This window comes from Bacillus xiamenensis, assembly GCF_000300535.1.
Lineage (GTDB): Bacteria > Bacillota > Bacilli > Bacillales > Bacillaceae > Bacillus > Bacillus xiamenensis.
This window is the reverse complement of the sequence record NZ_AMSH01000004.1, coordinates 1-115,343: the sequence shown is the minus strand read 5'-3', so window position 1 is coordinate 115,343 and position 115,343 is coordinate 1. Positions and strand designations below refer to the sequence as shown.

The 115,343-nt window shown below is 41.3% G+C and carries 116 protein-coding genes and 3 riboswitches (1 of these 119 running past the window's edge); of the genes, 87 read left to right on the top strand and 29 right to left on the bottom strand.

Going from position 1 to position 115,343, the window contains the following annotated elements; genetic code table 11:
• Positions 1 to 602, top strand: partial view of a NupC/NupG family nucleoside CNT transporter gene (locus BA1_RS03115; RefSeq protein ID WP_008355640.1) — the 3' portion only. Its footprint begins 580 nt before the window's first position; only the last 602 of its 1,182 coding nucleotides appear in the window; the start codon falls outside the window, past its left edge; its stop codon occupies positions 600 to 602.
• A gap of 24 nt (positions 603 to 626) precedes the next feature.
• A complete protein-coding gene (locus tag BA1_RS03110; protein ID WP_008355638.1) occupies positions 627 to 1,928 on the top strand; it encodes a pyrimidine-nucleoside phosphorylase in 1,302 nt (433 codons plus the stop codon).
• 51 nt (positions 1,929 to 1,979) lie between these two features.
• On the opposite strand, the gene BA1_RS18345 is transcribed toward BA1_RS03110, so the two are convergent.
• Both BA1_RS18345 and BA1_RS03100 read right to left on the bottom strand, forming a co-directional pair.
• Positions 1,980 to 2,537 carry a VanZ family protein gene (locus tag BA1_RS18345; protein WP_008355636.1) on the bottom strand — a complete coding sequence of 186 codons (558 nt, stop codon included), beginning with the start codon at positions 2,535 to 2,537 and terminating at the stop codon, positions 1,980 to 1,982.
• Positions 2,538 to 2,564: 27 nt separating this feature from the next.
• Positions 2,565 to 2,855, bottom strand: coding sequence for a hypothetical protein (locus tag BA1_RS03100; protein ID WP_008355635.1), 291 nt, complete (start codon positions 2,853 to 2,855; stop codon positions 2,565 to 2,567).
• A gap of 228 nt (positions 2,856 to 3,083) precedes the next feature.
• Between BA1_RS03100 and BA1_RS03095 the strand changes: the two genes are divergently transcribed.
• The 6 genes from BA1_RS03095 (at position 3,084) to BA1_RS03070 (ending at position 7,895) form a co-directional block, all read left to right on the top strand.
• Positions 3,084 to 3,527: a MarR family winged helix-turn-helix transcriptional regulator gene (locus BA1_RS03095; RefSeq protein ID WP_051009096.1), complete on the top strand. Its 444-nt coding sequence runs from the start codon at positions 3,084 to 3,086 to the stop codon at positions 3,525 to 3,527.
• A gap of 13 nt (positions 3,528 to 3,540) precedes the next feature.
• Positions 3,541 to 4,179, top strand: coding sequence for a nitroreductase family protein (locus BA1_RS03090; RefSeq protein ID WP_008355631.1), 639 nt, complete (start codon positions 3,541 to 3,543; stop codon positions 4,177 to 4,179).
• Between the two features lie 24 nt (positions 4,180 to 4,203).
• On the top strand, positions 4,204 to 4,497 hold the full coding sequence (locus BA1_RS03085; protein WP_008355629.1) for a putative quinol monooxygenase: 294 nt from the start codon (positions 4,204 to 4,206) through the stop codon (positions 4,495 to 4,497).
• Between the two features lie 179 nt (positions 4,498 to 4,676).
• Positions 4,677 to 7,058 (top strand): immune inhibitor A domain-containing protein, encoded by a 2,382-nt coding sequence (locus BA1_RS03080; RefSeq protein ID WP_008355626.1) that lies wholly within the window; start codon positions 4,677 to 4,679, stop codon positions 7,056 to 7,058.
• A 205-nt stretch (positions 7,059 to 7,263) separates the two neighbouring features.
• Complete coding sequence (locus BA1_RS03075; protein ID WP_008355623.1) at positions 7,264 to 7,518, top strand: ORF6C domain-containing protein; 255 nt, start codon at positions 7,264 to 7,266, stop codon at positions 7,516 to 7,518.
• Between the two features lie 5 nt (positions 7,519 to 7,523).
• Positions 7,524 to 7,895: a DUF1304 domain-containing protein gene (locus BA1_RS03070; protein ID WP_008355621.1), complete on the top strand. Its 372-nt coding sequence runs from the start codon at positions 7,524 to 7,526 to the stop codon at positions 7,893 to 7,895.
• Positions 7,896 to 7,928: 33 nt separating this feature from the next.
• On the opposite strand, the gene BA1_RS19245 is transcribed toward BA1_RS03070, so the two are convergent.
• Positions 7,929 to 8,093 (bottom strand): hypothetical protein, encoded by a 165-nt coding sequence (locus tag BA1_RS19245; RefSeq protein ID WP_003214630.1) that lies wholly within the window; start codon positions 8,091 to 8,093, stop codon positions 7,929 to 7,931.
• A gap of 256 nt (positions 8,094 to 8,349) precedes the next feature.
• Here BA1_RS19245 and BA1_RS03065 point away from each other — a divergent pair, with 256 nt between their 5' ends.
• From BA1_RS03065 to BA1_RS02975, 19 genes are all read left to right on the top strand, one after another.
• Entirely contained in the window at positions 8,350 to 9,006 is a 657-nt protein-coding gene (locus BA1_RS03065) for a type 1 glutamine amidotransferase domain-containing protein (RefSeq protein ID WP_008355619.1), read from the top strand.
• Between the two features lie 142 nt (positions 9,007 to 9,148).
• A complete protein-coding gene (locus tag BA1_RS03060; protein WP_008355618.1) occupies positions 9,149 to 10,273 on the top strand; it encodes a hypothetical protein in 1,125 nt (374 codons plus the stop codon).
• Between the two features lie 56 nt (positions 10,274 to 10,329).
• Positions 10,330 to 10,433: riboswitch (TPP riboswitch) on the top strand.
• A gap of 87 nt (positions 10,434 to 10,520) precedes the next feature.
• A complete protein-coding gene (gene tenA, locus BA1_RS03055) occupies positions 10,521 to 11,207 on the top strand; it encodes a thiaminase II (protein ID WP_008355615.1) in 687 nt (228 codons plus the stop codon).
• Complete coding sequence (locus BA1_RS03050; RefSeq protein WP_008355611.1) at positions 11,204 to 11,803, top strand: ECF transporter S component; 600 nt, start codon at positions 11,204 to 11,206, stop codon at positions 11,801 to 11,803. The genes tenA and BA1_RS03050 overlap by 4 nt, the downstream gene beginning before the upstream one ends.
• A complete protein-coding gene (locus BA1_RS03045) occupies positions 11,778 to 13,376 on the top strand; it encodes an ABC transporter ATP-binding protein (RefSeq protein ID WP_008355609.1) in 1,599 nt (532 codons plus the stop codon). Before BA1_RS03050 ends, BA1_RS03045 begins: the two co-directional genes overlap by 26 nt.
• A complete protein-coding gene (locus tag BA1_RS03040; RefSeq protein WP_008355607.1) occupies positions 13,366 to 14,100 on the top strand; it encodes an energy-coupling factor transporter transmembrane component T family protein in 735 nt (244 codons plus the stop codon). Before BA1_RS03045 ends, BA1_RS03040 begins: the two co-directional genes overlap by 11 nt.
• A gap of 149 nt (positions 14,101 to 14,249) precedes the next feature.
• The gene (locus BA1_RS03035) at positions 14,250 to 15,092 is read left to right on the top strand and encodes a methyl-accepting chemotaxis protein (protein ID WP_008355604.1); all 843 of its coding nucleotides are present in this window, start codon (positions 14,250 to 14,252) and stop codon (positions 15,090 to 15,092) included.
• Positions 15,093 to 15,264: 172 nt separating this feature from the next.
• A complete protein-coding gene (locus BA1_RS03030; RefSeq protein ID WP_008355602.1) occupies positions 15,265 to 16,080 on the top strand; it encodes a YwqG family protein in 816 nt (271 codons plus the stop codon).
• Between the two features lie 322 nt (positions 16,081 to 16,402).
• On the top strand, positions 16,403 to 17,287 hold the full coding sequence (locus tag BA1_RS03025) for a LysR family transcriptional regulator (protein ID WP_008355600.1): 885 nt from the start codon (positions 16,403 to 16,405) through the stop codon (positions 17,285 to 17,287).
• A gap of 79 nt (positions 17,288 to 17,366) precedes the next feature.
• The gene (locus BA1_RS03020) at positions 17,367 to 18,395 is read left to right on the top strand and encodes an LLM class flavin-dependent oxidoreductase (RefSeq protein WP_008355598.1); all 1,029 of its coding nucleotides are present in this window, start codon (positions 17,367 to 17,369) and stop codon (positions 18,393 to 18,395) included.
• Positions 18,396 to 18,410: 15 nt separating this feature from the next.
• Positions 18,411 to 19,256, top strand: a complete 846-nt coding sequence (locus BA1_RS03015; RefSeq protein ID WP_008355596.1) for a MetQ/NlpA family ABC transporter substrate-binding protein — start codon at positions 18,411 to 18,413, stop codon at positions 19,254 to 19,256.
• 23 nt (positions 19,257 to 19,279) lie between these two features.
• Positions 19,280 to 19,693 carry an OsmC family protein gene (locus tag BA1_RS03010; protein WP_008355594.1) on the top strand — a complete coding sequence of 138 codons (414 nt, stop codon included), beginning with the start codon at positions 19,280 to 19,282 and terminating at the stop codon, positions 19,691 to 19,693.
• A 17-nt stretch (positions 19,694 to 19,710) separates the two neighbouring features.
• Positions 19,711 to 20,574, top strand: coding sequence for a MetQ/NlpA family ABC transporter substrate-binding protein (locus BA1_RS03005; protein WP_008355593.1), 864 nt, complete (start codon positions 19,711 to 19,713; stop codon positions 20,572 to 20,574).
• Complete coding sequence (locus BA1_RS03000; RefSeq protein ID WP_034738268.1) at positions 20,571 to 21,896, top strand: LLM class flavin-dependent oxidoreductase; 1,326 nt, start codon at positions 20,571 to 20,573, stop codon at positions 21,894 to 21,896. The genes BA1_RS03005 and BA1_RS03000 overlap by 4 nt, the downstream gene beginning before the upstream one ends.
• 20 nt (positions 21,897 to 21,916) lie before the next feature.
• Positions 21,917 to 22,939, top strand: coding sequence for a methionine ABC transporter ATP-binding protein (locus tag BA1_RS02995; protein ID WP_008355587.1), 1,023 nt, complete (start codon positions 21,917 to 21,919; stop codon positions 22,937 to 22,939).
• 19 nt (positions 22,940 to 22,958) lie between these two features.
• Entirely contained in the window at positions 22,959 to 23,609 is a 651-nt protein-coding gene (locus BA1_RS02990) for a methionine ABC transporter permease (RefSeq protein ID WP_034738276.1), read from the top strand.
• A 336-nt stretch (positions 23,610 to 23,945) separates the two neighbouring features.
• Positions 23,946 to 24,779, top strand: coding sequence for a BglG family transcription antiterminator LicT (gene licT / locus BA1_RS02985; RefSeq protein ID WP_008355583.1), 834 nt, complete (start codon positions 23,946 to 23,948; stop codon positions 24,777 to 24,779).
• A gap of 559 nt (positions 24,780 to 25,338) precedes the next feature.
• Positions 25,339 to 27,246 carry a beta-glucoside-specific PTS transporter subunit IIABC gene (locus BA1_RS02980; RefSeq protein ID WP_008355582.1) on the top strand — a complete coding sequence of 636 codons (1,908 nt, stop codon included), beginning with the start codon at positions 25,339 to 25,341 and terminating at the stop codon, positions 27,244 to 27,246.
• Positions 27,218 to 28,639, top strand: coding sequence for an aryl-phospho-beta-d-glucosidase (locus tag BA1_RS02975; protein WP_008355580.1), 1,422 nt, complete (start codon positions 27,218 to 27,220; stop codon positions 28,637 to 28,639). Before BA1_RS02980 ends, BA1_RS02975 begins: the two co-directional genes overlap by 29 nt.
• A 217-nt stretch (positions 28,640 to 28,856) precedes the next feature.
• Here the strand turns inward: BA1_RS02975 and asnB are convergent, their stop codons facing one another.
• Genes asnB through BA1_RS02950 form a run of 5 tightly spaced genes read right to left on the bottom strand, consistent with a single transcriptional unit; the run spans position 28,857 to position 34,402 of the window.
• On the bottom strand, positions 28,857 to 31,049 hold the full coding sequence (gene asnB, locus BA1_RS02970; RefSeq protein ID WP_008355578.1) for an asparagine synthase (glutamine-hydrolyzing): 2,193 nt from the start codon (positions 31,047 to 31,049) through the stop codon (positions 28,857 to 28,859).
• A 6-nt stretch (positions 31,050 to 31,055) separates the two neighbouring features.
• Positions 31,056 to 32,444, bottom strand: coding sequence for an MFS transporter (locus BA1_RS02965; RefSeq protein WP_008355576.1), 1,389 nt, complete (start codon positions 32,442 to 32,444; stop codon positions 31,056 to 31,058).
• Positions 32,441 to 33,430 (bottom strand): GNAT family N-acetyltransferase, encoded by a 990-nt coding sequence (locus BA1_RS02960; RefSeq protein WP_008355574.1) that lies wholly within the window; start codon positions 33,428 to 33,430, stop codon positions 32,441 to 32,443. The genes BA1_RS02965 and BA1_RS02960 overlap by 4 nt, the downstream gene beginning before the upstream one ends.
• Entirely contained in the window at positions 33,427 to 33,684 is a 258-nt protein-coding gene (locus BA1_RS02955; RefSeq protein ID WP_008355572.1) for a PqqD family protein, read from the bottom strand. Before BA1_RS02955 ends, BA1_RS02960 begins: the two co-directional genes overlap by 4 nt.
• The gene (locus BA1_RS02950; protein WP_008355570.1) at positions 33,674 to 34,402 is read right to left on the bottom strand and encodes a class I SAM-dependent methyltransferase; all 729 of its coding nucleotides are present in this window, start codon (positions 34,400 to 34,402) and stop codon (positions 33,674 to 33,676) included. The genes BA1_RS02955 and BA1_RS02950 overlap by 11 nt, the downstream gene beginning before the upstream one ends.
• Before the next feature lie 1,114 nt (positions 34,403 to 35,516).
• Between BA1_RS02950 and BA1_RS02945 the strand changes: the two genes are divergently transcribed.
• Positions 35,517 to 36,509 carry a JmjC domain-containing protein gene (locus tag BA1_RS02945; protein ID WP_008355568.1) on the top strand — a complete coding sequence of 331 codons (993 nt, stop codon included), beginning with the start codon at positions 35,517 to 35,519 and terminating at the stop codon, positions 36,507 to 36,509.
• 151 nt (positions 36,510 to 36,660) lie between these two features.
• Here the strand turns inward: BA1_RS02945 and BA1_RS02940 are convergent, their stop codons facing one another.
• The 5 genes from BA1_RS02940 to BA1_RS02920 form a co-directional block, all read right to left on the bottom strand.
• The gene (locus tag BA1_RS02940) at positions 36,661 to 37,782 is read right to left on the bottom strand and encodes a 5-methyltetrahydropteroyltriglutamate--homocysteine S-methyltransferase (RefSeq protein WP_008355565.1); all 1,122 of its coding nucleotides are present in this window, start codon (positions 37,780 to 37,782) and stop codon (positions 36,661 to 36,663) included.
• Between the two features lie 87 nt (positions 37,783 to 37,869).
• A riboswitch (SAM riboswitch) is annotated at positions 37,870 to 37,982 on the bottom strand.
• Between the two features lie 82 nt (positions 37,983 to 38,064).
• The gene (locus tag BA1_RS02935) at positions 38,065 to 39,384 is read right to left on the bottom strand and encodes a gluconate:H+ symporter (protein WP_008355563.1); all 1,320 of its coding nucleotides are present in this window, start codon (positions 39,382 to 39,384) and stop codon (positions 38,065 to 38,067) included.
• A gap of 50 nt (positions 39,385 to 39,434) precedes the next feature.
• Positions 39,435 to 40,856 carry a four-carbon acid sugar kinase family protein gene (locus tag BA1_RS02930; RefSeq protein ID WP_008355561.1) on the bottom strand — a complete coding sequence of 474 codons (1,422 nt, stop codon included), beginning with the start codon at positions 40,854 to 40,856 and terminating at the stop codon, positions 39,435 to 39,437.
• Positions 40,857 to 40,862: 6 nt separating this feature from the next.
• The gene (gene garR / locus BA1_RS02925; protein ID WP_008355560.1) at positions 40,863 to 41,756 is read right to left on the bottom strand and encodes a 2-hydroxy-3-oxopropionate reductase; all 894 of its coding nucleotides are present in this window, start codon (positions 41,754 to 41,756) and stop codon (positions 40,863 to 40,865) included.
• 197 nt (positions 41,757 to 41,953) lie between these two features.
• On the bottom strand, positions 41,954 to 42,811 hold the full coding sequence (locus BA1_RS02920) for a MurR/RpiR family transcriptional regulator (RefSeq protein ID WP_174549226.1): 858 nt from the start codon (positions 42,809 to 42,811) through the stop codon (positions 41,954 to 41,956).
• 161 nt (positions 42,812 to 42,972) lie between these two features.
• Between BA1_RS02920 and BA1_RS02915 the strand changes: the two genes are divergently transcribed.
• Positions 42,973 to 43,650 (top strand): DUF3298 and DUF4163 domain-containing protein, encoded by a 678-nt coding sequence (locus BA1_RS02915; RefSeq protein ID WP_008355557.1) that lies wholly within the window; start codon positions 42,973 to 42,975, stop codon positions 43,648 to 43,650.
• Between the two features lie 97 nt (positions 43,651 to 43,747).
• On the opposite strand, the gene BA1_RS18460 is transcribed toward BA1_RS02915, so the two are convergent.
• Both BA1_RS18460 and pepT read right to left on the bottom strand, forming a co-directional pair.
• Positions 43,748 to 43,927 (bottom strand): hypothetical protein, encoded by a 180-nt coding sequence (locus tag BA1_RS18460; RefSeq protein WP_082194719.1) that lies wholly within the window; start codon positions 43,925 to 43,927, stop codon positions 43,748 to 43,750.
• Positions 43,928 to 44,215: 288 nt separating this feature from the next.
• Positions 44,216 to 45,448 carry a peptidase T gene (pepT, locus tag BA1_RS02910; protein ID WP_008355555.1) on the bottom strand — a complete coding sequence of 411 codons (1,233 nt, stop codon included), beginning with the start codon at positions 45,446 to 45,448 and terminating at the stop codon, positions 44,216 to 44,218.
• A 226-nt stretch (positions 45,449 to 45,674) separates the two neighbouring features.
• Here pepT and BA1_RS02905 point away from each other — a divergent pair, with 226 nt between their 5' ends.
• The 5 genes from BA1_RS02905 (at position 45,675) to BA1_RS02885 (ending at position 49,072) form a co-directional block, all read left to right on the top strand.
• Positions 45,675 to 45,998: a WXG100 family type VII secretion target gene (locus BA1_RS02905; protein ID WP_008355553.1), complete on the top strand. Its 324-nt coding sequence runs from the start codon at positions 45,675 to 45,677 to the stop codon at positions 45,996 to 45,998.
• Positions 45,999 to 46,002: 4 nt separating this feature from the next.
• The gene (locus tag BA1_RS02900) at positions 46,003 to 47,199 is read left to right on the top strand and encodes a DUF6861 domain-containing protein (protein WP_008355551.1); all 1,197 of its coding nucleotides are present in this window, start codon (positions 46,003 to 46,005) and stop codon (positions 47,197 to 47,199) included.
• A gap of 12 nt (positions 47,200 to 47,211) precedes the next feature.
• Positions 47,212 to 47,970, top strand: a complete 759-nt coding sequence (locus BA1_RS02895; protein ID WP_008355549.1) for a hypothetical protein — start codon at positions 47,212 to 47,214, stop codon at positions 47,968 to 47,970.
• 21 nt (positions 47,971 to 47,991) lie between these two features.
• Positions 47,992 to 48,519, top strand: coding sequence for a YfjD family protein (locus tag BA1_RS02890; RefSeq protein WP_008355547.1), 528 nt, complete (start codon positions 47,992 to 47,994; stop codon positions 48,517 to 48,519).
• 97 nt (positions 48,520 to 48,616) lie between these two features.
• Complete coding sequence (locus BA1_RS02885) at positions 48,617 to 49,072, top strand: helix-turn-helix domain-containing protein (RefSeq protein ID WP_008355546.1); 456 nt, start codon at positions 48,617 to 48,619, stop codon at positions 49,070 to 49,072.
• A 64-nt stretch (positions 49,073 to 49,136) separates the two neighbouring features.
• Here the strand turns inward: BA1_RS02885 and BA1_RS02880 are convergent, their stop codons facing one another.
• The gene (locus BA1_RS02880; RefSeq protein WP_008355544.1) at positions 49,137 to 49,484 is read right to left on the bottom strand and encodes a helix-turn-helix domain-containing protein; all 348 of its coding nucleotides are present in this window, start codon (positions 49,482 to 49,484) and stop codon (positions 49,137 to 49,139) included.
• 206 nt (positions 49,485 to 49,690) lie between these two features.
• Here BA1_RS02880 and BA1_RS02875 point away from each other — a divergent pair, with 206 nt between their 5' ends.
• From BA1_RS02875 to BA1_RS02850, 6 genes are all read left to right on the top strand, one after another.
• Positions 49,691 to 50,680, top strand: a complete 990-nt coding sequence (locus tag BA1_RS02875) for an asparaginase (RefSeq protein WP_008355543.1) — start codon at positions 49,691 to 49,693, stop codon at positions 50,678 to 50,680.
• Positions 50,681 to 50,703: 23 nt separating this feature from the next.
• Positions 50,704 to 52,128: an aspartate ammonia-lyase gene (gene aspA, locus BA1_RS02870; protein WP_008355541.1), complete on the top strand. Its 1,425-nt coding sequence runs from the start codon at positions 50,704 to 50,706 to the stop codon at positions 52,126 to 52,128.
• A 143-nt stretch (positions 52,129 to 52,271) separates the two neighbouring features.
• Entirely contained in the window at positions 52,272 to 53,678 is a 1,407-nt protein-coding gene (nhaC, locus tag BA1_RS02865) for a Na+/H+ antiporter NhaC (RefSeq protein WP_008355539.1), read from the top strand.
• A 298-nt stretch (positions 53,679 to 53,976) separates the two neighbouring features.
• On the top strand, positions 53,977 to 54,402 hold the full coding sequence (locus tag BA1_RS02860) for a YwqH-like family protein (protein ID WP_008355538.1): 426 nt from the start codon (positions 53,977 to 53,979) through the stop codon (positions 54,400 to 54,402).
• Positions 54,403 to 54,440: 38 nt separating this feature from the next.
• Complete coding sequence (locus BA1_RS02855; protein WP_008355536.1) at positions 54,441 to 54,704, top strand: YwqI/YxiC family protein; 264 nt, start codon at positions 54,441 to 54,443, stop codon at positions 54,702 to 54,704.
• A gap of 286 nt (positions 54,705 to 54,990) precedes the next feature.
• Positions 54,991 to 55,416 carry a YwqH-like family protein gene (locus BA1_RS02850; RefSeq protein WP_008355534.1) on the top strand — a complete coding sequence of 142 codons (426 nt, stop codon included), beginning with the start codon at positions 54,991 to 54,993 and terminating at the stop codon, positions 55,414 to 55,416.
• Positions 55,417 to 55,461: 45 nt separating this feature from the next.
• On the opposite strand, the gene BA1_RS02845 is transcribed toward BA1_RS02850, so the two are convergent.
• Positions 55,462 to 55,659 (bottom strand): hypothetical protein, encoded by a 198-nt coding sequence (locus BA1_RS02845; RefSeq protein WP_008355532.1) that lies wholly within the window; start codon positions 55,657 to 55,659, stop codon positions 55,462 to 55,464.
• 137 nt (positions 55,660 to 55,796) lie between these two features.
• Between BA1_RS02845 and BA1_RS02840 the strand changes: the two genes are divergently transcribed.
• The 8 genes from BA1_RS02840 (at position 55,797) to BA1_RS02805 (ending at position 63,806) form a co-directional block, all read left to right on the top strand.
• Entirely contained in the window at positions 55,797 to 57,755 is a 1,959-nt protein-coding gene (locus BA1_RS02840; protein ID WP_008355530.1) for a BglG family transcription antiterminator, read from the top strand.
• Between the two features lie 89 nt (positions 57,756 to 57,844).
• Positions 57,845 to 59,155, top strand: coding sequence for a PTS sugar transporter subunit IIC (locus tag BA1_RS02835; protein ID WP_008355527.1), 1,311 nt, complete (start codon positions 57,845 to 57,847; stop codon positions 59,153 to 59,155).
• 15 nt (positions 59,156 to 59,170) lie between these two features.
• On the top strand, positions 59,171 to 60,256 hold the full coding sequence (locus tag BA1_RS02830) for a mannonate dehydratase (RefSeq protein WP_008355526.1): 1,086 nt from the start codon (positions 59,171 to 59,173) through the stop codon (positions 60,254 to 60,256).
• On the top strand, positions 60,231 to 61,664 hold the full coding sequence (locus BA1_RS02825) for a glycoside hydrolase family 1 protein (RefSeq protein ID WP_034738262.1): 1,434 nt from the start codon (positions 60,231 to 60,233) through the stop codon (positions 61,662 to 61,664). The genes BA1_RS02830 and BA1_RS02825 overlap by 26 nt, the downstream gene beginning before the upstream one ends.
• A gap of 12 nt (positions 61,665 to 61,676) precedes the next feature.
• Positions 61,677 to 62,000 (top strand): PTS sugar transporter subunit IIB, encoded by a 324-nt coding sequence (locus BA1_RS02820; RefSeq protein WP_008355521.1) that lies wholly within the window; start codon positions 61,677 to 61,679, stop codon positions 61,998 to 62,000.
• Between the two features lie 19 nt (positions 62,001 to 62,019).
• Positions 62,020 to 62,349 carry a PTS sugar transporter subunit IIA gene (locus BA1_RS02815; protein WP_008355519.1) on the top strand — a complete coding sequence of 110 codons (330 nt, stop codon included), beginning with the start codon at positions 62,020 to 62,022 and terminating at the stop codon, positions 62,347 to 62,349.
• Between the two features lie 65 nt (positions 62,350 to 62,414).
• Entirely contained in the window at positions 62,415 to 63,269 is an 855-nt protein-coding gene (locus BA1_RS02810; protein ID WP_008355517.1) for a polysaccharide deacetylase family protein, read from the top strand.
• A gap of 168 nt (positions 63,270 to 63,437) precedes the next feature.
• Complete coding sequence (locus BA1_RS02805) at positions 63,438 to 63,806, top strand: VOC family protein (protein WP_082194718.1); 369 nt, start codon at positions 63,438 to 63,440, stop codon at positions 63,804 to 63,806.
• A gap of 70 nt (positions 63,807 to 63,876) precedes the next feature.
• Here the strand turns inward: BA1_RS02805 and ribD are convergent, their stop codons facing one another.
• The 3 genes from ribD to BA1_RS02790 are packed head-to-tail and all read right to left on the bottom strand — an operon-like array spanning position 63,877 to position 66,587.
• The gene (ribD, locus tag BA1_RS02800; RefSeq protein WP_008355513.1) at positions 63,877 to 64,968 is read right to left on the bottom strand and encodes a bifunctional diaminohydroxyphosphoribosylaminopyrimidine deaminase/5-amino-6-(5-phosphoribosylamino)uracil reductase RibD; all 1,092 of its coding nucleotides are present in this window, start codon (positions 64,966 to 64,968) and stop codon (positions 63,877 to 63,879) included.
• On the bottom strand, positions 64,955 to 65,716 hold the full coding sequence (locus tag BA1_RS02795) for a GTP cyclohydrolase II (protein ID WP_008355512.1): 762 nt from the start codon (positions 65,714 to 65,716) through the stop codon (positions 64,955 to 64,957). Before BA1_RS02795 ends, ribD begins: the two co-directional genes overlap by 14 nt.
• Entirely contained in the window at positions 65,694 to 66,587 is an 894-nt protein-coding gene (locus tag BA1_RS02790) for a VOC family protein (protein ID WP_008355510.1), read from the bottom strand. The genes BA1_RS02795 and BA1_RS02790 overlap by 23 nt, the downstream gene beginning before the upstream one ends.
• A 178-nt stretch (positions 66,588 to 66,765) precedes the next feature.
• Here BA1_RS02790 and BA1_RS02785 point away from each other — a divergent pair, with 178 nt between their 5' ends.
• The 15 genes from BA1_RS02785 to cydC all read left to right on the top strand — a co-directional run bounded on the left by BA1_RS02785 (position 66,766) and on the right by cydC (position 83,231).
• The gene (locus BA1_RS02785; protein ID WP_008355508.1) at positions 66,766 to 67,098 is read left to right on the top strand and encodes a winged helix-turn-helix transcriptional regulator; all 333 of its coding nucleotides are present in this window, start codon (positions 66,766 to 66,768) and stop codon (positions 67,096 to 67,098) included.
• 369 nt (positions 67,099 to 67,467) lie between these two features.
• Positions 67,468 to 67,926 carry an NEAT domain-containing protein gene (locus tag BA1_RS02780; protein ID WP_008355506.1) on the top strand — a complete coding sequence of 153 codons (459 nt, stop codon included), beginning with the start codon at positions 67,468 to 67,470 and terminating at the stop codon, positions 67,924 to 67,926.
• Positions 67,927 to 67,946: 20 nt separating this feature from the next.
• Positions 67,947 to 68,603 (top strand): heme uptake protein IsdC, encoded by a 657-nt coding sequence (isdC, locus tag BA1_RS02775; protein WP_034738274.1) that lies wholly within the window; start codon positions 67,947 to 67,949, stop codon positions 68,601 to 68,603.
• Between the two features lie 19 nt (positions 68,604 to 68,622).
• Positions 68,623 to 70,404 (top strand): NEAT domain-containing protein, encoded by a 1,782-nt coding sequence (locus BA1_RS02770; RefSeq protein WP_008355502.1) that lies wholly within the window; start codon positions 68,623 to 68,625, stop codon positions 70,402 to 70,404.
• Between the two features lie 77 nt (positions 70,405 to 70,481).
• Entirely contained in the window at positions 70,482 to 71,369 is an 888-nt protein-coding gene (gene isdE, locus BA1_RS02765) for a heme ABC transporter substrate-binding protein IsdE (RefSeq protein ID WP_008355500.1), read from the top strand.
• A 33-nt stretch (positions 71,370 to 71,402) separates the two neighbouring features.
• Complete coding sequence (locus BA1_RS02760; protein WP_008355498.1) at positions 71,403 to 72,389, top strand: FecCD family ABC transporter permease; 987 nt, start codon at positions 71,403 to 71,405, stop codon at positions 72,387 to 72,389.
• On the top strand, positions 72,376 to 73,146 hold the full coding sequence (locus tag BA1_RS02755; protein ID WP_008355496.1) for an ABC transporter ATP-binding protein: 771 nt from the start codon (positions 72,376 to 72,378) through the stop codon (positions 73,144 to 73,146). The genes BA1_RS02760 and BA1_RS02755 overlap by 14 nt, the downstream gene beginning before the upstream one ends.
• A 26-nt stretch (positions 73,147 to 73,172) precedes the next feature.
• Positions 73,173 to 73,925 carry a class B sortase gene (gene srtB / locus BA1_RS02750; RefSeq protein WP_008355495.1) on the top strand — a complete coding sequence of 251 codons (753 nt, stop codon included), beginning with the start codon at positions 73,173 to 73,175 and terminating at the stop codon, positions 73,923 to 73,925.
• A gap of 18 nt (positions 73,926 to 73,943) precedes the next feature.
• Positions 73,944 to 74,882 carry an ABC transporter substrate-binding protein gene (locus tag BA1_RS02745; protein ID WP_008355492.1) on the top strand — a complete coding sequence of 313 codons (939 nt, stop codon included), beginning with the start codon at positions 73,944 to 73,946 and terminating at the stop codon, positions 74,880 to 74,882.
• The gene (locus tag BA1_RS02740; protein WP_008355489.1) at positions 74,879 to 75,892 is read left to right on the top strand and encodes a FecCD family ABC transporter permease; all 1,014 of its coding nucleotides are present in this window, start codon (positions 74,879 to 74,881) and stop codon (positions 75,890 to 75,892) included. Before BA1_RS02745 ends, BA1_RS02740 begins: the two co-directional genes overlap by 4 nt.
• A gap of 1 nt (position 75,893) precedes the next feature.
• On the top strand, positions 75,894 to 77,015 hold the full coding sequence (gene isdG, locus BA1_RS19635) for a heme oxygenase (RefSeq protein WP_008355488.1): 1,122 nt from the start codon (positions 75,894 to 75,896) through the stop codon (positions 77,013 to 77,015).
• A 329-nt stretch (positions 77,016 to 77,344) separates the two neighbouring features.
• Entirely contained in the window at positions 77,345 to 78,760 is a 1,416-nt protein-coding gene (locus BA1_RS02730; protein ID WP_008355486.1) for a cytochrome ubiquinol oxidase subunit I, read from the top strand.
• Complete coding sequence (gene cydB / locus BA1_RS02725; RefSeq protein ID WP_008355485.1) at positions 78,747 to 79,763, top strand: cytochrome d ubiquinol oxidase subunit II; 1,017 nt, start codon at positions 78,747 to 78,749, stop codon at positions 79,761 to 79,763. The genes BA1_RS02730 and cydB overlap by 14 nt, the downstream gene beginning before the upstream one ends.
• Entirely contained in the window at positions 79,763 to 81,499 is a 1,737-nt protein-coding gene (cydD, locus tag BA1_RS02720) for a thiol reductant ABC exporter subunit CydD (RefSeq protein WP_008355483.1), read from the top strand. The genes cydB and cydD overlap by 1 nt, the downstream gene beginning before the upstream one ends.
• On the top strand, positions 81,489 to 83,231 hold the full coding sequence (gene cydC, locus BA1_RS02715) for a thiol reductant ABC exporter subunit CydC (protein ID WP_008355481.1): 1,743 nt from the start codon (positions 81,489 to 81,491) through the stop codon (positions 83,229 to 83,231). Before cydD ends, cydC begins: the two co-directional genes overlap by 11 nt.
• 45 nt (positions 83,232 to 83,276) lie before the next feature.
• On the opposite strand, the gene BA1_RS02710 is transcribed toward cydC, so the two are convergent.
• Entirely contained in the window at positions 83,277 to 84,308 is a 1,032-nt protein-coding gene (locus tag BA1_RS02710) for a pectate lyase family protein (protein WP_034738258.1), read from the bottom strand.
• Positions 84,309 to 84,798: 490 nt separating this feature from the next.
• On the opposite strand from BA1_RS02710, the gene sigY reads away from it, so the two are divergent.
• The 11 genes from sigY to BA1_RS02660 all read left to right on the top strand — a co-directional run bounded on the left by sigY (position 84,799) and on the right by BA1_RS02660 (position 94,267).
• On the top strand, positions 84,799 to 85,332 hold the full coding sequence (gene sigY / locus BA1_RS02705) for an RNA polymerase sigma factor SigY (protein WP_008355476.1): 534 nt from the start codon (positions 84,799 to 84,801) through the stop codon (positions 85,330 to 85,332).
• A complete protein-coding gene (locus tag BA1_RS02700) occupies positions 85,329 to 85,637 on the top strand; it encodes a YxlC family protein (RefSeq protein ID WP_008355475.1) in 309 nt (102 codons plus the stop codon). Before sigY ends, BA1_RS02700 begins: the two co-directional genes overlap by 4 nt.
• A complete protein-coding gene (locus BA1_RS02695) occupies positions 85,637 to 85,846 on the top strand; it encodes a hypothetical protein (protein ID WP_008355473.1) in 210 nt (69 codons plus the stop codon). The genes BA1_RS02700 and BA1_RS02695 overlap by 1 nt, the downstream gene beginning before the upstream one ends.
• A gap of 310 nt (positions 85,847 to 86,156) precedes the next feature.
• Positions 86,157 to 87,527, top strand: coding sequence for an NADP-specific glutamate dehydrogenase (gene gdhA, locus BA1_RS02690; protein WP_008355471.1), 1,371 nt, complete (start codon positions 86,157 to 86,159; stop codon positions 87,525 to 87,527).
• Positions 87,528 to 87,610: 83 nt separating this feature from the next.
• Entirely contained in the window at positions 87,611 to 87,724 is a 114-nt protein-coding gene (locus tag BA1_RS19350) for a hypothetical protein (protein WP_008355469.1), read from the top strand.
• 598 nt (positions 87,725 to 88,322) lie between these two features.
• Positions 88,323 to 90,266 (top strand): BglG family transcription antiterminator, encoded by a 1,944-nt coding sequence (locus tag BA1_RS02685; RefSeq protein ID WP_008355467.1) that lies wholly within the window; start codon positions 88,323 to 88,325, stop codon positions 90,264 to 90,266.
• A gap of 122 nt (positions 90,267 to 90,388) precedes the next feature.
• Positions 90,389 to 90,694, top strand: coding sequence for a PTS sugar transporter subunit IIB (locus BA1_RS02680; protein ID WP_008355465.1), 306 nt, complete (start codon positions 90,389 to 90,391; stop codon positions 90,692 to 90,694).
• Positions 90,695 to 90,708: 14 nt separating this feature from the next.
• A complete protein-coding gene (gene celB / locus BA1_RS02675; RefSeq protein WP_008355463.1) occupies positions 90,709 to 92,058 on the top strand; it encodes a PTS cellobiose transporter subunit IIC in 1,350 nt (449 codons plus the stop codon).
• Positions 92,059 to 92,084: 26 nt separating this feature from the next.
• Positions 92,085 to 92,411, top strand: a complete 327-nt coding sequence (locus BA1_RS02670; RefSeq protein WP_008355460.1) for a PTS lactose/cellobiose transporter subunit IIA — start codon at positions 92,085 to 92,087, stop codon at positions 92,409 to 92,411.
• Complete coding sequence (locus BA1_RS02665; protein ID WP_008355457.1) at positions 92,408 to 93,736, top strand: 6-phospho-beta-glucosidase; 1,329 nt, start codon at positions 92,408 to 92,410, stop codon at positions 93,734 to 93,736. The genes BA1_RS02670 and BA1_RS02665 overlap by 4 nt, the downstream gene beginning before the upstream one ends.
• 132 nt (positions 93,737 to 93,868) lie before the next feature.
• Positions 93,869 to 94,267: a hypothetical protein gene (locus BA1_RS02660; RefSeq protein WP_008355455.1), complete on the top strand. Its 399-nt coding sequence runs from the start codon at positions 93,869 to 93,871 to the stop codon at positions 94,265 to 94,267.
• A 323-nt stretch (positions 94,268 to 94,590) separates the two neighbouring features.
• On the opposite strand, the gene BA1_RS02650 is transcribed toward BA1_RS02660, so the two are convergent.
• Positions 94,591 to 95,682: a branched-chain amino acid aminotransferase gene (locus BA1_RS02650; protein WP_008355453.1), complete on the bottom strand. Its 1,092-nt coding sequence runs from the start codon at positions 95,680 to 95,682 to the stop codon at positions 94,591 to 94,593.
• Positions 95,683 to 96,051: 369 nt separating this feature from the next.
• Here BA1_RS02650 and BA1_RS02645 point away from each other — a divergent pair, with 369 nt between their 5' ends.
• Positions 96,052 to 97,503, top strand: coding sequence for a DUF1565 domain-containing protein (locus BA1_RS02645; protein ID WP_008355451.1), 1,452 nt, complete (start codon positions 96,052 to 96,054; stop codon positions 97,501 to 97,503).
• Here the strand turns inward: BA1_RS02645 and BA1_RS02640 are convergent.
• Positions 97,500 to 98,951 (bottom strand): sensor histidine kinase, encoded by a 1,452-nt coding sequence (locus BA1_RS02640; RefSeq protein ID WP_008355449.1) that lies wholly within the window; start codon positions 98,949 to 98,951, stop codon positions 97,500 to 97,502. The two genes, BA1_RS02645 and BA1_RS02640, sit on opposite strands and share 4 nt — an antisense overlap.
• A complete protein-coding gene (locus BA1_RS02635; protein WP_008355447.1) occupies positions 98,948 to 99,628 on the bottom strand; it encodes a response regulator transcription factor in 681 nt (226 codons plus the stop codon). The genes BA1_RS02640 and BA1_RS02635 overlap by 4 nt, the downstream gene beginning before the upstream one ends.
• A 283-nt stretch (positions 99,629 to 99,911) precedes the next feature.
• On the opposite strand from BA1_RS02635, the gene BA1_RS02630 reads away from it, so the two are divergent.
• The 5 genes from BA1_RS02630 (at position 99,912) to ywaC (ending at position 105,751) form a co-directional block, all read left to right on the top strand.
• On the top strand, positions 99,912 to 100,820 hold the full coding sequence (locus BA1_RS02630) for a PepSY domain-containing protein (protein ID WP_008355444.1): 909 nt from the start codon (positions 99,912 to 99,914) through the stop codon (positions 100,818 to 100,820).
• A gap of 225 nt (positions 100,821 to 101,045) precedes the next feature.
• Positions 101,046 to 101,158, top strand: a riboswitch (SAM riboswitch).
• A gap of 168 nt (positions 101,159 to 101,326) precedes the next feature.
• Positions 101,327 to 102,445, top strand: a complete 1,119-nt coding sequence (locus tag BA1_RS02625; RefSeq protein WP_008355443.1) for a sugar ABC transporter substrate-binding protein — start codon at positions 101,327 to 101,329, stop codon at positions 102,443 to 102,445.
• Between the two features lie 72 nt (positions 102,446 to 102,517).
• Entirely contained in the window at positions 102,518 to 104,014 is a 1,497-nt protein-coding gene (locus BA1_RS02620) for a sugar ABC transporter ATP-binding protein (protein ID WP_008355441.1), read from the top strand.
• The gene (locus BA1_RS02615) at positions 104,011 to 105,024 is read left to right on the top strand and encodes an ABC transporter permease (protein WP_008355439.1); all 1,014 of its coding nucleotides are present in this window, start codon (positions 104,011 to 104,013) and stop codon (positions 105,022 to 105,024) included. Before BA1_RS02620 ends, BA1_RS02615 begins: the two co-directional genes overlap by 4 nt.
• Positions 105,025 to 105,118: 94 nt before the next feature.
• Positions 105,119 to 105,751, top strand: a complete 633-nt coding sequence (gene ywaC / locus BA1_RS02610; protein WP_008355437.1) for a GTP pyrophosphokinase YwaC — start codon at positions 105,119 to 105,121, stop codon at positions 105,749 to 105,751.
• Positions 105,752 to 105,802: 51 nt separating this feature from the next.
• Here ywaC and BA1_RS19240 read toward each other — a convergent pair whose 3' ends face one another.
• Positions 105,803 to 105,952 (bottom strand): hypothetical protein, encoded by a 150-nt coding sequence (locus BA1_RS19240; protein ID WP_167358859.1) that lies wholly within the window; start codon positions 105,950 to 105,952, stop codon positions 105,803 to 105,805.
• A 19-nt stretch (positions 105,953 to 105,971) separates the two neighbouring features.
• Positions 105,972 to 107,057 (bottom strand): Rap family tetratricopeptide repeat protein, encoded by a 1,086-nt coding sequence (locus tag BA1_RS02605; protein ID WP_008355435.1) that lies wholly within the window; start codon positions 107,055 to 107,057, stop codon positions 105,972 to 105,974.
• Positions 107,058 to 107,572: 515 nt separating this feature from the next.
• Between BA1_RS02605 and BA1_RS02600 the strand changes: the two genes are divergently transcribed.
• From BA1_RS02600 to BA1_RS02590, 3 genes are all read left to right on the top strand, one after another.
• On the top strand, positions 107,573 to 108,337 hold the full coding sequence (locus BA1_RS02600; protein ID WP_008355433.1) for a transporter substrate-binding domain-containing protein: 765 nt from the start codon (positions 107,573 to 107,575) through the stop codon (positions 108,335 to 108,337).
• 70 nt (positions 108,338 to 108,407) lie between these two features.
• Positions 108,408 to 109,052, top strand: a complete 645-nt coding sequence (locus BA1_RS02595; RefSeq protein ID WP_008355431.1) for an amino acid ABC transporter permease — start codon at positions 108,408 to 108,410, stop codon at positions 109,050 to 109,052.
• Entirely contained in the window at positions 109,049 to 109,777 is a 729-nt protein-coding gene (locus tag BA1_RS02590; RefSeq protein WP_034738252.1) for an amino acid ABC transporter ATP-binding protein, read from the top strand. Before BA1_RS02595 ends, BA1_RS02590 begins: the two co-directional genes overlap by 4 nt.
• A gap of 203 nt (positions 109,778 to 109,980) precedes the next feature.
• On the opposite strand, the gene BA1_RS02585 is transcribed toward BA1_RS02590, so the two are convergent.
• Positions 109,981 to 110,364 (bottom strand): VOC family protein, encoded by a 384-nt coding sequence (locus BA1_RS02585; RefSeq protein ID WP_008355427.1) that lies wholly within the window; start codon positions 110,362 to 110,364, stop codon positions 109,981 to 109,983.
• 118 nt (positions 110,365 to 110,482) lie between these two features.
• Here BA1_RS02585 and BA1_RS02580 point away from each other — a divergent pair, with 118 nt between their 5' ends.
• Entirely contained in the window at positions 110,483 to 111,664 is a 1,182-nt protein-coding gene (locus tag BA1_RS02580; protein ID WP_008355425.1) for a class I SAM-dependent rRNA methyltransferase, read from the top strand.
• Between the two features lie 39 nt (positions 111,665 to 111,703).
• Here the strand turns inward: BA1_RS02580 and BA1_RS02575 are convergent, their stop codons facing one another.
• Both BA1_RS02575 and BA1_RS02570 read right to left on the bottom strand, forming a co-directional pair.
• Positions 111,704 to 112,384, bottom strand: a complete 681-nt coding sequence (locus tag BA1_RS02575; protein WP_008355422.1) for a CidB/LrgB family autolysis modulator — start codon at positions 112,382 to 112,384, stop codon at positions 111,704 to 111,706.
• A complete protein-coding gene (locus BA1_RS02570; RefSeq protein ID WP_034738272.1) occupies positions 112,378 to 112,737 on the bottom strand; it encodes a CidA/LrgA family holin-like protein in 360 nt (119 codons plus the stop codon). The genes BA1_RS02575 and BA1_RS02570 overlap by 7 nt, the downstream gene beginning before the upstream one ends.
• A gap of 189 nt (positions 112,738 to 112,926) precedes the next feature.
• Between BA1_RS02570 and cidR the strand changes: the two genes are divergently transcribed.
• The 3 genes from cidR to thiE are packed head-to-tail and all read left to right on the top strand — an operon-like array spanning position 112,927 to position 115,311.
• Positions 112,927 to 113,814, top strand: a complete 888-nt coding sequence (cidR, locus tag BA1_RS02565) for a cidABC operon transcriptional activator CidR (protein ID WP_008355418.1) — start codon at positions 112,927 to 112,929, stop codon at positions 113,812 to 113,814.
• Positions 113,815 to 113,831: 17 nt separating this feature from the next.
• Positions 113,832 to 114,656, top strand: a complete 825-nt coding sequence (gene thiM / locus BA1_RS02560; RefSeq protein WP_008355416.1) for a hydroxyethylthiazole kinase — start codon at positions 113,832 to 113,834, stop codon at positions 114,654 to 114,656.
• The gene (gene thiE / locus BA1_RS02555) at positions 114,643 to 115,311 is read left to right on the top strand and encodes a thiamine phosphate synthase (protein WP_008355414.1); all 669 of its coding nucleotides are present in this window, start codon (positions 114,643 to 114,645) and stop codon (positions 115,309 to 115,311) included. Before thiM ends, thiE begins: the two co-directional genes overlap by 14 nt.
• Positions 115,312 to 115,343 lie beyond the last annotated feature (32 nt).

Sequence of the window (115,343 nt, the reverse complement as noted above, 5' to 3'; positions counted from 1 at the left end):
TCACAGCACTTGTGCTGAACTTATTTGGTGGATTTATTATTGCGTCTATCATCAATCCATATGAAGTGTCTAAGGACGAAGATATGCTCGAAGTTGTAGAAGAAGAAAGGCAATCCTTCTTCGAAATGCTTGGCGAATATATTATGGATGGTTTCAAAGTAGCCATTGTTGTTGCTGCGATGTTGATTGGATTCGTTGCATTAATTGCGATGATTAATGGTATTTTCACAGCAACGATTGGCATATCTTTCCAAGATATACTTGGATATGTGTTTGCACCATTTGCTTTCCTTGTCGGTGTACCTTGGAGCGAAGCGGTACAAGCAGGAAGTATTATGGCGACGAAAATGGTGTCTAACGAATTTGTAGCAATGCTGGCTCTTTCTGGGGACGGTCTCCATTTCACTGCTCGTACAGAAGCAATCATTTCTGTATTCCTTGTGTCATTTGCCAACTTCTCGTCTATCGGTATCATTGCTGGAGCAGTCAAAGGCTTAAACGAAAAACAAGGAAACGTTGTCGCACGCTTTGGATTAAAGCTGTTATTCGGTGCAACACTCGTCAGCTTCTTAACAGCAGTCGTTGTCGGTTTGATTTACTAATTTAAAAAAGGAATGGTGAAAACAATGAGAATGGTAGATATCATTGCGAAAAAACGTGACGGAAAAGAATTATCTTCAGAGGAAATTTCTTTCTTTGTCAAAGGATATACGGACGGAACAATTCCTGACTACCAAGCAAGTGCTTTGGCGATGGCGATTTTCTTCCAAGATATGACGGATCAAGAACGTGCAGATTTAACACTCGCTATGGCAAACTCAGGGGACACAATTGACTTGTCTGCTATCGACGGCATTAAAGTAGACAAGCATTCAACAGGCGGTGTAGGCGATACAACAACGCTTGTACTGGCTCCTCTTGTTGCAGCACTTGATGTACCTGTTGCGAAAATGTCTGGACGCGGCCTTGGACATACAGGTGGAACAGTGGATAAGCTTGAGGCGGTCAAAGGCTTCCACGTTGAAATATCAAAAGACGAGTTCATCGAGCTGGTGAACCGTCATAAAGTTGCGGTTATTGGACAATCAGGCAACCTGACACCTGCGGATAAAAAGCTATATGCTCTTCGTGATGTGACAGGAACTGTTAACTCCATCCCGCTGATCGCAAGCTCTATTATGAGTAAGAAAATCGCTGCTGGTGCAGATGCCATTGTATTAGATGTGAAAACAGGTGCAGGTGCTTTCATGAAAACACCTGAAGACTCTGAAAAGCTCGCAAAAGCAATGGTTCGCATCGGGAACAATGTTGGCAGACAAACAATGGCTGTTATCTCTGATATGTCTCAGCCGCTTGGCTTAGCGATTGGAAATGCTTTAGAAGTGAAAGAAGCCATCGACACACTGCGTGGTGAAGGTCCTGAAGATTTAAATGAACTTGTGCTCACATTAGGAAGTCAGATGGTCGTTCTTGCGAAAAAAGCAAGCACACTTGATGAAGCAAGAGAAAAGCTGATTGAAGTGATGAAAAACGGCAAAGCACTAGAGAAATTCAAAGAATTCTTAGAAAACCAAGGTGGAGACAGCTCCATTGTGGATCAGCCTGAAAAACTGCCGCAAGCACCTTACCAAATCGAAGTACCTGCAAAAGAATCAGGTGTGGTTGCTGAAATCGTCGCAGACGAAATTGGTGTCGCAGCGATGATTCTTGGAGCGGGACGTGCAACAAAAGAAGACGATATTGATCTATCTGTCGGCATCATGCTGAACAAAAAAGTAGGCGATCGTGTAGAAAAAGGCGAATCTCTCGTGACGCTGCATGCAAATCGTGAAGATGTGGCGAATGTGATCGAGAAAATTTATGACAACATCCGCATTGCTGACCATGCCGATGCACCGACTTTGATTCATACGGTTATTACTGAATAAAGAAAAAGGACAAAAGTGATTCGTCGCTTTTGTCCTTTTTTACTAAAAATATTAACGTAGTGCTAAGTTGTACTTATCTAATAAATTCTTTGAATACTTATAAATTATGACTCCAATTAAAGTACCTAAAGTATTTGTTATGATGTCATCAACATCAAAACTTCTATAATTGTAGCCTACAATCAAATCTAAAACAAATTGTATCAATTCAATACTCAGGCTCACTAGGAAACCTATATAAGTAACCTTTCGTAATTGATAAAATGAGAAAAGAATAGGCAGAATAAATCCAAGTGGTATGAATAGAATAACGTTTCCAATGATTTGTTTTATAAATGATGTCAGGCCTAATTCAAGTGTGACAATGGTTGTTTTAAAAGGTATTAAATTATGAATAGTACCTAAATTGTCTTCTATCATGAGTTCTATTAACTTCTTTTGATAAGGAAATGGGAAAAAAGTTAGTGAAACAAGACTAGCAATATATAAAGAAAATAATATATAGTATAGAAATAAGATTTTACTTGTAGTACCGCGCATTAATTTATATATGAAGATCACTAAACTAGTACCGCATATAATGAAATAGGGTAGAGAAGGATTTAACATATGAGACTCTCCTTGAATCTAAGATTATCAGTAACTTAGAGAACCTTTACTAGATTTTTCAAATCCTAGACGAGTAACTAACTCATTACTCCACCAATTCTGTTCATATACATGAATGGTGAAATAGGTATCTCCGCCCCAACTTGTCATGTTTATCTTTCCGGTTACAGAATTTTTAGTTGACTTGTATTTACCAATATATAATTGGTGGGTCATATCAAATTTGAAATCTTTAGTGGCTGCTTGAGCTACTATTGGCGTAATCATAATGAAACAAATCATAATAACTGTTAAAAACTTAAGAAAATTCTTTTTCAAAATTATCATCCTTTATTAAATTTTTACTTACTTTTGAAATAATTACATTTTATAGTAATTAAGTCAATATTTTTTGAGTGAAATTTAATACTATCCTTTTTATTTATTTTGGTAGAGTTGAGTTACCTTATGAAACAAACCTCTTGCAATCATGAAACAATGGGTGTATATTAGTTGACGAGTCAATGATTGATATATCAACTAATTGATCTGAATAGAAAAGAGGGGATGGCATTGACTGCATTTTGCTCTGAAGAAGCAGAGGTATTATATCGTTTGCAGTGCGTGAGCCGTATGATGGGTGTGAAGTTCGAAGCATGCACGGGCATCAGCCAATCAAGACTGGAATTGCTATCACTGTTATTCAAGGCCGACGAAATCAGCCAATCAGATTTGCAGAAAAAAGTAAATATTGATAGTGCGGCTGTGACGCGTCACTTAAAGCAGTTAGAAACAAAAGGAATGGTCACGCGCAGAAGAAAGCCAGAAGATAATCGAGTCACACTTGTTCGTCTCACAGATGAAGGCAGAACAAGAATCGAAGCTTCTAAAAAAGAAAAAGAACGATTTATCTCAGAAATGCTTGAAAACGTAAGTGATGAAGAACGAAAGCTTCTCACTGATGTGCTCATCCGTATACAACAAAACATCGAAAAGATTCAAACAACCTAAAGGAGTGTTACACATGGCTACAACATTAAAAACAAACGATTTTATGGACATTATGAAAGGACGCCGCTCGATTCGTAACTATGATCCATCTGTGAAAATTAGCAAAGAAGAAATGACAGAGATTTTAGAAGAGGCAACTACAGCACCATCATCAGTGAATGCACAGCCTTGGCGCTTCATGGTCATTGACAGCCCAGAAGGAAAAGAAAAGCTTGCACCACTCGCAAAATTCAACCAAACACAAGTGGCAACATCATCAGCTGTCATCGCAGTGTTCGCAGATATGAAAAACAATGAATACTTAGAAGAAATTTATTCAAAAGCAGTAGAAAATGGCTACATGCCGCAAGAAGTAAAAGAAAGACAAATTGCTGCATTAACTGCACATTTTGACGCTCTTCCAGAGCAAGTGAATCGTGAAACGATCTTAATTGACGGTGGACTTGTGTCTATGCAGCTCATGCTTGTTGCTCGTGCTCATGGCTATGATACAAACCCAATTGGCGGATATGACAAAGAGGTCATCGCTGAAACGTTTGGCTGGGATAAAGAACGCTATGTACCAGTCATGCTTCTATCCATTGGGAAAGCGGCTGACGAAGGTTATGCATCTTACCGCTTACCGATCGATCGTATAGCGGAGTGGAAATAATTTTTGAAAAAGGGAGACGATCACATGATCATTATTCATGCAGGGATGACCATTCATCCAGAAAAGGAAAACGTATTTCTAGAAGAGATCAATGGGTTAATGAAAGCTTCACAGGCAGAAGAAGGCAATATATCCTACAAGCTGTTCAAGGATACTGAAAAGGAAAATGTCTTTCTAATGGTAGAAGTGTGGAAAGATGAAACAGCGGTTCAGAGTCATAATGCCAGTGCACATTTCCAAGCTTTCGTAGCAAAGGCAAAAGAATTTTTAGCGGCTCCGCTTGATGTTGTAGCATTTCAAGGAGAGCAGCTTTCATAGAAAAACAACAAACACCCTAGGCGTTTATTGCCTAGGGTTCGTTTATTTTCGATATCTATTTCACTCCCGTATTGTGCATTTTCCACAAAGTTTCTGAAAACAAAATGTTTTTCGGCTTAAGTATATTGGAATATGCTAGAATAAGATATTATTTATTACCAAATTAGGGAGGAAATAATATGAAAAAAAGAAAATGGACGAGCATAGCACTAACGGCTGTCCTCAGTTTAGGCACATTGACAGCTTTCAGCACCCCTCTATCTGCCCACACCTCGGAAAAGTCAACATCCTCAGATGGCGGTCATTATTCAGGTATTCCATTTGACGCAAGTGTTGTGAATGAAGACCGTCTCATCAAAGCCTTGAAAAAGCAAGGGAAAATCAAAAAGAATGCCAATGAAGCAGAATCCCAAAAAGCATTAAAGAAATATCTCAAGAAAAAAGAAGAAGCGGCGATGAAACAAAGCGCAAGCACCTTAACAGAAGAACCTGAATTCCTGAAAGAATACAAACAAAAAGTACATAACAAACTAGCCAAAAAGAAAAAATTAAAGAAGCATCAAGGACAAGTAGAAAATGAAGTGAAACCGGTTAAAAAGGAAAAGTATAAAGGTGAAGTTCGCAATGATAAAGTATTGGTTTTATTAATAGATTTTAAAGATTATAAGCATAATAGTATTAAAAAAGAAGAGACTGATATGTACTATGATAAGTACGATCAGCAGCACTATCAAGATATGATTTTCGGAGAAAATGGCTACATCGGTCCAGATGGTAAACGCAAAGTATCCATGAAGCAATATTATGAAAATCAGTCTGGTGGTAGCTATACCATTAGTGGAACAGTTGCTGGATGGTATACGGCTAAGCATGATGCTGCTTATTATGGTGGGAACGGACCTGACGAAGAAGGCAGTGATGTCAGACCGCGTGAATTGGTGCAAGAAGCATTAGAAGAAGCGGCAAAAGACCCAAATATTGACCTTGGTGAATATGATCAATGGGATCGTTATGATATTGATGAGGACGGTGTTTATCATGAGCCGGACGGCATTATTGACCATCTCATGGTCGTTCACGCTGGCATAGGTGAAGAAGCAGGCGGCGGACAGCTTGGCTCTGATGCTATTTGGTCGCACCGCTGGTCACTTGGTGATGTATTTGAGATTCCAAACACTGAATCTGAAGTGGGTCAAGGTGGAAAGTTAGGCGCTCTAGATTATACCATTGAGCCTGAAGATGGCGCAGCGGGCGTTTTCACACATGAATTTGGACATGATCTTGGTCTTCCTGATGAGTACGATACACAATACACAGGCAGAGGAGAGCCCGTTTCTTATTGGTCTATCATGTCAAGCGGGAGCTGGGCAGGTAGAATACCTGGTACGGAACCAACAGGCTTTAGTCCATATGCGAAAGAAATGCTTCAAAATCTGCATGGCGGCAACTGGCTTTCTGGAAAAACCATTGATGGTACAACTTTAAAGAAAAGTAAAACAGTATTAATCGATGAAGCAGCCACAAAAGGAACCAATTATGATGCGGTTCGGGTCGATTTACCAGATAAAGAGATTGTCGTTACGCAGCCTGCCCAAGGGAAATACGCATACTTTAGCGGAACAGGTGACAATTTGAACGCAACCATGACGACAACAGGGATTGATTTGTCGAAGGGAAGCAAAGCAGAGCTTACTTTTAAAGCATGGTACGATATCGAAGAGGATTTTGATTATGCGTATGTAGAAGTTCGTGAAACTGGGACAGATAAGTGGACAACCATTGCTGGTAATATCACGAATGATCGAAATGAAGAAGGGGCTAATGAAGGCAATGGCATCGACGGAACATCAGACGGCTGGGTAGACGCATCCTTTGATCTGTCGGCTTATGCAGGGAAGAAGATCGATCTGCAATTCCGCTATACAACTGATGCAGGCTATTCACTGCCAGGTTTATTTGTAGATGATCTAAAGATAACAGCTGATGGATCGGAAGTGTGGTCAGATGATGCGGAGGGAACGCCCACGTTCACCTTCAATGGATTCTCTCAATCTAATGGAAAACAATTTGCAGGGCAGTACTATTTACTAGAATGGCGCTCTTATGCTGAAGTCGATAAAGGCTTGAAGCATATCAAACGTGGAGCGAGTCTGATGAGCTATAATAACGGTTTGGTCGTGTGGTATGTTGATCAATCGTATAGTGATAACTGGGTTGGAAAACATCCAGGTAACGGCTTCCTTGGTGTCGTAGATGCGGATCAACAAGTGTTGAAATGGAGTGACGGCACTATCGCAACAACAGGTTTCCAAGTACATGATGCAGCATTCTCTTTGAATCCAAGTACGAAGTTGAATATTGATTATACAGCGACAACAGGCTTAACTTTAGAAGATCGCTATATTCGACCGACCCGTACATTTAGTGACAAAAAGAACTATGTGAATCCAGATAATCCAGATGCAGGACGTGATGTACCAACATATGGTCTATCCTTTAAAGTCGTCGGACAAAGTAAGGATCGTTCTGTTGGAAAGGTATTAATTTCTAAAAGTAACTAAACAAAAAGCCGGTTTCTATCACTGAATCCGGCTTTTTCCTATGTGAAGTCGAGAATTTTACCCCAAGATCGCTCTTTGATCGAATGTCTGTTCTTTTTTATTTTGATATCCGAATGAAATCATTATATAATAGAGACTGGAAGGTTTTTCTTTCATGCGTAGTTCTTTTTAGCTGTTAAAAAACAGGAAAGGATGAGCGTTACCAATGAGTTGTGTCACTGACAAGCAATTAAGGGTGATTCGAGGGACAATGCAGACTTTTTGCAGCCATTTAGAATATGATGGCCACGGGAAGCTTCATATCAATACCATCATGGCTTTTATTAAAAAGGAATTTGGTGTAAGAAAAATGAAAGATATTCCACAAAGTCGGTTTACTGAAGCGTTAGAACTCATCCAAGACTTTGATTTATACACGGACAAAATACAGATTCATGATCGTCTGCCAGAAAGGAATTAACTAAATTGAATATTTTAGCAATGATTTTAGTAGGAATTGTCGCTTTAGAACACATTGTCATCATGTTACTAGAAATGTTTTTTATGGAATCAAACATGGCGAAAAGATCTTTCCGACTGCCTGAACACTTACAAAAGGATCCAAATGTGAAAGTGATGTTTGCTAATCAAGGGCTTTATAACGGTTTTCTAGCTGCAGGACTCATTTGGGGGCTCATTCTTGGATCAAATACTGTTGGATATATGATTCAGCTATTTTTCATTCTTTGTGTGTTGATCGCAGCGATATTTGGCGGTGTGACTTCTAATAAATCCATTTTAATTAAACAAGGTTTACCAGCCTTGCTCGCATTAATTGCGCTCATGCTGGCTATTTAATTCGAAAGAAAGCCGCCCTAGTCGGGGCGGCTTTTATCTTTTTCGAAGACCCATCAAACGAATAATGGATGTGAGGCACAGTGCAACAGCAACAGCCAAAATGATTTTTCCGTACATGACCCCAGTTAGGTTCATCAAAAAGACGGCTAATATGATACAGAGCGTGATGATAATCATCACAATCGAATAGGTTTTCATCTCTTTTTCCACTCCTTTAAAAGTCTCTCTAGCACAAGAGGTCTGTCAATCGTTTCTCATATTATATATCACTCCATAACAATTTTACATGAAATTCCCTGCCAATAGAATGTGACAGAATGATTAGATTGAAAGTGATGCCATATTTTTTAGAAAATCGGGTATAACATAAATAGTTGCACCCAAGTATGATTGCTTGAAATTTAATTGCACAAAATATAAAATAGCCACATGATGAATGGAAAGGATGATGAAGTTGAGTAAGAAAGTTTTATTAGTATCAACAAGCAGCTCAGAAATGAACGGACACCCAACAGGCTTATGGTTAGAAGAATTGGCCGAGCCATTTCATATTTTTAAAGAAAATGAACTAGACGTACAAATTGTTTCTATACGGGGCGGAACAGTACCGATTGATAAAAATTCGATTCCCGACGGTGTCCCAGCGCAATATCAAGATGTGTATGAATTACTTCAAGACACAAAGGCACTAACAGATGTGAACCCAGCTGATTATGATGGGATCTTCTTTGCAGGAGGACATGGCCCAATGATCGACTTTGCGTCCAATCAACTGGTAGCCGATGCGATCTTAGCGATTTCAGACAAAAATGGCGCGGTTGGAGCAGTTTGCCACGGTGTTTCTGCCTTTGTTGATGTGAAGGGTCGTGATGGAAAGTCGTTTATCGAGGGGAAGAAAATAACTGGCTTCACGAACGAGGAAGAGGACGCTGTTCAGCTGACATCTAAGGTTCCATTTTTATTAGAAACAAAGCTTCGTGAGCAAGGTGCAGCATTTGAAAAAGGCGAAGCATTTGCGCCATTTGCTGTTGTAGATGGACAAATCATTACGGGACAAAATCCAGGATCAAGTGCAGAAACAGCACGCTTATTTGTCAAAACCATTTCATAAATCACTAAAAACCAGTCGTGACTCATCTCATGCGGCTGGTTTTTTGTTATAAAAATTTTCCAAAAAGACCAAAACAAGTATTGAAAAATGGTAAAATGATCACAGGGTAAAAAACCCAAATAAGGGAAAAGGGGATGTTCCTGTGAGAGCATTTTACGTAAAAATCACCGCTGCCTTACTATCTATTTTATTGGTAACAGGCTTATTTTCACCAGCCATAAAAGCGGAAGATACACCAAAAACAATTGGAAAAATGTCACCGCTTACAGAAAAAGCCATTCAGCAAGTGCAAGAGTCATTTGTCAAGCAAGATAAAGGAACGGCGATTCAACAAAAGCAAGTGAAAAAATCGTTTAAAGTAGATAAGAAAAACGGGGTGAGTATTAAACGAAAAGCCGCTGCCGATGGAAAGTTGCGTACGTCTGCTGTTCGCTCGATTGATGAACTAGCCATCAATCAATCGTCTGTTTTAAACGAGGAAGATCCAGTTGATTTATGGTTTTTAAGCACATCGTCACCTCAGGCGCTTATTAGCCGGATTACTTCTCCAAATGCTGATTATTTCGTCCAATTATTTGTGGTTGATTTTGAAGCAGATCAAGCCTATCCGACGGATCTCATTCAGCCGGCAGGAAGCCTGCTTGGATTAACCAATTTACCGGCTGGTGATTACGCATTCGGTATCACCAGCGGAGGAGACTTCGGAGACGCCTACACGTTGCAGGTTAATGCGAAAAATCCACCCAATTTCACAGGTGCTGTATCCCTATCGTCAACCTTGCAATACTTTGTCGCTGAGTATGAAAATGGAGACGTCTTTGCGAACGGTGCAAAAGTGTATAACAACCAATCAAAGACGGCCGATTATCAATGGGAGCGTGTATTTTATTTCTCCTATGATGGAAAATATGAACAGAGAACCCATTCTATTTCAAGCGTGAAAGTGAAAAGCATTTCGACACCAGTGTCGTACTCAGCCCCTTATGCGAGCTCATCTGAGGCCATTCTCGTTTACTTAGATGTGGAGACATTGTTTATGTACCATCAATCTTCGTTTGCTAGCGGACAATACTACCATGATACCTTTGTGGATACACTCGGGAAGACAACGCCAAGGCGTTTAGACATTGATGATCTGACAAATTACGGTGATCATATATTGGCTGTTGATTTAAAAACAGGAAAGCCAATTGATTTCTTCAGTGTCCTGAATTTCTACTATGCTGCAGGAATCGAGAAGCTACCAACAATCAAAACATTGAATTAAGATAGGCGGTTGACATCAAATCGCCACATGTGTAGAGTAAAGATAATTAAATGACAAAAGTCCACTAGGGGAGTCATGTATGACTGAGACAAGAGAAAATCTTGGACCCTTTGAACCTGATCTAGTTTGTACTAGCGGAGGGAAGTGGAGCTGGACCTTGTCTTATTCATGATTGAATCGATAAGAAGGCCGCTCCATTTGGGGTGGCTTTTTCATTTATTCAACTGAAGAAGAGGAGGCTTTTTTTATGACATTTTCAACGCAATTAAGGCAAGAAGCAGAACTATTATTTGAAGCCATTTATCAGCATCCGTTTGTCAGAGGACTTGCAGCAGGAAAGCTGGAAAAGGAGCAGATCATTCATTACGTTAAACAAGATGCAGAATATTTAAATGCTTTTATTAAAATTTATGCGGCGGCAATCAGCCGGTGTACAGACAGAGAGGACATTCGCTTTTTCCACCAACAGATGGCGTTTGTACTCGATAGTGAGACGCATCCTCATCAAAACCTTTGCCGAGTAGCAGGTGTAGCATATGATGAGCTTCAGGGTGCTTCTTTGGCGCCAAGCGCTCACCATTATATTCATCACATGCTGCAAGTCGCTCAGGAAGGCACACTTGGAGAAATCATTGCAGTGCTGCTCCCGTGCCCTTGGACTTATTGGGAAATAGGCAAACGAATGCTCTCAGATGTGCAGCCTGACACAGCCCATCCGTTTTATGAGTGGATCACGTTTTATGGCGGGTTAACGGACTCTGTCACAGTGGAGCTTTGCAAACGACTTGATCAGTGTGCAGAAGAAGCAAGTGAGAAAGAAAAAGAGAAAATGAAACAGCACTTCATCTTAAGCTGTCAACTTGAGTATCAATTTTGGGAAATGGCCTTTACTGTGGAAGAGTGGCCAGTCCAAATGGAGGTGCATTCTTCATGACGTGGAAAATGAAAGAAGTCGTTCTTGCTGTCATTTTATCTGTAGCGTGCGGTGTCATCTATTTAGGGTGGTCGACTCTTTATTTACCGATTACAGCACTTGTTGGCCCAGCAGGGGGCAGCATCATGTTCGGAATTTGGGTCATTGCCAGTCCAATCGTTGCTTACATTATCCAAAAGCCAGGAGCTGCACTCATCGCAGAAACAGCTGCCGCCGCCGTAGAATTACTGACAGGCAGCCACTTTGGTCTTTCTGCGCTGCTGATTGGTATATGTCAAGGCTTTGGGGCAGAAATCGCCTTCGCGCTTTTTGGCTATCAGCGATATCGCATGTGGACACTCATGCTGTCTGGTGCCTTTGCAGCAGTAGGAGCGATGGTATATAGCCTGATTGCCAATGGCTTTGGTTATTACACCCCTCAAGTGCTACTCATGACACTTGTCACTCAAATCATCAGTGGCATGCTACTCGGTGGATGCTTAGCAAAGGTTGTAGTGGATGCCTTATCTAAAACTGGTGTATTGAATCAATATGCCATTATGAAAGAAAAACGAAATAAGGGTGAACAGCATGGATTCATTTCTCGCGTGCAGTAACCTTACTGTCCGTTTTTATGAACAGCCGAACCCCGTGCTCCATCAAGTATCTCTTTCTATTCAAAAGGGGGAAAAGGTGCTGATTTTAGGACCAAGCGGAAGCGGAAAATCCACGCTCATTTCGGTGCTTGCTGGAATCATTCCAGAACATATGGAAGCTGATGTACAGGGAGAAGTGATGTTGCAAAGACATACAGGTGTCATGTTTCAAGACCCAGACGCCCAGTTTTGTATGCACCGAGTCAATGAAGAAATTGCGTTTAGCCTAGAGAACCGCTCTGTACCTCGTGAAGAAATGGATGACATCATTCAACATCTCATGCAAAAGGTACAGCTGGATGTCGCTCCAAATAGAGATATTCATACATTATCTGGCGGCATGAAGCAGCGGCTGGCGCTTGCTTGTTTACTAGCGCTAGAGCCAGATGTCCTGTTCTTTGATGAACCGACTGCACAGCTTGACCCAGCAGGACGAATGGAGGTATTTCAACTGCTTCAGCAGCTTTCTGTTGATCAGGATCAAACGATGATTTTTGTGGAGCATGTGTTGGACGGTGTGATCGAGTGGATGGATCGAGTGATTTTATTAGACCATCAAGGCCGTATTATAGCAGATGGACTTCCAAAAGACGTGATGAAAGCGTTTGGGGAAGAAATGAAAGAGGCAGGAATTTGGCGTCCGAAAATATTTCCCGAGAAATGGTCCACAGTCGTACAAGATCCATTTCATCCACTAAGCCAAACACTCATGCAAACCTTTGAGGCAAGAAAAGAGCGGCATGAGAAAGTCTCATCAATAGATGGAGAGACAATCCTTCGAACCGAACACCTTCAACTAAGCTACGGGAAAAAAAGGATTATAGATGACCTGCAGCTAGACATAAAAGCAGGCGATTGGGTTGCGATCATCGGTGAAAATGGAAGCGGGAAAAGTACGTTTCTTAAACATGTCATACGTTTAGAGCCATTAAAAAAAGGCCACATTTTCTTAAAAGAAAAACATCTAAAAAAGTGGTCTGACCGATCACTATATGAAGAGGCGGGCTTTGTATTTCAAAATCCTGAACTTCAATTTATACAGGACACAGTGTTTGATGAAATCGCATTTGGTGGAAGACAGCGAAATTGGCCAGAATCAGTGGTGCAAGAAAAAACGAATCAGCTATTAGTAGAGTTCGGCTTAGAGAAGCATGCAAACGCGCATCCATTCACCTTAAGTTTAGGGCAGAAAAGAAGACTAAGTGTCGCCACGATGCTTCTTTTCGATCAGGATGTACTCCTTTTAGATGAACCGACCTTCGGGCAGGACGAGAAAACGGCGAAGGAGCTAATCAGACGTCTGAAAGAGCGTCAACGGCAAGGCACCACTATTATCATGGTCACACATGATATGGAGCTCGTCGATGCGTGCGCTGATCAGGTACTTCTTTTTCATCAAGGGGAGCATGTGTATGATGGGACGCCTTTCGATTTATTTTCAAATCAGGAACTCGTCAATGGTTATCAGCTGAGAGTGCCTTTGCATTACCGCTATGTGGTTGAAAGAAAGGAAGTGCTGACGCTTGCAAAGTAATCATTCCTTTCTATCCACTGTGAATCCAGTCGTGAAATTACTCGCTCATCTCCTTGCGATGTGCTGTCTGATGGCCATTTCTGATCCTAAAACCACATTCATCATCTGGCTTTTGGCCCTTGGCATCGGGCTTGTCTTAGGCGGCTGGAATATCCAATATCTCATCACAAGACTTGTTCCTTATCTGCTCTTTTTTATTCTCGTGTTTTGGATGATGGCGGCTTTTGGTAAGGGGGATCATACTGTGTGGAAATGGGCATGGTTTCATGTCACAGAGGAGAGTTTAAGAAATGGACTCACCATTTCTTTTAGAATGCTTGGCTTTGTGACATTTGGTCTCCTTTTTACATCCACAACTGATTTGACGGCCTTTATGATGAGCTTGATACATCAATGCCGAATGTCACCAAAATGGGCGTATGGAATGCTTGCAGGCTTCCGGTTTATCCCGTTGTTTCAAAGTGAATTAAAGCAAATGAAGGCTGCGCATAAAATCAGAGGCTACAAGCAAAAAAACAGCTGGAAAGCTTTTATGTGTTATGCACTGCCCCTTTTCACGCAGGGCATTCGGAAGTCAGAGCGCTTGGCCATTGCGATGGAAGCAAGAGGCTTCACAGGAACGAGAGAGCGAACGTATTATCATGTCATTAGCACATCATGGATTGACTACATGTATCTCTTTTTCATTAGTGTGAGTGTCCTGTTGTGCATGCTTATTTTTTGATAAACCCCCACATTCTTATGATGGAATGTGGGTTTTTTATGTGACTTAGGTCATTTGGTTGATATTGGGACGCATTACAGGCTGTAATAGATCATATAACGAACCGATATAGAGGGTGTACTGAGAAAAGAGAGGATGAACGTGAGCGAATGTCACAAAGAATTGTTGAAAACATAATAGCCACTTTACCCATCGTTGGACTAGCTATGCGAGAGCAACTCACCTTTTCTGTTTTAGGTAAAGAGAAGGTACTTTATTATCAGCAACACGGGGATATTAACTTAGGGTTTAAAACTGGTGATGCAGTTGATGAGGGATTTCAAAATTTTTCTATGCTGAAAAATGGCCGAGAGGCATCATTTATCCAAGTTCCTCAAGAGGTGTACGGAATTCCATTGGATATCGTAGCCGTACCAATCACAGATGAGACAGGTCAAGTGGTAGCTGTCTTTTGTGTTGCTTATGATCAGTCAAATCAACAACGATTAGAACACATTATGACAGAAAGTAACCAAGCTTCTGAAAAACTAGTCGCGATGGTCCAGCAAGTGGCCGCACATTCAGAGGAACTACAAGCGACAAGTGAACAAATTCTACAAAATACAAAAGCCACTGTCGAAAATTCTTCTAAAATCAATCAAGTGTCCAATCTCATTAAAGGAATTTCTGATCAAACAAACTTACTTGGACTCAATGCATCCATTGAGGCTGCAAGAGTAGGTGAAGCAGGGGCAGGCTTTGGAGTGGTCGCAACAGAGGTCAGAAAACTTTCAACCCACGCCAAGCAAGCCACAACGGATATCGAAGCAGCATTGAAAGATGTGCAGGGCTCGATTAAAGGAATGGAAGAAGAAATTGCACAAATTGTAGCTTCTTCTGAACATCAAGCAGAGCTTGTCAGCACTTTCACAAAAATTATTGAAGGACTTCATGAAACAAACGAAACGATGAAAACATTAGCAGATGACTTAGTAAATTATCAAGTAAAATAAAAACTTTTTGACCAAAACCTCCAGCTAGATCGGAGGTTTTTTAACGTTTTAAGGTGAGGTATTTGTCAGAATATTGACCGGTTGATCGCTGACAGGCAGGGTACACTTCTGTATGATAGAAAAAGAGATACCTGTTTGATCACTAGACCGATTCATAAGGAGGAAGATCATCGTGACACAATCAGCAAAGCTGCAAGAAGTACTAGCGCCTTACCGTACATTGTTAGATCAAACCAAAAAACCAAAGATTGAATTACAAATGAAGCAAGGAAAAACAGGACCTTATGACAGTAAAATAGCAGGTGATCCCTACTTCCCAAAGACCGATGAATATCCAGTGGATGCTGAAGGTCATCCTATGAAGCTATTGGCACAAATTAATTTCGGCCAGCTGCCGAAGCTGAAAGATTATCCAGAAACAGGACTTTTGCAAGTCTTTATTTCTGTGCATGATGATCTTTATGGAATGAATATTGACCATAAAACAGAACAAAAAGATTTCCGGATCAAATTTATTGAAGAACCTTTCTTAGCAGAAGAAGAGTTATTGACTGATTTTTCTTTTGTGAAAATTCCAGACGATTTTTATTTTCCCGTTACGAAGGAAGGCGCAATTACAGGTGAATTAGCAAGCGAAACGATCAGTGTAGGAGATTTCCGCTTTGAAAAAGTCACAGGAAAGCATAGCTGGGACCTATTCGAAGATGCAGTTGGTATTGATGGTGATGAAGCAGATACCCTGTTGGATGAATTCTATGAAACAGCGAGTGGCTTTGGTCACAAATTGGGCGGGTATCCAGGGTTTACACAAGAAGACCCGCGTACTTATGAAGATCAAGAACATACCGTTCTGTTATTGCAAATTGACTCAGATGATGAAGTAGATATGTTGTGGGGAGATTGCGGAATCGCCAACTTTTTTATCAAACCAGAAGACCTCAAACGAAAAAATTTTGAGAACGTCGTCTATAATTGGGATTGCTCCTGATTTTGTAAAAACACTCTTTATAGAAGATTTGCCTACGGTATGCACCTCCATCTCAGATGGAGGTTTTTTTGTGGTCAAAGCTCTAACGATTATTGATAGAAAATATCTATTAACCTATAAAAGTATTCGAATGAAATCAAATTGACCGTGAAAAAATTGAAGGATAACATTAATATAAATTAAACATATAAATTTACTATGTTTTAATTTAACATGATAAGTCAAATTAGAATTTTATTCATTTATATTTTAAATATCTGAATTGTCTGATTAATATCTGTGTGATAGAATGTGAAACATTAATTTACAAAGAAGGTGCGCCATGAACATTGATCACTTAGAGGCATTTGTTTATGTTAATCATTTTGAGAGTTTTAGAAAAGCAGCGGACGCACTGTTTTTGTCACAGCCTTCTGTCTCTGCAAGAATTCAGTCTTTAGAGCGCGAACTCAATACAAAATTGTTCATGAGAAAAGGGAAACAGTTTCACCTCACTGAACAGGGAAAGAATTTCTTACCATATGCCGAGGAGATTTTAAAAAGTTATCAAAATGGAAAAAAACAATTACATGTGCCGAACGAAAAAGATCAAGTCACGATTGGTTCCAATTTATTAATGGCACAATATTATTTACCGTATCTATTACCGTATTTGAGCAAATGCTACCCAAATGTGACATTTAAAACGATGACGACAACGAATGATTCGATGCTCGAAGCGATTTTAAATCAACAGGTGGAATTTGGATTAATGAAGCATACTTCCCATCCAGGAGTGGATTCTTTTAAACTGTTAGACAATCAAATTCACTTGATTGTTCCACCAGATCATGAATTATTATCGAATGAGAAGCCAACGATTGAGGATATTAGCCATCATCCCATTGTCTTTTATCAATGTGGCTCATTTGATTGGGCAATGATTCATAAAATATTTGAAGCACTTCCAGAGACGCCTAATATTGGTTTTCACACAGACAATCTTGAGGTAGCTAAAGAACTAATTAGACATGGAAAAGTCGGTTTTTTACCTGAATTGAGTGTGATGAAAGAGCTGAGAGAAGGCACGTTGATGAAAAAGAAATTGAACATGCTAAGCGTGAGTCATCAAATCAGTCTTGTTTCATTAAAAGGCACAAAATCTGTTTTTACTGATCGTGTCAAAGCGATTTATCAACAATTCAATAGGAGCCTAATGCTTGCATAAATGAGATTTGTCTACATATAAATCATACTATTTTTATAGTGATAATCAGTTTTGACAACCATAGATGAGGTGATTAATGATGTCGTCACTAAAATTAAGCGTTCTTGATCAAAGTACTGTCCATCAAAATGAGACCGCTCAAGAAGCTTTGCAGCATACCGTCGAACTAGCAAAGATGGCAGATGAAAAAGGATTCCATCGGTTTTGGGTAGCGGAACACCACAATATGAAAGAGCGTGCAGGATCTTCGCCGGAGGTGCTCATTTCATATCTGCTCGCTCAAACAAAACAAATCAAAATCGGATCTGGTGGAGTGATGCTGCAGCACTATAGCCCATATAAAGTTGCGGAGAACTTCAATGTACTAGCCAGCCTTGCACCAGGAAGAGTGGATCTCGGTGTAGGGAAATCACCTGGTGGACTGCCTGTCTCAACTGCTACCTTACAAAAAGGTGTATCACAGGATCATTATCCGTTCACAGAAAAAATCAAAGAGCTGGCCCTGTGGCTTCATAACCAAAAACATACGGATGAAAAAGGGGATGAGATTAGAGCCTATCCGCTCCCGCCGGTACCTGCTGATCTTATTTTGCTTGGTACAAGTAAGGGGAGTGCTGAGCTTGCTGCTAAACTTGGCGTTTCCTTTGTCTTTGCCCAATTTATCAATAGTGATGAACAGGAACTAGAGGGAGCAATCGAAGCATTTCAACAGAACGTAGATCCACATGTACAGAAGAAGCCGGCATTCATTCTCGCATTGCCTGTTATCACAGCTGAAACCAATGAAGAAGCGAAAAGCCTTATTTCAAATGACGAAATTGTCAAAGTCCACTTAAAGAGTGGAAAAACATTTACTCTAGCAAGCGAAGAAAATGCAAGAGAATTTGGAAATCAAAGCGGAGAACCCTATGAGATTAAAAAACAAGAGCGAAAGATCATTTTCGGCACACAGGCGTTAGTTCGAGAGGAGCTACTTGCTTTGCAGAAGAAGCTGGGAATTGATGAATTTATCATTTTGACACCAATTGATGATGCGGAAAAACGAAAAAGGTCTCTTGTTCTTTTAAAGGATGCCTTTCATCACGATCACGCAGAGACATTGGCATAAAAGGAGAAGATGACAATGAGAAAAAATAGTGTGTTTATTTTACTAGCAATGATAGTAACAGTCCTAGCCGCATGCGGTGGTCAACAGTCAAGCAGCAAAGGAAATCAGGATAAAATTGTGATTGCATCACAAGGATCAGACGCCCAAGTTTGGCAGTTTATTGCGAAATCAGATGAGGCAAAAAAAGCAGGTTTGAATATTGAAGTCAAAGAATTTAATGACGGCGTGCAAATCAATGAAGCCACAAATGATGGTCAAGTAGATGTGAATGCCTTCCAATCACTATCCTATTTCCAAGATTACGTGAAGAAAAAGAAGGCAAAGCTTGTCGCCATCGCCACAACGTATCTTGAACCAATGGGGCTTTACTCTGACAAATATCAAAAACTTGAGGACATTCCAAACGGTGCGAAAGTGGCGATTCCAAATGATACAGCGAATACTGCAAGAGGACTCAGAGTGCTAGAAAAGGCTGGGCTCATCAAGCTGAAGTCTGATTTCAACTCTTTTAGCACCTTGAAGGACATTGATGACAATCCGAAAAAGCTGCAATTTGTTGAAACAGATGGTACAGCTACGGCACGAGTGCTCCCGGATGTAGACGCTGCGCTAATTGGAAACAGTGTTGCACTTGATGCCGGTCTAAACGCTATTAAAGACTCGCTATATCATGAAGAAGTAAATCAAGATACGAAGGCGAATATCAACCTGCTTGTGACACAAGAAAAAAACAAAGACAACAAAACGTTAAAAAAACTAGCAGAGGTTTATCATTCAAAAGAAGTTCAGAACTATGTCAAAAAGGAATTTGGCGGAACGAAAATTCCTGTCGATAAACCAGTCAATGAAATCACGAACTAAAACGAATATAGGGGATGAATGCAATGACAAATATTAAATTAGATGGAGAAGAATTTTCGATTTATAACGAAAGTGGCAAACAGGTAAAAGGCAGTCGCACCATTGGAACAGAGGGCTTAACACCACTTGAATTATTAGGCGCTTCACTTGGATACTGCACATCGCTCAATTTACGAGTGTTATTAGAAAGGGAAGGGACTCCGATCACAGAGGAAAATTTCAACGTGGCTGTCCAAGCGCAAAAAGCTGTGGAGGGACCATCCAGAGTAGAAAAACTACACCTGTCAATCAAGCTGCCTAAAGAATTAAGTGAAGAGGTTCGTCAAAAGGTCATTACATCTGCTGAAAGAGGCTGCACCATTAGACGTTCACTCGTGAATGCCATTGATATTACATTTGAGGACGTGACAAATCAAACAAAAGCCGTTAGTTCATAAAGAGGGGATGAATCTACATGAGAAAAATCAATATACTCGCTTTTATTTTCATACTGAGCCTCCTTGTTACCGCTTGCGGACAAACAAATGCGTCGAATGAAAAACAAACGCTGACTTTAGGAACCACTGAGGCAACCCTTGATTTTTGGAAGGTTGTAAAGGAAGAGGCGAAAAAGAAAGGCCTTACTTTAGAGTTAAAAACATTTACTGGTGGCGTTGATCTCAATCAATTAACAGAAGATGGCGAAATAGATGCGAACTCCTTTCAGCATCTTGCCTATTTAGCAAGCTGGAATAAAACAAGAAAGAGCGAACTGGTAGCGGATATTGCTACCATTGCAGCGCCTCTCGGTATTTACTCTAAAACAAGAAAGAGCTTAAAAGATATTAAAAAGGGCGATAAAATTGCGATTCCAAATGATGATAGCAACTGGCCTCGTGCCCTCGTTTTATTGCAAAATGCTGGTTTAATCAAGCTAAAGGATGATTTTAATGGACAAGGGGGAGAGGATAAAATTTTAGAAAATCCATACAACTTAGACATTGTTCCTGCTCAAGCGGCAAATCTGCCCCGTCTTTTAGATGATGTGGATGCAGCGGTGATCAATAATGGAGTCGCCCTTGAAGCAGGTTATAAATTGACGAGTTCTTTATATCATGAAAGTAAAAAAGAAGCTCCGTACGTGAATATAGTTGCTGTGACAAAGGATGTCCAAAAGAAGAAAAAGAAAGAGCTTGATACAATCACAGAGATTTTACATTCTAAAAAAGTTACGGATTATATTACGAAGCACTACGAAGGAAATTTTTTGCCAGTCACCACACCGATTGATCAATTACTAAAGGAATATGACAAAGCTATACAAAAAGAGGGGGCGTGAGCATGACCAAAGAGATGAAATTAGCCGTATATCTCGTTGGATCTGGTATGCATCTTGGCTCATGGAGACTCCCGCATGTACAAGCAGATGCAAGCATTGATGTGAATTTTTATCAAAAAATGGCTCAGAAAGCAGAGGAAGGAAAACTTGACGCGGTATTTATTGCAGACAGCCTTGCAATAGATGAAAATTCTCACCCTCATATTCTTAATCGATTTGATCCAGCGATTCTCATTACGGCGCTGGGCGTTGCTACAAATCGGATTGGCGTTGTAGCTACTGCTTCGACAACCTATAGTGAGCCATATGTGCTTGCAAGACAATTCGCATCTATTGATCATGCGACTGGAGGACGTGCTGGGTGGAATGTCGTCACCACAGCAGATGCAACGGGACGAACTGCACAAAACTTTGGACGAACGTCACATGTCAAACATGATGACCGCTACCAAATGGCAGAGGAATTCATCGATGTCGTGCAAGGATTATGGGATTCCTGGGAGGAAGATGCTTTTATTCGAGATAAGGAGACAGGGCGATTTTACGATGAACAAAAGGTTCATCCGATTCATCATAAAGGTACATACTTTCAAGTTCGAGGTCCTTTAAATATAGGAAGAACACCACAAGGGCAGCCCGTCATCTTTCAGGCGGGCTCTTCTGAACCAGGACAACAATTTGCCGCACGCACAGCGGAAGTGGTATTTAGTCATAAGAAAGATTTGCAATCTGCTCAAGCGTTTTATAAAGAATTGAAAGAACGGCTGCCTCAATTCGGAAGAAGACCGAATGAACTTCATATTTTACAAGGAATATCACCGGTTATCGGAAGAACAAAAAAAGAAGCACAGGAAAAAAAGCGTCAGCTTGACGAAGCGCTCTTGCCTGAGCAGGCACTAAAGTTCTTATCTGGTTATGTTGGAAATGTCGATTTAACGGCTTATCCTCTAGACACGCCTGCAAAAGAAGTGGCGTGGAAGAATGTAGATAGTATTCAAAGTGACTTTGAAACGATCATGCGTATCATCCATGAACAAAACCCAACAGTTGGTGAGCTTTATGCCAAGGTGAGCAATGCAGCATCACATGACCATTGGATTGGTACACCAGAACAAATAGCAGATGAAATGGAGAAATGGGTGGATGCAGGTGCAGCAGATGGATTTATGCTAATTCCTGCTGTTCTCCCAGATATATTAAAAGACTTTGTCGAGCTCGTTGTTCCTATTTTACAGGAAAGAAAATTATTCCGTACCGATTACAAAGGGCACACGCTTCGGGATCATTTGGGGCTTCGTGTACCTGTTAATCGATATCAATAAAGTAAAGAGAGGTCCGGCCTATGATTGAATTCAAAGATGTACAGAAAGTATATCAGAGTGGACAGCAAAACATCGAAGCCTTGTCCAACATCAATCTGACCATCGAAAAAGGCGATATCTTCGGTGTGGTTGGATATAGCGGGGCAGGAAAAAGCACGCTATTAAGACTCGTGAACTTACTAGAACGGCCGACATCAGGAGAGGTAAAGGTGAATGGAAAAATATTGACCTCACTGTCTAAAGCGAGCTTAAGGAAAGAGAAAAAAGACATCGGCATGATTTTTCAGCATTTTCATTTACTTCAATCGAAGACAGTGTTTGATAATGTGGCCTTGCCGCTTTTATTAAGCGGAAGCTCAAAGCGGAAAATCAAAGAAAGAGTAGACGAACTTTTATCATTCGTAGGTCTTGAATCAAAGGCGAACAATTATCCAGAGCAGCTATCTGGGGGACAAAAGCAGCGTGTCGGAATTGCACGAGCACTGGCAACGAATCCGTCCATTCTTCTATGTGATGAAGCGACATCTGCACTTGATCCTGATACGACGTCTGCAATCTTAGACCTGCTTAAAAAAATTAATCAAGCATATGATATTACGATTCTGTTAATCACACATGAAATGTCTGTCATTCGAGATATCTGTACAAAAGTAGCTGTCATGGAAAACGGTCAAATCGTTGAAAAAGGTTCAGTGTATGAGATTTTTTCTCATCCGCAAACTGATATTGCAAGACGTTTTGTCAGAACGGTTATCCATGAGCATTTGCCAAATAGCATAATTGAAGAATTAAAAAATGGTCAAAAAACGGTGTGGAAAATGAACTTTATTGGTCATAGTTCCAGCAAACCGCTTCTATCCACAATTGCAAAGAAATATGATATTGATGTCAATGTCTTGTCGGCCAATATTTCAGAAATTCAAGATACCCCTTTTGGCAATATGATTGTTGAAGTGACAGGTGAACAAACCGAAATTGAAAAAGCTTTTTCTTATATTCAACAGGAGAAGATCAATGTGCAGGAGGTAGCAGGTCTTGACTAGTACAACGCAGCTTTTTGGAATGGAAGTATCGCTAGATCAACTTTTAACCGGATTTGGTCAAACGTTATATATGGTCACTTTATCCCTTTTATTTTCTATCATTATTGGGCTGCCGCTTGGAATTATTCTGGTGATCACAAGAAAGGGACACATTTGGGAGCAGTCGGCCATTTTTCATCTGTTGAATTCTGTCATTAACATTTTACGCTCGATCCCGTTTATTATTTTACTTGTTGCACTTATTCCATTTACTCGACTCGTCGTTGGAACAGCGATAGGAACGACTGCAGCAATTGTACCGCTCGTTGTTTACGCCGCACCGTATATCGCACGACTTGTTGAAAACTCACTTCTTGAGGTAGATAAGGGGATAATTGAAGCGGCAGAAGCGATGGGAGCGACAATTTGGCAAATCATTTATCGATTTTTATTGCCTGAAGGTCTCAGCTCGCTTGTGCTTACATTTACAACAGCTACAATTGGTTTGGTAGGAGCATCTGCAATGGCAGGTGCAGTTGGAGCAGGCGGAGTTGGTGATTTGGCATTGACGTATGGGTATCAGCGCTTTGATACAGCCACCATGGTGGTCACTGTTTTCGTACTGGTTGTGATTGTACAGGTCATTCAATCCGCTGGTAACATCACATCCAAAAAAATTAGAAGGCGTTAACTATTTGGAAAGATTTATGTATGAAAGAGAAAGGATGTCATTCAACTCGTGAGTGTTTTTTCTAAACTTCAAAAAATGAACACCTTTGTATTTTATAAAGTTAAACAAAGTGCTAAAATGTCATTTATTTTAGCACTTTGTTGTTTTTTCATATGTTTTTAGACTTTTTTGCCTCTATTTCATCATTTCTGAGAGGGAATATGTCATTCTTTCTAGTTGACCGTATCAAAAAAAAATGTAAAATCATCTTAAAGTCCTCTTTTTTGAAAATAATAATAAAATGACATATCAACAATGAAATGCTTGAAAAAGCGGAATGTACTGGGGGGGGATCAATTGATCATTTCGAAAGTAATCAATAATAATGTGGTCAGTGCTTATGATGACGAGCAGCATGAGCTGGTCATTATGGGCAGAGGAATTGCGTTTCAAAAGAAAAGCGGAGATCCGATTGACGAAGAACGTATTGAAAAAGTATTTTCCATTCAAAATAAAGATATATCAGAAAAATTCAAAACCCTGCTTTACGATATTCCAATTGAGTATATGCAAGTGTGTGAGGCGATTATTGATCATGCGAGAACGAGCCTGAACAAAAATTTAAATGACAGTATTTATGTCACGTTGACGGATCATATCACCTTTGCCATTGAACGTCATCAAAAAGGAATGGACATTAAAAATGCTTTGCTTTGGGAAATCAAACGGTTGTATAAAGATGAGTTTATGTGCGGTGTAGAAGCAATTCGCATCATACAGGACAAGCTCAACATCCGCCTTCCTGAGGATGAAGCAGGTTTTATTGCCATGCATATCGTCAATGCAGAGCTCAATGAGGAAATGCCAAACGTTATTCAAATCACAAAGCTGATTCAAGATATTTTGAACATCGTCAAATATCACTTTCAAATTGATTTGGACGAGGAATCATTAAATTATTTCCGTTTTGTCACGCATTTAAAGTTTTTTGGACAACGTCTGTTTAACGAAACACAAATGGAAAATCAAAATGAATTTCTGTATGAAGTGGTAAAGGAAAAAAACACAGCAGCTTTTCAATGTGCTGAGAAAATTAATGATTATGTTCAGAAAGAATACAACCGAAGTCTCATAGAAGATGAGATGTTATACTTAACTTTGCATATCGATCGAGTCATAAAAAGAAAATAAATCAAAAAGAAAGCGTTGACATCACAAAATTAACATGATAATTTATAACTATAAACTCAATAACCCACAATCTTTTAGGATTGTTACTGGTCAAGCAGGCAAAACCTAAATCATTGTCCCTATCTTTGATAAGGCATGATTTAGGTTTTTTGTCTCTAAAGACTTATAAAATTAAATAACCATCAATCGCTATGAATGATTGTTACTGGTCAAGCAGGCAAAACCTAAATCATTGTCCCTATCTTTGATAAGGCATGATTTAGGTTTTTTGTATCTAAAGACTTATAAAATTAAATAACCATCAATCGCTATGAAGGATTGTTACTGGTCAAGCAGGCAAAACCTAAATCATTGTCCCTATCTTTGATAAGGCATGATTTAGGTTTTTTGTCTCTAAAGACTTATAAAATTAAATAACCATCAATCGCTATGAAGGATTGTTACTGGTCAAGCAGGCAAAACCTAAATATCGATTAATGTCTGAATCGCTATTTTTCGGGCATTAATGGATGTTTAGGTTTTTTCTATAAAATGAAATCAACGATTGGAGGGTAACACAATGAACCACAAACAAACAGCAAAAGAAGTTCTAGAGCTAGTCGGCGGTGAAAAGAATGTCAAGCACGTCACACATTGTATGACAAGACTTCGCTTTAACTTATACGATGAGAGCAAGGCGGATAAGGAGAAGCTGCAATCAACAGATGGCGTCATGGGTGTGAATCAAAGCGGTGGTCAATACCATGTCATTATCGGCAACGACGTATCAAACGTCTATCAAGCGATGGTTGCTGATTCAGGGCTATCAACAGAGGTAAAGTCAGGCGGCACAGAAGAAGAAACAAAACAAAATGTATTGTCAAAACTTTTCGATTTTATCTCTGGTGTCTTCACACCGATTCTTCCAGCCATCGCTGGAGCCGGTATGATCAAAGGAATATTGGCACTCATGCTGACGTTCCAGTGGATATCAGATAAAAGCAGCACATATACCATTTTAACAGCAATCGGAGACGGAGCTTTTTACTTCTTACCAATCCTGCTTGCTGTAAGCGTAGCCAGAAAACTGGGCACAAATCAGTATATTGCCGCAGCCATTGCTGCAGCAGCGCTGCACCCACAGCTAACCGCTTTACTTGGTGAAGGAAATACAGAATTTCTAGGCTTGCCAGTGGTAGCCGTTGTGTACTCTTCATCGGTGATTCCGATTCTGCTCACAATCTGGCTTGGCTCATATGTTGAAAGATTCGCAGAAAAATATAGTCCGAAATCATTAAAAATCATCCTTGTTCCAACGGTTACACTTCTTGTCGTTGTGCCAATTATGCTCATAGCAGTTGGACCGATTGGTGCCATTATCGGAAATGGCCTTTCAGGCGGAATTGATTTATTGTTTAAACATGCAGGTATTTTAGCAGGACTCTTAATCGGCGGCTTCATGTCACCATTGATCATTACGGGTATGCACTACGCACTTGTTCCAATCATGATTAACAACATTACGTTAAACGGTTTTGATTACATTATCCCAATGATGTTTGTTGCCAATATGGCACAAGCCGGTGCAGCATTTGGTGTCTTCTTAAAATCAAGAAACAAAACATTCAAGTCATTGGCAATGTCAACAAGTATCACAGCATTAATGGGTATTACGGAACCTGCTATGTATGGTGTCAACATGAGATTGAAAAAACCGTTCATTGCAGCCCTCATCGGTGCGGCAACAGGCGGCGTGTTCATGTCCATCTTTAAAGTAAAATCCTATGTGGTGTCTGGATCAGCAGGTATTCCAGGTATCCCAACGTTCATTGGACCAACGTTTGTTTACTCGATCATTGGTTTAATCATCGGCTTTGTCGTAGCAACCATCATGACACTTGTGCTTGGATTTAAAGATGTACCAGTGAAAGATGATACAAAAGCAGACAAACCAGAAGAAAATAAAGATACAACAGCGCTTCAAAATGAAGTGGTACAAAGCCCGCTTGAAGGTCAACTAAAGCCGCTAAATCAAGTAAATGATGCAACATTCTCTAATGAAATCATGGGCAAAGGAGCTGCCATTGTACCAACAGTTGGACGAGTGGTTGCACCGTTCAACGGCAAGGTTGAAACCATTTTCCAAACGAAACATGCCATCGGTTTAAAGAGTGATCAAGGCACAGAGCTTCTCATCCATGTCGGAATTGATACAGTAAAACTTGGCGGAAAGCATTTCACAACTCATGTGCAGTCAGGTGATATTGTCCAGGCAGGAGATGTACTCGTTGAATTTGATATCAACGGCATTCAGCAAGATGGTTATGACGTAACCACACCGATTATTGTCACAAACACAAACGATTTTGCACGAGTTGATGCGAAAACAGATGGTACGATTACAGTGAAAGAAACACTGCTTACAGTCAGTGTGGAAGAAAATGAGGAGGGCATTCAACATGACCAAATTAGAAAAAACATTTCCTAAAGGTTTCTTATGGGGCGGCGCAGTAGCAGCCAACCAAATTGAAGGTGCTTATAACAAAGATGGAAAAGGCTTATCTACAGCTGACGTATCACCGCATGGCATTATGCATCCATTCGATGAGTCAATGAAAGACCTTAACTTATACCATGATGCGATCGATTTCTATCATCGCTATAAAGAAGATATTGCCCTTTTTGCAGAAATGGGATTCAAATGCTTCAGACTATCTATATCTTGGCCGCGTATTTTCCCAAATGGTGACGATGCTGAACCAAATGAAGCTGGACTCGCTTTCTATGACAAAGTATTCGATGAACTGCATAAGCATGGAATCGAGCCGGTTGTCACCATTTCTCATTATGAAATGCCGCTTGCACTTGTGAAAAACTATGGCGGCTGGAGAAACCGTAAGCTTGTGGGCTTTTACGAAACCTATGCCAAAACATTGTTCACTCGTTATAAAGACAAAGTGAAATATTGGATGACTTTCAACGAAATCAACGTCGTGTTACATGCACCTTTCACAGGTGGCGGCCTTGTATTTGAAGAGGGCGAAGACGAGAAGAGCATTCAATATCAAGCAGCACATCACCAATTTGTTGCAAGTGCTCTAGCTGTCAAAGCAGGACACGAAATCATTCCAGATGCGAAAATAGGCTGTATGATTGCAGCTATGACGACATATCCGTACAGCTCAAGACCGGAAGATATGTTTGCTGCGATTGAACAAGATCGTAAAACATTGTTCTTCTCAGATGTACAGGCAAGAGGCTATTACCCTGGATACATGAAACGTTATTTCCTGGAAAATAACATCAACATTGAATTCCAAGACGGTGACGAAGACATTCTAAGAAACCATACAGTGGACTATATTGGGTTTAGTTACTATATGAGCTTCGTGGCAAGTACAGACCCTGCAATCCTTGATCAGGCGGAAGGTGGAAACCTATTTGCTGGCGTGAAAAACCCTTACCTAGAAGCAAGTGATTGGGGCTGGCAAATTGATCCGAAAGGACTTCGTACGACACTGAATCAGCTGTATGACCGCTATCAAAAACCATTGTTTATTGTAGAAAATGGATTGGGCGCTGTCGATCAAGTAGAAGAAGACGGATCCATTCAAGACGATTACCGAATTGATTACCTGAGAAGCCATTTGTTAGAGGCAAGAGAAGCCATCGCAGACGGTGTGGATCTCATCGGCTATACAAGCTGGGGCCCAATTGACCTTGTCAGTGCTTCAACAGCGGAAATGAAAAAACGCTACGGCTTCATTTATGTCGACCGTGATAATGAAGGAAACGGTACATTAGAGAGAAAGAAAAAGAAAAGCTTTGATTGGTATAAGCAAGTGATTGCTACGAATGGCGAGCATTTAGATACTAAATAGAGAAAATATTGTTTCGTTCCTTTGAGAACATAAGTTGTCTTGAAACGGTGAAAACAATTTGAATTCAGGCATTATCATTTTTTAGGTCTTCTTTAGGGGCATGATGGGGTGATAATGCCTTTTGTTTTATGAAAAAGACAAAATTGCACAAAAAATAAACCACACTTTAACTTGTTGCGTGGTTCAAATAAATCATATGCTCTTAGAATATATTTATTTAAGCTTTTGAAGAGGGGCTTTGATCTTCAAAAATTGGTTTTAATTCGATAACATCTAGAAATATTGATTCTTCAAGTGTTTCTTTTATATCTTCCAAGTTCAGATTATTTTGAGATAAAATATCCTCTATGGATTTGATACCATTGATTTGACTTAAAAAAGTAAACCATTCATAATCATCGCGTGAATCAACAAGGTATTCAATGCTATTATTAATCGTGATGTATAATAAGTTATTCTCATGCAGAGGCATTAAAATATCTATGTTTTCTTTTAGTATTGGAACGTGTAATGTATTAATTGTGAGAGCTTCGTTTTGGCCTAAGTTAAACTTGTGTATATTTATTCTTGGTGGAATACTAATTTGATTCGTGTCCTTCACTTTTACAGATAAATCACTAGACATTTGGTCTAACATTCCCATGTTGATTAACCGTGTTAAGAACTCAATATTTTCTAAGTCGTGATGATTTTCAATGGTTTTTGCAAAGTGATAGATGGAATCTATATTAACAAAATTATTTTTATTAAAAGCGTAATCAATTATTTCATAATTATTCTTCTTTAGGATATTTAAAATTAAATGTCTAGTAGACTTAACCCCTTTTCCATAATAAAATGGAACTTTAGGTCGCTTCACTAATGTTTCGGGAATGTTTGTATATTTTAGAAGACCTTCTCTAAGTATGTTTTTATCAAAAAAAAGGTCAGCATACTTATTTTCTTCAACCCCAAGTGCTAATTCAATGAGATTATGGTCTAAAAAAGGAACCCTATTCTCTATATGGTTACCAGCAGCAATTCTGTCTTCCATCCAGCAGTTATACATCTGAATATCTCTATACTTGGAATAAACATAGTTTAAATAAGGATTGTTTTTGGTCTTAAAAAAGTTATTTTTCAACAAATTTCCTTGAAATAAATTATCCCAAGTATGAATCGGGTCGTTCAGTATATTCATTTCTTTGTTTTTATCCAAAATGTTTAACGATTGCATGAAAGTGGCCCAGGCTGAATCTCTTTCAGAAAAAAGTTGGCTATATCCACCATTAAATTCATCACTACCTTGACCAGTTAATATAACTTTTATATTTGGATTGGTGTGTTTTGCGAATTTATGAAGATGATATTTATAGAGCTGCTCGGCACTACAATACGGGCTCTCACATAACCATAAAAGAGACTTCCAATCATCGATACTATAGTCCATAGTATACTCATTAAAATCAGCAAAATGTTCATTAAAATGATAGTGCTGTGCGGCTTTTAAAGCATACTCTGCATCCCCATTAACAATGGTACTTCTACTTACAACAGAAAAGCTGTTGATCTCTGTATGTTTTGCAGCAAAATGACCTATTGACACAGAATCAATACCACCACTTAAAAATAACCCTATATCTACATCACTCATTAAACATTTTGTTGAAGAAGATTCTAAAAGATTTATATATTTCTCTATGATTGTATTTTTCGATAGGTGATGTATAGGAACTTTGGTGATGTTCCAGTATTCTTTTGTATTCACTGTTTTATTTCTGAGGTTCACTTCGATGTAATGTCCACCTGCTATATTTTCAATCCCCGAGAAAAAGCTCCCCACGGGCGTTACGCTATTTGAAACATGTCCAGCTAACCAAGAATCACTTAAAGCTTCCATCCAATCAAATGTGCGTGGACAATCAGGATATTGAAATAAGGCTTTAATTTCTGATGCAAAAATAATACGTTCTCCGGTAAAATTATAAAATAAAGGTTTAATACCAAATCTATCTTTTATAAGAAAAAGCTTCTGTCGAACTTTATCTAGAATAGTGATTGCAAACATCCCATTTAAAAAATTCAAGAAATTTATCCCATAATCTTCATATAAATATAATGCAATTTCACAGTCTGACCGGCTACGGAATGCTCGTTTTCTTTTTAGTCTGCTTTTTAGATCATGATGATTGTATATCTCACCATTAACCATGACAATAATAGATTCGTCATCATTAACGAAGGGCTGATCACCATGAGTAATATCGTTTATGGCAAGTCTACAAAATCCGAATGCTTCTCTTCCGTTTATATGAAAAAACTCTCCATCTGGGCCTCTGTAATTGATTTCTTCCAACATGTTTTTCATAGAAAAAACTTCATGTGAAGTAACATCATCATGAAATTTAACCAATCCAACTATTCCGCACATAAATGATCATTCCTTATTATTAAGTTGAATTTCTACATTATTATCTACTATTTTTCGTCTATTTATTTTCGCTTCTATAAATACAATAAGCATTGAGCAGAGAAAGAAAACAGTAGAGGTGACACCAATCATCTGATATCCAGATACTGATATTTCTGTATTCGTTGTTGATTGTATGATTGGAGCAAACAAAACGCCCGCTAAGCTTGCTGTGGTGAATTGAACCATTTGAAATAACCCCATATAGGTCCCTGTTTCAGTTTTTGGTGAAGAAGTTAGCGCTACTTTATTTTGAGCTGGCAGAACCATTACAGCACCAATACCACCTATAATAAACACCAAGACAAAATATACATAATGAAAAGACTTTTCACCGGGGAGAATGCATCCAATGCTATATATTGATAATAAAGTTAACCCTAATATCATCGTTTTATTTAAAGACTTATCCACGCGTTTCCCACCCCATGCACCTAGTGAAATCATCACGATAGGGCTTGCAAGTAATACCATGCCTACTACACTAGCTTCATACCCTTGAGAAATTCTAAAATAAATCGGGGTGAACGTAGCAATAGCATTTATGGATAAAAAAATAAAAAAACCTCTGAGCGCATTGATCAAAAAGGGCTTATTACTCCATAAATCTTGAGGTATGATTTTTGTTTGGATTTTATTGATAAATTCAACATACAAAAATGTAGCAATACCAGCAAAACCAAATAAAATCCAAACCTCACTTTCACTAATAAATATTCCTTGAATGGATATAAAGGTTATAAGTAAGCTTAAAGTTCCTACTATAGGTAAATGTCTAAAAATAAATTTAGTTGATTTTTCAATATTAGGAACTAGCATTAACCCTAGAGCAAGTGCTATCAATCCAATTAGCCCAAGTAACAAAAATATCATTTGCCATTTCATACTCTGTATAATCAAACCGCCTAACGATGGACCTAACAGCGCTGATGCGGCCATCACTGACCCTTGTAATCCAAATGCCCAACCAATTTTATCTTCACTAAATATGTTTCTAATAAGCACAGCCTGTACTGGAACAATCATAGCATCAGCTAACCCTTGAAGAGATTGGCCCACCAAGAACATTCCCCAGTTAGATGAAAAAGCACTAAGCAAGCAAGAAATAATGAATAAACCTAAGCCTATTAAAAACATTTTTTTAACATTTGTCATTTTAGCCATGATGCCAAAAAAGGGCATGAAAACCCCGAAGAAAGACCAAAAAACGATGTTTCTCCACTGCATGACTTCATAATCAATGTTATAAAAATGAACTAGCTCAGGATAGGCTATAAATAACATGGTAGTACTCATTGAACTAGCAAAAACTCCTAGTGATATCGCAATAACAATTAGTCTGCTCTTTATAGTCATTGTATCAACCTTTTTTCTAATTCTAATTCATCTTTGACATGTATTCCGTAATTTCCTATAGAGGGTATTGTAGGTTTAACCATTCTTGCTTTATCAATTGCACCAATATAGATGTTTTTAAAAGAAAATCCTTTTCTTTGATAAAACCTAATGGCATTTAAGTTATCATTACTAGTGATTAAATTAATTGAGTGTATATTTTGTGTTTTTAGATGATGCTCTAACTCGAAAAGTAATTTGCTTCCAATGCCGTGATACTTTTCTAGAGCCTCTAAAGTCAGAATTTCTGCTTCATTTTTAAATATTTTGTAAACTAGTATTCCTACTATATAATCTCCACGTTTAGCCAATATAATGTTTTCATTTAAAACATTATAAGTTGTCCCTTTAGACACCATAGTCGTTCCGCCCCAATGTTCATTGAAAAAACATGTTAACCATGAAAAGTCTTTTGAACTTGGTTGAGTTACTATCAATTTTTCTGAATGAGAAAAATTTTCTGACAGCTGGATATGGGCTATTTCTTTGTCATTCGCTTGATCCTTAGAAAAATGGATTGAGATACCTAGTTTTTCGGCGTTTATTTGAGCAAGTTTTTGTGCATAGTTCGAAAAATCTTCAGGGTCAATACCAAAATAAAAAAAACTTTCAGGTGGATTCTTTTTGTACCACAATTTGCTACTGATGACATATTCGTTTTGTTTTGTTTCAGTTATGTTGATATCATCATATAATAGTGCTCTTCCTTCAATAAACTCTACGACAAATTCATCTAATTTGTTTTGAGTAAATAAACGGTTTTTTTCTTGAAAATATCCTATTGCACTTAATTTACTGTGAATCCAATTAATTAAATCATCGTCGTTTAGTTCATGATCTCTTGCTAGTGCCATTAGCATTGCAATGTAATTAACGATTGTTTTGCTTCTCTTAGTTGAAATGTTTTTATAGATGTTTTCTAGAATATCATCATTCAGTTTATTCATTTTACATATACAACTTCCTTTTCAATTAATTGTTTACTCAATGCTTGCAGGTCTTCGATACAAGTTTGAACATCTGTATCATATTCTTCAGCAATTTCCGTTACTATTGAAATAAACTCTCTTTGTCCGTCAATTCGTTCATAAAAATCAGCAGCGACTTGATTTAGGGACATGCCTGGTTCGATAATGATACCTTTTAGATACTTTCTTGTAACATTATCTGGATTTTTTACGAGAATTGTATTATGATCCATTTGGATTTCCTCCATTCTTTTTTTCTATAACAAGATACCAAGATTGTGGTTTTGGCTCGTTTGTATCCATATTTGTTGGTATATCTCCAATTTCATCAATAACTTCCATAAATTCTTCAACAGAGAACTCTAAAGGATGGAATGAATAATTGGAAATACCTGCGTGTGCTAGCATGTCTCCTACATGTTTTTCAGTGTAGCTTTCTAAGAAGGCTTCCTCCAAAATATTTATATACTTTGAGTCTATTTGTTTTCTTAAGCTATTCAAGGAGAGTAAAGATATAGGGTGAGTATCAATAATGATGATTTTACCCCCCGGTTTTAGCACTCTATAGCATTCTTTTAATCCTTTTACAGGTTCTATCCAATGATGTAGACATGAATAAGAAACTAGAGCATCAATCGACTCATTTGCATACGTCAGTGAATGAACATCTTGTATTTCAAAAATCACATTTTTTTTATTAAGACACGTATTTATCTGATTTTGGGCTATTTCTAACATTGTTTCATTAATGTCAGTAGCATAAATAGTCGCATTTGAATTCTCACATAAATAATGTGTTAAATAACCGGGGCCAGTTCCCATATCAACAATGGTTTCTTCAGAGCCTGAAAGAGTATGGTTTAAAATTTTATTACCTATCAACGGATATATGTATAGTTGATTTTCTTTGACGAAATCATTATATAAATAACATTCATCATGAGTCAGCAAAGAATGTACACTCCTTTCATAAAGTGTTAGGGTATGAAAAAAATCAGTTTATGTTTAATGTCCACCAGCGACAACTACATTACGAATTTCAACAAGACGTGGAGTTCTATAAACTTTTTTCATGTGCTTAACCTCCTTTACTTTCTCCTTTTAAGAGGATTTTAGTAGATTAATGTCCACCAGCGACAACTACATTACGAATTTCAACAAGACGTGGAGTTTTATAAACTTTTTTCATGTGCTTCACCTCCTTTACTGTCTCCTTTTAAGAGGATTTTAGTAGATTAATGTCCACCAGCGACAACTACATTACGAATTTCAACAAGACGTGGAGTTTTATAAACTTTTTTCATGTGCTTCACCTCCTTTACTGTCTCCTTTTAAGAGGATTTTAGTAGATTAATGTCCACCAGCGACAACTACATTACGAATTTCAACGAGACGTGGATTTTTATAAACTTTTTTCATGTGCTTCACCTCCTGTACTGTCTCCTTTTAAGAGGATTTGAGTAGATTAATGTCCACCAGCGACAACGACATTACGAATGTCAACGAGACGTGGAGTTTTATAAACTTTTTTCATGTAATCATCCTCCTATATATGTCTTAAATTTCAATTTCACACCCTAACGAAAGTCATAATATCACATTATTTATATTTTTTTCAATATTTAAATAATGATTTTTTTGACAAATTTTTATGTCGGTACTCTATCTATAAAGTGCATCGTATTAAGTAAATCAATGGTACAAATAGAGTTAGAGTTGAGCAAAAAAAAAGGAGAAAATTCAAAAGATGGCGAGAATCATCGGTTATTGTAACCTTTGGGGACGTTTATGGCTTTAGAAGTTAGGATAATAACTGGTTTTAAATTGCAAATGTAATAGGATAATCATTTATGTTTTTGATGATTGTGCTGACTAACAATTAAGTAGGAATAATACCTTTCATCTTATTTGATCGTAGGTTTTTTAACAGGAATTGTGTAGATCTTTGTATACATATTATTTTAGTTGAATATATTTTTTAAATCTGAATGTTATGATTATTAGTTGAAATTGGATTTTCTTTTTGTATAATTGTATTTGGAAATATAAGCATAGGAGGTAAATAATGAAAATAACAAACGGCAATATTTTAGATGACGTTTTAAACGAGATGAATTCTGATGAGTTTTTAAATGAATATTGGCCAAATCATTTTTTACATAACAAAGGAAGTATAGAACGATTTTTTTCAGTTCCTGGAATCGAAAATATTTCTAGCTTGGAGAATATTTTAAAGATATATAAAAATCCAGTAATGGTTGTTGGGGATGCAATTATTGAGGAGACAGGGGGGATCCTTAACAAATTTTTAGTTCCACCTGAAGAGGCAATGAGTTGGTATGAAAAAGGAGCTGCCTTAGAGTTTGATTTCACGGATATATTTATACCAGAACTTCGTGAATCTATTAGTAAACTAAAGTCACTGTTAGGTTTGCCTGAGGGAACAATGGCAAAAGCAGTATTGTACGCTGCTAAAGAGTCAGCTGGATTTTCAGCACATTTTGATGCGTATTGCAATTTCATTTTCCAACTTAAAGGGAAAAAGAAATGGAAGTTGGCTGAAAATTTTAATACAATAAACCCACTTCAACATTATGAATTAATCGAGGCTCCTCATTTGCCAGATCCATTAAAGTCGTATTGGAATGGTGAATTTCCTGATGAAAATTTATCTAATGGAACGGAATTGATTTTGGATGCAGGCTCATTTTTATTTCTTCCAAGAGGTTGTTGGCATTCAACTAGTTCTTCTGAAGAAACCATTGCATTAAACTTTACCTTCGGTCAGCCAGCTTGGCTAGATCTAATTTTAATAGAATTAAGGAATCGACTGATTCAAAAGGACGAGTGGAGAGAGCTGGTTAATATTGATCTTTTGGATGAAAATGAACGAAAAAAGGTAGAAGAAAAATTAAAATCAATGATAAATAATTTACCAAACGATTTCAAGGGAATTTCAGTAGGGGATATACTGGCAAGAAAGAAAGATGACTTAGATGTATATCAATCTACACAACTTGTTGTAAGACAACTTATGAGTATAAAAGATGGTTTTTAAGAAGATAACTTATATTCATTATCTTCTTAACTCTACTATAGAAGTATGACGATTAAACTTAATATAATGTTGATAGAGATGACAAAAAATAAAGAACCGCCAAAAAAGCGGTTCTTTATTATGACGGTAAGCTTTTTCTGCAGATTTCCGCCTATTTCCACACTTGATCCGCAATCTCAATCACATGACGCAGCTTTTCCCATTGCTGCTCTTCTGTTAACAGATTGCCTTCCTCTGTTGAAGCGAATCCGCATTGTGGGCTTAGACAAATTTGATTGATGTTTACGTATTGAGCGGCTTCCTCGATTCGTTTTTTGATCTGTTCAACCGGCTCAAGCTCTCCGTACTTTGAAGTCACAAGGCCAAGTACGATTTGAAGGTTTGGATTCTTCACATATCGAAGGGGTTCAAATCCGCCAGAACGATCATCGTCGAATTCTAAAAAGAGACCATCCAGATCTAGGCCGTCAAAAATCGTTTCTGCTGCGGCTTCGTAGCCACCTTCAGCTGCCCAAGTCGATTTAAAATTACCACGGCAAATGTGCATTGTAATGACTAAATCCTCTGGACGATCGGCAACGGCTTCATTAATTGTTTTTGCAAACGACTCACGAAGTTCATTTTCCTCGCGGCCAAAGGCTTTGATTTGTTCATGTCCCTTTTCAGAGAAGAACACAGCCCATGCTGTATCATCTAGCTGTAAGTAGCGGCAACCAGCATCATAAAATGCACGGATGGCTTTTTTATAAGCCTGTGCCACGTCATGGTGGAATTCATCTAAACTGTCATACACACCTTCATCAAGCTTGCCGCGGAAAAAGAGCATATTCGGGCTTGGAATCGTCATTTTAGCCGTATGATCACCGGCGATGCTGTGAAGGAAGCGATAATCCTCTAGCATTGGATGATCTGTAAAATCAATCTTGCCTGTTACCTTGATGCCTCTCGCTTTTGTCGTCGTGTTGTGGAATTGAATGCCCTGGTCTGCTTCAAATCCTTCGACTCCATCAAGTCCTTCTAGAAAGTCAAAATGCCACCATGCACGTCTGAATTCTCCATCTGTGACAACCTCTAATCCAATTTCCTTTTGCTTCTCTACAATACGTGTAATTTCCTCGTTTTCAATTTGCCTTAGCTGCTCTGCTGTCAGTGTACCGTCGGCTTTTTGCTTGCGAGCTTCTTTGATGCGCTCAGAACGAAGCAAACTCCCTACTTGATCTGCGCGAAATGGCGGCTTTGTTGTTTTCTTTCCGATGGTTTGTACTTGTGTCATGCTGAATCCCTTCTTTCTTCAGGTTAACATTCAAATAAAAAAGCTCTTCCTTGGATAAGGAAGAGCATCATATACTGTGAGATCTCTGCCTTATCTTCAAACAAGCATCAGCTTGTTTAAGGAATTAGCACCATTCTGTTCCGAGGAACAGCGGTTGCCGGGTTTCACAGGGCCAGTCCCTCCACCACTCTTAATAAGGTTACCTTTTGATTCAATTTTCTTAATAAACACAATTATTCAACCTTTTTGAGAAAAAGTCAATGGTTTTTACAATTTATTTTCCTACATGAACAAATCAGCGACGAGGACACCAGCTAGTCCGACAAGTGAAAGAACAGTCACCATCAATGTCCAAGTTTTAAAGGTTTGAGCCATCGACAGATTAAAGTATTCTTTGTAAATCCAGAAACCCGCATCATTTACGTGAGAGAACGTAATACTCCCGGCACCTGTTGCAATCACCATTAATTCCGGGCTGACACCCGTCAAACCAATCAGCGGTGCAGAAATGCCAGCCGCTGTGAGACCGGCGACAGTGGCTGATCCTAAAGAGACACGAAGGACAGCGGCAATCAGCCAGGTGAGGAGGAGGGGAGAAAGAGTGCTTCCTTGCATGATCCCCGCAATGTATTGATCGACGCCGCTGTCAATGAGCACCTGTTTAAAGGCGCCGCCGCCTGCAATGATCAAGAGAATCATCGCAATGGAGCCAATAGAATCCGTAATCGACTTCATGACGTCCTGCATGCTCTTTCCTCTGCCAAGGCCAAATGTGTAGATGGCAAGCAGCACAGAGATTAATAGGGCAATCGCCGGCTCACCTAAAAACTCAGCCGCCGGCAGCAGTGGAGAGGACGGGAAGAAAATTTCTAAACATGCTCTGAATGTCATGAGCAATACAGGCAAAACAGCGGTGAAAATGCTAATGCCGAAGCTAGGCATTTCATCTTCTGTAAATTCCTTTGGATTAAATAAATTCTTTGGAATGTGTGCGTGCAGTTGATCCTTTTTAAATAGTTTTGTAAAGAGAAGTCCGCCTACTAAAACAGCAGGAATCGCTAAAATGATTCCAATTAATAAGGTTTGTCCCATATTGGCTTGAAATACATTGGCAATGGCTGTCGGCCCTGGGTGAGGAGGGAGGAAGCCGTGTGTTGTAATGAGTGCAGCGACGAGCGGCATTCCCACATACAACACAGGAAGTCTTGCGGCTTGAGCAATGGTAAAGACTAATGGAATGAGAATGATGAATCCGGTTTCATAAAATAGAGCAATTCCGATAACAAAACCAGTCAGCATCGTCGCCCATTGAATTTTTCCGATACCAAATCGGTCGATGAGTGTCATCGCGATACGCTGAGCACCGCCAGAATCAGCCATCAATTTACCAAGCATCGCTCCAAAACCAAGAACCAATGCTAAGTGACCGAGTGTGCTTCCGAGCCCTTTTTCGACAGATGCGATCGCTTCAAGTGGTGACATGCCCTCTAACACGGCAACAATTAAAGAGACAATAATCAATGAAATGAAAGCGTTTAACTTAAAGACCACCATAAGTAAAAGTAATAACAAAACGCCAAGTCCAATAAAAACTAATGACATGATCTTTCCTCCTTTGTGTTGCATGAGGGAGCGTGAACACTCCCTATGCTTTATCCTTCAAGTATGTCTACAGCTTCTTTTAACGTATCCTTTGAGCCAACATTTCCCGGGAAAATCACATAAGACATGAATGGGAATTTACTGTCTTCTCCTGTTTGCCAAACGGGAATACCTGGTCGAATTTGACCGGCGACAGTCGCACGCTTGACGTTAAGACCCCTTGTTCCTATATCGCTTGAAGTAATTCCACCTTTGGCAATCAGATACTTAGGACGAATGGAGAGGCGCTGGACAATGCTTGTCACAGCATCACTAATTTGAACAGACAGCTTCAATTCTTCCTCTTGACGATCGTCCCCAAGATCAAGCCGTTCCCTCCTTGTATAAACAGCAACAGATTGCCCTGATGTTAACAGCGCTTCAGTCTGTTGGATCACGCGGTCAATTTCCACTTGAAATGCTTCAGGTTCTAACACGAGGTGTGTATCAAACTCGATAAAAGCGATCTCTTTATTTTGTTGAAGTGCTTTTAATTGTTCCGTTGTTTTCTTGACATGGGAACCAACCATGATGAGACCACCGTGCTGGCTTTCTTCTTGGATCAAATCTTCTCTTGTTAATAAGGGTCGATCCTGAACCCCGCCAAGCACTTTTGTAAGAGCGGCCGCACTTCTAAATAGAAATTGCTGTCCTGCTTTGATGGCATCTATGAGGGCAGTGACAAAGACTTTGACATCATCATAGTCCACCGCATTCACAACCACCTTTTGAAAATTCTTCACGGTCATAAGCTGATTCTTGATGTGGTCAATGCGTAAAGCCCGTATATCCTCTAAAGAAATATAGGTAGTGTTCTCCTTTGTGAACGATCCGCCTGATTTCTCTTCAATCCACTCACCGAGATGAGAAGATTGAAATCCGAATGTACGATCTAGTGCAAACTCTGTCTCACCAGCAGGAATTAATTCGTGTCCTTCCTGTACGTAGTGAATATTGCCAATCGTAAAGCGCCCGCCTTCTTTAAAAAAGGGAAGAAGGATTTCGCCGTCAAATTGGTGGGAGCTTTGCTGTTCAATGGTCGTTCTGAGAATTTCAGTCTCTAGCGGGAAGTGTCCACGCAGGGTGGAATCCCCCCGGCTGACAATGATGAAATCTTGATCAAGCCGTTCAGCCGTTTTCACAATCGTTGATGCGATCGTTTCATGAAGAACCGTCGTTTCTTTCTCTGTCATACTGCGAGAGTTGGTTAAGATAAAGAACATACGGCTGTCTTCAAGAAAACCAGCTTCAATGCTTTTCTCTGACCAATCGGTGAAAACAGAGACGCCGTGTACGGTTTGAATGCCTGTTGGGTCATCGTCTAATACAATCACTTTATGGTGAAATTGATTTAGTGCTTGTTCGTATGCTGATTGAATGCGGTCTGAATCCGCTTTCGGAATGGTATTTAGTAAATCAATACTTTGTTTCATAAAGCCTCATCCCTTCTTCACTTCAACATGAGCCATTTTTTCGTAATATTGAACGATTCCGCCATGATCAAGTCCAGATTTTCCGTCCGCTTTGAGGGCGTGGAAGATTTCAAGCAGCTGACTAGAAAGCGGAAGAGGAACGCCAATATCATGGGCAGTTTCCATCACATTGGTTAAATCCTTTAAGTTGATGTCGATGCGTCCGCCAGGTTCAAAGTTTCGTTCTAAGATGAGCGGAACCTTTGCATCGAGAACAGCACTTCCTGCCAGTCCACCGCGAATAGCCTCATACATTTTATCAATCGCAATGCCTGACTTAGCGGCAAGAACAAGCGCCTCGGACATGGCAGCGATATTTAAGTTGACGATGATTTGATTCGCAAGCTTAGCGGTTGTCCCGCTTCCATTTGATCCAACTAATACGACATCTGTGCCCATGGCATGCAGGACATCCTTCACTTGTTCGAAGATCGCTTCTTCGCCGCCCACCATAATCGCCAGTGTTCCGTCAATCGCTTTCGGCTCTCCGCCGCTGACAGGTGCATCAATAAATTCGACCTGATGCTGTTTTGCCAGTGCAGCTAATGCTCTAGAAGTAACAGGTGAAATAGAGCTCATATCAATGATGACCGTGCCAGGTTTAGCGGCAGCTAAAATGCCCTGTTCACCTGCTACAACTGCTTCTACATGCTCACCCTTGGGAAGCATCGTGATTATGATATCGCTTTCAGATGCTGCCTCAGCAGCTGAAGTGGCGCCTTTTGCTCCTGCTTCTTTTAATGCTTGAACAGCTTCCGTATGAATATCGAAAACAGTCACAGTATGACCGGCTTTTAATAGATTAAGTGCCATAGGTTTTCCCATAATTCCTAATCCGATGAATCCAATTTGCTTCGTCATTTTGTCGCCTCCCATTTCGAAAACCCTTACAAAAAGCGCTTTCTTTTCTTTTTGTTAGTATATATACTATCTATTATATTTGATAGTAGGAAATAAACTATTGTTCATTTAATGTACATGACGTGATAGAACGTGTCAACGGAAAATATGAGGGAAGTCACAAAAAAAGACCGGAATCAGCTCCGGTCTTATGCCATTTATGTTTTATTTTTAGCTACGGCTAATCGAGATCGTTTGACGTTTTCGATCGCATGTGGTCCTAGTTCTAAAACAGCTGCAACGTACAGAACATCAATGATCACAAGCTGGTTAATACGGGAAATCATTGAGTCGGAGCGATAGGTTGTTTCTCTTGATGAACTGAGCAGATGAAAATCAGATCGCTTGGCGAGCTCTGATTTTGGATAGCTCGTGATCGAAGCGATTGCTGCTCCTTTTTCCTTAGCAAATTGCACGGCATCCAGGATTTCTCTGCTTTCTCCTGAATGTGAGATTGCAACGATAAAATCATGTTCCGTTGCATGGGTTGCAATCATATTCATCATATGAGGATCACTGCATAGACTCACTTCAAAACCAAGCTGAAGGAATTTATGATAGGCATCTCCAGCAATAAAACCGGATGCACCTGCTCCAAAGAAGACAGTTTTATGTGCCTGCTTCATTTTCTCAATAAACTTTGTCACAGCCTGGTCTTCTAGAATATGCTTCATATCCTGAATCGAGTTTGTTGTTAACTCTATGACTTTGTGTTTAATATCTGCGACACTATCAGATGCCTCGATCTCGCCGTATATTGATTGGGGCGTATTGGTCGCAATATCCTGCGCGATGTGGACGCGAAACACTTGATATGACTCATAGCCAATTTTTCGTAGAAACCGAAAGATCGTCGTTTCACTTGTGTTGCATTCAGCGGCGAGCGCACTAATGGAATGAAGCACAACTTTCTGAGGGTTTTGCAAAATGTAATTGGCAATCTTTTTCTGTGTTGGAGATAAACTATGAAACGTTGTTCTAATATGACTAAAAATATTCTCTTCTATGATAAACACCACACTTCATCTAACATTCTATATTAAGCATACAGGAACTAATGAAAACGGTAAACAAACCTGATGTGGAAAAAGAAAGGATAATATGGAAAAAATACTTTTTTTGGTTCTTTTGTCATGGTATACTCATTTGGTAATAGACAAAAATGGGGGTTTTTACTATGACAATGAAAAAGAGCTTAACGATCAGCCTGCTCATTTTTTCGCTGATTGTTTCGTTGTTTGCTCCAGTTGGATCTGCGGATGCCAAACAAGCAAAAAAAGCAAAAGTAAGCACACATTATTATAAGAAGAAAAAAACGTTCAAATATGCACAGGTGAAAAACCTTAGTAAGGCGCATATGAAAACCATCAACCATGATTTAAAAGAAGATATCGCATTCTCCTATTCTATGTACTTGTTCTTAAAGGACGAAGCGAAAAAAGAAGGCATTGGGAAGATCACGTACGAGAGATCGTTCGAAACGAAATTTAACAATGGGAAGAAACTAAGTTTCTTAAACTATGATTACATGAATGACGGCACCATGCATGGGGATACGATGGTCACGAGCATGAACTATGTGTTAACAAAGAAAAAGACAAAGCAGTTGTACTTAACAGATGTTGTGAAAACAAAGAAAAAACGCACGAAAGTAAGAGATTATATCTATAAATATACGAAGAAGCATAAAAGTAAATTCTATGCGGACCTGAAAAAAAGTGATATTCAAATCGACTACAACACGCAGTATTACTTCACGAAAAAGGGAATTGCAGTTGTCTTCCAGCCATATGAAATCGCACCATACTCTCAAGGAATCCCTATGATTCAAGTTCCTGCGAAGGTGTATAAATAAAAAAAAGAGAAACGGCCATGAATTTGGTCGTTTTTGATGTGTCTGAATCGGTTATTTGCAAACAAAAAGAGCCCCTGATCAGGCTCTTCCTTTCAATTTATACTTGTTTGGGTGCATTGTGTAGTGGGTGGCGGCGTTTGCCGTTGTAGTGGCGGCGCATACGAAAGATTTCGAACTCCGAAAGCTCTGCGCTTTTTCGTTTTTGGGTGCGGTTATCTTTTTTGAAAGAGAGTAGTAAGTAGCAGCAAAGTGAAGCGATAATCAATAAAATCATCATATGACATTCCTCCAATTCATCCTATTCTTTCAGTGTAGACAGGGTGAGTGATGTTTATAACTGAAAATAAGCAGCAGACTCAGTTTAGTCCTTAAGGTTTAGTTTATCTGCTAATTTAGGTCTAAAATACTGGTCGTTTGTAACTATTATATTTCCAGTTATTTCACTCGTCAAGAAGAATTTTTCTGGGGTTGTCTCTATTAGTACGATTAAGTGTCACAGAAGTTTCAGAAAATTGTAAACTTTCATTAAAAAACCGTTCCCGAACAGGAACGGTTTTAAACATATTTATGCTTTTTCTTCAAATAAACGTGCAATTTCTACGATGACTTCTGTTGCTTTTAGCATGTTTTCCACAGAAATGAACTCATATTTACCGTGAAAGTTCTCTCCACCAGTAAAAATGTTTGGTGTTGGGAGTCCTTTATATGAAAGCTGTGAACCATCTGTGCCGCCGCGGATCGGTTCAATGACAGGTGTCACTGAGCGGTTTTCCATGGCTTCATGAGCGATGTCCACGATATGTTTCACCGGCTCAATTTTTTCTTTCATATTGTAATATTGATCCTGAATGCTGAGGGTAATGCTGTTTTCACCGTATACCGCTTTTAAGTCATTCGCGATTTTTTCAAATAATGCTTTGCGTTTGTTAAACTTTTCTTTATCAAAATCACGAATAATATATTGCAGCTCTGCTTCTTCTACTTCTCCTACAAACCTCGTGAGGTGGAAAAAGCCTTCGTATCCTTCTGTATATTCTGGAGATTCGTCTGAAGGAAGTTTGTTGTGAAAGAGCATTCCGATCTTCGCAGCACTGACCATTTTGTCTTTTGCTGTTCCTGGATGGACGCTGTTTCCTTTAATTGATACTTTTGCACCTGCTGCGTTGAAGCTTTCATATTGAAGCTCTCCAAGCGGCCCGCCGTCAATCGTATAAGCATAAGAAGCGCCAAAGGCATCAACATCAAATTTGTGCGGCCCTCTGCCGATCTCTTCGTCTGGTGTGAAGGCGACTCGAATTTTTCCATGCTTGATTTCTGGATGCTGAATGAGGTAATGCATGGCGGTCATAATTTCTGCGATACCTGCTTTGTTATCTGCACCAAGTAAGGTCGTGCCATCAGTGGTGATCAGTGTATGTCCTCGGTATTTTTGTAAATTTGGAAACTGAGCTGGAGATAAGACGATATGTAGATCTTCATTTAACGTAATGTTGCCGCCTTGGTAGTTCTCATGGATCTGCGGTTTTACATTTTTGCCAGTGAAGTCAGTGGCTGTGTCGATATGAGCCAGGAAGCCAATGGTCGGCACTTCTTTGTCTGTGTTAGATGGGATCGTTCCCATGACATAGCCGTTATCATCCATTGTCACTTCTTGAATGCCGATGTCTTTCATCTCTTCAACAAGCTGCCTCGCTAGGTTCAACTGTCCCTCAGTCGATGGACAGCTTTCTTTTTCTGCATCAGACTGGGTATCCACTTTTACATAACGTGTGAAACGCTGGATCATTTCGTCTTTCATCAATACGTCACTCCTTTTGTAGAATACGTTCATTTTATCATGTCTTGAATGTGCTTCGTAACAAAAAAGGCTTTCTCTGACAATTGGAGAGAAAAAAGGCCTACTTTTATTTTGTGATGTGCTGAATGGTTCTTTAGGGTGATTTTTTTGGGTGTCTTTTTATTTATAATGAGGACATATAAAATCATCCATTTGTACGTTAATTTGGGAGAAAGGGGTGCGAAAGTTGGATTCTAGTCAAACGCTGGCACTCGCTCAAAAGTTTCAAGAAGCGGCTGATGACATTCGGCAGTCAAAGCAGCTGCTTGAGAACCGGTTGAAGGCAGTGGGATCAGGCTGGCAAGGAGAAGCAAGAAATAAATTTGATCAAAGCTTTGAGGAAACAGCGGCACGCTATGATCAATTTGAAAAGGATTTGCTTGAAACAAGTCAGGAACTGCGGGATGCAGCCGCCAAAATCGAGGAGCGTAAAGCTGAAATTGCTCGAATGGAAGAGCTTGAACGAAAAAGAAGAGAAGAACGGAGAGAAAGAGCTCGAGAAGGGAGATGATGTGATGGCACGTGACATTGTAGTGGACCCAGATCAGTTGACAGGGCTGGCGAATGATGTGATAGGAGAGCTTTCGGTCATTGAAACAAAGCATCACGATTTACATAGTGAACTGGATGGTCTGATCCTAGGCTGTGATCCTCGTTATAGAAGCTGTTTTTCTGGAGTTGGAGACGCATGGAGCGCTGGCCAAGCCTTAATCAGCAAATTGAGCAGTGATGATATTGCCATTCGTCATGCCAAGGATAAAATGGTCGAAGCTGATGATATTTTAAGGAAAATGTACAGCATTTATGATCAATATGGTACACTCACGAGCTTAGCTGGTATTGTGATGATGCAGGCGAAATACTATGGGCTCGGGATGACGACCTTCTTGAAGGAAAATGGCCGCTATGCAGCGCAGCATTCAAAGCTGCTTCTTGATCTGACAAACCGGGTCGAAGGAACGAGATTTGACCGGTTGGCAAGGATTTGGCTGAGTAAAAAAGAATTATTAAAACGGTCGAACTGGTCGATGGCTGATTTGGTCCATAAGAAATTCACAAAATTTTATCCTGACGACACGGTTGCGTTTACAAACAGTGTCCGTGATTTCACAAAAGGAAGTATCAATTGGAAGGACACAGCTGGAATCAAGTCTGTTCTGAAAAATGGTGCAAGATTTGCGAAAGGAAATGCCATCATTGCAACGGTTGTCACAGGTGCAACAGAAACGGTTGGCTGTGGTTTGAAAATTGCTGAGAACTATGCAGAATTCGGTGATCAACCGGAAGTGCTCAAGCGTGAAAATGCAAAGGCAGTTGGAAATGCAGTGAATAATACGGTCTTTATCGCAGGCGGGTCCGTTGCAGGTGCCGTTGTCGGCGGCGCTCTTGGAAGCTTTGCAGGGCCGATTGGAACAGTAGTCGGCGGAGCGATAGGATCGGCAGTGGGTGGATTTATTGGTGAAAAAGTCGCCAAACTTACATCCGGTTTTGCAGAACAGGTCGCAGTGAAATTGAAAGACACGATTCATGCGGTCGTCGACAAAGGGAAAAAAGCATTTGAACTGGCGGGTCAAGGGGTAAAAGCAGTCAATGACACCATTGATCAAGCAAATCAGATGATACATAAAGGAATAGAAAAAACAAAAGAAACCGCAGATTCGCTGATGAAAGGTGCAGGTGATTTCTTGAAGGGCGCATTTTCTTTTGGATAAGGAGAGATCAAGTTGGATCAGCTAAGTCTAAGTATCGAGGAGCTCATCTTTAGTTTTTACAGTGAAGGCTATTTTGAACAAGGCATGTCATTAAAGGAAGCTTATTATCCAGAAGTAGAGGATGAACGTCTTGGTTTTTTATTTGAAATCGCATGCCGCTCTCTGCTGGCAAAGGGCGTACTGGAATTTCGAAACAGACAATACCGTTATAAAGAAGATTACCGGCATTTCATTCAGGCCATGAATGATGCATCGCATACCGTGAAGGCTTCAAGATTTGGCGCGTTAGATGAAGATGTCAGTACGTCCTTTCATACGACGCAGGCAGGTGTGTATGCGCATCATACGCTTTATGACCAGCAAGTGCATCAGATCCACAAACTAAAAGACGATCAGCAGACAGAGGAGCAAGTGACAACCTTCTTGAACATACACATGAGTGATCACCCCACATCCGTCATCAACCTGCAGGCAGAGGAATTTGAAATGCTGTTAGAACAAGCCAGCGAAGGCAAAGGTGAATGGCTTTCTTTTCTAAACCAAGCAGAGAACCAAGAGCTTGTGATGGCATTTGTTTCTGATGTGCGGGCAAGAAAAGGGAAAATGGACTCCCTCATGAAGGTCGCTTATGACAAAAACAATACGCCGGATGTAGAATCTATGATATTTGTTATTCCGGGGGAGAGGCATTCTTGGCTTGTGTCTGGGATCAAGGAAAACGAATTTCGCATAGAGACAGCTCATAGAGACGGATTACGTTCTATATTCTAATGGGGAAAAGGAGAATGGCGCTTGAATCCAAGTGAAGTAATAGAAGTGAGGAGCAGGCTCTTTCTAAGAGTATGGGCATTCTTAGCAACGGGCGGCTTTGGTATCATCGGTATTTGGTTATTTTCAGAAGCTCTTACATTTGAATCGAATTATACGTTGTTTTTATTTTTAGGCGGACTATTAGGCATTGTCTACGGATGCATATCCTTTTTGATGATCCTGCCGGCTTTTACGAAGAAAGGAAATGTCATTTTTCGCATTCAGCGCGGAGAGAATGGCGCTGTTTTGTATCAACAACAAAAGATCCCTTTTCAAGATATCCAATCCATTGATATGCGTAGGCATCGGTACAGTATAAGGGGCTTTCTTTTCATGGATGTGCTCATTCGTAAAATAGATGGGAAATTAATAAAGATTCCGGCGTACAGTATTTTAGATGAAGACGTATTTGAGCAAACCGTCAAGCAAGACATATATCCATATTTACATGAGACAGCCCAACAGAATTGGAGACAGCAGCATGGTCAGAGCGAAGAGCCGGTTAACTAAGCTGAATTTGTCATGATTTCATGAGATGAGACGCTACTTTTTTGAAGAAATCGTGTATGATGTCAGTAAAGACTGAACATTCAAGAGGTGATGAGAGATGGACAAAGAAATGGTAATCGACCTCGTCACAGAACAAATGGCACGAATTCGAAAAGAAAAGAATTATACGCAGGATCGTATGGCTGAGGTGCTTGGTCTATCAAAGCGGCATGTGCAGCAAGTAGAAAAAAATAGACTCCGCCTCAACTGGACACAATCGGCGGCCGTATGTGCATTATTCAGGGATAGTGACATTTTAAAAGGAACACTTGGGGATGATCCGCTCGAGATTTTGGAAGTCGTGGCACATGATGAATTGCATCTATCGGTTGAACGTACGATTGGCGGAAAGGTTTGGTGGCGAACGTCTGTGAAAAAAGGTGCGTTTCGTCTCCAGCAAAATGTACTAAGCCAGCATTACCGCATCTTAGACGATGAGAATTATCGCTATTATAGTTCCTTTAATAAAGAAGAAGCAAAGCGGCGGTTAGAGGAATTAAGTGAGCTGTCGTAAGCAGCAGCTGATATGAAAGGGAAAAGAGAGGTACCCGTATGACAGGGATCTCTCTTTTTTGTGTTTATACTTTCAGAGTGTTTTTCGCCCGAATAAAGGCAACAAGCTGTTTGATTTCTTCATCAGTTAGTGGAACGCCGTCTACATAGATCGTTCCTTCTTTTGCTTCCGTCAGTTCAATTTTGATATCAGAGATTTTGCGTTGTATCTCTGGCTCGTCCGTTCTACCAAGTAAAAAATCAATGGACGTATCATACAAATCAGCCAGCAGCTTCACTGCTTCAAGCGAAGGTCGTCGGTACCCAGATTCGTAACCGGCATAGGTGCTTTTGGCGATACCTAGGCGATCTGCCGTATGCTGGAGAGACCATTTTTTCTTCTTTCTAAGGGTGGTTAAACGATCGAGTATCATACATGAACGCTCCTTTATATACAACAACAGTATATCATATTTTGACATAGAGTGTACGCGTTATGCGTAATAATTTCTTGATTAATTCGCGTTATGTGACTATAATGGCAATGAAGGTACGCGTAAAGCGTATATTATAGAATAGCACAAGCTGGCTTATAATATGTGTGACAAACGAAGTAATTTTACTGAAAGAGGTGGACCTGTTGAAGAAATTATTGCTTTTAACGACTGGTGGGACGATTGCATCTGTAGAGAGTGAAAATGGTTTAGCTCCAGGTGTTAAAGCTGAGGACCTTTTAAGCTATTTAAACGAAATTAATGCAGAGTACACAATGGACACAAAGTCCCTGATGAGTATAGATAGTACCAATATGCAGCCTGAATACTGGGTGGATATCGCAAAAGCCATTTATGAAAATTATGATCAATATGACGGATTTGTCGTCACGCACGGAACTGACACAATGGCCTATACATCAGCAGCACTATCTTATATGCTACAAAATCCTGATAAGCCGATCGTTATTACAGGTTCACAAATTCCGATTACCTTTAAGAAAACAGATGCGAAGAAAAACATCACAGATGCGATTCGCTTTGCATGTGACGGCGTTGGCGGGGTGTATGTCGTGTTTGATGGCAGGGTCATTCAAGGAACGCGTGCAATCAAACTAAGAACGAAAAGTTACGATGCATTTGAAAGCATCAACTACCCATATATTGCATCGATTGAAAACCATCAAATTGAATACAATAGCAAAGTAAAAAGATCACCAATGAAACCGCTTAAATTAGATGCATCCTTGAACACAGATGTTTGTTTATTAAAACTGCACCCAGGGCTGAAGCCTGAGTTTTTAGATTCAATCAAAGGTGTATACAAAGGTGTCGTCATTGAAAGCTACGGCAGCGGCGGCATTCCTTTCGAAGGAAGAAACCTTCTAGAAAAAATCAACGAATTGCTGGAAGAAGGCATTTCTGTTGTCATCACAACTCAGTGTCTCGAAGAAGGAGAAGACATGAGTGTGTACGAAGTAGGGCGCAAAATCAATCAAGAACTGGTGGCACGTTCACGCAACATGAACACAGAAGCCATCGTGCCGAAGCTCATGTGGGCATTAGGCAAAACAACAGATCCACGAGAAGTGAAAAAGATTATGGAAACGCCAATCGCAGAAGATTTAGTGATTTAACTATAGAAAGCAGGTCATACAAGATGGTTCAAGCAACTTATCGCTACGAGAAGGATTTTCTTGGTGAAAAAGAAATTCCGGCAGACGTGTATTATGGTGTTCAAACCCTTCGTGCAAAAGAGAATTTTCCGATTACAGGATATCGCATGCATGAGGAACTCATTAGAGCCTTTGCTATCGTCAAAAAAGCAGCCGCTCAAGCCAATATGGAAGTTGGACGTCTATATGAAGGAATTGGCAATGCCATCGTTCAGGCTTCGGATGAAGTCATTGAAGGCAAGCTCCATGAGTACTTTATCGTAGACCCAATTCAAGGCGGCGCAGGAACTTCCATGAATATGAATGCCAATGAGGTCATTGGGAATAGAGCCCTGGAGATCATGGGACATCAAAAGGGTGACTACATTCATTTAAGTCCAAACACACATGTCAACATGTCGCAATCGACAAATGATTCGTTCCCTACTGCGATCCATATTGCTGTGCTGAAGCAGTTAGACATTCTGCTTGAGACGATGCAAGCCATGCAGGACGTATTTCAAAAGAAAGCACAAGAATTCGATCATGTGATCAAAATGGGGCGTACTCATCTACAAGATGCTGTTCCGATCCGTTTGGGACAAGAGTTTGAAGCATACAGCCGTGTGCTTAGCCGTGATATTAAACGAATTAACCAATCAAAACAGCATTTATATGAAGTCAACATGGGTGCGACAGCTGTTGGGACAGGCCTTAACGCAGATCCTCGCTATATTGAGATCGTGGTGAAGAAACTCGCTGACATTTCAGGGCTGCCATTAGTAGGCGCAGAGCACCTTGTTGATGCCACGCAAAATACAGATGCGTACACAGAAGTATCTGCTGCATTAAAGGTATGTATGATGAACATGTCTAAAATTGCGAATGACCTTCGCTTAATGGCGTCTGGTCCACGTGCAGGTCTTGCTGAAATTGCATTGCCAGCCCGTCAGCCGGGATCATCCATTATGCCTGGGAAGGTCAATCCAGTGATGGCAGAGCTCATTAACCAAATCGCATTCCAGGTCATTGGGAACGACCACACCATCTGTCTTGCTTCTGAAGCAGGTCAGCTGGAGTTAAATGTGATGGAGCCTGTTTTGGTCTTTAACTTGCTTCAATCTATTAGTATAATGAACAACGGATTCCGCTCATTCACAGATCATTGTTTAGTGGACATCGAAGCAAATGAAAAACGTTTGAAAGAATATGTAGAAAAAAGTGCGGGCGTGATCACTGCCGTGAACCCTCACTTAGGCTATGAAGCAGCCGCTAGGATTGCAAGAGAAGCGATTTTAAAGGGACAATCGATCAGAGATCTTTGCTTGCAGTATGATGTTTTAACGGAAGAAGAACTTGATATTATTTTAAATCCTTACGAGATGACAAAGCCTGGTATTGCCGGTGAAGAGCTGCTAGAGCGACAATAATATCAAAAAATTTATTTTATTAATATGTGGAATTGCCTGTGAAAGAGAGAAAAAACAGGCAATTCATTTTCTTTCAAATTGACACACTTTTTTCGCAATATTTTGAAAACGCTTAACGCACGCGCAAAGGGAGGAAACAAACATTGAAATCGGTTCGCTTGCCATCTATGGTGGAGATCATCGCAGTACTAGGGCTATTTTTAGCGATTGTCTTATCCTTTACTATTTATTTTAACTTAGATATTCAACTGGCTTTATTTATTTCATGGTTTCTAGCAATTGGGCTCGGTCTTCATTTAGGACACTCTTATAAAGATTTACAGAATGCTATTACTAGAGGAATATCAAATGGGCTTGAAGCTGTTTTAATTTTACTGGCTGTTGGTGCTTTAATTGGAACATGGATTGCGGGTGGCGTTGTCCCTACACTCATTTATTATGGACTAGAGTTTATTCATCCGAATATCTTCTTACTCGCAACATTAATTATTTGTGCGATCATGTCTGTTGCTACAGGTACTTCTTGGGGAACAGTTGGTACAGCTGGTATTGCCATGGTTGCGATCGGTGAAGGGCTAGGAATTCCCCTTCCAATCGTAGCAGGTGCAGTGTTGTCTGGCGCTTATTTTGGAGACAAGCTTTCTCCGCTATCAGACAGTACAGTTCTTGCCTCGTCTTTATCAAAGGTTGAGGTGCTCGCACATGTAAGAGCGATGATGGTATTATCCATACCGGCCTTTGTTATTACAGCTATTATGTTTACAGTGACTGGATTTATCTATGGAGGGCGCAATATTGATCAAGAGAAGGTGGAATTTTTAAAGAATGCCTTGCTTGATACATTTAATATTAATGTGTGGATGCTCATTCCAGCTCTGATTGTTGTTGTTTTACTCGTGATGAAAAAGCCTGCTTTACCGGTTATTGCGATTGGTGCTTTGTTTGGGGCGGTCTGGGCATTTGCTTTTCAGGGAACGAATCCAAGTGATGCAATTGGTTCAGCATACAATGGATTTTCAATTCAATCAGATGTAGACTTCCTTAACCAATTATTAAATCGTGGTGGAATGGTCAACATGCTCGGCTCTTTGGTCGTCATTATCCTGGGTCTTGGCTTTGGCGGAGTATTAGAACATCTGGGTGTATTGAAAGTCATTGTCTCAACATTTGAGAAAAAGCTATATAATGCGGGAAATGTGACACTGTCCACAATTCTTGTAGCATTCTTTGCCAACGTTTTTGGGTGTGCAATGTATGTATCCATCATTCTTACACCAAAAATCATGGAAAAAAGCTATGACAAATTAAAATTAGACAGACGTGTGTTATCTAGAAACTCTGAGGTCGGAGGAACGCTTACCTCTGGTATGGTTCCATGGTCAGATAACGGAATTTACATGGCAGGGATTCTCGGCGTATCGACATTCTCGTATTTACCATTCATGTGGTTGAGCTTTGTCGCCATTGGACTTGCGATCATCTATGGATATACAGGGAAGTTCATTTGGTACGTGAAAGACCAGCAAGAAAAAGAAGAAGCGGCATCATAAGCCGTTTATAAAAGCCGTCCCGGGGGAGGGGCGGCTTTTATTTGTCCTAGGACCGGAAGACTATATGTATCGTCTGATGGACGAATGTGTATTTTGACCCCTTATAAAAGGGGGCTTAAGGTGTGGTATGCGGTAGATCGAAAGCATATTTATACCATAAAAAGGGCACAAATCCCTATTCAAACATGAGTCTTTGAACCTTATAATAACAATATTGGAAAAAGTACGATTCGCCATTACGCTCGTTTAGAGGGACTCTAAGCAGCGTTTTTATTTTTTGACAGGAGGAGGAACCCATATGAGCTTATCGGATATGCTGTCTGCCCTTAACGGTGGCATTTCAAATAAAAAGGCAGAGATCGAAGAGAAAATCGATCGACTTAAAAAAGCGAAAAGTAAGATTGAACGTGAACAAAATGCGGCAGAAACAGACCTAAAGCAAATCAAGCAGCCAAAGCTTGGGGCCTCTTGGAAAGGTGAGCGGAGCCAAGATTTTAAATCAAAGCGGAATGAAGCACACGATGCGCTGCAAACGATCGTGAATGACAAATACCCACGCTATGTGAGCCGCATTGAATTCAAAATCAGTACATTAGAAGCTGAGCAGTCTGCCTTATCTTTTGCCAGCTCTTTAGCTGGAGACGCCGCACGTCTGGCTGAAAAAGGAGAAGACGCAGTAGAAGACGCAAAACGTTTGATCTCAAAAGCATGGAGCAGCTTGTAAAGCTGCCCTCACGCTGAACAAATCTGGAGGATATCACAATGGGACAAATTAAGTTAAACTACCAAACAGTCATGGATAAACTAGATGAAGTCTCCCAAGCAGTTGAAGCTTTAACAATGAAAAAAGCAGCAGATAAAGCTGGTGAAAACAGCCTTGAATTTGTGACCAAGTGGACGGCACGTGAAGCAGAGGTGGGCGAAATGGTTTCAAGCTTTAAAGAAGCCTTGATCAAAAATGTTCAGGATACACGCTCTAATGTGAAAACATTAAAAGAACAGGACGAAGCGATTGCTGCAAAATAATGTGTCACAATCGTTTTATTGACAGCATAGTTGAATATTAATTGAAATATAGTCTCAAAGACTCATATATAATTCAGGATTTATGACCTTGTATTATTCCGTTTTTTTTCAAACCTCATGGTAAAAGGACACCTTTTCCCTATTTAAGCCTAAGGCTTTTCACCTTATACTATACTTAATGAAAGCGAACGATAGAAATGTCAGGATTGGAAAAAGCAGGTGATCTGCTCGGTTTCCAAGACTCTGGCGCCGTGCTTTCTTATGAGGTCCAATAGAGGTGGATGACATGAGTTTATCCGAGATGCTGCACCATCTGCATATGGGAATTGAAAACAAGCGTGCAGAATTTGACGAAATGATCTCTCGGTTAAAGACAGCCAAAAGTAATATTCGAACAGAACAAGATCTTGCGCAGTCTGACATGAAGGAAATCAAGAAGCCTGCTCTAGATTTGTCATGGAAAGGTGAGAGGGGAACAGATTTTCACCGCCATCGGAAAGAAGCCTATCGTGCGATACACGACATTGTGAACCATGAGTATGAAACCTATATGACGGAGATTGACCAAAAAATTATGCACTTTGAGTTGAAAAAAATGGAGCTCGCTGTCGCTAGTAATTTTGCCGGGAGAGCCCAAGATGTGATGGAAAAGGGCGAGGATTTTGCAAAGGATGTCAAACATTTAATTGAACGGGGCTGGAAAGCTCTTTAATCAAATAAACGAAACAGCCGTCTGAACAGCGGCTGTTTTTTTGTTTTAGTCACATCCGCCGCTTCCGCCTGCATCACTCCCGCAGGAGGCATCAGAAGCGTGATGTGTATACGAATCAGTATAGTGACTTGTTGTTGAACTGTGATGTGCAGAATGTTTAGAAGATGTGCGCTTATCCTTCGGTGTAAGGATATGGGCAACGATGAAACCTAAAGAAGCCAATATGATTATGATCACAAACATGATGTATCCCTCCTCTTGTTTCATATTCATACGTTTGAGCTATAACGAAGTTCCCGAGTCGAAAGAAAAACTGGGCAAAGAGTTCTATTTTCGTTTATGATGATAGGCAAAAGTAATTGACTAAGGGAGGGGAGTCTATGTTATCTCTACGTCAGGAGGAGCTGCTGAGGCGATTAATGCAGGCGGAGCAGGAGCTGACAGGTGAAGAAATTGCCCGCCTGGTAGGCGTCACATCACGAACAGTTCGAACTGATTTGAAAGCGCTTAAATCAATATTGGAAGAACATGGGGCAACACTTCATGTAAAACGCGGAGCAGGATATACATTGACTGTCGAGGATTATGGAGCATTTCTTACATTTTTGAAAAAGTCGATGAGAGAAAGAAATGAAAAAAAGAATCAGGTCATTCCAAATCAGCCAGAGGACCGCATCTTTTATTTACTGAGAAGGCTTTTATTGTCTGAAGACTATATCAAATTAGACGAATTGGCTGAGGAATTATTTGTGAGTGAATCTACCGTGAAAAATGATCTGAAAGCAGTGAGGCACTTATTTTCTTTACATGGACTTTCTGTTTCACATCGGCCTAAATATGGACTAAGGCTGACTGGAGATGAAATGAAATTAAGGTACTGTCTCGCAGAGCATGTATTTCAGCAGGAGCATCCAAATCCTGCGCTTTTACCCGAAGAAACGTATCAATTGATTCAGGATATGGTGCGTTCACGGACAAAGGCAAGCGGTCTTCATGTGTCGGAGATCGGTTTAAGTAACTTAGTGACACATATCGCCATCGCGTGCAAACGAATCGAAGAGAAAAAGCTGGTCATGATGCCAGAGGCCGAACTAAAAGACATTCAAACACAGCCTGTTTTTCAAGTGGCGAGACAAATGGCAGAAGATATGCGTCACGTGCTTGGTATAGAATTTCCAGCATCTGAAATGGCGTATATTGCGATTCATTTAATGGGGGCAAAAATGGTGGCATATGGAGAAACGGGCCACACACTATTTCACATGCTTGATGAAGATCATTTTCGTTTAACCCACCAATTACTTGCTTATGTCGAAAAGCACATGTCACTGGATATTCAGACAGATAAGGAGCTGATCGTAGGACTAAGCCTTCATCTGAGATCAGCTATTCATCGATTCAAGTATGACATGAACATTCGAAATCCCTATTTATCAGACATTAAAAGGCATTATCCGATTGCGTTTGAGGCAGGCATATATATGGGCAGATGGCTGAAGGAAAAAGAGAATGTAGAGATTCATGAGGATGAAATTGGATATTTGGCACTCCATATTGGTGCTGCAATAGAGCGGACAAACACCCAACATGTAAGAAAAAAATGCCTGATTGTGTGTGCAACGGGTGTCGCCAGCAGTCAGCTTCTTCTTCATAAGCTGAAGGCCACCTTTAGCGGAAGGCTCGAGATTGCTGGAACTGCAAGTGTTGGTGACCTTCTGTCGTATGACCTGAGAAGTATAGATTTTATCATTAGTACCATTCCGCTTCGGAACACACTGCCCGCGCCAGTGATTGATGTACATACCATTCTCAGTGAAGAGGATATTTTGAGATTGAAACGGTTTGTACAGGGGGCGCAGAATATGGGGGTCTTGCAATATGTCAGTCCGAAGATGACTTTTTTTCAGCAAGATCTACAAACAAGGGAAGAGGTTCTTCAATTCTTCGTGAAAGTATTGCAGGAACAAAATCGCATACCGGATGAGTTCGAACAGCTATTGCTGGAAAGAGAGCAAGTGTCACCTACGTCATTCGGTCATTTGATCGCGATCCCCCATCCAATTAAACCGGCAACAGATGATACGTTTTGTGCGATCTGTACGTTGAGAAAGCCGGTGCTGTGGGGCGAAGAGCGAGTACAGGTCGTCTGCTTGTTAAGTATTCAAAAGACGTATCAAAAAGAATTGCAGTCTCTTTATCAATTTCTTGTGCGGCTGACAGAGCAGAAGGAAGTGGTCGAGCAAATCATCAAAGCTGCTTCATTTGAGGAGTTGACCGCAGCGTTTCACGTGTTGGAACAGCCAGATGAAAAAAATGGACACCCATTTCCGCATCTGTGAGGAAAAAGATTAGATGTTAATGAAAGCGCTTTTAAAATAACATCAAAAAGGAGGATGATTACGAGTTTTTGTAAAGGGGGAGACGGATCATGAGCTTCAAAGAGAAAGCGGCAGACGTCATGGGACATGTCGCTTACCGCATTACCAATCAGAAATATATTATGGCGATTAAACAAGCATTTGTCACGCTGATGCCAATCATCATTACGGGGGCTTTTGCTGTACTAGTGGCGAATATGATCATGAGTCCGGAAACAGGGCTTGCTCATTTTGAGATATTCAGATTTTTAGCAGAGCTTCAGCCAATTATGAAGGCAATCAATTATGCCACGCTGAACTTTTTAACGATTGGGGCTGTGTTCCTTATCGGAATCGAGCTTGGAAAAATCAATGGACACAAATCTTTGTTCCCGGGCTTGATGGCATTGATATCCTTCATATCTGTTATACCGACGACTCTTCTTCTAGAGGTCGATGGATCAATGCGCGAGGTGGTAGATGTCCTGGCGAGACAATTCTCCGATCCAAAAAGTTTATTTTTAGGCATGATCATTGCCATCGTATCTGTTGAACTCTTTTGTAAGCTGACCGAAGTGAAATGGCTTCAAATCAAGATGCCAGATTCTGTTCCATCTAATGTGGCGACGTCTTTTTCTTCACTTTTCCCATCAATTATTACAATCACAATCATTAGTTCATTCGGATTTGCGTTTCACCGTTTGACAGGCATTTATTTGCATGAAGCAGTGTATAACGTGGTGCAGCGTCCGCTTGAAAGTGTTGTGCAGGGGCTGCCAGGCATTTTAACGTTGATGTTTGTGGCTCAATTTTTCTGGGTGATCGGTATTCATGGCAACCAAATGATTAAGCCGATTCGGGAGCCGCTGTTATTAGGGTCGATTGCAGTGAATATGACGGCATTTCAAGAGGGAAAAGAGATTCCGAATATTATCACCATGCCATTTTGGGATGTGTATATGAGTATTGGTGGTTCGGGTGTGACCATTGGGCTTTTGATTGCGATTTTTATCGCTGGGAGAAGGGAAGAGATGCGAAGCATTGCCAAGCTCTCATCAGGACCTGGATTGTTCAACATCAATGAGCCAGTTATTTTTGGATTACCCGTCATGCTGAATCCTGTGATGGCGATTCCGTTTATCATCACACCGCTTGTGACAGGTACGATTGGTTATATCGCAACGGCTACAGGCTTTGCTGGCAAAGCAGTCGTGATGGTGCCGTGGACGACACCCCCGATTGTGAATGCTTGGCTATCTACTGCTGGCAGCATGGGGGCTGTTATCACACAGCTGATCTGTATTGTCGTCGCAGTCTTCATTTATTTGCCGTTTGTCCTTTTGTCCAACCGGAAGCCAGAGGCTGCACCTGATTCAGAATAGAAGGAGGGTTCATGAATGAACATGCAATTTAGGTGGTATGGGGAGGAAGATCCTGTTTCACTCTCATATATTCGTCAAATTCCAGGCATGAAAGGCATTGTCAGTGCCGTCTATGATGTGCCGGCTGGTGATCTGTGGCCAGAGGAAAGTATTGTTCAATTAAAAGCGCAAATTGAAAGTCATGATCTTACTTTTGATGTCGTAGAAAGTCTTCCAGTCCATGAAGATATCAAGCTAGGGAAACCTAGTCGGGATATCTATATTAAGCATTATCAAGAAAATATCCGCCGATTAGCCAAACATGGTGTGAAGGTCATTTGTTATAACTTTATGCCTGTCCTTGATTGGACACGAACACAGCTCGATTTTCAACTAGCTGATCAATCGACAACCCTTGTCTATTTTCAGCATCAGCTTGAACATATGGATATAGAGAAAGATCAACTTTCCTTACCGGGATGGGATCCGTCTTATTCGCAGGCAGAAATGAGACAATTGATGGCTGCATACAGGGATTTGGGAGCTGAAGGGTTATTTGAGAACCTGGTTTATTTTCTGGGAAATATCCTTCCGGTTGCAGCGGAAGAGAACATCAATATGGCACTGCATCCAGATGACCCCCCCTGGGATATATTCGGCCTGCCTCGTATTGTCAGTTGTGAACGACATATAGATCGTATTCTTCAGATTGATGACCGCTCGCAGCACGGCCTCACCTTTTGTTCTGGTTCCCTCGGCTGTGATGTGAAAAACGATGTTCCTTCACTTGCAAGAAAGTATGCGAAAAAAGGGCGAATACACTTTGCTCATTTACGTAATGTCAAATTGTATGAGAACGGTGATTTTGAAGAGTCGGCTCATCTATCGTCAGCAGGCAGTCTTGATATGGGAGCGATTGTGAAGGCGTTGTTTGAGGAAGGATTTACTGGCTATGTCCGGCCAGATCATGGGCGAATGATCTTTGGTGAGACAGGCAGACCTGGCTATGGCTTATACGACCGAGCACTTGGGGCTATGTATGTACAAGGGATTTGGGAAGGACTTCAAATTCAAACGAAGAAGGGTGAGGTGGCACATGAACAAAATGAATATACCGAATGATTTTATCCTAGGTGCTGCGGCTTCTGCTTGGCAGACGGAAGGCTGGAAAGGAAAGCAGCCGCATCAGGATTCGTATATAGATCTCTGGTATAAGGAAGGGTATCACGTGTGGCACAACGGGTATGGGCCGGCAGGAGCGACGAATTTTTACGAGCGGTATCCCGAAGATGTAGCCCTCATGAAGGAGATTGGCTTAACTCATTACAGAACGTCCATCAATTGGTCAAGGTTTCTCATAGATTACGAGAATGGGATTGTGGATGAGACCTATGCTCGTTATATAGATGATTTGATTCATGAACTGATTGCTGCAGGTGTAGAGCCGATGTTTTGCCTAGAGCATTATGAACTTCCTGCTGTTTTACTTGAAAAGTACGGCGGCTGGTCATCTAAGCACGTTGTGGAGCTGTTTGTTCTCTATGCAGAGAAGGTGTTTGAGCGCTATGGAGACCGGGTCAAACATTGGTTTACCTTTAATGAACCTATTGTTGTTCAGACACGTGTTTATTTAGATGCAATCCGTTATCCCTTTGAACAGAATACGAAGAAGTGGATGCAGTGGAACTATCATAAAGCTCTGGCGACAGCAAAAGTAGTGAAGCTGTTTCGGGAAATGGGATTGAAGGAATCTGCGGGTGCAAAAATCGGGGTCATTCTTAATCCAGAAGTGACGTATGCAAGATCTACGGCTCCACATGATCAAGAGGCGGCCCGTATGTATGATTTGTTTTTTAATCGCGTGTTCTTAGATCCCTCCATCAAAGGCGAGTATCCTGAGGAACTGCTTGATGTATTGAAAAAGCATGACATTCTTTTCGATGCAGCAGAGGAAGACCTTCAGATCATCAAAGATCATACAGTAGATGTGGTAGGTCTCAATTTGTACTATCCGCATCGTGTCAAGGCGCCGAGCAAGGCTTGGAACGAAGGAACACCGTTTCATCCATCCTATTATTACGATATGTTTGAACTTCCAGGTAGAAAAATGAATCCATTTAGAGGTTGGGAAATCTATCCGGATATCGTCTATGATATGGGCATGAGAATCAAAGAAGAATACGGGAATATTGAGTGGTTTGTAGCTGAAAACGGTATGGGGGTAGAGCAGGAAGAGCGGTTTAAAAACGAAGAAGGCATCATTGATGACCAATACCGCATTTCATTTATCAGCCAGCATTTGAAAAGGGCCCTTCAAGTGAAAAAAGAAGGCTCAAACTGCAAGGGATATATGCTATGGGCTTTTACGGATAATGTCTCACCGATGAATGCATTCAAAAATCGCTACGGATTAGTTGAAATCCAGCTGGAAAATGAACGGAATCGTCAGCTGAAAGCATCAGCATATTGGTACAAAACATTAATCAAAACAAGAGAACTCAAGGTTGAACCAGATTTCATTTATCAATAGGAGTGATGGAGTATGAAACGAATCATTCTCGCTTGCGCAGCAGGAATGTCAACATCAATCGTTGTGTCTAAAATGAAAGCAGCCGCAGAAGCAAAAGGGCTGGATTATCATATTTATGCCATACCTGAAGGGGCCATTGCGGATGAATTAGAAGAGCATGGAGACGATGTAAAAGTCATTTTGCTAGGACCGCAAGTCAGCTTTATGAGAAAGGCAGCAGAAAAAACGGCGGCACCCTATCACATCCCTGTCGATGTTGTAAATGTAAGATTATACGGAACAGCGAACGGAGACAAAATTCTAGAGCATGCATTGAAACTAGCAAATGAATCTTGAGTAATCGGAGGAGAAGCAGATGACGGTATTAGAGGAAATGCAGGGAGCAGCCTTTCAAATCATTGCCCATGCAGGTGAGGCGAGGAGCCATTATGTAGAAGCTATTCGTCTAGCAAGAGCGGATGACTTTGAAGCAGCGCAGCAGTTGATTGAAAAAGGGGAGGAAGCGTTTCGAAGCATTCATCACCTGCACTTGTCGCTTATTCAAAAAGAGGCGGCGGGTGAACAGCTTCCCTTTTCTTTACTGCTCATACATGCAGAAGATCAAATGCTCACAACAGAGACCATCCATCTGCTTGCCATTGAAATGATCGAAATGTGTAAAAAAATGAACACCCTGTCAAAATAGCTGTCAGCTATTAACCAATTTCTGTTATAATCATTCGGTAGATAGAGAGAAAGCAGGATTGGTGAATGAAAAAAACATGTATGTGGATGTCGGTTGCTTTTGTCTTGCTGCTGATTTCGGGCTGTATGGGAACGAAGCAGCAAACAGAAGGAAACCAGCAAGCAGGAAAAGAGGAAAAGGGTCAAGTACAAGCAAAAGAAACAAAACAGACACATCAAATAGAAGTGGCAGAGATAGACAAACAAAACTGGATTCAGCAAAAGGAACCAGTTGCGCTTCCGATCTTGATGTATCACAGCATCTCCAGCGGCAACTCGTTACGTGTGCCAATGAGCGAGTTTGCGGCTCATATGAAATGGCTGAAAGACAACGACTATGTCACGCTGTCGCCGGAAGATGCCTATCAGGTCCTCATGACAAATTCGACACCAAGTGAAAAGTGTGTTCTCATCACATTTGATGATGGATATACGGACAACTACATAAAGGCATTTCCGATTTTAAAACAATATGGAATGAAAGCAACTATTTTCATGATTGAGCAATCCATTGGCCGCCTGCATCACTTAACAGATGCTCAAATGGATGACATGATGGCGCACGGTATATCAATTGAGAGTCATACCATTCATCATTTAGAGCTCAATCGTTTATCACAGAAGCAGCAGGAAGAAGAATTAAAAGGATCGAAAGCCTTCTTTGATCAGCGGTTTTCTCAGCAAACGATCATGGTTAGCTATCCGGTCGGACGCTATAACGAAGACACGCTGAAGCTGGCGAAGGAAGCAGGATATGAGATGGCTGTGACCACTGAGCCAGGACATGCCAAAAAGGAACAAGGCATGATGTCCTTACACCGCCTTCGCATTTCACCGGGACTTTCACCCGAAAGCTTTGGCAGGCTGGTAGAAGGAGATTGATATCAGGTCACAGATGTTTCACATGAAACATTTTACGACAAATTTTATGGTGTTGATGGGGAATGGACAACATCATATGGCTTGAGTACATCACCCTAGGCTTTTTCTCAAACGTGATAGTAAAACATCATGTTTGAGAAATGAAAGGAACAGGAAAGGAGAACGATGGTGTCAAATTTCTTTGGGATCGATCATGTCCAATTAGCTGCCCCAAAGGGGAGTGAAGAGAAAGCACGTTTGTTTTTTGGAGACATGTTAGGAATGAGTGAAATACCTAAGCCTATTCATCTAGCTAAACGTGGTGGAGTTTGGTTTCAGTGCGGCAATCAGCAGCTTCATATTGGTATTGAAGAGCCATTTCATGCTGCGAAAAAAGCTCATCCAGCTTTTCAAGTAAAGAGTCTATCAAATTTAAAAGAGACATTAATGAAACATCACATTCTGATAAAAGAAGATCAGCCCTTAGACGGAGCAATCCGTTTCTATGTAGATGATCCATTTGGAAATCGAATTGAGTTTTTAGAGAGAATGGTGTAGAAAACATTTTTTAGGGTGCATCTCAAAAAGAAATCATAAGGCTGTCGAAATTTTCTCGACAGCCTTATGATTATTGATAAACGGGATAGCCCGTTATTTTGATATCTTTCCCCATTTGTTCAATAGAGAGGTGATCCAATTCAATGGCATCACTCATGAGGCGTATGCCTTCGCCTCCGAAAAAGGAAGGAGAGAGTCGTCCGCCAATGAGTTTAGGTGCCATATAGATGACCAATTTATCTACAAGCTGCTGCTCTAAAAATGAGGCGTTGACTTGACCGCCTCCCTCGATCATAAGGGAAGAGACCTGTCTTTCTCCAAGCACTTGAAGCACCTCTTGCAAAGGGACTCGCGTGCCTCCATCTGTCATAATGACGTTGACCCCTGCTGCTTCTAAAGCGGCTCGTTTTTCCTTATCGGCTTGCTTTGTTGTAAATATCCACGTAGGTGCCATCTGATCGGTGACGACCTTTGCCGTCAGCGGTGTAGACAGTTTAGAGTCTAAGACAATTCGAATTGGATGATGCCCATTTGGAATCCGCGCAGTTAATGAAGGGTCATCATGTATGACGGTTTGCGCACCGACTAAGATCGCATCGTTGATACTGCGAATGTGATGCGCGTCATAACGGGATGTCTCTGATGTAATCCACTTGCTGTCAGACGTAGCAGATGCAATTTTTCCGTCTAACGTGATGCCCGCTTTGAGCGTTACGAAAGGCGTTTTTTTCGTAATAAAGTGGTTAAACACTTCATTCATGAGAATGGATTCCTGTTCAAGTACGCCCGTGATCACTTGGATACCTGCATCTTGTAAAATGGCAATTCCGCGGCCGGCCACAAGCGGATTCGGATCAAGTGCTGCGACAACCACCTTTTCTACGCCAGCTTTCACAAGTGCTTCAGCGCATGGGCCTGTGCGGCCATGGTGGGAACAAGGCTCTAGGGTCACATAGATCGTGGCGCCTTTTGCCTTTTCTCCAGCCATGTTGAGTGCATGAATTTCAGCATGTGGTTCACCAGCCTTCATGTGGGCACCAACACCAACAATTTCATTCTCTCGCACAATGACAGCCCCGACGAGCGGGTTTGGAGAAGTCTGACCTTTCATAGCCCGTGCATTTTCAAGGGCTAGCTTCATATATCGCTCATGATGTGGCAATCGTACGCACCTCTTGATCCGCCTTCATATGGCCTGAGCGGTTAATTTTTGTCTGTAAGTATTTTTCATTGAACTCAGAGACATCACCCCAAAGCGGAATTCGTCCAGAAAGAGAAAGGCCTGCATGGCTGATGGCATCTGTCTTTTTCGGATTATTGGTAATGAGTCTGACTGGCTTTGTACGCAATGTTTGAAGAACAGCAATCGCTTCTTCATATTGACGTGTGTCATCCTCAAAGCCAAGTGCTTCATTTGCTTCTACTGTATCGTAGCCGTTCTCTTGAAGAATGTAGGCCATGGCTTTACTGAAAAGGCCAATCCCGCGGCCTTCATGATTGGCTAAATAAAACAGGGCGCCTGCTCCATTATCTTCAATCATCCGCATGGACTGTTTCAATTGAAACCCGCAATCGCAGCGTTTGCTTCCGAAAATATCGCCAGTATGGCAAATGGAATGCATGCGGATAAGTGCTTCATCGGCCTGCTCGAAGTCTCCGTAAACAAGGACGCTTGATTGCTGGTGATCTGCAAGCTCCCGGGAGGAAAGGCTTTCGATTAAAGCTTCATCTGATAAGGGCTCTTTTCCATCGTCCTTTAACCATGAATACCAGTTGAACATCACTGTTCTACCGTCTAAATTCACTGGCAGTTTAATGGGTCCAGTGATATATATATACCCGTCTTCTTGCTGTACTCGTTTGATTTTATCTTTTAAAATGGCTGTTTTATGCTCTGTGTGTTTGTCCATATTCTGCACCTTCTTTTTTGTCAGTTTCTTCAATCTGTAAACGAACGAGAACGCCAAATGGATCAATAAATTCGTTGCTTTTTGCCGTCGTTTTAATGGAAACGCCAGCTTTAGTCAGACGTTCGACGACAGATGTTCGATCTTCTTCTTTTGGAAAAACCAGAGTATAGCTTCTAATTCCTGAAAAGCGTGGATCAATGGCTCCTTTTCTCCCGCGTCCCCATGCATTAAAGGCAAGGTGATGATGGTACACGCCAGCAGCGATAAATAAACTTGCTGGGGGAGCCATGCGGATATGAAAACCGAGCGTATTGACATAAAAGGAATCAGCTTCTTCTGGGTTGAGATGGAAATGCAAATGTCCCATGACTGTTCCAGCCGGAAGTCCTTCCCATGTGGAATCAGCGGCTTCTTGCAGGAGACCATCTCCATCAAGCGGAGCATTCCCGCCACCTTTTAGCTCTCCATGCTCACCGACCCAAATGTCTTCGGGGCGATCAGCATAAATCTCGACGCCAATGCCGTCTGGATCACTTAAATATACGGCTTCGCTGAAAAAGTGATCGCTTGCTCCAATTAAAGGATAGCCTTTTTTGATCACATGCGCCAGCCATGTGCCCAGGTTTTTTCTGGCAGGTAATAAAACGGCAAAATGATAAAGACCCGGCTCATGATCAGGCTTCTCCTTCAGCTGTGGATCTTCTTTCAGTAAAAGGATCGGTTCCTTTGCATTGCTGCCAAGAGTGGCGGTCGATTCTGTCTTTTCTAATAGAGTAAAGCCTAAAATGTCTGTATAAAAAGGTAAAGAACGCTCAAAGCTGGATACGTGCAATTCCGTTACACCCAATCTTAGCTGCTCGATTTTATTCAAAGCTCGGTCATCTCCTTCATGATATATGCATCAGCATGTTCAAATGTTTTAGACAATCTATAAAAATGAATATCTTGTTACTTTTAGTAACTAAACTATATAATAGTTAGTAGCTTATTTCAAGTAATTAATTGTGTTATAATGAAAAAAAGTAGAGAAAAGCAGGAGGGAGTAAGGTATGGCTCAAGTAGATGGCTGCCCAATTACAGATGCCATGGAGATTCTAGGGAAGAAGTGGGTCATTCTCATCATCAATCAGCTTTTGACAGGGCCGAAACGTTTTTGTCAGCTTGAAAATGAAATGAACATCAGCGGAAGATTATTATCGGAAAGGCTGAAGGATTTAGAAGCTGAAGGACTCGTTGAGAAAAAAGTATATCCCGACATCCCAGTGCGAATCGAATATGAGTTAACAGAACAAGGAAAGAAAATTGAACCGATTATTCGGGAAATGTATGCTTGGTCTTTAGAGCGAAATTACAGCAAAGAAGGGGAACATGTCCCTTCCTAATTGATTTCGATCAGTCTGTCTGATCGAAATTTTTTTTGGATTTTCCAGAAATCTAAGACAATAGTATGAAAAAGGATATTGACAATAAATTCATCCATCATATAATATCAAGGAGAAGAGGGTTCTTTTCCCTGTAATGGAATGGAGGTTATGCCATGGTATCATGAATGGGACAGATTGCCTAAAACAAGTATCAATTCATCATCTAGAAACAAACATCTTTGACTTTTTAGAAGCAAAGATTTATTTTTCCAACTCAATTGATAATGATTATCATAATCATTTACGAGTGATCTTACACTCGTATAAAGGTTATTTTTTTTATTGTCTATTGAGAATAATTATCAATATCATTTAGGAGGGTTCATGATGAAAGGACTTCGTTCAACATCACATATCTTATTATTCTTTAGCTTTGTTCTATTGTTTGCTCTAGCTCCGGTTAGCTCTGCTTCAGCAGCAGGCTTAGCAGATGGTCAATATTCAGCACAATATGTGGTATGGAAAGCAGATAGTGATTCGACTTCAACAGCAAATTCGTATTTTGAAAAACCAGCCAAGCTTGTCGTGAAAGATGGGAAAATCAAAGCACAAGTCACGTTAACGAACAGCTCTTGGATTACAAGTTTTAAAACACTTGATCAAGGTGTATACAAAGATGCAACGGTGATCAGTACAAACACAGCTGCTAATAAGAGAACGGTAGAATTCAATGTAACCAGCCTGACAGACGTTGTACCAGCAAAAGTGAGTGTGACTGTACCGGTCATTGGATACACAGGCAATTACGACATTCGCATCAAGTTTGATGCAGCAACTGTTCAATAAAAAGGGAGGAAATTCGTTTGATGAAAAAATGGATAAGAATGCCTGCCCTGATGGCTGCATGTTTACTGGCACTTATACTGCCCTTTTCAAACGCACAGGCTGCCTCGTTAAATGATGGTACATACTCCGTCAATTATACTGTGCTGAAGGCCGAAGGAAATGCGGTCTCTATGGCAAATGATTATTGGCTGAAGCCAGCAAAAGTGATCGTGAAAAATGGGAAACTGACTGTGCAAATGACCATTAAAAATAGCAGCTGGGTAACGGAATTTAAAGTGCCGGGAAATGGCGGCTATGTCGACACGACGGTTCTATCAACGAATAAAAAAGCCAACACAAGGCTCGTTCAATTCCAAGCGCAGAGCTTGTCTAAACCAATCAAGTCAAAAATTCATGTCACAGTGAAATCTGCTGATTACGATCACGACTATACCATCCAGCTGAAATTCGATGAAAGCAGCATCAAGTCACTTTCGTCGAACAGCTCGAACGAAACAGCTGGTGCAAAAAACAAGCATGCATCATCACAAGAAACAACAAAAAAATCTGATGCATCCACTGATACGAAACAAGAAGAAAATCCTCAAACTGGTGATACAAGCCAGATAGGATGGCTCCTTGTGCTCGTCCTATGCTCAGGCGGGTTTTTAGCGAGAAAGTGGATCATCAAGCATTGACGGAAGGAAGTGTCACCTTTTGAAACGTCTTTTTCATCTAAACGCAGCCATTCTGCTCGTCTTATTCAGTTTGTTGACTGCGTTTCAGCTGCCTCAAGGAACGGCTCAAGCGGCATCGCTGGCTGATGGTGAATATACAGCCGGATTCACTATTTTAAAAAATGGCAGCAGTGAAGCGTCCATGATGGATACCTATACAGAAAAGCCAGCTAAGTTGATTGTGGAAAACGGCAAAACGACAGCCTATGTCACACTAAAACAAAGCAAAGAAATCACAGATTTTAAGGTCGAACAAAATGGCACTCTCGTCACTACTGAAACGGTGAGTGAGGATGAAACAGCCAATACACGTGTGATCAAGTTTGATGTAGCCGATTTATCAGCGAAATTAAATGGCTGGGTCAAAATTTACTGGGATTTAGGCGGTTTTATTTATGACGAAGCGTATGACGTACAGCTTGTTTTCGATCCAAGCAGTCTCACACTTGTCACGCCTGCGAAACCAGACGACAGCGGCAACACGCCAGATGATCAAAACGGCACAACACCAGATGATAGCGAAACAACACCGGACGACAGCGGCACAACACCAGATGATAGCGAAACAACGCCGGATGATCAAAACGGTACAACGCCTGACGATCAATCGACAACACCTGATGATTCTGCACAAAATCAATTAAAAGATGGTGTGTATCGTATCAATTATAGTGTGCTCAAAGGAGATGAGGATGAGGCATCTCGGATGAACCAATACTTCTCACACCCTGCATCTTTAACCGTCAAAAATGGAAAGCAAACCATTTCCTTTACGGTGAAGGACCATACGTCTGTTGCTTCTTTGAAAACAGAGAAGAACGGTTCATATCAAGAAGTGAAGACTGTCAGCACAGATCAAGCGAAGAACACAAGAGTGGTCTCATTTGATGTAGCTGATCTGACAAAAGCGGTGAAAGGAAAAGTACACATTGTGGTAGCCGCCGCTCACTATGACCAAACGTACGATATTCGTTTTCAATTTGATTCAAATAGTATCGCTCCACTGAAGGACGGTGAGGTAGAAGAGGAGACACCAGCTTCTTCTGAAACACCAACACCAAATACACCAGCCGCAGAAACCACTAACGGCGGAGCCAATCAAGAGACTGCGCAGCTAAAAGATGGTGTATACAAGCTTCCTTTTTCAATAAAGAAAGCGGACAAGGATGAGCTGTCTCGAATGAACGATTACGTCGTGAGCCCTGCGACATTGGTGGTGAAAAATGACCGCTATTTCGTTTCATATACAGTGAAGAACAGCTCAGCCATCACGTCCTTCCAAATAGGGACTGGCGGGAAATATGCAGAGACACTTGTGGCAAAGACAGACCAAAAAGCAGATACACGAGTGATTCAATATGAAACAAAAAGTTTAAGCAGTGATCAGATGGCACGTGTGAAGATCGATATTCCAGCTGCGAATTACCATGAGCAATATGATGTCAAGCTTGTCTATGACACAAAAGGAATCGCACTTGGTGAAGGAAGCGGGATTGCGACGGTGATTGGAGACGATGAGGGTATCGGCTTTGTTAAAAATCCAAATGATCACGATTCTCAAACAAACCAGCTTGTGAATTTGGCACCAGAGGAAACGGGTGCAGAGCAAATGACATTTACTCCATCAGATGACCAAACCAAGTCTGAGACTGGACAGCTGAACCCGAAAACAGGAGATACCTCTCTTCTCTGGGTGTATCTTCTTTTATTCGGCGGCTCGTTATTCGTGCTCGTGAGAAAGTATCAAACTCGTACAAGATAAAATGATCTATTTTCAGTGAGATGCGCCATTCATCTTGGCGCATCCACGCTCTTTTTTCGAAAGGAGGCTTCTGTTTTTTGAAGCATCGAATGCTATGGACCTTGATCGCTGCTCTCAGCATGTACATGATCTTGTCAGGCTGTTCACAGTCAGCTGAAAGCTCAGCAAAAGGCAAAAAAAGTGCAGAATCAAGTGCACGCATTGTGGCAACGACTGTAGCTGCTGCAGAGATCATGGATGCCCTAGAGGTCGATCTTGCCGGGGTTCCAACAAGTCAAAAATCCTTGCCAGCTCGTTACAAAGGACTGCCAGAAGTCGGCAACCCAATGAGCCCGGACATGGAAATCATCCAATCACTTCAACCGACAGATGTCTTGTCTGTCACGACCCTTCAATACGATTTAGAGACACCTTTTCAACAAGCAGGTGTCCCTGCCACATACTTAAATCTTGAAAGTCTGGACAACATGGAGAAAGCCATCACAAAGCTTGGAGAAAAGTATGACAGACAGAAACAAGCCAAACGCATTGTGTCTGACTTTGAGCAAAAAAAGAAAGACATACAGGAGAGGACGAAGGGAAAGAGTAAACCGTCCGTTCTCATTTTGCTTGGTGTACCAGGCAGTTATTTAGTGGCAACAGAGAATTCATATATCGGTGATCTTGTGCGTATCGCAGGAGGAGAGAACATCGTCAAAGGTGAGAAGATGGAGTATTTGGCATCCAATACAGAGTATTTACAAAAAGCCAATCCAGATATCATTCTCCGGGCCGCCCATGGGATGCCAGATGAAGTCGTCCGTATGTTTGATCAAGAATTCAAAACAAATGATATATGGAAGCATTTTAACGCAGTCCAGCAAGGTCGAGTGTACGACCTAGAAGAAAGCTTATTCGGGACAACAGGGAATTTAAAAGCAGCAGAGGCATTAGAGGAATTGACCCGTATGTTGTATCCGTCATAAGCGGCGAATCTTAATGACAAAAGGACGTTCAAGATGAAAAAAACAGGGTTTTTGTTTCTGATAGTCAGTTTCTTATTGGTCGGCGTATTTATTTATTCCGCCATTACTGGGAGCATTCATGTCACTCCGATTGAATTATTGGAAGGGCTCATCACCGGTCAACATGCACAGGTAGAAATCATTAAAGATTTGAGAATCCCCCGCATGCTCATTGCAATGTTTACAGGGGCGGCTTTATCTGTCTCCGGTGTCCTGCTGCAGTCGGTTATGAGAAATCCGTTAGCGGATGCCGGCGTCATTGGCATTTCATCAGGAGCCAGCTTCTTTTCTTTAATGGCGATTACAGCGCTTCCTCAATTTTATTTCTACTCTCCTTTATTTTCGGTTTTAGGCGGGGCCATTGCATGTTTCCTCGTATACGTCCTGTCTTGGAAGGGCGGTTTAAGCCCGATCCGTATGATTTTGGTTGGGATCGCCATCAATGCCATGTTTACTGGGATGGCAGAGGCATTTGTCACCATTTGCAGCTATTTTAATATCACCATTAATCAGTCAGGACAGTCGAATCTCACGATGAAAACATGGGGAGATGTCCGTTTAATCGGCGTCTATGGTGTCGCCGGTCTTGTCGCTTCACTTTTCTTTAGCAGATGGTGTAACCTGCTCGCCCTTCAGGATAAGACAGCGAAAAATTTAGGATTGCGTGTGACCAGAATGCGCCTTTTGATTTCAGTGACGGCGGTGTTACTAGCAGCGGTGACAGCTGCAGTAGCGGGCGTGATTGCCTTTGTCGGGCTGCTCATTCCGCACATTTCAAGAAGGCTTGTCGGCTCGGATCATCGGGTGCTGATTCCATTTTCTGCATTAAGCGGGGCATTGCTCATTTTGACGGCTGATACGCTCGGCAGAACGCTTGTAGCGCCAAATGAAATCCCTGCTTCTACGATCATGGCTGTGATTGGCGGGCCGTTTCTGATCTTTTTATTAAGAAAGGGGGATCGTCTTCATGGACATTCGTGAGGTGTCATTCTCCTATGACCAGCAGAGAAACATCGTTCAATCGGTTACAACACGGATTGAAAAGGGGAAAATCACAACCATTATTGGTCCAAATGGCTCGGGAAAGTCCACGCTTCTTTCCTTGATGGCACATAATCATTGCCCAAATAAAGGGCAGATTTACTTAGACGGTCAAGAGCTGAATGCGTTCAAGCCAAAGGAGCTGGCGAGAAAGCTGGCTGTTGTTCATCAGCAAAATGAAGCGCCGCTTGATTTAACCATCGAACGGGTTGTGGCCTTCGGGAGAACGCCTTATCAGACGATGCGCGGCGGTGACAAGGAAAAGGATGAGAAAGCCATTGAGTGGGCGCTGGCCTGTACAAAGCTGACGGAAAAGCGAAAGGTGCCGCTCGCCTCATTGTCAGGCGGAGAGCGGCAGCGTGTATGGATTGCGATGGCTCTGGCGCAAAAAACACCGATCCTATTCTTAGATGAACCGACGACCTATTTGGATATTTACTATCAATTTGACATTCTTGAACTCATTCGAGAGCTCAATGTCGTGCATGGATTAACGATTGTCATGGTGCTGCATGACATGAATCAGGCTGTTCGCTACAGCGACGTCATCATTGCGATGAAGGATGGACAGATCATCAGTGAAGGAAAGCCAAACGATGTGTTAACAGAAGAGATGGTGCGTCACATTTATCACGTGTCCGTCACAATTAGACAGGACGCAGAAACAGGGATGTACATCGTACCTGTTGGGATATAAGTTGTGCAAAAAGCAGGTGAAACAGTATGAAACGAGGAAAGCGGCTCGGTCAGCGGATGCTGACGATCGTCTGTTTAGGTGTATTCATTTATAGCGGTACAGCCATCGGTTTCGAGATCTTCGGTTATTACCAAAATCGTCAGGTACTTGCAAAGGCTCAGACGCTGTACACACAAGAGAATGAAATGAATAAACAGCGGAAACCAGGAGAAATCCGTCAGTCATTTGATGACCTGCGAAAGGTGAATCAAGACATTGTCGGCTGGATCAATATGAAGGACACGATGATTCAGTATCCAATTGTACAATCTCGCGATAATGCATTCTACTTAACTCGCAATTATGTAAAGGACAACACCCGGGCAGGCAGTATCTTTATGGATTATCGGAATGACGTCTTGCATGAAAGCCCAAATACAGTGGTGTATGGCCACCGGATGCGGGATGGATCCATGTTCGCTGGACTCACAAACTATTTAAAAAAAGATTTTTTCCAAGAGCACCGGACATTTCAGTACGATACGCTGTATCAAAGCTATGAAGCAGAGATTTTTGCTGTGTATGAAACAACGGTCGACTTCGATTATATTCAGACTGATTTTCAGGATCTTGGCGAATATGCGCACTACTTAAAAGCGGTGCGTAAGAAGTCTATTTACAAAACAAAGACAGACGTGTCCACGGATGACTTGATCCTCACCCTATCAACCTGTGATCATGTACTGGCACCTAAAAACAGACGTCTCGTGGTACAAGCGAAGCTAAAGAAAGTTTACTAGAAAAGGAGAGACAGACGGTTGAAATGTTTACATGTGATCTTGGCAGGACTCGTCCTGATGCTTCTCCTTGGCGGGTGCAGTCAGGCAGCACCCGTCGAAAAAGGGAGCGGGCAAGGAGCACTGAAGATAAAGGATTTTTCCGGAAGGACGTTGTCGTTTCATGAGTCACCTCAACGTATTGTCTCATTGTCGACTGGCGATATGAGCATCATTTATGCCTTAGGTGGTGAGGTCGTCGGCCGGCCTACTGCCGAATTGCCAGAGAGTCTACAAAAGGCAAAATCCGTACAAACGATCGGCACAACACATCAATTTGATGTAGAGCTGATCACTAGTTTAACGCCCGATGTGGTGCTTGGGAATGAATCATTAAATAAAAAGGACATCTCGACTATAGAAGGAATTGGTTCACAGCTTCTTTTGACAAGTGCCAATTCGGTGAAGGATATCCAGCGTCAGATTACGTTATTCGGAGATTTGCTCGGGAAGCAGCAAAAGGCCCAAGCACTCAATGATCAAATCAATCAGCGGATAAAGCAAGTGAAGCAGCCACAGAAAAAAGTAAAAACACTCGTTGTATACGGTGCACCCGGCACATATATGGCGGCACTTCCACAATCTTTAAGCGGTGATCTGCTGCATATCGCTGGTGGTGTGAACATTGCCGAGAATGAACCGGCGCTCGAAAAATTCCCGCAATACGCACAAATCAATGCAGAAAAGGTGATCGAAGCTGACCCGGATCTCATTTTGCTCATGACACATAGCAACCCCGAAGACGTCAAAGCAGGCTTTATGAGTGAGATGAAGCAGAATGCGGCGTGGCATGATGTGACAGCTGTCAAAAATGGACACGTTGAGATTCTGCCAAACGATCTATTTGGGACGAATCCAGGCGCAGAAGTGATCAGAGCGATTGATGAATTAGAGAAGAAATTGAAGCGATTATCATCATGAAAATGAATCCAGAGCTAGATTTTAAAAAAAGGCAGTCTAGACGCAAGTGGCTGTTACCGGGACTGTTTCTCTCTTTATGTGTAGGTGCATGTCTAGGGCTTGCATTAGGTTCTGTGCAATTGTCGATGACGGATGTAATCGCTGTTTTGATGGGATCAGGCCAGCCTGTTCATGAAAAAATCGTGATGGATTTACGTCTGCCACGTGTCCTCATTGGTTTCATCGTCGGTGCTTGTCTTGCGGCATCAGGGGCCATTTTACAAGGAGTCGTTCGAAATCCTCTGGCTGACCCTGGCATCATTGGTGTGACTGCTGGCGGCGGGTTAGCTGCTGTACTCAGCATGATTGTTTTGCCGCAATTCACGTATTTGCTTCCAGCCGCTGCCTTTCTTGGCGCTTTATTAGCCGCACTTGTTGTGTATATGCTGTCATTTGACCAAGGGGTTTCACCGCTTAAATTGATATTGGCGGGCGTCGCAGTCAATGCCCTGCTTGGTGCAGTGATGAACGGGTTTATGGTGCTCTATAGTGAACGTGTGCAGGCCGTTCTGCCCTTTTTATCAGGAGGATTAAACGGTCGGAGCTGGCATCATCTTAGCTTTGTGTCGCCATATGCGCTCGCTGGATTGTGTCTTTGCTTTTTTGCGATCAAGCCGTCAAATCTTCTCTTGCTTGGTGATGAGTCGGCTCAGCTCTTGGGCCTTAAAGTAGAGCGGACCCGCTTTTTCTTAATTGCGCTGGCGGCACTTTTAGCTGGAGCGGCTGTAAGCGTGAGCGGTTTAATTGGGTTTGTCGGGCTGGTCGTTCCTCATTTTATCCGCCTTTTGATTGGAGATGACTACCGGTATTTGCTGCCGATGTCGATGCTGGGCGGAGGCGTACTTGTGGTCTTTGCCGATACAGCGGCACGGGTCTGGTTTACACCGGTTGAATTGCCTGTAGGTATATTACTAGCCTGCATCGGTGCACCTTTCTTCCTCTATTTATTAAAAAAGAAAGGGAGGGGTTAAGTTGGATGTCATTGCAATGGATGATGTGAGTCTCCGTCAAGGGGGCTTTCGGCTGTCTTCCATTTCAGCAGCTGTTCCAAAGGGAAGCGTGACTGGAATCATTGGACCAAATGGGTCAGGGAAGTCGACTTTTATCAAAGCGGCCGCACGTCTCACGTCAATTGAAAGCGGCATGATTTACATTCATGACATACCGCAAAAGGAGATGACGGCGCAGGAGATCGCAAAGGAGATCGCCGTTCTCATGCAGACAAGAACAGCCATCCCATCTATGACAGTACGTGAGCTGGTCGCACTTGGACGCAGTCCGCATCGTTCAATTTGGAAAAAGAGTTCGAAGTCAGATCATGAAGCGGTTGAGTGGGCGCTTGAGGTGACGAATAGCCGCAGCAATGAAAACAGGATGCTGCATACATTGTCAGGCGGAGAAAGGCAAAAGGCGTACATTGCGATGGCGCTCGCTCAGAAGACCGATACCATCATTCTGGATGAGCCCACAACGTATTTAGATATTGCCCATCAGCTTGAATTACTGGAGCTGCTCAAACAGCTGAATCAGAAGCATGGGATCACCATTTTAATGGTTCTTCATGACCTGCAGCAGGCAGCAAAATATTGTGACCGCCTCATTGCCATGAAGCGTGGTCAGGTGCATCAAATAGGCTTACCAAAAGAAGTGTTAACAGAAGACTTTTTCAAGGATGTTTTTGGGATTCAGGCAGAGGTTCACTTGGACGGTGAGCATCCGCTTATTATTCCAATTGCTTCGATCAAACAACAAAAGGGAGATGAAAATAACATGATCATTGTAAACAACCAAGTAAGAGTAGAAAAGGGCAGTGCAGACCACCTCGTCAAGCGGTTTAACAAGCAGGGACAAGTAGAATTCATGGAAGGGTTTTTAGGCATGGAAGTGTGGGTCACACAGCAGACAACTGATTACGATGAAGTGACCATTCATACCCGCTGGAATCGAAAAGAAGACTTTGTGAACTGGACAAAATCCCAAGCGTTTGGTGATGCTCACGCTCATGGAAAAGCAAGACCTGAAGGGCTATTAAAAAACAAGATTACGTACTATGAAGTGCAAGTGACAAGACCAGCTTTACAGAAAAAAGCCTAAATAAAATGACAGCGCTGCGGATGATATGCAGCGCTATTTATTTGCGCTTTTTTCTTTCTGTCACATATTTTTGACAAAGTATTCAAATAACTGACACAATACCATCCAATTTTTAGGTAAAATTTACTTTATTTTTGAAGCGCATGGGTGTAAAGTACAGGTATAAATAACTAACCGAATGAAAAACAAGAGTAAAAATTCACCGGATGAACCAACTCAAATAGACTATTACTTGTGAATGTTTGAACAAATGGTGAACTTTATGTGAAGTAGTGAGCATAAATATCTCAAATCATTCGGTAGGCGAAAGTAAGGGAGGATGTAAGGCTGTGAGCGAACTGTTTTTAGCAAGATTTCAATTTGCCTCAACGACATTATTTCATTTTATTTTTGTTCCTATGTCCATCGGTTTGGTGTTTATCGTCGCATTGATGCAGACCCTTTATGTGGTGAAGAAAAAAGACATCTATAAAAAGATGGCGAAATTTTGGGGTCACCTTTTCTTAATTAACTTTGCAGTAGGTGTCGTGACAGGTATTTTGCAAGAATTCCAGTTTGGAATGAACTGGTCTGACTATTCAAGGTTTGTCGGTGATGTCTTTGGTGCGCCACTTGCCATCGAGGCGCTTTTGGCCTTTTTCCTTGAATCAACCTTTATTGGCCTTTGGATATTCGGCTGGGATCGCCTGCCGAAAAAAATTCATTTATTGTGTATTTGGCTTGTTTCTCTTGGTACGATCTTTTCGGCGTTTTGGATTTTACTCGCCAACTCATTCATGCAGGAGCCAGTCGGATTTGTGATTAAAAATGGACGTGCAGAAATGAATGATTTTGGTGCGCTTGTGACGAATCCGCAGCTCTGGGTAGAGTTCCCGCACGTTCTGTTTGGTGCACTGGCAACAGGTGCTTTCTTTATTGCAGGGGTAAGTGCCTATAAAATGATCAAAAAACAAGAGATCGCCTTTTTCAAAAAATCATTCCAGATTGCCATGGTACTCGCGCTTATTTCTGGCTTAGGTGTAGCATTCTCTGGACATGACCAAGCGAAGCATCTCATGGAATCACAGCCGATGAAGATGGCAGCAAGTGAAGCGCTGTGGAAGGATAGTGGAGATCCCGCCGCTTGGACATTATTTGCCAACATTGATACCGATAAAAAAGAAAACTCCAGTGAAATCAATATTCCATTTGCTTTAAGTTACTTAGCTTATCAGAAATTCAGCGGAGATGTTCCAGGGATGCTGACGCTTCAAAAAGAATATGAAGCAAAGTTTGGCCTAGGAGACTACATTCCTCCAGTGAAAACAACGTTCTGGAGCTTTAGAGTCATGGTTGGTGCCGGAATGCTGATGATTTTTGCTAGTATGATTGGTTTGTATTTGAGCTTTAGAAAAAAACTTGAATCAAACAAATGGTATTTACGCTTGATGGTTTGGATGATTGCGTTCCCGTTTATTGCGAACTCAGCCGGCTGGATCATGACTGAAATCGGGCGTCAGCCGTGGACCGTCTTTGGTATGATGACGACTGCTCAATCAATTTCACCAAACGTATCATACGGCATGCTGTTATTCTCAGTGATTAGCTTTACGACCATTTATCTGATTCTTGCCATTGTGCTTGCTTACTTATTCATTCGAGAAATTAAAAAAGGGGCACATTCTGAAGAGGATACAGATCATAAGGATGAAACGGACCTGTCTACAGATCCATTTGATGGAGGCGCATATCATGGCTTATCTTAACGAGATTTGGTTTATTCTTGTCGCAGTATTGTTTGTTGGGTTTTTCTTCTTAGAAGGCTTTGACTTTGGTGTAGGAATGTCCATGCAGCTGCTTGGAAAGGATGCTCACGAGCGCCGCATTTTAATCAATACGATTGGTCCTTTCTGGGATGCGAATGAGGTCTGGCTCATTACAGCTGGAGGTGCTATATTCGCTGCTTTTCCTCACTGGTATGCCACAATGTTCAGTGGATACTATATTCCGTTTGCGGTTCTGTTATTAGCGCTCATTGGGCGGGGAGTCGCCTTTGAATTTCGAGGAAAGGTTGAAAAAGCATCCTGGATCAAAACCTGGGATTGGGTCATCTTCTTTGGCAGTCTGATTCCGCCATTTTTGCTCGGTGTGTTATTCACAAGTATTTTACGAGGCATGCCAATTGATCAAAGCATGAATATGTACGCAGGTTTCACAGACTTTGTGAATCTTTATTCAGTCATCGGCGGGGTGGCGGTGACGGTTCTTTGCCTTCTGCATGGATTGATTTTTGTCACACTCCGAACAGAGGGTGATTTAAGAAATCGTGCAAGAAAGCTCGCTCGGCGTGTCTTATTGATTGCACTCCCAGTTCTTGTTGTATTTGTCGGTGTGTCAATCATTGAAACAGACATTTATACAGTGCGCCCGATCATCACCATTCCGTTAACTGTACTGATTGTGGTTTGTTATCTAGCGGCTCTTGCCTTTATGAGGAAAGAGCGTGATGGCTGGACGTTCTTGTTCACAGGTGCAGGTATTATGGTGACGGTGACAATGCTTTTCACCGCATTGTTCCCACGTGTGATGATTAGTTCAATCAACCATGCGTTTGACCTCACCATTCAAAACGCTGCATCAGGATCGTATTCACTAACGGTCATGACGATTGTAGCCATTTCTTTGCTGCCTTTTGTGCTTGGGTATCAAATTTGGAGCTACTATGTCTTCCGTAAACGTGTAAGCGGTAAGGAGCCAATGACCTACTAATGGATAAACGTTTGCTTCAATTAAAGGGAATGAGAGGGCTGCTTGCCCTCTTAGGTATTGTGTCACTCATCCAAGGAGCAAGTATCATTTTCCAAGCACAGTGGCTGGCACATGCCATAACAACGCTGTTTGACGGGAAAAGCCTCACGCAGGCAACGCCATATGTTTTGCTGTTTCTTGCTGCCTTTCTGGTTCGGCACGGTCTCACCTTCATTCGGGAGAAGGTCATGTTTACCTACTCCTCCCGAATTGGAGCAGACGTCAGAAAGCAGCTGTTAGACCAGCTCTTTCGGTTAGGTCCAGCCTTCACCAAGAAAAAAGGAACAGGAAAGCTTGTGACATTAGCGATGGAGGGAATTGCCCAATATCGTCAGTATTTACAGCTGTTTTTGCCAAAAATGGTGAACATGGCTGTGATTCCGGTGATGGTCCTTGTCTATGTTTGGACATTAGATGAAACATCTGCTGTCATTTTGATTGTGACGCTGCCGATTTTAATTGTTTTTATGATTTTGCTAGGTCTTGTCGCTCAGCGTAAAGCGGCCAAACAATGGAGATCGTATGAGAAATTATCCAATCATTTTACTGATTCCCTCCGTGGTCTTGAAACGCTTCGCTACTTAGGTATTAGCAAAAAGCACTCTCGCAATATCGCGGAGGTCTCAAAGCGATATCGAAAGGCGACCATGAGTACGCTAAAGGTCGCATTTCTTTCATCGTTTGCCCTCGATTTCTTTTCCATGCTGTCCATTGCGACCGTCGCTGTATTTCTTGGCTTGCGACTAATTGAAGGAGACCTTCTGTTATTGCCGGCTTTGACAGCACTGATGCTTGCTCCGGAATACTTCCTGCCAGTACGTGAGGTGGGAAATGATTATCATGCGACGTTAAATGGAAAAGAAGCAAATGAAGCCATTCAGGTCATTTTAGACGAAAAAGGCTTCCGCACGCAGGAGACACAATCTGTGAAGCTGAACGAGTGGAATGACCAATCTGAACTCACACTGCAAGATGTATGTGTCCTGCATGATGAACAAGCCCCTTATTCAATTCAGGATGTGAACCTCACTGTTAAAGGGAAGAAAAAGATTGGTATCATTGGTGCCAGCGGTTCAGGTAAATCGACGTTAACAGATGTCCTCGGCGGTTTTGTTGAACCGTCTTCAGGTCAAATCTTGCTAAACGGCCAGCCGCTTGCTCATTTACAGCTGAAGGCGTGGCAAAAGGAAGTCGTTTATATGCCGCAGCATCCTTATTTGTTTCACATGACATTACGAGAAAACATTCGTTTTTATGAGCCGCATGCAACAGATGAAGAAGTCGAAAGAGCTGTGCAGAAGGCAGGCTTATCTCAGCTCGCAACGGAGCTGGCAAATGGGCTGGATGAGGTCATTGGTGAACAGGGAAGGGGGCTGAGCGGCGGACAGGCGCAGCGGATTGCGCTTGCTCGGACTGTGCTGGGGCAGCGGTCAATCATGCTGTTAGATGAACCAACGGCACATCTGGACATTGAGACAGAGTATGAATTGAAGAAAACGATGCTTCCGCTGTTTGAAGATAAACTTGTGTTTTTGGCCACACACAGGCTTCATTGGATGCCGGATATGGATGAAATCATTGTCATGGATCATGGTACCATTGCAGAAATGGGTACTCATGAATCATTAATGGAAAGAAAAGGTGTGTACTATCAATTGGTACAGGAGCAAATGGGGGCGGTCACACATGGTCAGTAAAGGCTGGTTTATACCTTATATCAAGGAGAATCAAAAGCTGTTTGCCTTGGTACTTTTTTTAGGGGCCATTGCGGTGTTCTCTGCTTCAATGCTCATGTATACTTCAGGATTTTTGATTTCAAAAGCTGCCACAAGACCCGAGAATATCTTGATGGTCTATGTCCCAATCGTGGCAGTACGTACCTTTGGTATTTCACGCTCAGCTGCTCGTTATGCAGAAAGACTGGCGAGCCACCAGCTCATTTTGACGATGATTGAAAAAATGCGGGTGCGTCTATATGACATGGCTGAACGAAGTGCCAAACAGACAAAGCTGGGTACAGGTGAAATGCTTGGGCTTTTGTCAGAAGATGTGGAGAGATTACAGGATGCGTATTTAAAAACCATCTTTCCATCCATCGGTGCGCTGCTTTTATATGCAGGATCGATTGGAGCACTTGGCCTTTTCTCATGGCCTTTTGCTGGATTGATGCTGCTCTATATGGCACTGCTTGTATTTGTTTTCCCGTATGTCACAGTGCTTGTGAACCGGGCAAGGCAAATTCAAATGAAAAAAGGCAGAAATGAACTGTACAGCCATTTAACAGATGCCGTTATGGGCGTCAGTGACTGGTTGTTTAGCGGGAGGCAGAACGATTTTGTTGACGGGTATGAACAGAAAGAAGCGAAGCTGTTAACACTCGAAGCAGCCAAGCATCGGTTTATCCGTCTGCGCCAATTTTTTTCGCAGCTGATCATTGGAGGAGCAGTCGTCCTTGTCGTGTATTGGAGCGGCTCGGTCGTTCAGTCAGGTTCCATGTCACATACACTCATCGCGGCCTTTGTACTTGTGCTCTTTCCGTTAACAGAAGCCTTTCTTCCGCTGTCAGATGCAGCAGGAGATATTCCTGTTTACCAGCATGCCGTCAGTAGGTTACATCATTATGAAAAGCAGTCATACGAAGGATTAGCGGAGAGGGAGACAGCAGATGAGACACCAGTCTCTCATGATGAAGCGGTCCGTTTTGATCATGTAGTCTTTGGATATGAGGCAAATCAGCATGTACTGAAAAACCTCACGTTTTCCCTTAAACAAGGAGAAACCCTCGCCCTCTTAGGAAAAAGCGGTGCAGGGAAATCGACCATTTTAAAATTGATAGAAGGGGCAGTCATGCCAAATCAAGGTGTTGTCAGCATTCTGGGGAAACCAGTTCAGGGCGTTCAATGGAATATGTCAGATGATGTGTCTGTCCTCAATCAACAGCCCTATTTATTCGATACGTCTGTTTTGAACAATATCCGCTTAGGCGCTACAGACGCAACAGAAGAACAGGTAAAAGAAGCGGCGAGACAGGTGCAGCTGCACGATTACATTGAATCGTTACCAGAAGGCTATCACACAGGGGTACAGGAGACAGGGGTTCGTTTCTCAGGTGGTGAAAGACAGCGGATGGCGTTAGCTCGGATTTTGCTGCAAAATACACCGATTGTGGTATTGGATGAGCCAACTGTCGGACTGGATCCGCGCACAGAGTCTGAATTGCTTGACACGATATTTCGTGTATTAAAGGGCAAGACGGTGATTTGGATTACCCATCACCTGACTGGGTGTGAGGCGTGTGACCGTATCATGTTTATTGAAGATGGTCGCATTGAGATGCAGGGCAAGCACCAGGATTTATTGAGAGAAAACCTGCGTTATCAAAAGTTGTATGAGATGGACCGTCCATTTTCTACAGTGTCAATCAAATGAATGACAAGAACGTTCGGACAGATGGCTGTCCGAACGTTTTGTGTATTAAGGGTTTACTTTTCCTACACCCGCATTTGATACAACTTCTGATTTCACATTGTTCACGTTAAGCAAAGAGTAGTTATAAGGAGGGTTGTACGTACCTGTTGAAGACGTTGGCAGACTGCCTGTGCTGTTAATGTAAGAGTTGTTGATGACATGCCATGTACCGACTTGACGGCTGTCCCAGCTGCCGATGGCATTGTTTGTATTTTCAAATACGTTATGCTCAATTCTCATTTTCGCGCCCATACGAGAGTTAATCGCTGTTGTATGGATGCCTTTGTAATAGTTGTTATACACATGACCTTCCCCGTAGCGCATAGACGGTACACGAGAGTTCAAGTTTTCGAAACGGTTGTTGTGGAAAGTGATTTTTCGGTTGTAGTTATCGTTATCGGAGCTGCCCATGAGCATCGTTTTCCAGCTGTCATGTACGTAGTTCCATGAGAACGTAATGTAATCAGAGTCATTTTTTACATCAAATAAACCATCATAATCATCTTTATCAGAGTTTAACGTGTTGTAAAGTTCATTATGATCGACCCATACGTTTTTAGAAGCGCCTTCGATGCCGATCGCATCCTTATCACCAATTTTGCTGTGGTGGATTTTCAAGTTACGGATGATAATGTTATTGGCGCGCCAAACTTTAATGCCAATCCCGTTAAATTCGCCATTCGTGCCTTTACCGACGATGGAGACATTGTTTGTATCTTTCACATCAATTTTATTGGCCGATGTATTAGAAGGGGTAATCTTTCCGTCTACAACAATTTTTAACTTCTCATTTGTTCCTTTACTTTTGAGGGCAGCTAATAGTTCATTTCCAGTTTTCACTGTCACCGTTTTACCGCCTTCACCGCCTGTTGTGCCACCATTTAGAGTAGCAAATCCTTGCTGATTAAAATTGGCCATAATTGAAGGGCTTTCTGGATATTTGGTTGCTGCTTGTGCCTCCCCATTTGGTGCAAATAATGAAGTCACGAGGCCAACCGCTAACACACCAGCTAACATTGGAATTTTTTTCTTCAACATGAACATCTCCATTCTATATTTTGTTTTAATGTAAACGTTTCCAAAATAAGCTGCGATTGAAACACTCCTCCTTCTTTCGCCAGCATCGCCTCTTTCGGAATGTAGGACGAGCATAGCATGCGAAAAGGTATCATCGGCTAAGAATAGGATCAATAGATTTCATGATTTTCTAGGAAACTAAGGCGATGATTATTTCATTTTCATCTAAATGAGACAAGGATCATTGACGATAGGTATTGGGATGACATAGGGATTATGGGAAAGAGACGTTCCATTCTATGGAAAATCATGATGATTACGAAAACGTCATTCTGTTAGGGACAAAGCAATGTCATAATCATTACATAAGAAAAAATTGGATATAAAATGGGTCATTGATCGGATTATTAGGGAGAAAAGGTTCCATTTTGAAAAAATAGAGTTCATTTTAAACGATGTGATCAGCAGTGTCGTCTGATAAATAAGCGTAGAAAAGAAAGGAGGGACGTGTTTGGAGCAGACAGAGGAGACCTTATTGATTGAGCGGGCAAAACAGGGAGATGATGTTGCATTTACCGCTCTTTATCGGCATCACTACTCGTTTCTTTATCGTTATCTGATGAAGCTCACCCTTCAGCAAGAGCAGACAGAGGAAATGATGCAAGAGACGATGCTGAAAGCATATATGAAACTTTCTTCTTTTAGAGGAGATTCCTTATTTTCAACATGGCTCGTTTCTATTGCAACTAGACAATTTTTAGATCACCAGAAGAAAAGAAAACGTGAACAAACGAGAGAAGGGAAGGCGAATCAAGAGGCGATACGCCGTTTCAAATGGGACGTTCAGCAAAGGGGGCATACATGGCATGAGATATGGGATGTTTTAAATGAATTGAAGGTTCAGGAGAGAGTACCGATCATTCTGCATTATTATAATGGCTATACGTACCCCGAAATTGCTTCGATGCTTGGTATGAGAGAAGGCACTGTGAAATCAAGGGTTCATCATGGGGTAAAGAAAATTCGAAAGGAGTGGTTCAAATGAAGGAAGATCGTTTCGCCGAGCATTTGAAAGAGGAGTTACAGCAGCTAGATGAACAGATTGAAGTAGAAAAGCCGAGTGAACAGGCTGTGATGCGGATGCTAAAGCAGGGAAAGGAAAAAGAGAAAAGACGCTTGAAACAAGAAATGATGGCGTACATTATCATCAGCCTCACCATACTTACACTTTTTGCAGCTGCCATTACTCAATTGCCCATGATCTTCATATGTCTCCAAGTAGTAAGTGTGCCGCTCTGCGTCATAGTAGGCATCAAGGAATATCATCACATCAAAGGAGGGTCTTTCTAATGAGTCAGACGGAAATAATCATCTTATTATGCGTATTGCCGTTATTGTTTGCACAGGGATTTCTTTTATTTATGGATGCGAAGAAAAGAGGGCGTTATAAGTGGTTCTGGGGCATTGTCGGTTTGTTGAACTTCCCATCTTCTTCTATTTTATATTGGCTCTGTGTCGTATTACCTGATCGAAGATGCGGGAAGCTTCGCAAAGATTGAGCCTCCCTGATAAAACTTTTGGCCTTTTTTTCAAATAAAAATCATCTAGAAAGAAAGAGGAATTCAACAATCTGTCAAAGAAAGCGGGACATAGTAAGTCCAATTCATCATTTCTAGCACGATCGTCATTCTTTGTGCAGGCATTTTTCAAGACGAAAGATGAGACTGCTTGATCTATCTCAATTCGGCATCATTTTCATCTGTTATCAATATTGATCAGATTTTACAAATGGTGTTAAATTAGTCTCAATATGCGTTAGAAAATCTGACAATCAAAAATGTGAGATATTTACAAGGAGGCAGATGAGACATGTTGACCTTAGATCGAGCAGCACAAACAGCACAAAGCTACATCCATCGTGTACTAGAGGATGTAGAAAAAAGAAATCCAGGCGAGGCGGAATTCCAGCAAGCTGTAAAAGAAATTCTGGAATCACTCGTTCCGGTTTTTGCAAAGCATCCAGAGTATGAAAAACTGGGGATTTTAGAACGATTAATTGAGCCTGAGCGGCTTGTTGTGTTTCGTGTACCGTGGGTAGATGATGAAGGCAAAGTGCAAGTGAATAGAGGGTTTAGGGTTCAATTCAATAGTGCGATTGGTCCTTACAAAGGAGGCATTCGTTTCCATCCATCGGTCAATGCAAGCATCATCAAGTTTTTAGGGTTTGAACAAATCTTTAAAAACGCATTGACTGGTTTGCCGATCGGCGGAGGAAAAGGAGGATCAGATTTTGATCCAAAAGGGAAGTCTGATGGAGAAATCATGCGTTTTGTTCAAAGCTTTACGAGTGAACTCAGCCGTTATATTGGACCAGATCAAGATGTGCCAGCAGGGGATATTGGTGTAGGTGCACGCGAGATTGGCTATATGTTCGGCCAGTACAAAAAAATGCGTGGTGCGTATGAAGCGGGTGTCCTTACAGGGAAAAGTCCTGGATTCGGAGGCAGCTTAGCCAGAAAAGAAGCGACGGGCTATGGACTGGTGTACTTTATGGAAGAAATGTTAAAAGCACATGGACTGCAATTTGAAGGCATGTCGGTTGTTGTGTCTGGCTCAGGGAATGTGTCAATTTATGCCATGGAAAAAGTATTGGAATTAGGCGGAAAGGTCGTTGCTTGTAGTGATTCAAGCGGAGTCATTTACGATCCTCAAGGCATTTCACTTGAGACAGTGAAGCAGCTGAAGGAAGTCGACAACCAGCGGATTGGGGCTTACATAAACACTCACCCGCACGCTGAGTTAATTGAAGATTGTGAACAAATATGGTCTGTCCCTTGTGACATTGCGCTGCCATGTGCGACACAAAATGAAATTTCAGAGACGCAAGCACAGCAGCTGGTGGCAAACGGTGTCATCGCTGTAGGAGAAGGAGCTAATATGCCATCCACTCTTGAGGCGGTCAAAGTATTTGAACAACATGATATTCTGTTTGCACCTGCAAAAGCGGCGAATGCTGGCGGTGTCGGTGTTTCAGCATTAGAAATGGCGCAGAATAGTGCGAGGTTGTCGTGGACGTTTGAAGAAGTAGATGGTCAGTTGAAACAAATGATGCAGTCGATTTATCGTCAGTGTACCGAGACAGCTGAAGAATACGGTCACTCTGGGAACTTAATGGCAGGCGCAAATATTGCAGGATTTCGCAAAGTCGCAGATGCCATGATCGCACAAGGCGTCATTTAATTCCTGCTCTCCCGCACCTGTTTATTTCGTGACAAGATGGGGAATTGTCTTGTAAGAATGACAATAAGGAGGCGCGGGAGAAAATGAAAAAATGGCTGAAACAAATGGTCAAATGGGCTCCAGTGATTTATCCAGTGGTGAGGAAAATATATAAAGAACGAAAAGCATCAAAAAGTCGTAACATATCAGCCGGATAATCCGGCTTTTTTTATGAAATCAATTGAACAAAAAAGAGGCTGTTTGAATGATTGATTTTACATCTCTCTCCGTTCAGTACATAACAAATGAAAATGAAAAAAGCTTTTTAAACGATCCCGCTTCGTTCCGCACTTGATCAGCTAGTTCTCAGAGTATGCCTATTTAGCAGTGAGTACGATGTAAAAGGGAATGGACGGAAGTAAAGCTGTCGAAAAAGAAGCGGAAGCGTGAATTGAAACACGAAGGACTTATGAGATGCGATTGCCTCTGTGTACGGAAAAAAGCAGGGAAACCGTTCAAAGCCATTTGATCATGCAACCGGTACACATGACCAAAGATGACAACTGACTTCCTCATAAAAAAGGCGGATACACGAAGGTGTAACGCCTTTTTCATGATGTTTACAGCAGCCTCTTAGAAGGAGATTCATAGGTCATTAGATATGGTTGATTGTATAAATAGGGGCAATTGTCATATAAATGAGTTGGCAATTTTTATTTCTTTTCAGTAGAATATGAGTAATGAAGAGAACTGCAAGCGTATACAACCTGTCCAGACAAGGCAGATTCTCCACCCTTAATGAAGGAGGCCGATCTGATGCTGAGTAAAAGACTGGCGCATATTTTAAGTCAGCTGATGGCAGCTGAGACTCCTCTCACCAGCGCTGCGCTTTCTGTCAGCTTACAAGTAACAAGCCGCACCATCCGTACAGACATCAAGGAACTGAATGACCGCCTTGCCCCTTATCACGCGAATGTATCAGCTGTTAGAGGAGCTGGTTATGAGCTGCTGATCAAAGATGAGAATGCCTTTCGCCGTTTTATGAAGGAAGAGGTTGAACAGGAAGAGCCTCTGGCCGTTTTACCGGAGGAACGTGTTCGATTTATTTTAAAGAAGCTGCTTCTAGCAGAATCGTATGTGAAGCTAGAGGACTTACAGGAGCAGCTGTTTATTAGTAAATCGACGATGAGTAACGACATGAAATGGGTCAAACGCAAGCTTGAGCCCTTTGATCTGAAACTGGAAGCAAAGCCGAATAAAGGATGCAGAATTAAAGGGTCTGAGATGAAAATCCGCTATTGCATGTCAGAATATTTGTTCAACGAACGCCGTTCCTATCAAACGATGCTGAATACAGCCATCACCATTTTGCCAAAACATGAGCTGGAATTGATTCAGAAAACAATGATTGATTATATCAACGAGGAAAGAATGAATCTATCAGACATTTGCATGAATAATTTAATAGTTCATGTTGCCATTGCCTGTAAACGGATTAGACACGGAAACTATGTATCTGTGCTGCCAGAGGAAATCAATGAAATCCCGAGGGCAAAGGAATACAAGGTCGCCAAAAAAATGGTTGAGCGTCTTGAAGGACTGCTTGATGTCTCATTTCCAAAAGAGGAAGTTGTCTATATTGCCATTCATTTGTTAGGAACAGCCAAAATGGTACAGTCTTTTTCATCGAGCGGTCAAAAACAAATTGTCGATGACGACACGAGCCGTCTTGTTCAGCTTATGCTGAAAGCCATTGACCAAAAGTTACAGCTCGATTTAGCGGATGATGCGGAATTACTGATTGGGCTCAGTCTGCATTTAAAGCCAGCAATGAACAGGTGTAAATATGGAATGAACTTAAGAAATCCGATGCTTGATGAGATAAAAGCAGGCTATCCAATCGCCTTTGAAGCTGGAATTATTGCGAGCAGGGTCATTGAAAAAGAGGCGGGTTTGTCCATTCATGAGAATGAAATCGGATATATGGCGCTTCATTTTGGTGCTGCCTTAGAGCGTAGAAAAATGGAGATACCGCCGAAGCGATGTCTCATTGTCTGTGCATCTGGCGCAGGAAGTGCAAGACTATTGCAGGATCGGCTGCAGTCACAATTTGGATCAAAACTGACCATTTTAGGAACAGCAGAGCTCTACTCACTTCCGCACGTCTCTTTACATGCTTTGGATTTAATTATCACGACCATCCCCATTCAGATGGAATTACCGATTCCAGTCATTCAAGTAAACACGATTTTAGGAGGCAGCGACTTTTTAAAAATTGAGGAAGCCTTGACGAGTGAAACGAGAGTGACACTAGCCTCTCAATATATGAAAAAGGAATTGGTTTTTACAAAATGCGCCTTTCAAACAAAGGAAGAGGTGGTAACATTTCTCACGCAGAAAGTCATTGAGCTGGGGTTAGCGCCAGTAGAACTGACACAATCTGTGATGGAAAGAGAAGAGGCTGCACCTACCTCATTTGGGCATTACACAGCCATTCCGCATCCGATGACGCCGCTGACAGACGAAACGTTCTGGGCGATCTGTACATTAGAAAAACCGATCATTTGGGGAGAGAAAAAAGTTCAATTTGTCTGCTTGCTTTGTGTCGAAAAAGAGAATGTCAAAGACTTAAAAGGCATGTACCGGCTGCTGGGAGAGCTTGTGCATCATGTGAAATTCATTCAGCACCTCATCGCCTGTGATACCTTTGAAGACATGCTGGATGTGATGTATAAAAAAGTTCCTTCGTACAAGAACTAAAGGTGTGATCTTAACTTTTTCCGCTTCCTAAAGGAAAAAGTATAGGTGTTTATGAAAGCGGTTTCATAATATGATGAATGTGTAAAGAAAAGCTTCATACTTCGAAAAGGGGGCGTTTACACATGAACATCTTATTGGTTTGCGCAGCAGGTATGTCAACAAGCTTACTTGTCACCAAAATGGAGAAAAGTGCACAAGAACAAGGAAAAGACTATCGTATTTGGGCGGTATCTGGAGATGCTGCAAAAAGTCATATTGATCAAGCCGATGTGCTTTTATTGGGACCGCAGGTTCGATATTTATTACCACAAATGAAAAAGCTCGGAGAAGAAAAAGGAATACCAGTAGACGTCATTAATACCGTGCATTATGGTGTTTGTAATGGCGCCGAAGTTCTAAAATCTGCTGAACAGTTAGTGAACGGATAAGGGGGGCGGAAGGGATGAATGGATTCAACCGATTTCTAGAAGAGAAGGTTATGCCGTTTGCAGGAAAGATTGCCGCTCAAAGACATTTACAAGCATTGCGTGACGGAATTGTTTTAACAATGCCTCTCATTATTGTCGGTTCACTGTTTCTTATTTTAGCCAACCTTCCAATTCCGGGATACAGCGATTTTATGGCAAGTATCTTTGGAGACGAGTGGGCCACGAAACTATCTTATCCAGTGAATGCAACCTTTGACATTATGGCACTTGTTGCAACCTTTGGGATTGCGTACAGGCTTGCGGAAAAGTATGCGGTTGATGCACTGTCATCTGGTGCGATCGCTGTTGCGGCTTTCCTTTTAGCCACACCATATCAAGTACCGTTCACACCTGAAGGCTCAACAGAAGCCATTCTAGTGAATGGCGGCATTCCTGTCTCACTCATGGGCAGTAAAGGGTTATTCGTCGCCATGATTATTGCCATGCTTTCAACCGAAATTTACCGTTTTATTGTACAGCGAAATATCGTCATTAAAATGCCTGATGGTGTACCGCCAGCAGTCAGTAAATCGTTTATCGCACTTATTCCAGGTTTTGTGGTCATCACGCTGATCTGGGTCGCTAGACTTTTGATCGAGATGACACCTTTTGAGAGTATTCATAATATCATCACGGTCTTAATTGGCACACCGCTCTCCATTCTTGGCGGAAGCTTAGGTGGAAGTATCGTTGCCATGGGTGTACAAATGCTCCTCTGGGCATGTGGTATTCACGGAGCCACGATTGTCGGAGGCGTCATGGGACCGATTTGGCTCGGGGCGATGGATGAAAACCGTCTTGCATTCCAAGCAGGAGAAGTGCTGCCGAATATTTTCACAGCGCAGTTCTTTGAAATCTTCATCAACGTCGGCGGAAGCGGCGCGACGCTTGCTTTGGTGCTGACGATGATCTTGCGTGCGAGAAGTAAACAAATGAAACAGCTAGGACGTCTTGCCATTGGGCCAGCCATTTTTAACATCAACGAACCGATCATTTTTGGAATGCCAATTGTGATGAACCCAATGCTTCTCATTCCGTTTATCCTCACGCCAATCTTGATGATTGTCACCACATATATCGGAATGAGCACAGGACTTGTGGCAAAACCGGCAGGAATCGCTGTTCCATGGACTATGCCGCCAATCATTTCAGGCTATCTCGCAACAGGCGGGAAAATCTCTGGCGCTGTCATGCAGCTGATCAACCTTGCATTATCATTTGTTCTATACTACCCATTCTTTAGAATGTGGGATAAGCAGAAATTGAAAGAAGAAAATGAGCTGGAAACAAAAGCATCAGCGGATGAAAATGTCGCCAGCATGTAATAAAGGGAACTAGGGGGATGCGGCCGATGGAAATGGAACAAATTGTGTTTCAACTCATCTTGCACGGTGGAAATGGCAGAAGCTCAGCCATGGAGGCCATTACATTTGCAAAACAAGGAAACTTTGATGAGGCGAAGCAAAAATTGCAGGAAGCACAAGACGCGTTAAATGAGGCGCATCACGCACAGACAGAACTGATCCAAGGAGAAATCAGAGGTGAAAAGACTGACATCAGTCTCTTAATGATTCATGCACAGGATCATCTCATGAACGCAATGACCGTCAAGGAGCTTGCAGCGGAAATCATTGAGATCCATGAAAAAATGAAGCAATTTGGAGGGGTCAATTCATGAAAGACGGAATCAAAATTGTCACAATAGGCGGTGGATCGAGCTATACGCCTGAGCTGGTGGAAGGTTTTATCAAACGGTATCATGAATTGCCTATCAAGGAATTATGGCTTGTGGATATTGAAGCAGGGCAGGAAAAGCTGAACATCGTAGGTGCTCTTGCAAAACGTATGGTCGAAAAAGCCGGTTTGCCGATTGACGTGCACCTCACCCTTGACCGCCGGGCAGCCCTGAAAGATGCTGACTTTGTCACAACACAATTTCGTGTAGGACTGCTTGAAGCTAGAGCGAAAGATGAAAGAATCCCGCTTAAATATGGCGTCATTGGACAGGAAACGAACGGGCCAGGCGGTTTATTGAAAGGTCTTCGCACCATTCCAGTCATTCTAGAGATCGTGAAAGATATGGAAGAGCTTTGTCCAGATGCTTGGCTTGTGAACTTTACAAATCCAGCAGGTATGGTCACAGAAGCTGTTTTACGCTACACGAATTTGAAAAAAGTGGTCGGTCTCTGTAATGTGCCGATTGGAATCAAAATGGGGATTGCAAAAGCACTTGATGTCGATGTTGAACGCATCGAGGTGCAGTTCGCAGGTCTCAATCATATGGTCTATGGATTAGATGTGTATTTAGATGGGGTCAGCATTATGGATCAGGTGCTCGATGAATTAGGAAATCCAAATAGCCAGTGGTCGATGAGGAACATTGAAGCGAAAAACTGGGAGCCTTCTTTTGTCAAAGGTTTAGGGGTCATTCCATGTCCGTATCATCGTTATTACTATAAAACGAAAGATATGCTGGAAGAAGAGCAAAAAGCGGCACAAGAAAAAGGAACAAGAGCAGAGGTTGTGCAGCAAGTCGAGCAGGAATTGTTTGAGTTATACAAAGACCCTGATTTATCAATTAAACCGCCGCAGCTAGAAAAAAGAGGCGGGGCATATTACAGCGATGCGGCATGTAATTTAATCAGCTCGATTTATAATGATAAGCATGACATACAACCAGTGAATACAGTAAACAGAGGAGCAATTGCCAGTATTCCGGCTGAATCAGCGGTTGAAGTGAACTGTATCATTACAAAGGACGGACCAAAACCAATAGCGACAGGTGATCTCCCTGTGGCTGTAAGAGGACTTGTTCAACAAATCAAATCATTCGAGCGTGTGGCAGCTGAAGCGGCTGTGACGGGTGATTATGAGACGGCGCTAGTCGCCATGACGATCAATCCACTCGTTCCTTCTGACGAAATCGCAAAGCAAATTTTAGATGAAATGCTAGAAGCGCACCGTGAATATTTACCGCAATTCTTCAAATCAGTGAATGCATAAAACGAAATGGCCCCTTTATGGGGTCGTTTTTGATGATTTGACCATATGGAAACATGAGAAAGAAGTGTATGATAGGAAGGGTTCTACAGAAAACAGCACGTACTGCTGAAAAGAAAGAGGTGGAAGAAGAATATGATGGCAATCGGCTTCATGCTTTACGGGTTTGTCGTCCACCCGATGATGAGCTTTGGCACGGTGGCGCTGTTTTTGTATGGAGTGATCGCTTCGATTATCGGTCTCATTCGGTATCAATCATATGTATGGATGTATGTACTGCGTTTGTTGGTTTGTCTGACAATCCCTGTGACCAACTTGTTGATGTATTTTGCGACAATTGGAGGAGACGCGAGAGAGTTTGATTTTCAGCCAATGCCGCTTGCTTACAATCTTGTCTTTATCCTTGAAATCATCATCATCTTTTTGCCGGAAATCTTTTTGTTGATTGAAAGAAAGCGGGAGATCAAAGGGGTAAAGTGGATGTATGCTGGGATGATTGTCTGTGTATCAATTTTGTTTTGGTGCACGATTTAATTCGATCGAGCGTGAAGTTGAGTCTTATTTTGTCTTTTGACTATGTCGTCTCTTTCGTCGATACTTCACAAAAGTAACAGAAAGGGCAATGGTAGAAATCCCGAGAAACTTAAATGTAAATCGAGTGAGAAACGGCGAATCCTCGAATCCTGTAGCCACTATGCATGACCCAATGAAAATCCCAAATATAGCTAGTAGATAAGTCAAAAACATACCATCACTCCTTTTTGGGAATAAGTGTATAATGACCATTATAAGCGATAAGGAAGGTAAACATAAACAAAAAAAGAACCCTTCGTGAAATGAAAGGTTCTTTCGCTTGCTTATGCTTGCTTGACGACCGAGTCGACTTCTACGGTCCAGCCGAAGATGTCTGGCTGCGTGCCTTTTTGGATGCCAGTAATCGCATTGTACAACTTCTTCGATACTTCACCCGTTTGACCATTTTGAATGACGTATGACTGATCATGATAAATTAATTCACCGACAGGAGAAATCACAGCCGCCGTTCCTGTTCCAAAGATTTCTTCAAGCTCACCTGATTGATGGGCTTCAATGATCTCATCAATTGAAATTTTTCGTTCTGTCACTGGGATCTCCCAATGCTTTAGAAGTTCAAGCACAGAGTTACGTGTGATGCCTTCCAAAATGCTGCCATTCAATTCAGGCGTCACGATTTCTCCATTGATTTTAAAGAAGATATTCATACTCCCGACTTCTTCAATGTACTTTTTCTCGATGCCATCAAGCCAAAGAACTTGTGAAAATCCTTTCGTTTCAGCAACTTGCTGTGCCTTCAGGCTGGATGCATAGTTTCCAGCTGTTTTGGCATTTCCTGTTCCGCCCTTAACGGCACGAACAAACTCGTTTTCAACCGCAATTTTGACCGGATGGATGCCTTCTTTATAGTAAGAGCCTACTGGAGATAAGATAATGATCAGTTTATATGTGCTTGATGGTGCAACACCTAAATAGGGCTCAGTGGAAATAATGAATGGACGAATATACAAAGAAGTGCCCTCTGCATCAGGTACCCAATCCTTGTCAATGCGAATGAGTTCATTTAAGCCCTCTAAAACCGTTTCTGTATCAATTTGCGGGATACACAGGCGGTCATTCGATCTGTTTAAGCGTTCCATATTTTTTTCTGGACGGAATAAGAGAATCTTTTGATCCTCAGAAACATAAGCCTTTAAGCCTTCAAAAACCGATTGGCCATAATGGTAGACCATAGAAGCTGGGTCCATGGGAATCGCCTGATAAGGAATAATTCTTGGATCATACCAGCCTTTATCAATTGAATAATCCATCACAAACATGTGGTCTGTGAAGATTTTTCCGAATTCAAGTTGATCAGATTGAGGTTTTGGTTTTTTTGTTGAACTAAGTTCAATGCGGATGGGTTGTTTTGGCATCGTAAATCTCCTTGCTGTTTGATTATTTGAAAATTCTAATAATATGAAATAATTATGATTCTATTCTATACCTTCACAAAATATTAGCAATAGGTTTTCTGGAATTCAAACAAGAAAAATCTGTTAAGCGCTTTCCTCCTCTCTGCCGTCTGTCTTACGGGTGTCACCTCTTTTCAAAAAAAGAAATAAAAGCCAATTTCGTTATTAACTGATTAATCTGACAATTTTAAAGCGTGTGGTTTTTCTGTAAGATATTCTTTCAACCATACACCTTTTGACTAGTACATTGCAAGGGGCAGCGCCATATTTTAACCCTCTTTTTTTTTAGCCGATAAAGTAAGAAGAGAATGGAAGGGAGCAAACAACGAGATGAAACGAATCATACCAGGTATCCTACTGATTGTATTCATGATCGTGATCAGCTTTGGTTGTCAAGCAATGACAGAGAAGGCTGGTGCGAAGCAAGGAACAACGTATTACGTGGCAGTAAACGGAAACGACAAAAATTCGGGAACGAAGTCAAAACCTTTCCGTACGCTGAAAAAAGCGGCAAGTATGGCTAAAGCAGGGGTAACGATTTACATAAGAGGCGGTACATACAAAGAGAAATTGATTGTCCGCCATTCAGGAACAAAGAAAGCACCTGTTGTCTTTCAAGCCTATGGAACAGAAAAGCCTGTTATTAGCGGGCGGTCTTTCAAAGGAAATCAAGCTGACGGGGGTCTTGTCAACATTGATCAAAAAAGCTACATCACCCTCAAAGGCGTAACGGTCGGACATATCAAAACGAATAAAGAAGATGTGACACCGGTCGGTATGTTGATCACAGGCAGCGGCAAAGGAGTCAAGCTGCTCAACAACCGTGTGTACGACATTCAGACAACACACAAAAATGGGAATGCACATGGTATTGCTGTCTATGGAACAAAAGCACCTGCGGCGATTGAAGACATTGAAATCAAAGGAAATATCGTTGAAAAATTGAAGCTGGGTTTTAGTGAAGCGCTTGTGCTAAATGGGAACGTCAAAACATTCCGCGTGACACATAATACGGTTAGGCATACTGACAATATCGGTATTGATTTGATTGGTTTTGAGAATGTCGCACCTTCTAAAAAGTATGATCAAGTTAGAAACGGTGTCGTATCTAGAAACAAAGTCTATGACATAACGAGTGTTGGGAACCCAGCCTATGGCAAGGACATCTCCGCTGGGGGAATTTATGTTGATGGCGGAAAAGATATCGTGATCGACCATAACATCACCCATCACAATGACCTTGGAATTGAAGTCACAAGTGAGCATAAAGGGAAAACGGCCGATCGCATTCGCATTGAGCACAATCAAGTGTATTTGAACCGTTATACAGGCATCTCAATTGGCGGTTATGACAAGAAGCGGGGCGGAACCACAAACACGACGATCTCCCATAACATTCTGTACAAAAATGACACAGCCGGTTTAGAAGGCGGTCAATTGCTGATGCAATATCGATCCGTGAACAATCGAATCACGAATAATATCATGACAGCTAGTGCTTCGCATTACTTAGTCGTGAACCTTTATAAAGTGAACCAGAAGAATACATTCCAGAAGAACGTGTATGATGACCGTAAAGGTGCGAAAGCATCACAGTGGGTATGGCGAGGAAAATGGATGGAAGGCTACAAAACGTATCGCTCCAAAAGCGGTCAAGATAAAGGATCAGCACACCTCAATCCACAATATGTGAATGAGAAAAAATATGATTTCCGTCTTAAGGCATCATCACCTGCTACAAAAATATTCCGAAAAATGGAAATAAAACCCCAAAATCATTAAGATTTTGGGGTTTTATTGCATTCGGATTGTAAGGGCAGGAGCATTGAAAATATACTTCCTTCCCCTTTGACACTTTGGACAGTCAGATCACCACCATGTAATGAGAGGATGGATTTGGAAATAGATAAACCTAATCCTGCCCCACCAAACCTTCTAGAACGGGAGTTTTCTTCTCGGTAAAAGCGATTAAAAACAAAAGGGATTTTTTCTTTATCAATACCACTTCCGTTATCTTGAACAGATAACACAATATGTGTTTCATTTTGGTATAACTTCATTTGAATGATTCTGTTGGTATGATTGGTATGCTGAACGGCATTCATAAACAAATTGAGAATGACTTGTTTGATCTTATCAATATCCACGCAGGTGAATACGCCACTCTCAACATGATACATCACATGTCCGCCCCCTGCCAAAAGGTCAAGCTGATGTTTCATCTCTTGTAATAATTGATCTAAATAGACAGGTTCTTTTTGGAGAGTAGGCGCTTTATCTAGTTTAGCAAGTGTTAATAAATCTTCCACAAGACGCTGAATACGGGTTAATTCAGTATGCATATTTCTTAAAGACAAGTCCAATTGTTTTGGTGTGGTGGCAGCTCCCCGTAATAGCACTTCTAAAAACCCCCGAATGGATGTTAGTGGTGTTCTGAGTTCATGAGAAGCATCAGAAATGAAATGTCTCATTCGTTCTTTTGCTCTCCGTTCCGCGTCAAATGCTTCTTCAATTCGTTTCAGCATAGCATTTAATGAAACGGAAAGAACATGAATCTCATATTGCCTAGGAAATGAAGGGAGTTGCTGGTGTAAATTATTGGCATCAATTTGTTTCATCAAGCGAATGACTGAAAATAAGGGTTTCAGTGCGATAGACAATACAAAATAAAGGATAGTAAATCCGATGAACAAAGCCATAAATGATATGAGGGCATAGTTTTTCATCTGCTTATAAAGAATATCTGTGAGACCCACTGTAAAGGAGCTCATTTGAATTGCACCGACTACTTTTCCATCTATACGGATGGGTTCAACAACGACAAGAATTTCTTGTCCTGAATGTTCATTTAACAGTTTAAAATTAAGTCTTTTTTTCGGTTGAAGAAAGTGACGGTATGTTTCCTTTTTTAATGTTGGGACAGACCCTGCATGAGGATCTTTGGACAAAACGGTTACTTTTTCATCAGTAGAGACAAAGGCGACACTCACTCCTGGAAAGAAAACATTTGGGATGTTTGATTTTTCTAATGCAGAGGGTTCGCTATGTTCAAGCCAAGTTTCCCCAGGGACGGACAAAATATGACTTTGTAGGCTGAGAGCTTTGTTTTCATATAAAAACTGCTTCATAAAGATAAACTGAAAATAACCAATGGCAACAAGTAGGAAGAAAAGAATGAGAAAAGAACCTAACAATAGCTGAATACGTAATGACCGAATTCGCATGCTCATTGAATATCCAATCTATAGCCTGTACTCCTAAGCGTACGTATCATTTTGTGTTCCTTGTCACCAATTTTATCTCGTAAAGCACGGATATAAACTTCGACAATATTGTCCTCCCCATTAAAATCATAGCCCCAAACCTTTTCTAAAATGGTTGATTTGCTCAATACAATACCATGATTGACAATGAATAACTTTAACAGCTCATACTCCGTGGCAGAGAGCTTTAATACCTTTTGGTTGAAGCGAATTTCCTTTCTTCTGTCATCAACTTGAAAAGGGCCAATAGATAAATCACTTAATAAGTAAGGAAATTGATTGCGCAGTCTCGCTTGAATTCTTGCAAGAAGCTCATCAAAGCTAAATGGCTTCATCATATAATCATCTGCTCCGCCACACAAACCTTTGATTCGGTATTCGACTTCATCTTTTGCAGTAAGCATAATAATTGAGATTTGACAAACCTTCTTCATCAATTTACATACTTCATAGCCATCCATACCTGGCATCATCACATCCAAAATGCATATGTGTGGTTGATACGTTTTGACTATGTTTAAAGCGGATAGACCATCAGTGGCAGTTTTAACTTGAAAACCTTCGTTTTCGAGCCCCAATGTTAAAAAGTCGACAATGGCTGGTTCGTCATCGACTACAAGTAATTTAATATGCTGATACTTCATGATCATGACTCCTTCCAAAAAGCTCATACCGTTATTATTTTGTGTTTAGCTGAAAGTATCCTGAAAAACAGCTGAAAATGAGTTGAATGAAAGATATGCTATTTTTTCCATGCTTCAAATGAGCAAAAATATCCCTTTATATCAAAGAATGTCACAACCAAAATAAGATATTTATCAGTTTTCAGCTTATTTTCAGGTGGCCTTAAAGTCCTTTTCAGGTTGAGGGTGTAGAATCGCTAGTGTTGGGAGAAGCTCAACAGTAAATTTGAGGAGGCATTTCATTATGAAAGGACCATTTAAAGTATTATCAGGAGCTGCTTTAGGAACAATTATTTCAATTAGCTCATTAACATCGGCACATGCTGCTGTATTGCATAAGGAGGGTGACGTTGTCCAACAAACGACCAAGCAAGAACAAACGGCTGTAACAGAAGCCACTGCGAAAAAAGTGGCTTTGAAAAATTGTTCAGGTGTCATTCAATCGACTACTGTAAAAACTGAAAAGTCAGTAACAGTCTATGTGGTTAAAGTTCTTGGAGAAGATGGTAAACAGCATACGCTGAAAGTCAATTGTCATACAGGAAAAATCATCAAGCACGAAACAGCAAAAAAAGAAAAAGCAATTAACAAGCAAACCGCTCAAAAGATTGCTTTGAAAAATTGCTCAGGTGTCATTCAGTCATTAGAAATGCAAAAAGAGGATCAGACCTATGTTTACGTCATTAAGCTACTAGGTGACGATGGTAAACAACATGTTGAAAAAATCAACTGTCAAAATGGAAAGGTAATCTCACACCAAACTGGCAGTCAAACGATCAGTATTTCGAAATCAAAAGCAGAAACGATTGCACTTTCTAAAACAAAAGGTGCTATTCAATCGGTACAATTAAAAAAGGATACAGATGAATATGTTTATGTGATAAAAGTATTGGGTGAGGATGGAAAAGCTTACACGTATCATATCAATTGTGAAAAGGGTCAAGTAATGAAACAAAAAGTGTCTGCAAAAGCAGAGGGAATTACAAAACAACATGCTAAAGAGATTGCCTTAAAAAATTGCACAGGCGTAGTCAAAGATATGCAATTAAAGAAAGAAGGCAATGTGCCAGTTTATGTCATAAAAGTAACTGATCAAGCTCAACAAGAGAAAACAGTAAAAATCAATGCAAATACAGGGAAAGTCTGTTCATAATCTAATATTTCGGCACATTTCATTTCTTGTTCATGACAATTCCAAAACTACCTAAAAACACGCAAATCTTGCTCCTGATAGTCATTGACTATCAGGTTTTTTTATCATTCGATTTCTTTTTGATCACGATATCAAATTTAAAATATTCAAAAAATGATTGACAATGATGGAACATCACATTAAAGTTAAGAAGACATTTCAACTAAAACAAACTTCATAACACATCTCTTATCAAGAGAGGCAGAGGGACTGGCCCTATGACGCCCGGCAACCGTTTCTATTATTCAAGAAATTGGTGCTAATTCCTGCAAAGCTGTTACAGCTTTGACAGATAAGAGAGGAAGACTTCCCGATACATGTTTCATGCAACGGTGATCAAGCCTCTCTTTACAAGAGAGGCTTTTTTGTTTCTTTTGAAGAAACAAATGATTGGTTGACAGGCATTTTCCCACTTTTTACCCTAGTTTTCTGATGTGAAAACTAAAATAATTGAAGGAGGAACAACAATGAAACGTAAATATTGGACATCATCCCTTGTATTATTGACGATCCTGACAGTTCTATTATCTGGCTGCGGTACGGGATCGAGCGCAGGCTCAAAAGCCAATGCAAACGAAAAGGTATCCTTTGACAATGTACCGAAGCGCTTTGCAAAGGGGCAGGGAGCAAAAATTAAAGTCATCCGTAAAATTGGCGGGGACGATCATACGGCTCAATTTTTAGCAGGGACAAAGGCAGAAGGTGAAGCGCTGGGCTTTACAGTGGACGTCTACACGGCAAATGGTGATACAGCAAAGTTCCATGATGCCATTTCTCAGGCACTAGAAGAAAACTATGATGGCTTTATCATCTCGCATGGGGATGATGAGGCGACAGTCGCTGATGTGAAAAAGATCACAGCGAAAGGCATCCCAGTTGTGGCGTTTGATTCGAACCCGAAGCTAAAGGACATCAAAGGAGTCACCGTGACATCTCAAGATGATGAACAATTAGCGAAAAAATCATTAGACGCGCTCGTGGCTGATTTTAAAGGAAAAGCAAACATTGCGTACCTTTGGGTAGACGGGTTCCCGCCGATGGTGAGACGAAACAAGGTGTACCAAGAAACGCTCAAACAACATACAGGGATCAAGGAGCTTGACCGATTTGGCGTTGCTTCCTCTGATACGTCTGTTCAAACACAAAATGCAGTAGCGGCGATGCTGAATAAGTATCCAAAGGGCAAGCTTGATGCGATTTTTGCCACATGGGATGCATTTGCCATCGGTGCGGCAAGAGCTTTAAAGGAAGCAGGAAGAACAGAAGTGAAAATTTACGGTATTGATGTGTCTAATGCCGATCTGCAAGAAATGACTTCGGAAAACAGTCCGTGGAAGTACACAGCAGCGGTCGATCCGAAGCTCATCGGGGCAGTCGACGTGAGGATTCTTGCGAAGAAAATAGCTGGCGAGAAAACGCCATCTTCCTATGACCTTGAGGCCTCCCTCATTTCACAAAAGCAACTTCAACAAGCAGGAAAGGCCATCAATATGGTCAATCTTGCAGAGGAAGTAAAAGGGTTCGGTTCATCGACTGCCTTTGAAGAAGATTGGATGAAGACCTTGAAGAAGCATTATGCAAAATAACCCGCGTGCACTCTCTTTCAATAGAGGGTGTTTCGTTTTTCAAATGACGATCAGTAGAGAAGGAGGACACCTATGACATCGCCACTTGTTTGTATGAAGAACATTTCGATTGAATTTCCAGGGGTCAAAGCGCTGGATCAAGTGAATTTCACATTAAAAAGAGGAACGGTCCATGCCCTTATTGGGGCGAACGGTGCTGGGAAGTCCACGTTAATGAAGGTTCTCTCTGGTGCTCATTCGCATTTTGAAGGAACCATCCACATCAATGGCGAGGCGGCAGCGATTCAAACACCGAAGGATGCGGCCTCATATGGTGTGCAGACAGTCCATCAAGAAGTGGATACAGCCCTCGTTCCCTATTTAAGTGTTGGTGAAAATATGATGATACATGAGATTGAGAAAAAACCATTTGTCCGCTGGAAAGAGCTTCACCGCAAGGCAGCTCAACTATTAAAAGAGATGGACATTGACATCTCCACGAAGCGTCTTGTGAGTGACTTGACACTGGCAGAAAAACAGATGGTGCTCATTGCCAAAGCTGTTTCTATCAAATGCAGCATTTTAATTTTAGATGAACCAACGGCTCCACTCAGTCATGCGGAAACAAGCAAATTATTCTCAATGATTCAGCAATTGAAACAGAAAGGCACGGGCATCATTTTTATCTCGCACCGCATGCCAGAAATTTTCAACATCTGCGATGAATTGACTGTGATGAGGAATGGAACCGATGTGGCGGTACACCTTGTCAAAGAGACCGATCCAAAGCAGGTCATTGAAGAAATGTTAGGTGCGCCATTAGAGGAGCAATTCCCGCCCCGTACACCTTTGAAGGATGCACCGATTGTGCTTGACGTGAAAGAGTTGCATGACCAGCATAAATTGAACAACATTCACCTCCATGTGAAAAAAGGGGAAATCCTCGGAATCGCAGGACTAGTCGGCGCTGGTAAAACGGAACTGTGCAAAGCCCTGTTCGGTGCTTCAGAAAAAAAGACAGGCACTGTGGCACTTCATGGTCAAACCATTCACATCCAATCGCCTCATCAGGCCGTGAGAGCTGGAATTGCCCTTGTGCCGGAAGAGCGGAGAAAAGAAGGGATTCTCACAGAAGAGACCGTGGGATGGAACTTAACAGCTGCAAGCCTCCGTTCGTTTGCAAGGATGTTCAGCTTCTTACATCGTTCTAAGGAAAGGCAGGCAGCAAGTGAAATCGTCAAACGGCTAGGTGTCAAAACACCTTCTCTGGAAGCGAAGGTGAAGCATCTATCTGGCGGCAATCAGCAAAAGATTGCAATTGGAAAATGGCTACTGGCTGAGGCGGATGTGTACCTCTTTGATGAACCAACCAAAGGCGTAGACGTTGGAGCGAAAAAAGACATTTTCACTCTTATTGCAGAGCTTGCTGCCCGTGGAAAATCCGTTATTTATGCCTCAAGTGAACTGTCGGAAATCGCAGGGATCGCAGATCGAGTATACGTCCTATACGATGGCAGCATTGCCCGGGAAATGACTGCACCAACGACAGAAGAAGAGCTTTTATATCATTCAACAGGAGGACAATCATGAGTGAACGACAAATTTCAGCCCCTGTTCAGCAAATCAAAAAACAGCGGCCAACATTTCACCTGTTTGATTTCTTTTATCAATATGGCACCATTTTAACAATCGTCGTATTGATTGTTGTATTTGCGACAGCGAATCCAGCATTTTTACAGTCAGGTAATATCATCAATATTTTACGATCCATTTCCATTGTGACCATCATTGCGGTGGGATTAACCATCTCATTAGCAGTGAATGGCTTTGATTTATCCGTAGGATCGGTTGCAACGTTATCGAATGCGATTGTGATTTCTATGTTTGTATGGTTCTCGCAAAACCCACTGATTGCGATCCTTTCTGCGCTAGCGGCTTCCCTTATTGTCGGCTTGCTGAATGCCTGGATGATTGTCAAAATGAAGATCCCAGATATGCTCATGACATTAGCCATGATGTTTATCATTCAAGGGCTGGCACAAACCTATACGAAAGGGGCAACCATTTCTGAAAATATGGTGATGCCGGATGGCACGTTCTCAACTGGTACCATCCCTGCCTTTTTCAGCAAAATCGGGCAGGTGCCCTATATCATTATGATTATGGCGGCCATCGTGTTGTTTGCGCATGTTTTCATGACCTACACAAAGCACGGGCGATTGATGTATATCATCGGTGGAAATAAAGAGGCGGCCCGATTATCTGGCATACATGTGAACAAATACAAAATCGCAGCATACCTTCTGTCTGCTTTATTTGCTGCAATCGGTGGTATCGTGCTCGCTTCAAGGGTCATGACAGCAGAAATTAATGCTGGTACGCCTTATTTAATGGATGGCGTTGCTGCTGCATTTATCGGTTTTTCGGTCATGGGAGCAGGTAAACCAAACGCATTTGGTACATTTATTGGTGCGGTGCTCATCGGTATTTTGCAAAATGGTCTTGTGATGATGTCTGTCCCTTATTACGCGATGGATATTGTAAAAGGATCTGTGCTGGCACTTGCATTAGCACTGACTTATTACAAACAGCGGGGCTAAGATGTATTTTTTTAAAACCATTCGAGTCCTTTCTCCGTCTAGTAAACGGAAAGCGGTGTAACAGCTGTTTGCCAAAAGGAGATGACAAAGAGAAATGAATATGTCAGCAACTCATGTAGAAGATTTGAAAAGTGTCATGGAAGACTGGAAAAATGAATTATTAGTATATAAATTTGCATTAGATGAAATGGATACAAAGTTTTCGATCATTAGTCAGGAATATAATTTAATCCATGGACACAATCCAATAGAGCATACAAAATCACGCATCAAATCCTTTGAAAGCATCGTGAACAAACTAGCAAGGAAAGGGTGCGACATCACCACACAATGTGCCAAGGAGCATATTCATGATATCGCTGGTGTCCGCATCATCTGCTCTTTTATTCAAGATATCTATAACATTATTGATGTGCTGAGGCAAAGAGAGGATTTAAAGATTCTTGAGGTAAAGGATTACATTCAAGATCCAAAACCAAATGGTTATAGAAGTCTGCATTTAATTGTTGAAATTCCTGTCTACTTAACGAATCGTGTGGAGCATGTGAAGGTTGAGATTCAGGTGCGGACCATTGCGATGGATTTTTGGGCGAGTCTTGAACATAAAATCTATTATAAACTGCAAAATGATGTCCCTCATCAGCTCACCGATGAGCTAAAGGAAGCGGCAGATATCGCCCATTACTTAGATGAAAAAATGCAAAATATCAAACGAGAAATTGATTAGCAGATAAAAAAGAGTAGCTGGTTATGATCACAGCTACTCTTTTCAGTCGTATTAAGGGTTGGTTCCGCGATCTCTCTTTTGAATGATCGTACCCTCATCTTGTGATTGGGCAGATTGGCTGCCTTTTTGGGTAGAAGTACCAATGAAAACACCTGTGATCAAGAGTGCAAAAATTGAACTTAAAATAAGCCATTTCTTCATCATACATCACTCCATCTTCTTAACAAGTTTTGATTGATAACGCCTTGTTCCAAAAATAAGTTGATTCTTGATGAAGACCATTTTCAGTTAAGTATGCCGCTACATCTTGACAGATGGCCTCAAGATCAACAAGGAAATTCATGGATTCTAATTGATCACAATAAGAAATGATCTGCTCAATCATGTTGTCTGGCTGGAGCATGAGTGTTTCTAAAATTGATAATTTAAGTGAAATGTTTCGTTGTTTTAAATTTTCTGCTTTTTGAAGTGAAAGCTGTACATAATAGTGGAACAAACCAGGCTTTTTCAGCTTAAATAGTGCTTTCGTGTAGGCATACATGGCCAGTAAATAGCCGCCTGGAGAAGAAGTTTCGAATGTCTCAATCAATAAAGCTTTTTCTAGGAGCGGTACAGCTTCACTGTATTCATTTCTTAAGCTTTTTATAAAGGCTGCATTGCAATACGCGTGACCAAGTAAATCTGGGTCCTTCATCTGTTCTAGTGAATGAATCACTTGTTCAAATAAAGTTTCTGCCTCATCATATTTCGATTGATCAGCATAATTCAAAGCGAGCATCATTTGACAGCTGATTGATTTTTTCACATAACATGGATCTGCGTCATAAATAGATGAAGCCATTTTCAAGTGGTGGATGGAGAGAAGTGTGGACCTAATATTATAGTATAGGCACCCTGTTTTATAATGGAATTCTGCTTTTTCAATGTCATCATGTACGAGATCTAATTTATCCTCGGCCAATTTCAAATGGTGTAATGCTGTATCCTGATTCCCTCTGCGCATTTCATACATTCCTTTAAAGAAATAAAAATAGTAGCTGAGCATATCATCTGTCCGGATTGCATGTTCATCAACAAAAAGACTATGATCTAACGAAGCTGTATCTTCGATTAAATCCTTGAAACGGTATTCTAGAAGTTGATAGTAAAGTAAAACGTCCTGATTCTCTTCCATTTGATCAAACGCTTGAAGAATGTCTTCTTTTAGTTGAATGGCTTCTTGTATCTCTCTTTTTTTCATCATGACATACCAGTCATTTAGCATGTTTGCTACATCGACGGACGATAAAACACCTGTTTCTGCCAATTGGCATCCTCCTTTCTTCACCTATTCATGTATTCCGATTCCCGTTCATTTGAATGTATCTTCTTATATTTTAAGCGGTCTCTCGCAATTTGTAAAACATGTTTTTTGATGTAAATTCAACCATTGGTGAAAAATAAAGGGAATAACCGCTCGTTTGTATACGCTTGCATTTTTTTAGGTAAAAAGAGGATGTTGGAGAAAATATATCACGATATTAATAGAGGGAGGAAGGCGGTGGAAGAGTATTTTTTCATAGATTAGAAAGAAACGTCGGTTCTAAAGGGTAATCCTTATTTTTTTTTGTGAGATTTTATAACATAAATATTGTGAATCACTCTGCTTTCGGAATAAAATGAGTTATTCGCAAAAAAGTAAAATTTAAAGAGACTATCGATCTAGAATTGTATAGATCTTTGGTATTGATAAAAAATATCACACATCGTAGCTTTAGCGTGTTATAGTAAGATTGTTGTTGCGAATATTTAGACAAAACTGACAATAGGGGGTCGTGTTTTATGAAGAAATCGATGCTACTGATCATGGGATTAATTGTTGTGCTCGTCATGGCAGCCTGTGGATCAAAATCGGACAGCGGTTCAGGAGAAAGCAAAGGTACATATAAAATTGGGATAGATACAACATATCCGCCATTTGAATTTGAAAAGGGCGGTAAATATGAAGGAATAGACGTAGATTTAATTAACGCAATTGCGAAAGACCAAGGCTTTAAAGTGAAGCTTGAAGCAATGGACTTCTCAGGGATTATCCCAGCAATGCAAGCTGGTCAGCTTGATGTTGGAATGGGCGGAATGAGTATTACAGATGAGCGTAAAAAGAAAGTAGATTTCTCAGATCCATACTTTGACGCTGGACTGACAGTTGTTGTGAAGAAAGACAGCAGCATCAAATCGATTGATGATTTAAAAGGGAAAAAGCTAGCGGTTAAAAATGGGACAACAGGAGCGAAATTTGCATCTGATAACGCTGATAAATATGGGTATGAAGTTGTTCAATTTAATGATAGTCCATCTATGTTCCAAGAAGTATCTAATGGAAATGCAGACGCATTGATTGAAGATTATCCTGTCATTACGTATGCAATTGCTCAACAAGATTTAAAATTGAAAACAGTTGGAGACCGCTTGAATGGAGACCAATATGGTATCTCTGTGATGAAGGGGAAAAACCAAGACCTATTGAAGAAAATCAATAAAGGCCTAGAGAACCTAAAGAAAAACGGTGAATATGACAAAATTATTGAAAAATATTTGAAGTCATAACAAAAGCGAGGCGCGCTACGAGCGCGCTTTCTTTATGTGTAAACCGTATGTGAATTAGGGAGGGAGAAACATGGACACGATTGTTAATGCATTTCCGTATTTAATGGATGGTTTGCAAACCACTTTATATATCTTTGTTGTTGCCATCATTTTAGGGTTTATTATCGGTTTAATTGTGGCATTATTCCGCTTGTCACCATTTAAAATCTTGAATTTCATTGCACTTGTTTTTGTGAATGCGATTCGAGGTACGCCATTTATCGTACAGCTATTTTTCATTTATTTTGGTTTAAATACACTTGAATTTATCTCGCTTGATCGAGTGCCGGCAGGGATTATTACAGTAGCGATTAATGCGGGGGCTTATTTCTCAGAAATTATTCGTGCAGGAATTCAGTCCATTGACAAAGGACAAACAGAAGCCGCACGCTCTTTAGGATTTACAGGTGGGCAAAACATGCGCTTTATCGTCCTTCCACAGGCATTTCGTCGCATGCTTCCAGCCATTACCAACCAAGCCATCATCAGCTTGAAGGACACGTCACTCTTATCCATTATCGGGATTGCCGATATCATGCAGAGGGGACAAGTTCAAGCATCGGCTACATTTGATCCTTTGAATGTCTGGCTCATTGTCGGTGTCATTTATTTCGTGATCATTTATTTACTTTCTCTACTGGCTAGTTACGCAGAAAGGAGATTTGATGTGAAATGAGTATGATTACGGTGAAAAATTTAAAGAAATCCTTTGGTGAAAACGAAGTCTTAAAGGATATTAATGCAGTCATCGAGGAAAAGGAAGTCGTGTGTGTTATTGGTCCTTCTGGGTCAGGAAAAAGCACGTTTTTAAGATGTCTCAATAAATTAGAGGATATTACGGCTGGAGAGGTCGTTGTCAATGGACATACGATTACAGACCCAAAGGTCAACATCAATAAAGTACGACAAGAAGTGGGCATGGTGTTTCAGCACTTTAATTTATTTCCTCATAAAACCGTTTTAGAAAATATCACGATCGCACCAATTAAAGTAAAAGGTGTCGAAAAGAAGGCGGCAGTCGAAAAAGCTATAGACTTGCTTGAAAAAGTCGGCTTAAAAGACAAAGCCAAAAGCTACCCTAACCAATTATCCGGTGGCCAAAAGCAGCGTGTCGCCATTGCAAGAGCCTTGGCGATGGACCCGAAAGTGCTATTATTCGATGAGCCGACATCTGCGCTTGACCCTGAGGTCGTTGGGGATGTATTAGCTGTCATGAAACAACTAGCAGTCGAAGGGATGACGATGATTGTCGTCACACATGAAATGGGCTTTGCTAGAGAGGTTGGAGACCGCGTGATCTTTATGGACGGTGGATATATCGTCGAAGAAGACAAACCAGAAGCACTCTTTGGAAACCCGCAGCACGAGCGTACAAAATTATTTCTTAGTAAGGTGTTATAAAAAAAGAGTAAGAGCAGGGATACATGCTCTTACTCTTTTTCTTTTGTTGAAAAATGAAGTGACTAGAATGAACAAATTCACTCAATAAATGAAGAAGTACAATGGTGGCAAGGAAGACGGCACCGATAAACAGGTAATGCCCGTCTTAAGCATGTTCACAAATGTGAAAAGCCCCTAATATGACATGCATTTCCTAGGAAATATTAGCGCTGAAAGAATTCAATCCATTCTTGGTCAGGTCCTCTGAAAAAGAAGTAGCAATATCCATTTGGCAATGTTGTGATTTCTTCATCAATTAATTCAATTTGCAGCTTTTGAATACGATTGAATTCAGCGTGAATATTGTCTGTTGTGAAGGCGAGATGATGAACCTTTCCTTCAGATGGCAGATCACTGCTGTAGCCCTGAATGAGCTCAACTTCTGTCTCTGCTTCGTCTTTGAATCCAAGAAATGCAAGCTCAATGACTCCGTTTGTATGTGTGATTCGATCCTTTAATTTCATGCCCACAACCTTTTCATAAAAATCAATGGACTGATCAATATCTGTAACCATAATACCTGTATGATCTAAGCGTAATGTTGTCAAAAGAAGAGCCTCCTCTATGTCATGTTGATATTTTTCTCCTCATCTTATCATAATAGAAGTAACGTATACATTCATATGGTAGGATAGAGAGAGTCAATTTAGGATAAGGATGACAAAAATGAAAAAAATCTCATTAAAACAAACATTTGCAGAACAAGTGAAAAAGGGATATCCGCTTATTTCAAAAGATGCTGTATCGCGTGTGAACGGTGTACAGGAAGGCGAGCTCATTGAATGGGTGGATGAAAGAGGCTCTTTTTTAGGAAAAGGGTATTATGGTGTGCAAAATAAAGGGATTGGCTGGGTGCTTTCCTTTGATGCGAACGAAACAATAGATCAAGCCTTTTTTGTCTCTAAGCTGGAGCAGGCAGCGAAAAGTAGAACGCATTTATTTCGTGATGCGCAGACAACGGCTTTTCGTGTGTTCAATGGAGAGGGAGATGGAATTGGTGGATTCACGATTGATTATTATGACGGATTCTATCTCATCCAATGGTATAGTGAAGGTGTTTATACATTTAAAGCAGAGGTATTGACTGCGCTTGAGCAGGTGTACCCTGACTATAAAGGAATTTATGAAAAGAAACGATTTGATACATCTGGACAATATATTGAGGACGACGATTTTGTGAAGGGAGAGAAAGGTGACTTTCCTCTTATCGTGAAAGAAAACGGGATGAACGTGGCAGTTTACTTAAATGATGGTGCAATGACAGGCATTTTCCTTGATCAGCGTCATGTAAGAAAAGCAATTCGAGATCGCTATGCAAAAGGAAAGACCGTTCTTAATACGTTTTCTTATACCGGCGCTTTCTCGGTGGCAGCAGTGCTTGGCGGAGCGAGCCGTACGACAAGTGTGGATGTCGCAAATCGCAGTTTAAAAAAGACAGCCGAGCAGTTTGAAGTGAATGGAATTGACGTGGAAGAGCAGGATATTAAAGTCATGGACGTATTTAAATACTTTCCGTTTGCGGCGAAAAAAGGCTGGACCTATGATCTAGTCATCTTGGATCCGCCTTCCTTTGCACGAACGAAGAAACACACATTCAGTGCGGCGAAGGATTATAAGAAACTATTAAAAGAAGCCATCCAGATCACAGCTGAAAACGGCGTCATTGTGGCATCAACCAATAGCAGTGCATTTGGGATGAAAAAGTTTAAAGGATTTATTGCACAGGCCTTTAAAGAATCAGGGAAGACGTATCGTATTCTTGAAGAATATACACTCCCTGAGGACTTCCGTACAACAAAAAATTATCCCGAGGGGAACTATTTAAAGGTTGTCTTCATCCAAGCTTAAAGAAAAAAGCCATTTTCCGATAAGGGGAAATGGCTTTTTCTATAAGGCAAACGACATGAGGATAGGCGCTGCACATAATGTAATAATGGCTGAAATAATCATGGATACACTTGAGATCGTGCCTGAGACGGAGCTCAGTTCAAAGGCCTTCGATGTTCCTGCACCGTGAGCTCCTGTACCAAGCAGGACGCCCATTGCAATGTCATTATCAATGCGGAAATAACGGATGACCAATGGGCCAATGATCGAGCCAAATAGGGCTGTTAAAATGACGAAAACAGCCGTAACGGACGGCATGCCGCCAATCATTTCAGACACGCTCATTGCAACAGGTGTTGTGACGGACCTTGGGACGAGGCTCTCAATAAGGCCCGTGTCCAAATGAAACCATTTGGCGATAAATGCTGTTGATAAAATGGCAACGACAGAACCGCAGGCCACATTCAGAATGATTTCGACTGCATGCTTCTTCAGAATGTGAAAATACTTATATAAAGGAATGGCAAATGCCACAGTCGCAGGCTGAAGCATATTTGTCAGCCATTTCCCGCCTTGATTGTAAGCGTCGTAAGGAATGTTCACGATTAACAGCAAGGCCACAAGGACGACAGGGGTCACAAGTAAAGGGGAGACGTAGACTTTCGGATGCCGTTTGTAAACCGCTTTTGAGCCGATATAGATCAGAATCGTTAAGATCAGAAATAGTCCGCCAACTAACATAGCTTTTTTCGCTCCTTTCTTTTCGCAATCATCTGCGTCATCATGCCAGTCGAGAGCATGACCACAAAGGTACTAAGTAAAACAACAAGGACAATACTTGTGCCAGACTGAGAAAGCAATGTTCCATAATCAATCACACCTACTGCTGAAGGGATAAAGAACAGCAGCAGTTCTCCAAGCAGCCATACGGCGCCAAGTTCAATCCATTTTAATTGAATGATGTTAAAATGAAGTAATAAGAAAATGACAAGAATGCCTAAGATTGTGCCCGGAATTCTTAAATGCAAAAAGGCCGCCAGCACATTCATCAATTTCGCAAAAACAAATAAAGCCATAATCTGAAGGATAGCCATCAGCGGCGTTCTGAGCAATTGCACTTTCTGTTCACTCCTTTTTCTATATAAATTGTTCACTGTTTCACAAAAACAAAACAACGTTCTAATCGGTGAGCTTACTTTAAAGTGTACAGCACGTTTCATTATAGGTAAAATACATATATTGAATAGTTATTATTCCTTTTGTCTATAGAAAGGGTGAATCATATGGACATCAGACATTTAACATATTTCTTAGAAGTGGCAAGGTTAAAGAGTTTTACGAAAGCATCACAATCCCTTTATGTGTCGCAGCCGACCATTTCCAAGATGGTCAAAAACCTAGAGGATGAACTGGGGGTGCAGTTGTTTTACCGTAATGGCAGGCAGGTTGAAATGACAGATGCTGGACAAACCATGTATACACAGGCGAGTGAAATCACACAATCATTTCAGAATTTAACAAGTGAATTAAATGATGTCATGCATGTGAAAAAAGGACATATCCGAATAGGACTGCCGCCTATGATTGGATCAAGTTTTTTCCCAAATGTCATGGGAGAATTCCGCCAGCATTATCCAGATGTCACCTTTCAATTGGTGGAGCACGGCTCCATTAAAGTAGAGGAAGGGGTCGAGGATGGGTCGTTAGATATTGGTGTGATTGTTCTGCCTGCAAATGATAAAATTTTTCATACATACACCATTATTAAAGAAAATATGAAGCTTGTGACGCATCCATCGCATCCGATGGCAGGACGTGATGAGGTGCATTTAGCCGACTTAAAGGAAGAGTCTTTTATTTTCTTTAGAGAGGATTTCGTCCTGCACAGCCGAATCTTGAATGAATGTATGAATGCGGGGTTCAGACCAAACGTCATTTATGAAACGTCACAATGGGATTTCATAAGTGAAATGGTAGCTGAGAACCTTGGGATCGGGCTTTTGCCTGAACGGATCTGCCGTGATCTAGATCCTGAAAAGGTGAGGGTTATTTCCTTAAATCCGTCTATTCCATGGCATTTGGGTGTCATTTGGCGAAAGGACCGCTACTTGTCCTTTGCAGCAAGAGAATGGTTAAAGCATACAAAATCCTATGTTTGGGATGCAGAGTAAAAGGGAGGATGATACTGATGAAATTAAGCAGCGCGTCTCATCTATTGGAGAAGGTTCGAGCGGATCATCCACTCGTCCATCATATCACCAACCAAGTCGTGACGAATTTTACAGCGAATGGACTGCTTGCTTTAGGTGCTTCTCCAGTCATGGCAAATGCAAAAGAGGAAGTGGCCGAAATGGCGCAATTAGCTGATGCACTTGTGCTGAATATCGGCACACTGACCAAGGATACGGTGGAGGCAATGAATATCGCTGGACAAGCGGCCAATGAAAAAGGTGTACCGGTCCTTTTAGATCCTGTTGGTGTGGGTGCGACTGCGTTTCGGACGAGTGCGGCGAAACAGCTGTTACAGCAAGTGAACATAACGGTTGTCAGAGGAAATGCTGCTGAAGTGGCTCATTTAATCGGAGTTGATGGCTGGCAGTCAAAAGGCGTTGATGCAAAAGAGGCAAGTGGAAATGTATCGTCTTTAGCAAAGCAAGCGGCAAAAGCACTGGAGACTGTTGTGGTGATCACAGGAAAAGTCGATGTCGTATCAGATGGAGATGAGGTTCTGTCCATTCATAATGGACATGAATGGCTGACCAAGGTGACAGGGACTGGCTGTTTACTTACATCTGTCATAGGGGCATTTTGTGCAACAGGTGAACGTCCAATTCATGCCTCAGCAGCAGCTCTGCTGTTTTATGGTGTCGCTGCTGAAAAGGCTGTTCAGGAGACAAAAGAGAAAGGGCCGGGGACCTTTCAAATGGAACTATTAAACGCATTATCAAATACAAATGGCAATGATGTGATGACGCTTGGGAAAATAGGGGGAGTTTTGCATGACGAAGGCTGATCAACAGCAAATCAAACAGCAATTATCGGTTTATTTTATTATGGGAACAGCGAATACAAGCAGACATCCGCTTGATGTCGTGAAAGAAGCCATTCAAGGCGGCATCACCATGTTTCAATTTCGTGAAAAAGGTGAAGGAGCTCTGCAAGGTGAAGAGAAGAAATATTTGGCCCAGCAAATTCAGGCACTTTGCCAAGAAGCGAATGTCCCCTTTATTGTGAATGATGATGTACAGCTTGCGATAGACCTTGATGCAGATGGAGTCCATGTTGGACAGGAGGATGCACGCGCGCAAGACGTAAGGGAAAGGATTGGGGATAAAATATTAGGCGTGTCCACGCACAACTTAGATGAAGTGCGACAAGCGGTGAAGGACGGAGCAGATTATGTCGGGATGGGCCCAGTTTATCCTACAGAAACGAAAAAGGATACACGAAGTGTTCAAGGTGTTTCTTTAATCAACGAAGTACGTCGTCATGGCCTTCATATTCCCATTGTGGGTATCGGCGGCATCACTTATGAAAATGCGGCACCAGTCATCCAAGCAGGCGCAGATGGCATCAGCATCATTAGTGCCATCAGCCAAAGCACTGATCCAAAAAAAGCAGCAGCAGAACTAAAATCACTTGTATTATCAGAGAAAGCATCTTACTAACCTGTAGAAGGCATGGATTGATTCAATCCATG

What these genes read in the sequence shown, in the direction of transcription:
- cydC (WP_008355481.1), top strand. Translation starts at nt 81,489, where the DNA reads ATGGTCAGTAAAGGCTGGTTTATACCTTATATCAAGGAGAATCAAAAG.
- BA1_RS02840 (WP_008355530.1), top strand. Translation starts at nt 55,797, where the DNA reads ATGTTATCTCTACGTCAGGAGGAGCTGCTGAGGCGATTAATGCAGGCG.
- BA1_RS02710 (WP_034738258.1), bottom strand. Translation starts at nt 84,308, where the DNA reads ATGTTGAAGAAAAAAATTCCAATGTTAGCTGGTGTGTTAGCGGTTGGC.
- BA1_RS02995 (WP_008355587.1), top strand. Translation starts at nt 21,917, where the DNA reads ATGATTGAATTCAAAGATGTACAGAAAGTATATCAGAGTGGACAGCAA.
- BA1_RS02650 (WP_008355453.1), bottom strand. Translation starts at nt 95,682, where the DNA reads ATGCCAAAACAACCCATCCGCATTGAACTTAGTTCAACAAAAAAACCA.
- BA1_RS02595 (WP_008355431.1), top strand. Translation starts at nt 108,408, where the DNA reads ATGGACACGATTGTTAATGCATTTCCGTATTTAATGGATGGTTTGCAA.
- BA1_RS02960 (WP_008355574.1), bottom strand. Translation starts at nt 33,430, where the DNA reads ATGAATAAACTGAATGATGATATTCTAGAAAACATCTATAAAAACATT.
- BA1_RS02940 (WP_008355565.1), bottom strand. Translation starts at nt 37,782, where the DNA reads ATGACACAAGTACAAACCATCGGAAAGAAAACAACAAAGCCGCCATTT.
- BA1_RS02685 (WP_008355467.1), top strand. Translation starts at nt 88,323, where the DNA reads ATGCTGAGTAAAAGACTGGCGCATATTTTAAGTCAGCTGATGGCAGCT.
- BA1_RS03110 (WP_008355638.1), top strand. Translation starts at nt 627, where the DNA reads ATGAGAATGGTAGATATCATTGCGAAAAAACGTGACGGAAAAGAATTA.
- BA1_RS18345 (WP_008355636.1), bottom strand. Translation starts at nt 2,537, where the DNA reads ATGTTAAATCCTTCTCTACCCTATTTCATTATATGCGGTACTAGTTTA.
- BA1_RS03075 (WP_008355623.1), top strand. Translation starts at nt 7,264, where the DNA reads ATGAGTTGTGTCACTGACAAGCAATTAAGGGTGATTCGAGGGACAATG.
- BA1_RS02640 (WP_008355449.1), bottom strand. Translation starts at nt 98,951, where the DNA reads ATGAGCATGCGAATTCGGTCATTACGTATTCAGCTATTGTTAGGTTCT.
- BA1_RS02930 (WP_008355561.1), bottom strand. Translation starts at nt 40,856, where the DNA reads ATGAAACAAAGTATTGATTTACTAAATACCATTCCGAAAGCGGATTCA.
- BA1_RS03025 (WP_008355600.1), top strand. Translation starts at nt 16,403, where the DNA reads ATGAACATTGATCACTTAGAGGCATTTGTTTATGTTAATCATTTTGAG.
- pepT (WP_008355555.1), bottom strand. Translation starts at nt 45,448, where the DNA reads ATGAAAGACGAAATGATCCAGCGTTTCACACGTTATGTAAAAGTGGAT.
- BA1_RS02825 (WP_034738262.1), top strand. Translation starts at nt 60,231, where the DNA reads ATGAACAAAATGAATATACCGAATGATTTTATCCTAGGTGCTGCGGCT.
- tenA (WP_008355615.1), top strand. Translation starts at nt 10,521, where the DNA reads ATGACATTTTCAACGCAATTAAGGCAAGAAGCAGAACTATTATTTGAA.
- BA1_RS02580 (WP_008355425.1), top strand. Translation starts at nt 110,483, where the DNA reads ATGAAAAAAATCTCATTAAAACAAACATTTGCAGAACAAGTGAAAAAG.
- BA1_RS02570 (WP_034738272.1), bottom strand. Translation starts at nt 112,737, where the DNA reads ATGGCTATCCTTCAGATTATGGCTTTATTTGTTTTTGCGAAATTGATG.
- BA1_RS03005 (WP_008355593.1), top strand. Translation starts at nt 19,711, where the DNA reads ATGAGAAAAATCAATATACTCGCTTTTATTTTCATACTGAGCCTCCTT.
- BA1_RS02755 (WP_008355496.1), top strand. Translation starts at nt 72,376, where the DNA reads ATGGACATTCGTGAGGTGTCATTCTCCTATGACCAGCAGAGAAACATC.
- cidR (WP_008355418.1), top strand. Translation starts at nt 112,927, where the DNA reads ATGGACATCAGACATTTAACATATTTCTTAGAAGTGGCAAGGTTAAAG.
- BA1_RS02620 (WP_008355441.1), top strand. Translation starts at nt 102,518, where the DNA reads ATGACATCGCCACTTGTTTGTATGAAGAACATTTCGATTGAATTTCCA.
- BA1_RS02990 (WP_034738276.1), top strand. Translation starts at nt 22,959, where the DNA reads ATGGAAGTATCGCTAGATCAACTTTTAACCGGATTTGGTCAAACGTTA.
- BA1_RS02965 (WP_008355576.1), bottom strand. Translation starts at nt 32,444, where the DNA reads ATGACTATAAAGAGCAGACTAATTGTTATTGCGATATCACTAGGAGTT.
- BA1_RS03015 (WP_008355596.1), top strand. Translation starts at nt 18,411, where the DNA reads ATGAGAAAAAATAGTGTGTTTATTTTACTAGCAATGATAGTAACAGTC.
- BA1_RS02660 (WP_008355455.1), top strand. Translation starts at nt 93,869, where the DNA reads ATGATGGCAATCGGCTTCATGCTTTACGGGTTTGTCGTCCACCCGATG.
- BA1_RS03020 (WP_008355598.1), top strand. Translation starts at nt 17,367, where the DNA reads ATGTCGTCACTAAAATTAAGCGTTCTTGATCAAAGTACTGTCCATCAA.
- BA1_RS02780 (WP_008355506.1), top strand. Translation starts at nt 67,468, where the DNA reads ATGAAAGGACTTCGTTCAACATCACATATCTTATTATTCTTTAGCTTT.
- gdhA (WP_008355471.1), top strand. Translation starts at nt 86,157, where the DNA reads ATGTTGACCTTAGATCGAGCAGCACAAACAGCACAAAGCTACATCCAT.
- BA1_RS03050 (WP_008355611.1), top strand. Translation starts at nt 11,204, where the DNA reads ATGACGTGGAAAATGAAAGAAGTCGTTCTTGCTGTCATTTTATCTGTA.
- BA1_RS02680 (WP_008355465.1), top strand. Translation starts at nt 90,389, where the DNA reads ATGAACATCTTATTGGTTTGCGCAGCAGGTATGTCAACAAGCTTACTT.
- BA1_RS02835 (WP_008355527.1), top strand. Translation starts at nt 57,845, where the DNA reads ATGAGCTTCAAAGAGAAAGCGGCAGACGTCATGGGACATGTCGCTTAC.
- BA1_RS02945 (WP_008355568.1), top strand. Translation starts at nt 35,517, where the DNA reads ATGAAAATAACAAACGGCAATATTTTAGATGACGTTTTAAACGAGATG.
- BA1_RS02635 (WP_008355447.1), bottom strand. Translation starts at nt 99,628, where the DNA reads ATGAAGTATCAGCATATTAAATTACTTGTAGTCGATGACGAACCAGCC.
- BA1_RS02615 (WP_008355439.1), top strand. Translation starts at nt 104,011, where the DNA reads ATGAGTGAACGACAAATTTCAGCCCCTGTTCAGCAAATCAAAAAACAG.
- BA1_RS03095 (WP_051009096.1), top strand. Translation starts at nt 3,084, where the DNA reads ATGGCATTGACTGCATTTTGCTCTGAAGAAGCAGAGGTATTATATCGT.
- BA1_RS02830 (WP_008355526.1), top strand. Translation starts at nt 59,171, where the DNA reads ATGAACATGCAATTTAGGTGGTATGGGGAGGAAGATCCTGTTTCACTC.
- BA1_RS02625 (WP_008355443.1), top strand. Translation starts at nt 101,327, where the DNA reads ATGAAACGTAAATATTGGACATCATCCCTTGTATTATTGACGATCCTG.
- BA1_RS02855 (WP_008355536.1), top strand. Translation starts at nt 54,441, where the DNA reads ATGGGACAAATTAAGTTAAACTACCAAACAGTCATGGATAAACTAGAT.
- cydB (WP_008355485.1), top strand. Translation starts at nt 78,747, where the DNA reads ATGGCTTATCTTAACGAGATTTGGTTTATTCTTGTCGCAGTATTGTTT.
- BA1_RS02815 (WP_008355519.1), top strand. Translation starts at nt 62,020, where the DNA reads ATGACGGTATTAGAGGAAATGCAGGGAGCAGCCTTTCAAATCATTGCC.
- BA1_RS19245 (WP_003214630.1), bottom strand. Translation starts at nt 8,093, where the DNA reads ATGAAAACCTATTCGATTGTGATGATTATCATCACGCTCTGTATCATA.
- thiM (WP_008355416.1), top strand. Translation starts at nt 113,832, where the DNA reads ATGAAATTAAGCAGCGCGTCTCATCTATTGGAGAAGGTTCGAGCGGAT.
- ywaC (WP_008355437.1), top strand. Translation starts at nt 105,119, where the DNA reads ATGAATATGTCAGCAACTCATGTAGAAGATTTGAAAAGTGTCATGGAA.
- BA1_RS02700 (WP_008355475.1), top strand. Translation starts at nt 85,329, where the DNA reads ATGAAGGAAGATCGTTTCGCCGAGCATTTGAAAGAGGAGTTACAGCAG.
- garR (WP_008355560.1), bottom strand. Translation starts at nt 41,756, where the DNA reads ATGACGAAGCAAATTGGATTCATCGGATTAGGAATTATGGGAAAACCT.
- BA1_RS18460 (WP_082194719.1), bottom strand. Translation starts at nt 43,927, where the DNA reads ATGATGATTTTATTGATTATCGCTTCACTTTGCTGCTACTTACTACTC.
- BA1_RS02795 (WP_008355512.1), bottom strand. Translation starts at nt 65,716, where the DNA reads ATGGACAAACACACAGAGCATAAAACAGCCATTTTAAAAGATAAAATC.
- BA1_RS02975 (WP_008355580.1), top strand. Translation starts at nt 27,218, where the DNA reads ATGACCAAATTAGAAAAAACATTTCCTAAAGGTTTCTTATGGGGCGGC.
- BA1_RS02670 (WP_008355460.1), top strand. Translation starts at nt 92,085, where the DNA reads ATGGAAATGGAACAAATTGTGTTTCAACTCATCTTGCACGGTGGAAAT.
- BA1_RS03035 (WP_008355604.1), top strand. Translation starts at nt 14,250, where the DNA reads ATGTCACAAAGAATTGTTGAAAACATAATAGCCACTTTACCCATCGTT.
- BA1_RS03090 (WP_008355631.1), top strand. Translation starts at nt 3,541, where the DNA reads ATGGCTACAACATTAAAAACAAACGATTTTATGGACATTATGAAAGGA.
- BA1_RS03045 (WP_008355609.1), top strand. Translation starts at nt 11,778, where the DNA reads ATGGATTCATTTCTCGCGTGCAGTAACCTTACTGTCCGTTTTTATGAA.
- BA1_RS02955 (WP_008355572.1), bottom strand. Translation starts at nt 33,684, where the DNA reads ATGGATCATAATACAATTCTCGTAAAAAATCCAGATAATGTTACAAGA.
- BA1_RS02760 (WP_008355498.1), top strand. Translation starts at nt 71,403, where the DNA reads ATGAAAAAAACAGGGTTTTTGTTTCTGATAGTCAGTTTCTTATTGGTC.
- BA1_RS02665 (WP_008355457.1), top strand. Translation starts at nt 92,408, where the DNA reads ATGAAAGACGGAATCAAAATTGTCACAATAGGCGGTGGATCGAGCTAT.
- BA1_RS02575 (WP_008355422.1), bottom strand. Translation starts at nt 112,384, where the DNA reads ATGTTAGTTGGCGGACTATTTCTGATCTTAACGATTCTGATCTATATC.
- BA1_RS02695 (WP_008355473.1), top strand. Translation starts at nt 85,637, where the DNA reads ATGAGTCAGACGGAAATAATCATCTTATTATGCGTATTGCCGTTATTG.
- srtB (WP_008355495.1), top strand. Translation starts at nt 73,173, where the DNA reads ATGAAACGAGGAAAGCGGCTCGGTCAGCGGATGCTGACGATCGTCTGT.
- BA1_RS02740 (WP_008355489.1), top strand. Translation starts at nt 74,879, where the DNA reads ATGAAAATGAATCCAGAGCTAGATTTTAAAAAAAGGCAGTCTAGACGC.
- cydD (WP_008355483.1), top strand. Translation starts at nt 79,763, where the DNA reads ATGGATAAACGTTTGCTTCAATTAAAGGGAATGAGAGGGCTGCTTGCC.
- asnB (WP_008355578.1), bottom strand. Translation starts at nt 31,049, where the DNA reads ATGTGCGGAATAGTTGGATTGGTTAAATTTCATGATGATGTTACTTCA.
- BA1_RS03080 (WP_008355626.1), top strand. Translation starts at nt 4,677, where the DNA reads ATGAAAAAAAGAAAATGGACGAGCATAGCACTAACGGCTGTCCTCAGT.
- BA1_RS02820 (WP_008355521.1), top strand. Translation starts at nt 61,677, where the DNA reads ATGAAACGAATCATTCTCGCTTGCGCAGCAGGAATGTCAACATCAATC.
- BA1_RS02980 (WP_008355582.1), top strand. Translation starts at nt 25,339, where the DNA reads ATGAACCACAAACAAACAGCAAAAGAAGTTCTAGAGCTAGTCGGCGGT.
- BA1_RS02600 (WP_008355433.1), top strand. Translation starts at nt 107,573, where the DNA reads ATGAAGAAATCGATGCTACTGATCATGGGATTAATTGTTGTGCTCGTC.
- BA1_RS19240 (WP_167358859.1), bottom strand. Translation starts at nt 105,952, where the DNA reads ATGAAGAAATGGCTTATTTTAAGTTCAATTTTTGCACTCTTGATCACA.
- BA1_RS19350 (WP_008355469.1), top strand. Translation starts at nt 87,611, where the DNA reads ATGAAAAAATGGCTGAAACAAATGGTCAAATGGGCTCCAGTGATTTAT.
- BA1_RS02860 (WP_008355538.1), top strand. Translation starts at nt 53,977, where the DNA reads ATGAGCTTATCGGATATGCTGTCTGCCCTTAACGGTGGCATTTCAAAT.
- BA1_RS02810 (WP_008355517.1), top strand. Translation starts at nt 62,415, where the DNA reads ATGAAAAAAACATGTATGTGGATGTCGGTTGCTTTTGTCTTGCTGCTG.
- isdC (WP_034738274.1), top strand. Translation starts at nt 67,947, where the DNA reads ATGAAAAAATGGATAAGAATGCCTGCCCTGATGGCTGCATGTTTACTG.
- thiE (WP_008355414.1), top strand. Translation starts at nt 114,643, where the DNA reads ATGACGAAGGCTGATCAACAGCAAATCAAACAGCAATTATCGGTTTAT.
- BA1_RS02630 (WP_008355444.1), top strand. Translation starts at nt 99,912, where the DNA reads ATGAAAGGACCATTTAAAGTATTATCAGGAGCTGCTTTAGGAACAATT.
- BA1_RS02590 (WP_034738252.1), top strand. Translation starts at nt 109,049, where the DNA reads ATGAGTATGATTACGGTGAAAAATTTAAAGAAATCCTTTGGTGAAAAC.
- BA1_RS02845 (WP_008355532.1), bottom strand. Translation starts at nt 55,659, where the DNA reads ATGTTTGTGATCATAATCATATTGGCTTCTTTAGGTTTCATCGTTGCC.
- BA1_RS03085 (WP_008355629.1), top strand. Translation starts at nt 4,204, where the DNA reads ATGATCATTATTCATGCAGGGATGACCATTCATCCAGAAAAGGAAAAC.
- BA1_RS02900 (WP_008355551.1), top strand. Translation starts at nt 46,003, where the DNA reads ATGGCACGTGACATTGTAGTGGACCCAGATCAGTTGACAGGGCTGGCG.
- celB (WP_008355463.1), top strand. Translation starts at nt 90,709, where the DNA reads ATGAATGGATTCAACCGATTTCTAGAAGAGAAGGTTATGCCGTTTGCA.
- BA1_RS02885 (WP_008355546.1), top strand. Translation starts at nt 48,617, where the DNA reads ATGGACAAAGAAATGGTAATCGACCTCGTCACAGAACAAATGGCACGA.
- BA1_RS02935 (WP_008355563.1), bottom strand. Translation starts at nt 39,384, where the DNA reads ATGTCATTAGTTTTTATTGGACTTGGCGTTTTGTTATTACTTTTACTT.
- BA1_RS02645 (WP_008355451.1), top strand. Translation starts at nt 96,052, where the DNA reads ATGAAACGAATCATACCAGGTATCCTACTGATTGTATTCATGATCGTG.
- BA1_RS02785 (WP_008355508.1), top strand. Translation starts at nt 66,766, where the DNA reads ATGGCTCAAGTAGATGGCTGCCCAATTACAGATGCCATGGAGATTCTA.
- BA1_RS02850 (WP_008355534.1), top strand. Translation starts at nt 54,991, where the DNA reads ATGAGTTTATCCGAGATGCTGCACCATCTGCATATGGGAATTGAAAAC.
- BA1_RS02880 (WP_008355544.1), bottom strand. Translation starts at nt 49,484, where the DNA reads ATGATACTCGATCGTTTAACCACCCTTAGAAAGAAGAAAAAATGGTCT.
- aspA (WP_008355541.1), top strand. Translation starts at nt 50,704, where the DNA reads ATGGTTCAAGCAACTTATCGCTACGAGAAGGATTTTCTTGGTGAAAAA.
- BA1_RS03010 (WP_008355594.1), top strand. Translation starts at nt 19,280, where the DNA reads ATGACAAATATTAAATTAGATGGAGAAGAATTTTCGATTTATAACGAA.
- BA1_RS02915 (WP_008355557.1), top strand. Translation starts at nt 42,973, where the DNA reads ATGACAATGAAAAAGAGCTTAACGATCAGCCTGCTCATTTTTTCGCTG.